This window comes from Kribbella sindirgiensis, assembly GCF_004331435.1.
Lineage (GTDB): Bacteria > Actinomycetota > Actinomycetes > Propionibacteriales > Kribbellaceae > Kribbella > Kribbella sindirgiensis.
Genome location: NZ_SJKA01000002.1, coordinates 1 through 112635 on the forward strand (window position 1 = coordinate 1; position 112635 = coordinate 112635).

109 protein-coding genes (1 of these 109 only partly in view) are annotated in these 112635 nt (G+C 69.0%); 53 read left to right on the forward strand and 56 right to left on the reverse strand.

Translation table 11 applies throughout. The features are described 5' to 3' along the window. Positions 1–714: 714 nt before the first annotated feature. The 8 genes from egtD to E0H50_RS04535 all read right to left on the reverse strand — a co-directional run bounded on the left by egtD (position 715) and on the right by E0H50_RS04535 (position 8637). Complete coding sequence (gene egtD / locus E0H50_RS04500; protein ID WP_131285098.1) at positions 715–1680, reverse strand: L-histidine N(alpha)-methyltransferase; 966 nt, start codon at positions 1678–1680, stop codon at positions 715–717. Further along, positions 1677–2438 carry an ergothioneine biosynthesis protein EgtC gene (gene egtC, locus E0H50_RS04505; protein WP_131285107.1) on the reverse strand — a complete coding sequence of 254 codons (762 nt, stop codon included), beginning with the start codon at positions 2436–2438 and terminating at the stop codon, positions 1677–1679. Before egtC ends, egtD begins: the two co-directional genes overlap by 4 nt. Next, positions 2438–3775: an ergothioneine biosynthesis protein EgtB gene (egtB, locus tag E0H50_RS04510; RefSeq protein ID WP_131285109.1), complete on the reverse strand. Its 1338-nt coding sequence runs from the start codon at positions 3773–3775 to the stop codon at positions 2438–2440. Before egtB ends, egtC begins: the two co-directional genes overlap by 1 nt. Next, positions 3772–5001, reverse strand: coding sequence for a glutamate-cysteine ligase family protein (locus E0H50_RS04515; RefSeq protein WP_131285111.1), 1230 nt, complete (start codon positions 4999–5001; stop codon positions 3772–3774). Before E0H50_RS04515 ends, egtB begins: the two co-directional genes overlap by 4 nt. A 168-nt stretch (positions 5002–5169) precedes the next feature. Beyond that, entirely contained in the window at positions 5170–5823 is a 654-nt protein-coding gene (locus E0H50_RS04520) for a (2Fe-2S)-binding protein (protein WP_131285113.1), read from the reverse strand. Continuing rightward, the gene (locus E0H50_RS04525) at positions 5820–6593 is read right to left on the reverse strand and encodes an ABC transporter ATP-binding protein (protein WP_131285115.1); all 774 of its coding nucleotides are present in this window, start codon (positions 6591–6593) and stop codon (positions 5820–5822) included. The genes E0H50_RS04520 and E0H50_RS04525 overlap by 4 nt, the downstream gene beginning before the upstream one ends. Beyond that, on the reverse strand, positions 6593–7624 hold the full coding sequence (locus E0H50_RS04530; RefSeq protein WP_131285117.1) for a FecCD family ABC transporter permease: 1032 nt from the start codon (positions 7622–7624) through the stop codon (positions 6593–6595). Before E0H50_RS04530 ends, E0H50_RS04525 begins: the two co-directional genes overlap by 1 nt. After that, entirely contained in the window at positions 7621–8637 is a 1017-nt protein-coding gene (locus E0H50_RS04535; RefSeq protein WP_131285119.1) for a FecCD family ABC transporter permease, read from the reverse strand. The genes E0H50_RS04530 and E0H50_RS04535 overlap by 4 nt, the downstream gene beginning before the upstream one ends. A gap of 87 nt (positions 8638–8724) precedes the next feature. On the opposite strand from E0H50_RS04535, the gene E0H50_RS04540 reads away from it, so the two are divergent. Then, entirely contained in the window at positions 8725–9702 is a 978-nt protein-coding gene (locus E0H50_RS04540) for an ABC transporter substrate-binding protein (RefSeq protein WP_131285121.1), read from the forward strand. On the opposite strand, the gene E0H50_RS04545 is transcribed toward E0H50_RS04540, so the two are convergent. Then, on the reverse strand, positions 9703–10359 hold the full coding sequence (locus tag E0H50_RS04545; RefSeq protein WP_131285123.1) for a hypothetical protein: 657 nt from the start codon (positions 10357–10359) through the stop codon (positions 9703–9705). Between the two features lie 119 nt (positions 10360–10478). Between E0H50_RS04545 and E0H50_RS04550 the strand changes: the two genes are divergently transcribed. Continuing rightward, positions 10479–11123, forward strand: a complete 645-nt coding sequence (locus tag E0H50_RS04550) for a hypothetical protein (protein WP_131285125.1) — start codon at positions 10479–10481, stop codon at positions 11121–11123. Positions 11124–11187: 64 nt separating this feature from the next. Here E0H50_RS04550 and E0H50_RS04555 read toward each other — a convergent pair whose 3' ends face one another. The 4 genes from E0H50_RS04555 to folP are packed head-to-tail and all read right to left on the reverse strand — an operon-like array spanning position 11188 to position 14018. Beyond that, positions 11188–11787 (reverse strand): TetR/AcrR family transcriptional regulator, encoded by a 600-nt coding sequence (locus tag E0H50_RS04555; RefSeq protein WP_131285127.1) that lies wholly within the window; start codon positions 11785–11787, stop codon positions 11188–11190. Between the two features lie 3 nt (positions 11788–11790). Then, entirely contained in the window at positions 11791–12477 is a 687-nt protein-coding gene (locus E0H50_RS04560) for a class III extradiol dioxygenase subunit B-like domain-containing protein (RefSeq protein ID WP_131285129.1), read from the reverse strand. Between the two features lie 3 nt (positions 12478–12480). Then, positions 12481–13206 (reverse strand): pyrimidine reductase family protein, encoded by a 726-nt coding sequence (locus E0H50_RS04565; protein ID WP_131285131.1) that lies wholly within the window; start codon positions 13204–13206, stop codon positions 12481–12483. Continuing rightward, a complete protein-coding gene (folP, locus tag E0H50_RS04570; protein ID WP_131286016.1) occupies positions 13206–14018 on the reverse strand; it encodes a dihydropteroate synthase in 813 nt (270 codons plus the stop codon). Before folP ends, E0H50_RS04565 begins: the two co-directional genes overlap by 1 nt. Positions 14019–14283: 265 nt before the next feature. Here folP and E0H50_RS04575 point away from each other — a divergent pair, with 265 nt between their 5' ends. The 3 genes from E0H50_RS04575 to E0H50_RS04585 are packed head-to-tail and all read left to right on the forward strand — an operon-like array spanning position 14284 to position 17308. Next, positions 14284–15600, forward strand: a complete 1317-nt coding sequence (locus tag E0H50_RS04575; protein WP_131285133.1) for an L-fuconate dehydratase — start codon at positions 14284–14286, stop codon at positions 15598–15600. Then, the gene (locus E0H50_RS04580) at positions 15597–16346 is read left to right on the forward strand and encodes an SDR family NAD(P)-dependent oxidoreductase (protein WP_131285135.1); all 750 of its coding nucleotides are present in this window, start codon (positions 15597–15599) and stop codon (positions 16344–16346) included. The genes E0H50_RS04575 and E0H50_RS04580 overlap by 4 nt, the downstream gene beginning before the upstream one ends. Further along, on the forward strand, positions 16346–17308 hold the full coding sequence (locus E0H50_RS04585) for an aldo/keto reductase (protein ID WP_131285137.1): 963 nt from the start codon (positions 16346–16348) through the stop codon (positions 17306–17308). The genes E0H50_RS04580 and E0H50_RS04585 overlap by 1 nt, the downstream gene beginning before the upstream one ends. Here E0H50_RS04585 and E0H50_RS04590 read toward each other — a convergent pair. The 6 genes from E0H50_RS04590 to E0H50_RS04615 form a co-directional block, all read right to left on the reverse strand. Continuing rightward, a complete protein-coding gene (locus E0H50_RS04590; protein ID WP_131285139.1) occupies positions 17298–18836 on the reverse strand; it encodes a PucR family transcriptional regulator in 1539 nt (512 codons plus the stop codon). The genes E0H50_RS04585 and E0H50_RS04590 overlap by 11 nt on opposite strands. Beyond that, positions 18833–19903, reverse strand: coding sequence for a DUF917 domain-containing protein (locus tag E0H50_RS04595; RefSeq protein WP_202868016.1), 1071 nt, complete (start codon positions 19901–19903; stop codon positions 18833–18835). The genes E0H50_RS04590 and E0H50_RS04595 overlap by 4 nt, the downstream gene beginning before the upstream one ends. A gap of 159 nt (positions 19904–20062) precedes the next feature. Beyond that, a complete protein-coding gene (locus E0H50_RS04600) occupies positions 20063–21172 on the reverse strand; it encodes a DUF917 domain-containing protein (protein ID WP_131285141.1) in 1110 nt (369 codons plus the stop codon). Continuing rightward, positions 21169–22236 carry a DUF917 domain-containing protein gene (locus E0H50_RS04605; protein WP_131285143.1) on the reverse strand — a complete coding sequence of 356 codons (1068 nt, stop codon included), beginning with the start codon at positions 22234–22236 and terminating at the stop codon, positions 21169–21171. The genes E0H50_RS04600 and E0H50_RS04605 overlap by 4 nt, the downstream gene beginning before the upstream one ends. 109 nt (positions 22237–22345) lie before the next feature. Beyond that, the gene (locus E0H50_RS04610) at positions 22346–23917 is read right to left on the reverse strand and encodes a hydantoinase/oxoprolinase N-terminal domain-containing protein (RefSeq protein ID WP_131285145.1); all 1572 of its coding nucleotides are present in this window, start codon (positions 23915–23917) and stop codon (positions 22346–22348) included. A gap of 24 nt (positions 23918–23941) precedes the next feature. Next, positions 23942–25288 (reverse strand): purine-cytosine permease family protein, encoded by a 1347-nt coding sequence (locus tag E0H50_RS04615; RefSeq protein WP_131285147.1) that lies wholly within the window; start codon positions 25286–25288, stop codon positions 23942–23944. A 122-nt stretch (positions 25289–25410) separates the two neighbouring features. On the opposite strand from E0H50_RS04615, the gene E0H50_RS04620 reads away from it, so the two are divergent. The 3 genes from E0H50_RS04620 to E0H50_RS43375 all read left to right on the forward strand — a co-directional run bounded on the left by E0H50_RS04620 (position 25411) and on the right by E0H50_RS43375 (position 26810). After that, a complete protein-coding gene (locus E0H50_RS04620; protein ID WP_131285149.1) occupies positions 25411–25761 on the forward strand; it encodes a DUF6153 family protein in 351 nt (116 codons plus the stop codon). A gap of 50 nt (positions 25762–25811) precedes the next feature. Next, the gene (locus E0H50_RS04625; protein WP_131285151.1) at positions 25812–26402 is read left to right on the forward strand and encodes a DUF305 domain-containing protein; all 591 of its coding nucleotides are present in this window, start codon (positions 25812–25814) and stop codon (positions 26400–26402) included. Positions 26403–26504: 102 nt separating this feature from the next. Then, on the forward strand, positions 26505–26810 hold the full coding sequence (locus E0H50_RS43375; protein ID WP_202868017.1) for an SbtR family transcriptional regulator: 306 nt from the start codon (positions 26505–26507) through the stop codon (positions 26808–26810). Here E0H50_RS43375 and E0H50_RS04635 read toward each other — a convergent pair. From E0H50_RS04635 to E0H50_RS04655, 5 genes are all read right to left on the reverse strand, one after another. Then, positions 26787–28901, reverse strand: coding sequence for a heavy metal translocating P-type ATPase (locus E0H50_RS04635; RefSeq protein WP_131285153.1), 2115 nt, complete (start codon positions 28899–28901; stop codon positions 26787–26789). The two genes, E0H50_RS43375 and E0H50_RS04635, sit on opposite strands and share 24 nt — an antisense overlap. Before the next feature lie 87 nt (positions 28902–28988). After that, positions 28989–30569, reverse strand: a complete 1581-nt coding sequence (locus tag E0H50_RS04640) for an ABC-F family ATP-binding cassette domain-containing protein (protein ID WP_131285155.1) — start codon at positions 30567–30569, stop codon at positions 28989–28991. 151 nt (positions 30570–30720) lie between these two features. Further along, entirely contained in the window at positions 30721–30930 is a 210-nt protein-coding gene (locus E0H50_RS04645) for a DUF6343 family protein (RefSeq protein WP_131285157.1), read from the reverse strand. A gap of 169 nt (positions 30931–31099) precedes the next feature. Then, positions 31100–31771, reverse strand: coding sequence for a FadR/GntR family transcriptional regulator (locus E0H50_RS04650; protein WP_131285159.1), 672 nt, complete (start codon positions 31769–31771; stop codon positions 31100–31102). Between the two features lie 29 nt (positions 31772–31800). Continuing rightward, positions 31801–32790 (reverse strand): helix-turn-helix transcriptional regulator, encoded by a 990-nt coding sequence (locus tag E0H50_RS04655; RefSeq protein ID WP_202868018.1) that lies wholly within the window; start codon positions 32788–32790, stop codon positions 31801–31803. A 71-nt stretch (positions 32791–32861) separates the two neighbouring features. Between E0H50_RS04655 and E0H50_RS04660 the strand changes: the two genes are divergently transcribed. The 5 genes from E0H50_RS04660 (at position 32862) to E0H50_RS04675 (ending at position 38866) form a co-directional block, all read left to right on the forward strand. Beyond that, complete coding sequence (locus E0H50_RS04660) at positions 32862–33164, forward strand: hypothetical protein (RefSeq protein WP_131285161.1); 303 nt, start codon at positions 32862–32864, stop codon at positions 33162–33164. Between the two features lie 132 nt (positions 33165–33296). Then, complete coding sequence (locus E0H50_RS04665) at positions 33297–33707, forward strand: DUF3052 domain-containing protein (RefSeq protein WP_131285163.1); 411 nt, start codon at positions 33297–33299, stop codon at positions 33705–33707. Positions 33708–34136: 429 nt separating this feature from the next. Beyond that, complete coding sequence (locus tag E0H50_RS04670) at positions 34137–37949, forward strand: multifunctional oxoglutarate decarboxylase/oxoglutarate dehydrogenase thiamine pyrophosphate-binding subunit/dihydrolipoyllysine-residue succinyltransferase subunit (protein WP_131285165.1); 3813 nt, start codon at positions 34137–34139, stop codon at positions 37947–37949. A 1-nt stretch (position 37950) separates the two neighbouring features. Then, a complete protein-coding gene (locus tag E0H50_RS42760; RefSeq protein WP_165546996.1) occupies positions 37951–38127 on the forward strand; it encodes a DUF6104 family protein in 177 nt (58 codons plus the stop codon). A gap of 13 nt (positions 38128–38140) precedes the next feature. Beyond that, the gene (locus tag E0H50_RS04675) at positions 38141–38866 is read left to right on the forward strand and encodes an AAA family ATPase (RefSeq protein WP_131285167.1); all 726 of its coding nucleotides are present in this window, start codon (positions 38141–38143) and stop codon (positions 38864–38866) included. Here the strand turns inward: E0H50_RS04675 and E0H50_RS04680 are convergent. Next, the gene (locus E0H50_RS04680) at positions 38863–39213 is read right to left on the reverse strand and encodes an ArsR/SmtB family transcription factor (RefSeq protein ID WP_131285169.1); all 351 of its coding nucleotides are present in this window, start codon (positions 39211–39213) and stop codon (positions 38863–38865) included. The genes E0H50_RS04675 and E0H50_RS04680 overlap by 4 nt on opposite strands. 115 nt (positions 39214–39328) lie before the next feature. On the opposite strand from E0H50_RS04680, the gene E0H50_RS04685 reads away from it, so the two are divergent. Further along, the gene (locus tag E0H50_RS04685) at positions 39329–40567 is read left to right on the forward strand and encodes a sodium:proton exchanger (RefSeq protein WP_131285171.1); all 1239 of its coding nucleotides are present in this window, start codon (positions 39329–39331) and stop codon (positions 40565–40567) included. Here E0H50_RS04685 and E0H50_RS04690 read toward each other — a convergent pair. The 4 genes from E0H50_RS04690 to E0H50_RS04705 form a co-directional block, all read right to left on the reverse strand. Beyond that, the gene (locus E0H50_RS04690) at positions 40564–40860 is read right to left on the reverse strand and encodes a WhiB family transcriptional regulator (RefSeq protein ID WP_131285173.1); all 297 of its coding nucleotides are present in this window, start codon (positions 40858–40860) and stop codon (positions 40564–40566) included. The two genes, E0H50_RS04685 and E0H50_RS04690, sit on opposite strands and share 4 nt — an antisense overlap. A 132-nt stretch (positions 40861–40992) precedes the next feature. Beyond that, entirely contained in the window at positions 40993–41496 is a 504-nt protein-coding gene (locus E0H50_RS04695) for a GNAT family N-acetyltransferase (RefSeq protein ID WP_131285175.1), read from the reverse strand. After that, complete coding sequence (locus E0H50_RS04700; protein WP_131285177.1) at positions 41497–42465, reverse strand: zinc-binding dehydrogenase; 969 nt, start codon at positions 42463–42465, stop codon at positions 41497–41499. It abuts the gene before it with no gap. A 178-nt stretch (positions 42466–42643) separates the two neighbouring features. Then, positions 42644–43843, reverse strand: coding sequence for an NAD(P)-dependent malic enzyme (locus tag E0H50_RS04705; protein ID WP_131285179.1), 1200 nt, complete (start codon positions 43841–43843; stop codon positions 42644–42646). Between the two features lie 201 nt (positions 43844–44044). Between E0H50_RS04705 and E0H50_RS04710 the strand changes: the two genes are divergently transcribed. From E0H50_RS04710 to E0H50_RS04745, 8 genes are all read left to right on the forward strand, one after another. Beyond that, positions 44045–44884 carry an ABC transporter substrate-binding protein gene (locus E0H50_RS04710; RefSeq protein WP_131285181.1) on the forward strand — a complete coding sequence of 280 codons (840 nt, stop codon included), beginning with the start codon at positions 44045–44047 and terminating at the stop codon, positions 44882–44884. Between the two features lie 5 nt (positions 44885–44889). Continuing rightward, complete coding sequence (locus E0H50_RS04715; protein WP_131285183.1) at positions 44890–45717, forward strand: amino acid ABC transporter permease; 828 nt, start codon at positions 44890–44892, stop codon at positions 45715–45717. Continuing rightward, positions 45717–46472, forward strand: coding sequence for an amino acid ABC transporter ATP-binding protein (locus tag E0H50_RS04720; protein ID WP_131285185.1), 756 nt, complete (start codon positions 45717–45719; stop codon positions 46470–46472). Before E0H50_RS04715 ends, E0H50_RS04720 begins: the two co-directional genes overlap by 1 nt. Before the next feature lie 177 nt (positions 46473–46649). Next, complete coding sequence (locus tag E0H50_RS04725; RefSeq protein ID WP_165546997.1) at positions 46650–47552, forward strand: ABC transporter substrate-binding protein; 903 nt, start codon at positions 46650–46652, stop codon at positions 47550–47552. Positions 47553–47560: 8 nt separating this feature from the next. Then, complete coding sequence (locus tag E0H50_RS04730) at positions 47561–48523, forward strand: amino acid ABC transporter permease (protein WP_131285187.1); 963 nt, start codon at positions 47561–47563, stop codon at positions 48521–48523. Then, positions 48523–49299 (forward strand): amino acid ABC transporter ATP-binding protein, encoded by a 777-nt coding sequence (locus E0H50_RS04735; protein WP_131285189.1) that lies wholly within the window; start codon positions 48523–48525, stop codon positions 49297–49299. The genes E0H50_RS04730 and E0H50_RS04735 overlap by 1 nt, the downstream gene beginning before the upstream one ends. A 94-nt stretch (positions 49300–49393) precedes the next feature. Next, positions 49394–49786 (forward strand): ATP-binding protein, encoded by a 393-nt coding sequence (locus tag E0H50_RS04740; protein WP_131285191.1) that lies wholly within the window; start codon positions 49394–49396, stop codon positions 49784–49786. Next, complete coding sequence (locus E0H50_RS04745) at positions 49783–50571, forward strand: RNA polymerase sigma factor SigF (protein ID WP_131285193.1); 789 nt, start codon at positions 49783–49785, stop codon at positions 50569–50571. The genes E0H50_RS04740 and E0H50_RS04745 overlap by 4 nt, the downstream gene beginning before the upstream one ends. Positions 50572–50576: 5 nt before the next feature. Here E0H50_RS04745 and E0H50_RS04750 read toward each other — a convergent pair whose 3' ends face one another. After that, positions 50577–50912, reverse strand: coding sequence for a DUF1266 domain-containing protein (locus tag E0H50_RS04750; RefSeq protein WP_131285195.1), 336 nt, complete (start codon positions 50910–50912; stop codon positions 50577–50579). Positions 50913–51411: 499 nt separating this feature from the next. On the opposite strand from E0H50_RS04750, the gene E0H50_RS04755 reads away from it, so the two are divergent. Next, on the forward strand, positions 51412–51663 hold the full coding sequence (locus tag E0H50_RS04755; protein WP_130383822.1) for a WhiB family transcriptional regulator: 252 nt from the start codon (positions 51412–51414) through the stop codon (positions 51661–51663). Between the two features lie 232 nt (positions 51664–51895). Here the strand turns inward: E0H50_RS04755 and E0H50_RS04760 are convergent, their stop codons facing one another. Continuing rightward, entirely contained in the window at positions 51896–53374 is a 1479-nt protein-coding gene (locus E0H50_RS04760) for a sensor histidine kinase (RefSeq protein WP_202868019.1), read from the reverse strand. Positions 53375–53479: 105 nt separating this feature from the next. On the opposite strand from E0H50_RS04760, the gene E0H50_RS04765 reads away from it, so the two are divergent. After that, positions 53480–54385, forward strand: coding sequence for a DUF2785 domain-containing protein (locus tag E0H50_RS04765; RefSeq protein WP_131285197.1), 906 nt, complete (start codon positions 53480–53482; stop codon positions 54383–54385). Here E0H50_RS04765 and E0H50_RS04770 read toward each other — a convergent pair. Further along, the gene (locus E0H50_RS04770) at positions 54382–55350 is read right to left on the reverse strand and encodes an endonuclease/exonuclease/phosphatase family protein (protein WP_131285199.1); all 969 of its coding nucleotides are present in this window, start codon (positions 55348–55350) and stop codon (positions 54382–54384) included. The two genes, E0H50_RS04765 and E0H50_RS04770, sit on opposite strands and share 4 nt — an antisense overlap. Positions 55351–55429: 79 nt before the next feature. On the opposite strand from E0H50_RS04770, the gene E0H50_RS04775 reads away from it, so the two are divergent. From E0H50_RS04775 to E0H50_RS04785, 3 genes are all read left to right on the forward strand, one after another. Next, on the forward strand, positions 55430–55717 hold the full coding sequence (locus tag E0H50_RS04775) for a DUF3311 domain-containing protein (RefSeq protein WP_131285201.1): 288 nt from the start codon (positions 55430–55432) through the stop codon (positions 55715–55717). After that, complete coding sequence (mctP, locus tag E0H50_RS04780; RefSeq protein ID WP_238150778.1) at positions 55714–57369, forward strand: monocarboxylate uptake permease MctP; 1656 nt, start codon at positions 55714–55716, stop codon at positions 57367–57369. The genes E0H50_RS04775 and mctP overlap by 4 nt, the downstream gene beginning before the upstream one ends. Positions 57370–57488: 119 nt before the next feature. Continuing rightward, positions 57489–58136: a DUF5317 domain-containing protein gene (locus E0H50_RS04785; protein ID WP_238150779.1), complete on the forward strand. Its 648-nt coding sequence runs from the start codon at positions 57489–57491 to the stop codon at positions 58134–58136. Here the strand turns inward: E0H50_RS04785 and E0H50_RS04790 are convergent. Both E0H50_RS04790 and E0H50_RS04795 read right to left on the reverse strand, forming a co-directional pair. Further along, positions 58098–59381, reverse strand: a complete 1284-nt coding sequence (locus E0H50_RS04790; protein ID WP_131285203.1) for an HD-GYP domain-containing protein — start codon at positions 59379–59381, stop codon at positions 58098–58100. The two genes, E0H50_RS04785 and E0H50_RS04790, sit on opposite strands and share 39 nt — an antisense overlap. After that, a complete protein-coding gene (locus E0H50_RS04795; RefSeq protein ID WP_238150780.1) occupies positions 59378–60703 on the reverse strand; it encodes an HD-GYP domain-containing protein in 1326 nt (441 codons plus the stop codon). Before E0H50_RS04795 ends, E0H50_RS04790 begins: the two co-directional genes overlap by 4 nt. Before the next feature lie 296 nt (positions 60704–60999). On the opposite strand from E0H50_RS04795, the gene E0H50_RS44435 reads away from it, so the two are divergent. The 3 genes from E0H50_RS44435 (at position 61000) to E0H50_RS04810 (ending at position 66539) form a co-directional block, all read left to right on the forward strand. Next, the gene (locus E0H50_RS44435; RefSeq protein ID WP_369759046.1) at positions 61000–61074 is read left to right on the forward strand and encodes a 50S ribosomal protein bL37; all 75 of its coding nucleotides are present in this window, start codon (positions 61000–61002) and stop codon (positions 61072–61074) included. A 278-nt stretch (positions 61075–61352) separates the two neighbouring features. Further along, on the forward strand, positions 61353–63821 hold the full coding sequence (locus E0H50_RS04800; RefSeq protein WP_131285207.1) for an ATP-binding protein: 2469 nt from the start codon (positions 61353–61355) through the stop codon (positions 63819–63821). A 246-nt stretch (positions 63822–64067) separates the two neighbouring features. Next, entirely contained in the window at positions 64068–66539 is a 2472-nt protein-coding gene (locus tag E0H50_RS04810) for an XRE family transcriptional regulator (RefSeq protein ID WP_131285209.1), read from the forward strand. Between the two features lie 5 nt (positions 66540–66544). On the opposite strand, the gene rsrA is transcribed toward E0H50_RS04810, so the two are convergent. The 5 genes from rsrA to E0H50_RS04835 all read right to left on the reverse strand — a co-directional run bounded on the left by rsrA (position 66545) and on the right by E0H50_RS04835 (position 69794). Beyond that, a complete protein-coding gene (gene rsrA / locus E0H50_RS04815; RefSeq protein ID WP_131285211.1) occupies positions 66545–66826 on the reverse strand; it encodes a mycothiol system anti-sigma-R factor in 282 nt (93 codons plus the stop codon). After that, positions 66823–67470, reverse strand: a complete 648-nt coding sequence (locus E0H50_RS04820; protein WP_131285213.1) for a sigma-70 family RNA polymerase sigma factor — start codon at positions 67468–67470, stop codon at positions 66823–66825. Before E0H50_RS04820 ends, rsrA begins: the two co-directional genes overlap by 4 nt. Positions 67471–67582: 112 nt before the next feature. Further along, on the reverse strand, positions 67583–68224 hold the full coding sequence (locus E0H50_RS04825; RefSeq protein ID WP_131285215.1) for an alpha/beta hydrolase family protein: 642 nt from the start codon (positions 68222–68224) through the stop codon (positions 67583–67585). 213 nt (positions 68225–68437) lie between these two features. Then, the gene (locus E0H50_RS04830) at positions 68438–69223 is read right to left on the reverse strand and encodes an SOS response-associated peptidase (protein ID WP_131285217.1); all 786 of its coding nucleotides are present in this window, start codon (positions 69221–69223) and stop codon (positions 68438–68440) included. Between the two features lie 4 nt (positions 69224–69227). Beyond that, positions 69228–69794 carry a winged helix-turn-helix transcriptional regulator gene (locus tag E0H50_RS04835; RefSeq protein ID WP_131285219.1) on the reverse strand — a complete coding sequence of 189 codons (567 nt, stop codon included), beginning with the start codon at positions 69792–69794 and terminating at the stop codon, positions 69228–69230. A gap of 84 nt (positions 69795–69878) precedes the next feature. Between E0H50_RS04835 and E0H50_RS04840 the strand changes: the two genes are divergently transcribed. Both E0H50_RS04840 and E0H50_RS04845 read left to right on the forward strand, forming a co-directional pair. Then, a complete protein-coding gene (locus tag E0H50_RS04840; protein WP_131285221.1) occupies positions 69879–71087 on the forward strand; it encodes a pyridoxal phosphate-dependent aminotransferase in 1209 nt (402 codons plus the stop codon). Between the two features lie 12 nt (positions 71088–71099). Beyond that, the gene (locus tag E0H50_RS04845; RefSeq protein ID WP_131285223.1) at positions 71100–72095 is read left to right on the forward strand and encodes a D-alanine--D-alanine ligase family protein; all 996 of its coding nucleotides are present in this window, start codon (positions 71100–71102) and stop codon (positions 72093–72095) included. 93 nt (positions 72096–72188) lie between these two features. Here E0H50_RS04845 and E0H50_RS04850 read toward each other — a convergent pair whose 3' ends face one another. Then, positions 72189–73001, reverse strand: coding sequence for a hypothetical protein (locus E0H50_RS04850; protein ID WP_131285225.1), 813 nt, complete (start codon positions 72999–73001; stop codon positions 72189–72191). A gap of 275 nt (positions 73002–73276) precedes the next feature. Between E0H50_RS04850 and E0H50_RS04855 the strand changes: the two genes are divergently transcribed. From E0H50_RS04855 to E0H50_RS04880, 6 genes are all read left to right on the forward strand, one after another. Beyond that, positions 73277–75601 carry a sigma-70 family RNA polymerase sigma factor gene (locus E0H50_RS04855; RefSeq protein ID WP_131285227.1) on the forward strand — a complete coding sequence of 775 codons (2325 nt, stop codon included), beginning with the start codon at positions 73277–73279 and terminating at the stop codon, positions 75599–75601. A gap of 258 nt (positions 75602–75859) precedes the next feature. Beyond that, the gene (gene aspS, locus E0H50_RS04860) at positions 75860–77143 is read left to right on the forward strand and encodes an aspartate--tRNA(Asn) ligase (RefSeq protein ID WP_131285229.1); all 1284 of its coding nucleotides are present in this window, start codon (positions 75860–75862) and stop codon (positions 77141–77143) included. A gap of 10 nt (positions 77144–77153) precedes the next feature. Next, positions 77154–78002 (forward strand): phosphotransferase family protein, encoded by an 849-nt coding sequence (locus tag E0H50_RS04865; protein WP_131285231.1) that lies wholly within the window; start codon positions 77154–77156, stop codon positions 78000–78002. 481 nt (positions 78003–78483) lie between these two features. Further along, complete coding sequence (locus tag E0H50_RS04870) at positions 78484–79707, forward strand: ArgE/DapE family deacylase (RefSeq protein ID WP_131285233.1); 1224 nt, start codon at positions 78484–78486, stop codon at positions 79705–79707. A gap of 12 nt (positions 79708–79719) precedes the next feature. After that, positions 79720–82263: an ATP-binding protein gene (locus E0H50_RS04875; RefSeq protein WP_131285235.1), complete on the forward strand. Its 2544-nt coding sequence runs from the start codon at positions 79720–79722 to the stop codon at positions 82261–82263. A gap of 125 nt (positions 82264–82388) precedes the next feature. Then, a complete protein-coding gene (locus E0H50_RS04880; RefSeq protein WP_131285237.1) occupies positions 82389–83123 on the forward strand; it encodes an alpha/beta fold hydrolase in 735 nt (244 codons plus the stop codon). 48 nt (positions 83124–83171) lie between these two features. On the opposite strand, the gene E0H50_RS04885 is transcribed toward E0H50_RS04880, so the two are convergent. The 3 genes from E0H50_RS04885 to E0H50_RS04895 form a co-directional block, all read right to left on the reverse strand. After that, on the reverse strand, positions 83172–84404 hold the full coding sequence (locus E0H50_RS04885; RefSeq protein WP_131285239.1) for a serine hydrolase domain-containing protein: 1233 nt from the start codon (positions 84402–84404) through the stop codon (positions 83172–83174). Between the two features lie 33 nt (positions 84405–84437). Further along, positions 84438–85106 carry a DUF4097 family beta strand repeat-containing protein gene (locus tag E0H50_RS04890; RefSeq protein WP_131285241.1) on the reverse strand — a complete coding sequence of 223 codons (669 nt, stop codon included), beginning with the start codon at positions 85104–85106 and terminating at the stop codon, positions 84438–84440. A 101-nt stretch (positions 85107–85207) separates the two neighbouring features. Next, a complete protein-coding gene (locus E0H50_RS04895) occupies positions 85208–86044 on the reverse strand; it encodes an aminoglycoside phosphotransferase family protein (RefSeq protein WP_131285243.1) in 837 nt (278 codons plus the stop codon). A gap of 82 nt (positions 86045–86126) precedes the next feature. Here E0H50_RS04895 and E0H50_RS04900 point away from each other — a divergent pair, with 82 nt between their 5' ends. The 4 genes from E0H50_RS04900 (at position 86127) to rsgA (ending at position 89835) form a co-directional block, all read left to right on the forward strand. Beyond that, positions 86127–86858, forward strand: a complete 732-nt coding sequence (locus E0H50_RS04900; RefSeq protein ID WP_131285245.1) for a DsbA family oxidoreductase — start codon at positions 86127–86129, stop codon at positions 86856–86858. A gap of 46 nt (positions 86859–86904) precedes the next feature. Continuing rightward, complete coding sequence (locus tag E0H50_RS04905; RefSeq protein ID WP_131285247.1) at positions 86905–87483, forward strand: DoxX family protein; 579 nt, start codon at positions 86905–86907, stop codon at positions 87481–87483. 73 nt (positions 87484–87556) lie between these two features. Then, on the forward strand, positions 87557–88825 hold the full coding sequence (gene aroA, locus E0H50_RS04910) for a 3-phosphoshikimate 1-carboxyvinyltransferase (RefSeq protein ID WP_131285249.1): 1269 nt from the start codon (positions 87557–87559) through the stop codon (positions 88823–88825). Further along, positions 88825–89835 (forward strand): ribosome small subunit-dependent GTPase A, encoded by a 1011-nt coding sequence (gene rsgA, locus E0H50_RS04915; protein ID WP_131285250.1) that lies wholly within the window; start codon positions 88825–88827, stop codon positions 89833–89835. Before aroA ends, rsgA begins: the two co-directional genes overlap by 1 nt. Here rsgA and E0H50_RS04920 read toward each other — a convergent pair. After that, positions 89828–90304 (reverse strand): DUF2231 domain-containing protein, encoded by a 477-nt coding sequence (locus E0H50_RS04920; protein WP_131285252.1) that lies wholly within the window; start codon positions 90302–90304, stop codon positions 89828–89830. The two genes, rsgA and E0H50_RS04920, sit on opposite strands and share 8 nt — an antisense overlap. A 147-nt stretch (positions 90305–90451) precedes the next feature. On the opposite strand from E0H50_RS04920, the gene hisN reads away from it, so the two are divergent. The 3 genes from hisN to E0H50_RS04935 are packed head-to-tail and all read left to right on the forward strand — an operon-like array spanning position 90452 to position 93892. Continuing rightward, positions 90452–91231 (forward strand): histidinol-phosphatase, encoded by a 780-nt coding sequence (gene hisN, locus E0H50_RS04925; RefSeq protein ID WP_131285254.1) that lies wholly within the window; start codon positions 90452–90454, stop codon positions 91229–91231. A gap of 31 nt (positions 91232–91262) precedes the next feature. Beyond that, positions 91263–92546, forward strand: coding sequence for a M16 family metallopeptidase (locus E0H50_RS04930; protein WP_131285257.1), 1284 nt, complete (start codon positions 91263–91265; stop codon positions 92544–92546). After that, complete coding sequence (locus E0H50_RS04935; protein ID WP_131285259.1) at positions 92543–93892, forward strand: M16 family metallopeptidase; 1350 nt, start codon at positions 92543–92545, stop codon at positions 93890–93892. Before E0H50_RS04930 ends, E0H50_RS04935 begins: the two co-directional genes overlap by 4 nt. Positions 93893–94106: 214 nt before the next feature. Here E0H50_RS04935 and E0H50_RS04940 read toward each other — a convergent pair whose 3' ends face one another. The 3 genes from E0H50_RS04940 to E0H50_RS04950 all read right to left on the reverse strand — a co-directional run bounded on the left by E0H50_RS04940 (position 94107) and on the right by E0H50_RS04950 (position 96768). Continuing rightward, positions 94107–94532, reverse strand: a complete 426-nt coding sequence (locus tag E0H50_RS04940) for a CBS domain-containing protein (RefSeq protein WP_131285261.1) — start codon at positions 94530–94532, stop codon at positions 94107–94109. 287 nt (positions 94533–94819) lie between these two features. Then, on the reverse strand, positions 94820–95467 hold the full coding sequence (locus tag E0H50_RS04945; protein ID WP_131285263.1) for a response regulator: 648 nt from the start codon (positions 95465–95467) through the stop codon (positions 94820–94822). Next, positions 95461–96768 (reverse strand): sensor histidine kinase, encoded by a 1308-nt coding sequence (locus tag E0H50_RS04950; protein WP_165546998.1) that lies wholly within the window; start codon positions 96766–96768, stop codon positions 95461–95463. The genes E0H50_RS04945 and E0H50_RS04950 overlap by 7 nt, the downstream gene beginning before the upstream one ends. Before the next feature lie 237 nt (positions 96769–97005). On the opposite strand from E0H50_RS04950, the gene E0H50_RS04955 reads away from it, so the two are divergent. Further along, positions 97006–98217 carry an MFS transporter gene (locus E0H50_RS04955; protein WP_131285267.1) on the forward strand — a complete coding sequence of 404 codons (1212 nt, stop codon included), beginning with the start codon at positions 97006–97008 and terminating at the stop codon, positions 98215–98217. Between the two features lie 102 nt (positions 98218–98319). Next, positions 98320–98994 carry a hypothetical protein gene (locus tag E0H50_RS04960; RefSeq protein WP_131285269.1) on the forward strand — a complete coding sequence of 225 codons (675 nt, stop codon included), beginning with the start codon at positions 98320–98322 and terminating at the stop codon, positions 98992–98994. Positions 98995–99021: 27 nt separating this feature from the next. On the opposite strand, the gene E0H50_RS04965 is transcribed toward E0H50_RS04960, so the two are convergent. The 4 genes from E0H50_RS04965 to E0H50_RS04980 form a co-directional block, all read right to left on the reverse strand. Then, positions 99022–99849 (reverse strand): carbohydrate ABC transporter permease, encoded by an 828-nt coding sequence (locus E0H50_RS04965; protein WP_131285271.1) that lies wholly within the window; start codon positions 99847–99849, stop codon positions 99022–99024. Next, positions 99846–100787: a carbohydrate ABC transporter permease gene (locus E0H50_RS04970; protein WP_131285273.1), complete on the reverse strand. Its 942-nt coding sequence runs from the start codon at positions 100785–100787 to the stop codon at positions 99846–99848. Before E0H50_RS04970 ends, E0H50_RS04965 begins: the two co-directional genes overlap by 4 nt. A gap of 25 nt (positions 100788–100812) precedes the next feature. Then, positions 100813–102198 (reverse strand): extracellular solute-binding protein, encoded by a 1386-nt coding sequence (locus E0H50_RS04975; protein WP_131285275.1) that lies wholly within the window; start codon positions 102196–102198, stop codon positions 100813–100815. A gap of 194 nt (positions 102199–102392) precedes the next feature. Beyond that, complete coding sequence (locus tag E0H50_RS04980; RefSeq protein ID WP_131285277.1) at positions 102393–103403, reverse strand: ABC transporter permease; 1011 nt, start codon at positions 103401–103403, stop codon at positions 102393–102395. Positions 103404–103512: 109 nt separating this feature from the next. On the opposite strand from E0H50_RS04980, the gene E0H50_RS04985 reads away from it, so the two are divergent. The 4 genes from E0H50_RS04985 to E0H50_RS05000 all read left to right on the forward strand — a co-directional run bounded on the left by E0H50_RS04985 (position 103513) and on the right by E0H50_RS05000 (position 108459). Next, positions 103513–104109 carry a TetR/AcrR family transcriptional regulator gene (locus E0H50_RS04985; protein WP_131285279.1) on the forward strand — a complete coding sequence of 199 codons (597 nt, stop codon included), beginning with the start codon at positions 103513–103515 and terminating at the stop codon, positions 104107–104109. 81 nt (positions 104110–104190) lie between these two features. Beyond that, entirely contained in the window at positions 104191–104976 is a 786-nt protein-coding gene (locus tag E0H50_RS04990; RefSeq protein ID WP_131285281.1) for an ABC transporter ATP-binding protein, read from the forward strand. Continuing rightward, a complete protein-coding gene (locus tag E0H50_RS04995; RefSeq protein ID WP_131285283.1) occupies positions 104973–107438 on the forward strand; it encodes an ABC transporter permease in 2466 nt (821 codons plus the stop codon). Before E0H50_RS04990 ends, E0H50_RS04995 begins: the two co-directional genes overlap by 4 nt. A 79-nt stretch (positions 107439–107517) precedes the next feature. Next, a complete protein-coding gene (locus tag E0H50_RS05000; RefSeq protein WP_131285285.1) occupies positions 107518–108459 on the forward strand; it encodes a phosphotransferase family protein in 942 nt (313 codons plus the stop codon). Here E0H50_RS05000 and E0H50_RS05005 read toward each other — a convergent pair. From E0H50_RS05005 to E0H50_RS05015, 3 genes are read right to left on the reverse strand one after another with little or no spacing between them, the layout of a single operon-like run. After that, positions 108430–109047, reverse strand: coding sequence for a class I SAM-dependent methyltransferase (locus tag E0H50_RS05005; RefSeq protein WP_131285287.1), 618 nt, complete (start codon positions 109045–109047; stop codon positions 108430–108432). The genes E0H50_RS05000 and E0H50_RS05005 overlap by 30 nt on opposite strands. Beyond that, positions 108966–109592 (reverse strand): NADPH-dependent FMN reductase, encoded by a 627-nt coding sequence (locus tag E0H50_RS05010; protein ID WP_131285289.1) that lies wholly within the window; start codon positions 109590–109592, stop codon positions 108966–108968. The genes E0H50_RS05005 and E0H50_RS05010 overlap by 82 nt, the downstream gene beginning before the upstream one ends. 60 nt (positions 109593–109652) lie before the next feature. Then, on the reverse strand, positions 109653–110315 hold the full coding sequence (locus tag E0H50_RS05015) for a DedA family protein (RefSeq protein ID WP_131285291.1): 663 nt from the start codon (positions 110313–110315) through the stop codon (positions 109653–109655). Positions 110316–110507: 192 nt separating this feature from the next. On the opposite strand from E0H50_RS05015, the gene E0H50_RS05020 reads away from it, so the two are divergent. Further along, positions 110508–111236, forward strand: a complete 729-nt coding sequence (locus E0H50_RS05020; protein WP_131285293.1) for a 6-phosphogluconolactonase — start codon at positions 110508–110510, stop codon at positions 111234–111236. On the opposite strand, the gene E0H50_RS05025 is transcribed toward E0H50_RS05020, so the two are convergent. Then, entirely contained in the window at positions 111233–111976 is a 744-nt protein-coding gene (locus tag E0H50_RS05025) for an SDR family oxidoreductase (protein ID WP_202868021.1), read from the reverse strand. The two genes, E0H50_RS05020 and E0H50_RS05025, sit on opposite strands and share 4 nt — an antisense overlap. Before the next feature lie 33 nt (positions 111977–112009). Between E0H50_RS05025 and E0H50_RS05030 the strand changes: the two genes are divergently transcribed. Next, on the forward strand, positions 112010–112579 hold the full coding sequence (locus tag E0H50_RS05030) for a TetR/AcrR family transcriptional regulator (RefSeq protein WP_131285297.1): 570 nt from the start codon (positions 112010–112012) through the stop codon (positions 112577–112579). A 4-nt stretch (positions 112580–112583) separates the two neighbouring features. Here E0H50_RS05030 and E0H50_RS05035 read toward each other — a convergent pair whose 3' ends face one another. After that, a protein-coding gene (locus E0H50_RS05035) for an antibiotic biosynthesis monooxygenase family protein (RefSeq protein ID WP_131285299.1) crosses the window boundary here: on the reverse strand, positions 112584–112635 show its 3' end. Its footprint extends 569 nt past the window's final position; the window shows 52 of its 621 coding nt (coding positions 570–621); its start codon lies off the right edge, out of view; its stop codon occupies positions 112584–112586.

Here is a 112635-nt window from a genome sequence, read left to right on the forward strand (position 1 = left end):
AGCTCTCGCGGCATCACAGTCAAACCGGCTTACCGAGCGGCCCACCCCATCTTCCCACCCCCGAGGAGTCGGCGAAGCAGACAAGAGCTTCTGATGTGTGGGCGGTCGGCGCGGGGCGGGCGGCTGAGTGTGCGTTCTCGACGGGACGTGTTGATTGGCTGGGTAGTGCACCTGAGCGTGATCGCGCCCGCGCGTACGGCGTCCCGCCAGTGCACGACCCGTCGAACCGACCCGCACCACAACCCCCGTTGTCGACGGCACGTGAAGCTGGTCGCTGCTCTCGCTCCCCAAACCAGTTCGGGGAGCCCCGCACCCCCAAAACGGCATGCCATCGTTCCCAAACCGGTTTGGGGAGCCCTGTACTCCGGTGGAAATCGTGGCTGGGCAGGTGTGGGTTTGCTCTGCTGCCCGGTCCCGGGCGAACCCCGAAGAGCGGGGAAACAGAGTTGCAGATCGCGACTTTCCCGACAAGATGGCCCCCCGCTCCGACGACACAACTCACCGTCGCGGGCTGGGGAGGCGAGGGCAGGCAGTGGGGAGCGGGAACAGGCATTGGTGACTGGGGACAGGTAATACCAGGTGCCTACCCGCCATTGCCTGTTGCCTGGCTGACCCAGCAAATTGGGGGTTCCCCACCCTGAGTCTGGGTGGGGAACCCCTGATTCCGTGGGTCAGCCAGGCAAATTGCTGGGTCAGCCAGGCAAATGGGGCGGGCTACACGGCTTGCCAGAGGGAGAGGGCGAAGCGGGAGTTGGTGTCGGTCCACCATGCGGCCGGGGTGAAGGCTGCTTTGTCGAGTTCGGCTTCGACGCCGGCGCGGTGGAACTTGGCCGAGATCTCGGTGCTGATCTCCTCGCCCTCGTCGAACGTGATCTCCAGGTGGATCTCCGGGATCAGCACCCGCATCGCGCGGGTCGCGCGCAGGTGCATCTCGATCCATTCGTTGTCCGCGTCCCAGAGCGCGACGTGCTCGAATGCGTCCACGTCGAAGTCCGCGCCGAGCTGCCGGTTGATCACCCGCAGCACGTTCTTGTTGAACTCGGCGGTGACGCCGGCGGAGTCGTCGTACGCCGCAACCAGCGTGGCGGGATCCTTCACGAGATCGGTGCCGAGCAGCAGCCACTCGCCGGGCTCGAGGACCTCGCGAACCGAACGGTAGAACGCCTCGCGCTCCGCCGGGATCAGGTTGCCGATCGTGCCGCCGAGGAACGCGACGACCCGCGGCGGATCACCCGGGAGCTTGTCGAGATGCGCCGTGAAGTCGCCGACCACCCCGTGTACGTCGAGACTCGGGTAGTCGGCGTTGATGGCGTCGGACGCGTCCCGCAGCGCGGATTCCGACACGTCGAGCGGGACGAACGACGTGAGCGTCCCGTGCGCGCGGAGCCCGTCGAGCAGCAGGCGGGTCTTCTCCGACGACCCGGATCCGAGCTCGACCAGCGTGTGCGCGTTGGTGATCGCCGCGATCTCACCGGCCCGTGCCCGCAGGATCTCCCGCTCGGCCCGCGTCGGGTAGTACTCCGGCAGCCGCGTGATCTCCTCGAACAGCTCACTCCCCCGCGCATCGTAGAACCACTTCGGCGGCAACCACTTGGGCGTCGCCGCCAACCCCGCCCGAACATCCTCCCGCAATGCCCGAGCCGCATAGTCCGGCGTCAGATGTACGTCGATGAGGGTCACTCTCGTCCTTCCATCGGGGTGAGCTGCAGGTTGGTGGCGGTGGCCACGAGCAACGAGCGATCGGGTACGGCGGTCCAGTGGCCTGAGCCGAACGGCTCGGAGGCGACTGTTACGGAGTTGGCGGTGCGGCGGAGGTGGAGGGAGTGGGTCCAGGCGGTGGCGATCAGTTGTTCGCCGTCGGTGAGCAGGATGTTCAGTCGTGATCCGGGCGCCAGCGCCTCGACTTCGTGCACGACCGCGGCGACCGCGTCCGCCGGGGGCGCGCCCTCGGCGAGGCGGTGGGCGATCAGCGCCCAGAGGAAGACAGAGTCGACAGGAGCATCGAGCCCCAGCAGGTCGGCGACCGGTAACTGCTCGGCCAGCTTGAGCGTCGCGTCCGGCCAGCCGGGGATACGTCCGTTGTGGCTGAACAGCCAGTGATCCGCTGCGAACGGCGCGATCGCCGACTGACCGTACGGCATCCCGACGGTCCCGTTCCGGACGGCGGCGATGACGGCACCGGACCGGATCGTGCCCGCGAGGCCGGGGAGGTTCTCGTCGGTCCAGATCGGCACGTCCCGCCGGTAGCGGACCGGCCCGCCGGAGACAGCGACATCGCCTTCGAGATACCAGCCGACGCCGAAGCCGTCCGCGTTCACCGATCCCCCGCCGCGCATGTCAGCGGGGGCCCAGCTCTGCTCGTACAGCGAGTGCTCCGGCTCCAGCACCAGCGACGCCAGAGTCACGGGTGGGCCGAGATAGGCCAGATGACGGCACATCAGGCGTGCAATTCCTCGGGTCGCGGGTCCCGGGCACAGCGGAAGCCGGCGAAGATCTGCCGCCGAATCGGGTAGTCCCAGTTCCGGAAGGTGCCGCGGGCAACCACCTCGTCGGTGCCGAACGAGCCGCCGCGGAGCACCTTGTAGTCGGGCCCGAAGAACACCAGCGAGTACTCGTCGTACGGCCACGCGCGGAACCCCGGGTACGGGCGGAAGTCGCTCGACGTCCACTCCCACACGTCCCCGATCAACTGCTCCACGCCGAGCGGCGAAGCGCCCGCCGGATACGCCCCGGCCGGCGCGGGCCGGAGGTGCCGCTGGCCCAGGTTCGCGTGCTGCGGCCCCGGCGACTCGTCACCCCACGGGAACCGCCGCGTCCGGCCGGTCGACGGGTCGAACCGCGCCGCGAACTCCCACTCCTCCTCGGTCGGCAGCCGCTTGCCGGCCCACTTCGCGTACGCCTCCGCCTCGTAGAAGCAGACGTGCATCACCGGCTCGTCGAGCGGCAACAGCTCCTGGTGCGCGAACCGCACCCGCCACCACTCTCCGTCGACCTGCGACCAGAACCGCGGTGCGACCAGCGAAGCCTTCTGGACGTGCGCCCACCCGGCCTCGGACCACCACCGCGGGTCCTCGTACCCACCGCCGAGCACGAAGCGCAGGTAGTCGCCGTTCGTCACCGGCACGGTGTCGATCACGTACGGCTTGACGTGGACGCCGTGTGCGGGCCGCTCGTTGTCCAGCGCCCACGGCTCGATCGATGTACCCATCTCGAACACGCCGCCCGGCACGAACACCTCGGCCGAGGACAGCGACCGGCCCGTAGGAGGCGGCGGCGCGTCGAGCACCGGCGCACCCTCCCGCAACTGGTGCGTCGCCAGCATCGTCTCGTCGTGCTGCTGCTCGTGCTGCGTGATCATCCCGAACGCGAACGCGTTGTCCACCAGCTCACGTCCGGCATCGAACTTCACGTGGTCCAGCACATCCAGAACCTTGTCCCGTACCTCAGTCACATAGGTGCGCGTCTCCGCCGGACCGAGCAGTGGCAGCGAAGGACGGTCCGCGCGCGGGTGCTGGAACGCGTCGTACAGCTCGTCGATGTCCTGGCGGAGCGGCTCACGGCCGCCGACGTCGCGGACCAGCCAGAGCTCTTCCTGGTTGCCGATGTGCGCGTAGTCCCAGACCAGCGGCGACATCAGTTTGGAGTGCTGCCTGACCAGGTCGTCGGTGTCGACCGCGTCGGTCAGCTGGACCGTCCGGGCCCGCGACCGTTCGAGCTGCTCACCGACGAACGCGCGCAGGCCCTCGGGCGACAGATCGGACAGTTGGTGATTCATGAAGCTCGCCTTCCGTGGGTGTTGTCGACGACGCGCTGGAGCCGGGTTGCGACGGCAGCGATGAGTTCTGGATCCACACCGGTCCGGTCCATCACCTCGGTACCCAGCGCGACCACATCGCGCGCGGCCCGCAGGACCAGGGCGTCCTTCAGCCCCTCGCGAGCGGCCGGGAACCAGCGGCCGGCCGCCGGCTCGGCCGCGGCCAGGACCTGGTCCATCGGAGCGGACATCAGTGCGGTGAGCAGCAGGGTCGGGGCGATCCACCCGTCACCCGGCTGCGCGTCGAGGTAGCGAACCTCGAGATACCCGCGCGGCCGGACCGGCGGGAACAGCGTGGACAGGTGGTAGTCGAGATCGTCGTACGTCGGTCTGTCGCCGGGCAGCTGTCCGTCGGCCCAGGCCCCGAAGGTCAGCCCGGTGGGCGCATCCCAAGTGTCGCCCCGCCGCAGGCAGAGGACCGGCGCCTCCATCGCCGTCCGTGCCCAGGCGGCGGCCGGATCAGCCAGGTCGGCGTCGAGCGGTGGCGGCTCGGTGAACGGAGCACAGGTCCCGAAGGTCGCCTGCGTGCGGGCCGAGGCCCAGCCCGTGTCCGAACCGGCGCGGCGACGGGAATTGGCGAACAGGCCGACCAGGGCGGGGCCCAGGTCGTGCAGCGCGCGCCAGCGGAGAGCCGTCTCGTCGTGTTCGCCGGCGTCGAGGCAGATCTGCAGGCCGGCGGTGCTGCACATCATCCGCGGTCCGTGCGGTCCGAGGCGCTGGAAGGCGTGTTCCATCGCGGCGTACCGCGGGACGGTGAGGATGCGGCGCGGAGTACGAAAGGGGTCCAGGCCGTAGGCGCCCGGGACCAGGTCCGCGTCCAGCAGAAGAGCCGTCAGCTCGGCGGCGTCGGCGGCGGTGTCGTCGATCAGCTGCGGGATCGAGTCCGACGCGGGGCCGGAGATCTCTACCTGGCCACCGGGCTCCACGGTGACCAGAGCGCCCCGGCTCAGCGGCAGCTGCGGACTGCCTCGGACCAGGGTCGCGGGGGCATGCATGCCCAGGGCTTTGCTCAGGAGACCGGCGTCGAGCGGCCGGTGCGGATCATCCGCGTGATGCACTGTCCACTCGAGCTCGACGCCGAACAACCGAGGTGGACCGTGCTTGAAACAGACCATCGCGACATAGCCCTCCGCTTCGGCCCGGGAGCCGATCGGAGTCGTCGCCGGAGAACCACCGGACGAGGTCACGTCAGCGAACCTAGCTCCGGGCCAAGGGCTGGACAACCGACCAGGAATTACCTGCCGGTGACGTCTGGGGTGTGCATCGACTCATGCCGACCATGCTTCCCGAGGCCACCGACAGTTTCCGGCCGGATCCGGACGAACCCGCTCACCGGTTCAGCTCTCGGCGAAAAATCAGCGGAACCGTGGGCAGGTCGAACAGGCCGTGACGCCCGGTAACACGTAGAAGTAACAGCAGGAGGTCCGCAACTTGTCCTCCAAGGAAACCCCGAACGCCGCCGCGGCGTCCTCGGCGTACGGCGCCTCCTCGGGCAGCCGGATCGCCGCCCGCACCTCGTCGTCCACCGCCCCCAACCGCTGCAGCGAACCCAGCTTCACCCCTGGTTCGTAGCCGTCCAGGAACGTCGTGGCATGCTCCTTGAGCTGCGCAGCTGCCAGCTCAAGCGGGACGACCTTGTCCGACAGCAGCGCCACCTCAGCCGGGTAGTGCGCCGTCGGGTGCCGCTTGAACGCCAGGGCGGCCGGTGACACCTCAGGCGAGACCCCCGTGACGGCAGCGGTCACCCCGGCGACCAGCGACGGCACCTGGACGTACCACATGAGCGTGAACATGGCCGCCACCTGCACCGGCGGCTCGATCGCATAGTCCCTCGCGTAGTCAGCCGCGGCAGCCGACCGCCACGCCAACGTCGGATCGCCACCCGTCTGCTGCTCGGCGATGAGCTCCTCACACGAGACCCAGTCCGGCCCGCGGGCCGCCGTACTCACGGAGATCCAGCTGACCGAGTCAGCCAGGACGTCCGCCAGACGGCTCACGGTGTAGCTCATCCAGCCAGCCTACGGTCCGGTACGACGACCGGTGCGCCACCGACCTCCACCACCGTGGCCTTCAGCCCGAACACCTCGTCCAGCAACGCTGCGGTGAGCACGTCGACCGGACGGCCCTGCGCAGCGATCTGCCCGTCCCCCATCACCACCAGGTGGTCGGCGTACTGTGCTGCCAGCGTCAGGTCATGCAGCACCGCCACAACGGTCCGCCCTGACGTTGCGGCTGCGTGGACCACGTTCATCACGTCCACAGCGTGCGCGAGGTCCAGGTACGTCGTCGGCTCGTCGAGGAGCAGGTGCTGGGTCCCCTGGGCCAGCACCATCGCAATCCATACCCGCTGCCGCTGGCCACCGGACAACTGGTCGACCGGCCTGTCACGGAGCTCTGTGAGCTCTACTGCCTGCAGCGCCTCGTTGATCGCGGCATCGTCCGCACCTGTCAGCCGCCCGAAGAGACCGCGATGTGGATGCCGTCCCCGCGACACCAGCTCGGCAGCCGTGATCCCCTCGGGCGTCACCGGGCCCTGCGGCAGGACACCGAGCTTGCGGGCCAGTTCACGCGCCGGCAACTGGTGAATGTCCTTACCGTCCAGCAGTACTCGTCCACTCTTCGGAGCGAGCAGTCTGCTCATCCCACGCAGCAGTGTGGACTTCCCGGACCCGTTCGGTCCGACAACTGCGGTCAGCTGACCGGACGGCACCTCCAGCGTCAGTCCGTCGACCACCGGCGCATCAGCGACGTACGCAAGGGTCAGGTTCTCGACGTGCATTAGAGACGTCCCTTCTGCTGACGGCCGATGAGGTGAAGCAGGTACGGCGCTCCGCACGCGGCGGTGAGCACGCCGACGGGTAGCTCGTACGGACCGACCTGCGCCCACTGCAACCCGTTCCGCGCCAGCAGGTCAGCCAGTACGACGAACAGCGCGCCAAGCATCGCAGTGGTCAGCAACGGCGGTCGTTCCATTCGGGTCAGCCACAGCGCGACCTGCGGCGCCACCAACGCGATGAACGCGATCGGACCGGCACCGGCAGTCGCCATCGCGGCCAGCACCGTCGCGATCACCAGCAGCATCAGCCGGATCCGCGCCACTCTGACACCGAGTGACGACGCCACGTCGTCGCCGAGCACCAGCGCGGACAGGTCGCGGTTGAACATCATTGCTATCGGCAACAGCAGGACTACGGCGATCAGGACCGGAATTGCGTCGCTCCACGCCCGTGAGTTCAACGAGCCCGCCAGCCAGGCCGCAGCCCGGCCCGCGTCGTTGACGTCACCGATCACCAGCAGCCAGGCGACCAGCGAGTTCGCCGCGGCCGCGATCCCGACGCCGATCAGCACCACCTTGCCCGCGTCCACCACACCGCGCTGGATCGACAGCGCACCGACGATGAGCGTGGCCAGCAGCCCGCCGAGGACCGCTGCCAACGGGATTCCGACCTTGGCCGCGACGCCCGAGATGTTGCCGCCGCCGGTGCCGGCGAGCACGATCACCGCGACGGCGCCCGCGGACGCACCGGAGTTCACGCCGACGATGTCCGGGCTGGCGAGCGGGTTGCGGGACAGCGTCTGCAGGAGCGCGCCGGACACCGCGAACGCGATACCGACGAGCAGGCCGGTCGCGACGCGGGGCAGGCGCAGTTCGAGCACGACGAGCCGGGTGCCGCGACGGCCGCCGCCGAGCAGTACCTCGACGACGTCCGCGAGCGGGAGTTTCGTCGTACCGACGCTCAAGGAGACCAGTGCGACGACGATCGCGAGGGCCGCGAACAGGATGCTGAGGACGACGGTCCGCGATCTCACAGCGCCACCGCCCGGCGACGTACGACGAGCACGAACATCGGAGCGCCGACGATACCGAGGACAACGCCGGCCTGTACTTCGCCGGCGCCGCCGACGAGCCGGCCGACGAGATCCGCGAGGACCAACGCGGTCGCGCCGATGACACCCGCGGCCGGGATGAGCCAGGTGTTGCGGGCGCCGAAGATCCGTCGCGCCACGTGGCCCGACAACAGGCCCAGGAACCCGATCGGGCCGCACGCCGCGACACCAGCCGCGGTGAGCAGGCCGATCGCGCCAAGTCCGAGCAGGCGGGCACGGCGGATCGACAACCCGAGGCCGGCGGCCACGTCGTCGCCCAGGGCCAGCATGTCGAGATCACGGGCGTTGACCGCTGCGAGCAGCAGACCGATCACCGCGAAGGGCAGGACCTGGCCGGCGACATCCATTCCGCGACCGGCGACCGACCCGACCGCCCAGAACCGGTAGCTGTCCAAGGTGTCCGCGTCGAGGAGCACGATGGAGGACGTCAGGGCACCGAGGAGCGCCGCGACGGCCGCGCCCGTGAGCGCCAGGCCGACCGGAGTCGATCCGGTGCCCCGAGAAGCCAGTTGCTGTACGGCGAACGTCGCGATCAGCGCGCCCAGCAACGCGACCCAGACCGTCGACGACACGGACTCGACGACACCGAACTGGAGCCCGAGGACGACCGCGAACGCCGCACCGGAACTCACACCGAAGATGCCCGGCTCGGCCAGCGCGTTGCGGGTGTGCCCCTGCATCAACGTTCCGGCGATCCCCAGGCAGAGCCCGATCAGCACCGCGACCACCGTCCGCGGGAACCGCAGGCTCCGCACGATCACGTCCGGGTCGGATCCGGTGTTCGCGGTCAGCGCGTGCCACACGGCGCCCGGTCCGAGCCAGCGCGAACCGAGCGCGAGGCTGGCCGCGAACGCGAGCACCAGGACGACTACCAGGGCGAGGAGTGCGGCGGTACGGCGTACCGGTCGACTCGCAGTGGGAGTGACGGAGCACATATGGTTAGGTTTGCCTTACTTCGCTGAGGTCGTGAGTCACCTTATCCCGTTGCAGTCCCGTTGCCGTCCAGTTGCTTGGAGACACCTGTGCGCCTGCCCCGCATCACCGCCCTGCTAGCTGTCGCGGCCCTCGCCCTGTCGGCCTGCGGGTCCTCGGACCCCGACGATTCAGCTGAGGCCGGTGCCGCGAGCGCCGGGTACCCGCGGACCATCGAGCACGCGATGGGCACGACCGAGATCAAGAGCAAGCCGAAGCGGGTGGTCGCGCTCGACACCAGCTACGTGGACGCGACGCTGATCCTGGACACCCCGGTCGTCGGGTACACCGACTACCGCACGATCAACGGGAAACTGCCGGACTACCTCGGCGACGACCGGACGACGTACGGCGCCGAGGCCCAGTCGGTCGGCACGCTCGCCGAGCCGAACCTGGAGAAGATCGCCGCGCTGGAGCCGGACCTGATCATCAGCGCGAAGGTCCGGCACGAGAAGCTGTACGACCAGCTGTCCGCGATCGCACCGACGATCATGTCCGAGACCACCGGGGCGACCTGGAAGGACAACATCCGGCTGGAGGCGAAGGCGGTCGGCGCCGAGGAGCTCGCCGAGCAGGAGATCGCGGCCTACGAGCAGGCCGCGAAGACGGTCGGCGCCGCGATCAACGCCAAGGCGAACAACCCGACGATCTCCGTGGTCCGGTTCGTCGACGGCCCGACCCGGCTGTACCAGAACGCGAGCTACTCCGGGATCGTGCTGAAGGACGCCGGCCTGAAGCGGCCGAAGTCCCAGGACGTCGCCGGCTTCGCACTCGAGATCAGCCCGGAACGGATCAAGGACGCGGACGCCGACGCGATCTTCGTGGCGACGTACGCCGACGACAAGGGCCTGAGCAAGAAGACCGAGGCCCAGTTCAAGGCCAACCCGCTCTGGAAGCCGCTCGCCGCCAAGGTCCACGACGTCCCCGACCTCACCTGGATGACCGCTGTAGGCCTCCAGGGCGCCTGGTCCATCCTCACCGACCTCGCCAAAACCTTCGACGTCCCCGCACCCGTCAAGCCGGCGTGATCAGCTCACCTTGAAGTCCGTCGTCTCCGTGCCTTTGGCGCCGGCCTCGGTGACGACGGACACCGTCAGGTGATAGACGCCCCGGACCTCCAGCGAGTCGCTCGCCATGGTGAAGCTCTCACCGCAGGACCCGCTTCGCACGGTTCTGATGACGACGGATCCGCGTTTGAGCACCCAGGTCGGATAGCAGCCGGTGGACGGGTAGTGACCGGTCTCGTCAAGCACCTGAGCTCTGGTGGTCGGCAGCGCACCGGCGCGGTACTCGCCCGGCCCGATCTTGCCGTAGCTGCCCATCTGGATGGTGATCGCCAGCGTGCCGGGCGACAGGGTCGGCGGAGTGCTCGAACTCCCGGGATCGGTGATCTGGGCGGTCGGTGTCTCCGTCACGGTCTCGGTCACCGTGCTGGTGGCGGTGGTCGTCGCGGTCGCGGTGGTGGTCGACAGGACGGTGGTCTGCGGTGGGGCCGGGTTGATGGCGGTCGGGAGTACGTCGGCCTGACCGAGCACGATGGTGAGCGCCGACCCGATCAGCGCGCCGACGACCGGAATGGTCGCGATCAGGGCCGGATGTTTGTGCCAGGGATCCCTGTCGTCACGGCCGCCGTCCGGTGGCTCGTCCTGGTTTCGGGCAGGCGTGACGGTCTTGCTCTGGTCCACTGTGGTTCCCCCCACGTGAAGTCGTTCCCGGCGGCCCCCCAGCCACCGGTGTGATGGTCAACGATGGACCAAAAACCTGACGGCGTCCACAGCGGAGAGTGACCGGTTAGGGTGCGGGTATGACGGGGCTCGGGCGGTGGCATGTCGGTCCGTGGACCACTCGGGGGACGCGGCCGGGTGAGGTGGCGGTGCCTGGGCGGCGGCGGACGGTTGATGAGCTGAACTTCGATGTCGTCGGGTTGGCTCGGATTCTCGGGCGGCGGTTGTCGGGGCGGGACGAGCTGCAGGTGCGGTTGTGGCAGAACGAGCTGCGGCCGACGCACACGCGCCTGTGTGGTCTGCACACGTTGGCCGATCCATCGAACGCCCAGCTGCTCCACGACACTGCCCAAGAAGCTCTTGCCTGGTTGAGCGAGCGCGCGCCGGCCGGGTACGAGTTCGTGTTGAGCGACGCGGTCGAGCTGCGCCCGGTGCTCGACCTCTCCGCACCTGTGGTCGCCGTAGACGCGGTTGTCGTGTTGGCCGACGTACCGCTGCCTGCTGCTCGGTTGGCGACAGCACATGTACGCCGGTCCGCTGCAGGTGACTGGTACGCCGGAGACGCGGTGTGCAACTGGTCCGGCCCGCACACCACGTCCAACGGGGCAGTAGCCGTCGTACGGCAAGCACGTGCCGAGTTGGTGGAGCAACTACGTGCAGCAGGGCGAGACGATCTGGCTGCGACCGCGGAGCGTTGGCCTACTGTGCCTGTGGAGTCCGACTGAGTGTGTTGAGCAACGCCACCGTGCCAGGCGGGCCGGCCAGGTCGAGCAGGCTTCGACCGTCTGTCTAGGCGTGTTCTTCGCGCTCCAGGGCCCGCAGGAGGGCAGCGAAGCCGGCCTCGATCCCGGCCGCGTCACCGCTCGTCCGCCACTCGATCAGGAACCCGCGCAGCGTCGCGAGGATCAGCTCCGCAACCTCGGTCTTGCGCTGGTCGTCCCACGTGTCCGGGCACAGCGTCAGCAACGCCGGCAGGTACTGGCGGGACGCTGACCGCGCGAGGTCGGCGTACCGCCCGGCGTCGTACATCGCGAGCCCGATCGCCTGGTCCAGCACACCCGACTCGACGCCGATCAGCGTCGGCCACATCGACCGCACGCGGTCCGCCAACGACCTGTCCGGACCCGCCCCGGCGGCCTCCATCGCGCGGCCGATGCGGCGTTCGCGCAGTTGCAGGACCGCCTGCGTGAGCAGGTCCTCGGGGCCCTCGAAGTGGTACAGCAGCACCTTGTGCGTCGTACCGGCCGCGCGCGCCGCCCGCCGGAGCGAGAAGTCGACCAGTCCGTTGACGCCCAGCTCGTCCGCGACCTTGTCCAGCAGTTCGCGTCGCCGCGCCTCACCTCGTGGCGACCTGGCCGACCGCCGATACCCCGTTCGCTCCTCGGACACCCTCTAAGTAAAGCTGGCGACGAAGTATCCGACGCCGTACGGTGCCGCTTCGTAGGTCAGGTCGCCCGAGAGCGACGTACCTTCGAGGGCTCCCGCCAGCACCTGCCAGGGTGCTCGGCCGGCGGCTTGAAGCTCGTTGGCGAGGTCCGGGTCCACGGCCTTGAGTACGTCGAGATTCCTGTGTTGCAAGGCGTTGGCGACGGTGGTGTCGAAGATCTCTGCGCGGGGGTGGAGGTGGACGGGCGAGTGTTCGCTGCGGCGGGCCGAGCCGTCGCCCATGACCAGCAGGCCGATGCGATCGTTGCTGTCAGCAATCTCTCGGCCAAGGCGGACGCAGGCATCCGGTGGGGTGTCGGGCGGGAGTGCTCGATAGGTGCGCGGCAGGTGTACGGCCTTCGTCTGCTCGAGCAGCCAGCCGCCGATCGCCAGCGACAACGGGAGCACCGCTGGGCCCGTTCCGAACCGCACACCAGATGCACCATAAGCACCGAACGAGCCGCCCGCCGCGCCGTCGTAGGTGCTCGCGGCGGTTGCGGATCCGATGACCACGATGCGTGCTGCGGTGGCCAGTGATTCGACGGCTGTCAGGGAGGCGGCGCGGAGGTCGTCGAGTTCGGGGGCGGCGCCGGACGCGACCTCGGGCACGAGCAGCGGCGGATGCGGGCAGACCGCGGCAGCGACAACAGGCACGACTCAGGCCTTCCGGACGTAGCGGAAGAAGAGGTAGTCGTCCCCGGCGGACAGCGCCGTCTCCAGCTTCATCTGCCGGGTGAGCGTCGACGGGGCCCCGGCGATGATCCGGCTGGATCCAGGTCCCGCGAGCAGCGGCGCCAGCGCGAGACACAACTCGTCGACCTGGTCGGCCGCGGTCAGCGCACCGAGTAGATGGGGCCCGCCCTCGGACAGGACCTGCGTCATCCCGCGTGCGGTGAACGCGTCGACGACCGCCGGCAGGTCGACCGCCACCTCCCCCAGCACGAGCACCTCGGCGACCTCCGCCAGCGCCTCCCGGCGGTCCTCCGGTGAGCTCGCATGTGTCACCACGATCGGCCGTACGGCGGACTTGAACACCGGATTCACCGGACTCAGCTCGAGCCGCGACGACACGATCGCGAGCGTCGGATTCTCGGCGAGCCCGGCCGCCGTCCGCCATTCGCGCGCCTTGGCCGACAGCTTCAGCGGGCTGTAGCCCTCGTCGCGGATCGTCCCCGCGCCGACCAGGACGACGTCCGCCAATCGCCGGATCACGCTGAACACCCGGCTGTCGGAGTCGCTCGACAGCGCCTTCGACTGACCGTCGATCTCGACCGCACCGTCCAGGCTGCTCACGAAGTTCGCCCGCAGGTGCGGCACCGTACGGTCCGCGACCTCGTAGGCCGCGATCAGTTCCTCGTCGCTCAGGTCGTCCAGGCGGCGCATCAGGCGAGGCTCCTTCGGGTTCCGGCGGGCTGCGCGGTGCCACGCAGTACGGCGATGAAGTCGAGGGCCTGCCGCGCGGCCGGTACGTCGTGCACGCGGAAGACGCGGGCGCCCAGCCAGGCCGAGACGCTGAGCGCCGCGAGGGTGCCGTTACCGCGCTGTCCCGGCGGCAGTTCGAGGGTCTCGCCGATGAAGTCCTTGTTCGAAACCGCGACCAGGACCGGCCAGCCGGTGGCCGCGAGTTCGTCGAGGCGGCGGGTCAATTCCAGCGACTGGAGCGTGTTCTTGCCGAAGTCGTGGGTCGGGTCGATCAGGATCCCGTCCGGCCGGACGCCCGCGGCGAGCGCGCGGTCCGCGAGGGCGGTGGTCGTGCGGATCACGTCCGCGACCACGTCGTCGTACGCCATCCGGTGCGGGTCGGTGCGCGGTGAGAGGCCGCCGACGTGACTGCACACCAGCCCGATGCCGGCCGCGGCCGCGGCGTTCACCAGGTCGGGATCGGCGCCGGCCCAGGTGTCGTTGATCAGGTCGGCGCCGGCGTCGGCGACCTGCCGCGCGACACCGCTGCGGTACGTGTCGACGCTGATCACCAACTCCGGATGCCGGGCGCGGATCGCGGCCACGAAGTCCACGGTCCGGCGGAGTTCCTCGGCCTCGCTGACCGGCTCGCCGTACCCTGCCTTCACGCCGCCGATGTCGACCAGATCGGCACCCTCGGCGACGGCCTGGTCGATCGCCGCGAACGCCGCGTCGGTCGCGTACGTCGCCCCGCGGTCGAAGAACGAGTCCGGCGTCCGATTGATGATCGCCATCAGCGCGAATTCGCCGGCCCCGAAGGACCGGCTGCCCAGCCGGAGGACACCGTCGCTCGTGGTCACGCGACCGACTGTACGGGGGGCGGACCTGCACCACTCACCAACCCACGCGCCGACGGCACCGCGACCGCACGCTGAGCGGGCGGGCCGTCACGTTCCGCGAGTTGGTGAGTGCTGGAGGTCCGGGCCAAGCTACCGCGGGAGCCACATATCCTATAGGATCCGTCCCGACAGTCCGCCCACGCAGCAGATCGGGTCCTCGATGCCACGATTCACCGAGTTCGAGACGTACGACGTCCGTTTCCCCACGTCGCTGGACCTGGACGGCTCCGACGCGATGAACACCGACCCGGACTACTCCGCGGCGTACGTCATCCTGCGGACCGACGCCGGCGACGGGCTCGAGGGGCACGGGTTCGCGTTCACGATCGGTCGCGGCAACGACATCCAGACGACCGCCATCGAGGCGCTCCGCGACCACGTCCTCGGACTCGACCTGGACGCCACGCTGAACGACCTCGGCGGGTTCTGGAAGTCGCTCGTGCACGACTCGCAGCTGCGCTGGCTCGGCCCCGAGAAGGGCGTCATGCACATGGCGATCGGCGCGGTCGTCAACGCGGTGTGGGACCTGGCCGCCAAGCGCGCCGGCGTACCGCTGTGGAAGCTGCTGTCCGACCTGACCCCGGAGCAGATCGTCGACCTCGTCGACTTCCGGTACCTGACGGACGCGCTGACGCGCGACGAGGCGCTGGACATCCTGCGCAAGGCCGAGGCCGGTCGCGCCGAGCGGGAGGCGATCCTGCGGGAGCGCGGCTACCCGGCGTACACGACGACTCCCGGCTGGCTCGGGTACGACGACGCGAAGCTCGTCCGGCTCTGTCACGAGGCGATCGCCGAGGGGTTCACGCAGATCAAGCTCAAGGTCGGCGCGAACCTGGACGACGACATCCGCCGGATGCGGCTGGCCCGCGAGGCGGTCGGGCCGGACATCCGGATCGCGGTCGACGCGAACCAGCGCTGGGACGTCGCCGACGCGATCATCTGGATCGAGGCCCTGAAGCCGTACGACGTCTGGTGGGTGGAGGAACCGACCAGCCCGGACGACATCCTCGGGCACGCGGCCATCGCGCGCGCCATCGCGCCGATCCGGGTCGCGACCGGTGAGCACGTGCAGAACCGGATCGTGTTCAAACAGATGCTTCAGGCCGAGGCGCTGTCGGTGCTGCAGCTCGACTCGGCCCGGGTCGCCGGCGTCAACGAGAACATCGCGAACCTGCTGCTGGCGGCGAAGTTCGGCGTACCGGTGTGCCCGCACGCGGGCGGGGTAGGACTGTGTGAGCTGGTCCAGCACCTGTCGATGTTCGACTACGTCGCGGTGAGCGGATCGCTGGACGACCGGGTGATCGAGTTCGTGGACCACCTGCACGAGCACTTCCTGGACCCGGTGGTGATTCGGGACGGGCACTACGTGGCACCGGTGCGGCCCGGGTTCGGCGCCGAGATGGACGCCGAGACGCTGACCGACTTCCGGTTCCCGGGTGGCAAGATCTGGACCGACCTTCACAAGGAGAAGAAGTGACGGACTTCGCCGGCCTTCGGGCCGTGGTGACCGGTGGCGCATCGGGGATCGGCCTGGCGGCGGCGAAGTTGCTCGCCTCCCGGGGCGCCCAGGTGGTCGTGTTCGACCTGAAGCCGGAGGTCGCCGAGCCGCTGACCGGGATCGCCGCCGACGTCAGCGACGACGTCTCGGTGCGGGACGCGGTCGCCGCGGCCGCACTGCAGCTCGGCGGGATCGACATCGTGGTGAACAACGCCGGCATCGGCGCGCAGGGCAACGTGACCGCGAACGACGACGACGAATGGCACCGCGTGCTGGACGTCAACGTGGTCGGCATCGCGCGCGTGACCCGGGCCGCGCTGCCGCACCTGCGGAAGTCGGACGCGGCCGCGATCGTCAACACCTGCTCGATCGCCGCGACCGCCGGACTCCCGAACCGGGCGCTGTACTCGGCCAGCAAGGGCGCCGTCCTGGCGCTGACGATGGCGATGGCCGCGGACCACGTCCGGGAAGGGATCCGGGTGAACTGCGTGAACCCCGGTACGGCGGACACGCCGTGGGTCGGACGTCTGCTCGACGTCGCGGCGGACCCGGCCGCGGAACGCGCGGCCCTCGAGGCGCGGCAGCCGATGGGCCGCCTGGTCTCGGCCGACGAGGTCGCCCAGGCGATCGCGTACCTGGCCAGCCCGCTGTCCGGATCCACCACGGGTACGGCGGTGGCGGTCGACGGCGGGATGCAGAACCTGCGGATTCCGGCGGCCCGCTGATGAGGCTCTTTCCGGAGGGTCAGCGCGTCGGGCTCGGCGGTGCGCCGTTGGGCAGCCTGCTCGGCGAGGTCACCGACGCCGAGGCGGTCGCGACCGTGAACGCGGCCTGGGACGAGGGCTGGCGGTACTTCGACACCGCGCCGCACTACGGGCTCGGGCTGGCCGAGGAACGGCTCGGTCCGGGGCTCGCCGGGAAGCCGCGCTCGGAGTACGTCCTGTCGTCCAAGGTCGGGCGGATCATCTACGAGGCGGACGCCGATGCACCCGACGACGAAGGGTTCGCGGTCAGTACGCGGCGGCGCCGGCGGTGGGACTTCTCCCGGGACGGCGTACTGCGGAGCATCGAGGACTCGTTGCGGCGGATCGGGACCGATCGGCTGGACGTGGTGTTCGTGCACGACCCCGACGATCACTTCGAGGAGGCGGTCGCGACCGCGTTCCCGACGCTGATCGAGCTGCGGGAGCAGGGCGTGATCGGCGCGATCGGGTCCGGGATGAACCAGTCGGCGATGCTGACCCGGTTCGTGCGGGAGATCGACATCGACGTGATCATGCTGGCCGGGCGGTACACGTTGATCGATCCGGACGGGTTGGACGACGTACTGCCTGCCTGTCTGGAGAACGACGTCCAGGTGGTTGCTGTGGGCATCTTCAACTCCGGTCTGCTGTCGCAGCCGCGACCGGCGGCCGGCGCGACGTTCAACTACGAGCCGGCGGCACAGGCCCTGATCGACAAGGCCAACAAACTCGCGGACATCTGCGAGTCCCACGGCACCACCCTCCCGGCGGCCGCCATTGCCTTCCCCCTCGCCCACCCCGCAGTAGCCGGCATCGCCGTAGGCTGCCGCACCCCCGAGGAAGTCCACACCAACGCTGCACTGGCCCGCACAGAAGTACCTGCTGGCCTGTGGTCAGACCTGAAGTCAGCAGGCCTGCTCCGCGAGGACGCGCCTACTCCGTAGGTGAGGTGCGGGAAGCGAGGTGGAGGGCGAGCCGTTCGTCTGGGTTGGTGAGGTCTACGCCTAGGAGGTGCTGGATCTTGGTGATGCGGGCGGCGGCGGTGTTGCGGTGGATGCCTAGTACTGCGGCTGTTTCGGCCAGCGACGACTCGGTGTCGAGGTAGACGGCCAATGTGGTGACCAGGTCTCCGGGCTGATCCTTGATCGGAGCGAGTAGCGCCTGCGCGGCGGGCTGAAACGTATCGGTGCGGGTCCACGCCAGAAGGAGTTGCGCCAGGCCAAGACGGTCCACGTGAAGGAAACGACCAGTCTCCGCCCGACCGCGCGCCAGACCGGCCGCGTCACCCGCTTCGGCCAGTGTCGTGGCGATCCCGCTCGGACCCGGTTGCACGCGGCCGACGCCGACGTACGCGTCCACCGTCTGCACCAGCCGCCGTTGCACCCGACGGATCGCAGCGGCCTGCTCCTGCACCTCGGTCGCGGTCGGTTCACGGACAGCGGTGATCCACGCAGACCACCCATCGCCCTGCTCCACCACGACCGCCCGCAGCCCTTCGGCGTCGAACGCCTCCACAACATCAGCCCGCCGACCCGCAACGTCCACCTGTCCCTCGGCGCCGATCCGGATCCCCGTATGCCACCCGTCGAGTTGCCACCCCAGATCGACAGCCCGCCGCCGCGTCGCCTCCGACGGCTCACCGTGCAGCAGCTCGCCGAGCAACGACGTACGTTGACGGGCGTCTCGCTCCAGCTCCAGCCGTCTGAGCGCCAGCCGCTCCCCCACAGCTGGTGCGACGACCGTCAGCACATCAGGTACGGCGGCAACCTCAGCCGGGACCACACCGGGCAGCCGTGCGACCAGCCAGCACACCGGCCCCACACCGACCACAGCAACCGCGATCAGCACCGCACCAGTCGGCAGGTCAACCCGGTACGGCGCTGCCCACGCCACCGGTACCCGCGGCAGCGCAGCCACCAACGCCGTACGCTCACCAGCCTCCAACGGCTCGCCGGCCAACGTTCCGCCGTCAGCTCCGGCCAACGTGACAGGGCGTTCCAGTACGTCGGACGTTGTCCGCAGTACCGAGGTGAGGTCCCCGTCCGCGCGCCGCAACGCTGCGACCGCCCGCAGCACCAGGTCCGACCGGACTACCTCTGGCTCGGCTGTCACCCGTCGCAGGTACTCATGCGCTGCTAGCGGATCCTCAGACCCCAGCACCGGCAGCTGCAACCGCCCCGCCAGCAACTGAGCCCCACGCCCCAACGGCTCCACGCCAGCGAGCAGCAACCCACCTGCACCCGCCGCGGACGCTCTACTGATCAGAGCGTCGATCCGCCAGTCGGTGTGGTCATCCGCCAGCAGTACGACGAGCAACCGCCCGTCCAACTGCTCCGGATGCGCAGAGACCTCCAGCAACACCCGAGACCCAGTCAACCGAGGGAGACGTTCCGCAGCGCCGGCGAGCACCACCACGTCGCTCCACCCGGGTGAGCTGAGCATGGCCGCCAGCGTTGGCGCCAGGTCTCTCATGACGCTTCCAGCAGTTGCGGCGCGCAGGCCAGACCGAACGCTTGTGGGCCGACATGGATGATCCGATCGGGTCGCCGCCACCAGGCGGGCCCGGGAAGTGCCAGGACGAGGACCTCGTCGCCGCTGCGGATCGCGTCCACAGCGATGGGCTGCAGGGTCCGGCGATCGAGCACGCACAGCAGGTCCGGTGTGGTGACCACAGGCGTGCCGTCGACCAGTGCGAGCAGGTACTCGTTCTCGGTCTCGATCCGGATGACTGCCCGGCTGCCCGCGTCGACAACACAAACACTGCCACGGCCGAACGCAGCGCCTCCGTCGCCGATGAGGTGACGAGCGACCTCCTCGACGCGACCCGTCCCCAGCAGCCGTCCGCCCAGGCCGTCAGCGACAGCCGCCGGTGTGGCGCCAGGCTCGAGGCCGGCGTGGGCTCGGCCGAGGGCCAGCGCCCGGCTCAGGCTGCCCTGCACCGCGTCCGCCGCCGCGGCCTCCACCGGCGTAGGCGCGAGCGCCAGCACCGCCCACCCACCGGTGTGAGCGACGAAGCTACGCACTGCTCGTTCAAGGCCGGCGGCGTCGACGTTGTCCACGACGATCACCTGACCGCTCGGCTCACTCAGCGCACAGGGCGTGAGCGAGCGTCCCGCCACCGCCCACGAGAACTGATCGAGCCGCGGCAACGCCCGCCCCATCAGGTCCGCGTCAACCACTGGGAGGCCCAGATCCAGCGCAGCGATCAACGGAGTCAGCCCGTTGAGCCCACCGGCCTCCAGCGACATCAGCCCGGTGACCTCGGTACCCGTCCAGCGGCTGACCGCCCGGACCGCCGCGTCGAACTCACCACCACCCGGCAACTTCTCCATCAGCACACTGGTCGCCCCGACCACGCCGATCGGACTCACCGACACACCAGTCACGTCGCCGGCGTCGCGCAGTACCAACTCGCCCGCACCGAGCCGGCGGCGCAGCATCCGGCCGAACGCACCCGTGTCCCCGCCACCACCGGAGCCGAGCAGCGTGACCCCGACGACCAACGCCCCCAGGTCTTGCTCCCGGATGACCGTGCCCATACAGGGGATCCTGCCATTCGCGGACCTGCAGCACTCAGTAAACGCGCCAATTGAGCCGGGCTGAGCGTGGCAGTGCCGCGTTGAGGGCACTTGGTGAGTGGTGGGCGTCCGGGTGGAACCTCGGCCCGCCGTGGAAGGGTCAACGCGGCGGGCCGAGGGTCAGAGGACGAGCACCTCGGTACGGCGCTCGACAGGGCTGAACTCGACGTCCAGCCCGAAGCACGACGGGCCGAACACCGCCAGCGCCTCAGGTGTTCGCATCAGGTCCGGCGTGGAGATCCCCACCACGGTCACGCGCTGTCCGTAGCGCAGGCCTTCCGTGGTGATCGGTTCGGCGGTGTCCGCCTCCAGTACGCAGATCAGGTCCGGCACGGTGCACACCACCGCACCGTCGACCTCCGCGACCAGGTTCTCGTTCTGGAAGCGCAACTCGAGCTGCGACGTCCCGTCGTACCCGGTGAAGCGCGCCCGCCCGCGCGCGAACCCTTCGAGGGTACGGCGCTCCACGTCGACGACCTTTCCGCGGAACAGCACCCGCAGATGGTTGTAGAGCGTCGGCGCGAGAGCAGCCCGCAGCGCCTCGATCGGATCCTCGTGCGCCGCCCGCGCCTCGCGGACCGCGCGCCCGATCGACAACCCGAGCGACAGCGTCCGCGGTACGGCGGTCCGCTTCACTTCAGCGCCCGTCATCGAGTACTCCGCGATGTGCGCGACCCCGCCGAGCCGGATCGTGATCCCGCGCGCGAGCCATTCCATCTGCTGGTTGTCCGGGCCGGTGTCGATCACCACGGTTTCGTCGTGTTCCCCGGCGATCGCCATCGGCGACCCCGGTACGCCGTACACCGAGAAGGTCTCCATCTGCAGCTCGGGGAACGCCCGGCCCATCCCGTCCGCGTCGACGACCGGCAGCCCGGTCCGGGCGGCGACGAGCAGCGGGATCATCGAGTTGATACCGCCGCACTCGATCGGCATCGTCGCTTCGGCGCGCCGGCCGAGGTGCTTCTCGAGCGCACGCAGCGCGCCGACCGGTTCGCTGCCGCGCGGGATCTTCTCCACGATCACGGTCGGCGCGCCCATCTGCGCGGTCGGGATGACGAACGCGTCGTCGTCCAGCTCCTCCGGATCGAGAACCGTGATCGGGCCGTACTCACGGATCGCCTGCTCGACGAGCAGCCGCCCGATCAGCGGATCACCGCCACCACCCGTCCCGAGGATCGCGGCGCCGCGGGCGAGATCCTTCAAGTGCTCGAGACCGAGTTGCCAGCTCATGACAGCGCCCGGATCGGGTCGAGGTCGTAGCCGAAGTACCGGGGGCCGACGAGGTCGATGCCAGCCGGGGAGTGCCAGCGTTCGTCGGCCGGTGCGGCCAGCACGCTGACCCGGTGGCCGTAGCGCAGCGCCTCGGTGGTGATCGGCTCGCCGGACTCGGTGTCGAGCACGATGATCAGGTCGGGCGTGGTCGCCACCGCCGTACCGTCGAGCTCGGCGACCAGGTGCTCGTTCTGGAACCGCAGCACCAGCAGCCGGCCGTGTGAGCCATCGAGTCCGTCGACCGCCGCGTCACCGCGTGCGAAGCCGGTCGTCGTACGGCGTTGCACGTCGACGACCTTGCCCACGTGCAGGAGCCGCCCGCCGAGCTCGTCCACCACTGCCGCAACCGGGTCGGCAAGCTGACGTCGCGCCTGCTCGATCGCTCGCCCGATCGTCACGCATTTGCTCAGAGTCCCGGCGACGAACGAACCACGAGCGTCCGCGCCGGTCATCGCGTACAGCGAGACGATCGCCGAACAGCCCATGTCGATGGTCGCCGAGCGCGCCAGCCGTTCGGCCCACTCGTTGGTGACCGTGTCGAAGACGCCGCGGTTGCCCTTCTCGTCGACGATCGACATCGGCGTCGCCTCGATCCCCGCGAGCGTCGGCAGCACCATCTGCAGTTCGGGGAACGCACGGCCCATCCCGTCGCCGTCCACCAGCGGCAGCCCGAGCTGCGCGGCGGCGATCACCGGGACGGTCGAGTTGACCCCGCCGGCCTCGATACACGCCAGGTGGGTCGGCGTCTTCCCGACGTACTTCGCCAGCGTCTCGACCGCGACCGAGATCTGGTCGGCCGACGGCAGCTTCTCCACCATCACGGTCGGCGCGCCCATCATCGCCACCGGCAGCACACACGCGTCGTCCGGAAGGTCGCCGACGGCAACCACCTCGACCGGTCCGTGCTCACGCAACGCCTGCTCGGCCAGCAACCGCCCGATGTGCGGGTCACCCCCGCCCCCGGTGCCCAGCACGGCGGCACCGCGAGCGAGGGGCCCCAGGTCTTCAGCACGAAGCTTCATCGCAACCACTCCACCCCGGACGCCAGGCCCATCACAATTGCCGCCTCCGCCGCCCGTCCCGCGTGGCCGACCGCTCGCGGCTCACTTGTGATGGCCTGGAGGTCCGCGCTCATGACGCAGTCCCCAGCCGCAGGTCGCCGACCGCCTTGCAGCGGATGCGGGTCGCGTTGCCGGGGAGGTACGGGATCGGGACCTCGTCGAAGTCGACGATCCGCACGGCGGCAGGGTCGGCGCCGGCCGCGATCGCGCGGTCGACGGCCTCCTGCCGGGCCTCGTCCACCACCGCGTCCCGGCGGCCCGGGTCGATCGCGTACACCCGGTCGACCTCGCCGCCGACCTGCGCGATCGCGGCGCCGATCGCGTTCGCGACCGCGAAGTGGTCCGGCCGGTGCACCGCGAGACTCCCGGGAAGATCGTCCGGCAGCAGGATCGACCCACCGCCGACCGCCACCACCGGCAGCGGGTCCGGCGACGTACGCATCCGCTCGACCGCGTCCGCGATGTCCGCGGCCACCCGCGCCAGAGCCGCCTTCACCAGCGTCGGATCCAGGTCCGCAACCGCAGCGGCGTCGCCGACCTCAGCCCGACCGGCCGCGACCGCGATGTCCGTCGCCGTCAGCGTCTTGCCGCCGAAGACCAGCGCTTCCTCGGTCAACCGGTAGCCGACCGAGCGCGGTCCGACCGTCACCAGGTCCGTCGCCAATTCGCCGTCCGAGGCCACCAGACTGCCGCCGCCGATCCCGATGCTGAGCACGTCGGGCATCCGGAAGTTGGTCCGCACCCCGGCCACGTCGACCTCGGTCGTCGCCTCCCGCGGGAAGCCGTGGGTGAGTACGCCGACATCGCTCGTCGTACCGCCGACGTCGACGACCGCGCAGGTGTCCAGACCGGACAGCAGCGCCGCGCCGCGCATCGAGTTCGTCGGGCCGGACGCGAACGTGGCGACCGGGTACCGGCGGGCGAAGTCGACATCCATCAGCGTGCCGTCGTTCTGGCTCAGGTACAGCGGCGCGGAGATGCCGTGGCCGGCCACCGCACCGGACAGCCCGTCGACGATCGACGCGGCCAGCTCCCGCAGCGCGGCGTTGATGATGGTCGCGTTCTCCCGCTCCAGCAGGCCGATCCGGCCGATCTCGTGCGACATCGAGATCGCCACGTCGTCGCCCAGCTCCGACCGCAGGATCTCGGCCGCGCGCAGCTCGAACTCGTTGCTCACCGGCGAAAACACCGACGAGATCGCCACCGACCGGACGCCGTGCTTCATCATGTCGCCCGCGTGCCGGCGCAGCTCGTCCGGGTCCAGCTCGGCGATGTGCCGGCCGTCGAACTCGTGGCCGCCGTGTGCCAGGTAGCTGCGACCGCTGATCGCCTCGACCAGCCGCTCGGGCCAGTCGACCAGCGGCGGCAACGACGCGGTGGCCGGCAACCCGAGCCGCAGCGCCGCCGTCGGCGCCAGCCGGCGGGCCTCGATCAGCGCGTTGATGAAGTGCGTGGTGCCGATCATCACGGCCTGCACCTGCGCCGGGTCGAAGGATCGCTCCGCCTGCAGCCGGTCCAGGGTGTCGATGATGCCGGCCGTCACGTCCGCGCTGGTCGCCGACTTGTTCGCCGCCAGCACGGTGGTGCCGTCCAGCAGCACGGCGTCGGTGTTGGTACCACCGACATCGATGCCGATTCGCATTCCAGATCCTCCCGTTGGTGACACTCAGTTGGTCGCGGGTACGGCGTTGACGCCGGCCGTCTCGCTGTCCATCGTGCGGCTGGTCCCGAGCCCGCGGATCAGGCCGAGCTTGCCCGCCACGACGTACGCCAGGAATCCGACGACGAGCGAGTTGATACTCGGCAGGCCCCACGTGACGTACTTGCCGATCAGCGCGGCGCCGATCCAGATCACGATCGTGGCCGGCACCCAGGTCGGGGCGGTCGGCGGCAGCGTGCCGCTCGCGCGGGAGGCCTCGAGGTCGGGGCGCCAGCGCTTCACGACGAAGTACTCCGCGACCATGATCCCGGCGATCGGCGGGAACGCGACCCCGAGCACGATCAGGAACTCGGTGAACTTGTCCAGGATCCCGCCGGCCGCGAGCACACTGCCGAGGACGCCGACGACGAGCGTGACGGCGGCCCGGTTGACGTGCCGGCCGAAGACGGTGCCGATGAAGTTCACCACGCCGAGGCCGGAGCTGTAGAGGTTCCAGTCGTTGATCTTGATCGTGCCGAGGATGATCACCAGCGTGCCGACCCAGCCGACCGACGAGGTGACGATGGTGACCACGTTCGCCGAGCCGATCGCGTGCGCCAGCAGGACGCCGACCAGACCGATCACGTACTCGCCGAGGGTGATGCCGAGCACGGTCTGCTTGACCACGTCGCCGACCGTCCGGTTGTACCGGGTCATGTCCGGCGTGATCACCGCGCCGACGATGAATCCGCCGGCGACCAGCGTCGTACCCTCCAGCAGGCTGAGGTGCGGGCCGGCCGGTGCGGCGCTGACCAGCGAGCCGAGGCTGTGGTCGGACAGTTCGCTGATGATCGACCAGCCGACCAGGAGCAGGAACGCCGGGACGGTCACGTACGCGACCCAGGCCATCGAATGGAACCCGCGCAGCACGACCAGCGTGACCGCGAGACCGAAGACGAGCGACCAGCCCCAGGTCGGCAGGACGCCGATCAGCTGGCTCAGCCCGGCCGCGGACACCGCCGACTGGATCCCGAACCAGCCGATCAGGCTGATCCCGATCGCGAGCCCGATCAGCGACGAGCCGGCCTGCCCGAACCCGGTCCAGCGCGCGATCACCGACGTCTGCAGGCCCTCGCGGGTCCCGATCACGCCGATCAGGATCGCCACCAGTTCGAGGATCACCGCACCGAGCGTGAGCGCCCAGAACGCGGACCAGAAGCTCATCCCGAACCCGAGCGTCGCGCCGAGCAGGAACTGGCTGAGCGCCGAGATCTGCCCGAACCGCTGGGTCGCGACCGACCACCACGAGTACCGCGCGTGGTCAGGGACCCGGGCGAGCGCGTAGTCGTCCGCACCAACAGATGTACCGGCCATGAAAACCTCCAGCCCTGGGATTTCATCGAACGTACGACGGTTGCTCCGGGGCCTCACCGTGGAATCTGCACACCCGGTGGGTGCTGACTGTGCATCCGGCCCAGCTCGCTACCCTTGTCCCGATGGCCGGTCGCATGCTGCGGTTGCTCGGCGTACTCACAGTAGTCGCCGGCGTTTTCGCCATGCACGGATTGACGTCCCACCACGACGCCGCGATGGCTGCGCCGGGCATGGTGATGACGCATACCGAGCCGGCCGGGGTGCATGTCGATCCGTTGGACGACATGCACGACATGGGTGGGGCGTGTATGGCCGTGCTGACCGGGCTCGTGCTCCTGCTCGCGTTGGCGCTGGGGCTGCGGAGTCAGCTGGTGTGGCGGGCGGTGTCGTTGCCGGCCACGAGCGCACGGTTCGTGCTGGGTGAGCGGTCGCCGCCTCGGTCGGTGTCGTCGTTGGGTGTACTGCGGATATAGGCCGACGTGCGCCTGTTCCGCCGTACACACCCATCGACAAAGGAAAAGTGATGACGCACGTCTACCGTACGACCGCGGCCTCGGCCGCCCTTCTCGCCGCCGTGTTCGGCCTGGCCGGCTGTGGCGATTCGGAGGCCACCGGCAGTCCGAGTACGTCGGTGCCGGCCGCAACCGGCTTCAACGACGCGGACGTGGCGTTCGCGACGCAGATGATCCCGCACCACCAGCAGGCCGTGACGATGGCGGACCTGGCGTTGCGGAAGGCGACGACCGCGGAGGTGAAGAACCTCGCGACCGCGATCAAGGCCGCGCAGGCGCCGGAGATCGAGCAGCTCTCCGGGTGGCTGACCAGCTGGGGCAAGCCGGTGCCGACGCCGAACGAGCACAGCGGTCACACCATGACCGGGATGATGAGCCCGCAGGAGATGGACGACCTGAACAAGGCGACCGGCAGCATGTTCGACCGGATGTGGGTCGAGATGATGATCAAGCACCACCAGGGCGCGGTCGCCATGGCCAAGACCGAGCAGGCCACCGGCAAGGACACCGCCTCGGTCGCCCTGGCTGCCAAGATCCAGACCGCTCAAACCACCGAGATCGCCACCATGCAAAGGCTCCTCGGCAGGCTGCCAACCGCCTGACCAATGGCTGATGGGTCGGGTCTCGCGACTCGGCCCATCAGCACTTCACGCCTGCCGCCAGACGACCTGCACCCCGTCGCGCCGTGCAATCTGCTCGACCCGATGCGCCACTCGTGCACTCTGCTGCTCGAGCTCGTGCTGGAGGCGTACGCGTTCATCTGTTACGAGCATCCGGCGTCCGAGGCGGTTGATCTGCACCGACCGGAGCATGTCGGTCACGCCCGCGGGCAGCTCATCGCCTTCATCGCGGAGCGGCTGGGTGACGTGCGCGACGACGTACCGGCGAAGGAGTTGGCGGCGTACTGCGTGCACGCTCTCCAAGCGGCAGGCGCCGTACCGTCGAAAGCGGCGGTACGGCGCCTGGTGCAGGTCACGCTGGACGGACTACGCGGCCAGCCGGGTGGGTGAGAGGTTGAGGCGGCGGAGTAGTTGGGCGTTGAGGGCTACGACGATGGTGGAGATCGACATCAGGAGGGCGCCGACGGCGGGTGAGACGACCACGCCGGCGAAGGCGAGGACTCCGGCGGCGAGGGGGACCGTGATCACGTTGTAGCCGGTGGCCCAGACGAGGTTCTGCCACATCTTGCGGTAGCTCGCCTTGGACAGGTCGATGACCGAGAGGACGGCGCGCGGGTCGTCGGCGGCGAGGACGACGCCGGCGGACTCGATCGCCACGTCGGTGCCGGCACCGATCGCGATCCCGACCTCGGCACGGGCCAGCGCCGGGGCGTCGTTCACACCGTCGCCGACCATCGCGACCTTCAGCCCGCGGGCCTGCAACTCCGCGACCTTCGCGTCCTTGTCCTGCGGGAGTACCTCGGCGAACACCTCGTCGATACCCAGCTCCTTGGCCACCGCGTCCGCGACCTGGTGCGCGTCGCCGGTGACCATCGCGACCTTCACCCCGCGTTTGTGCAGCGCCGCGACCGCCTGCCGGGACTCTTCGCGGACCTCGTCCTCGAGCGCGATCGCACCGAGCACCTGCCCGTCCCGAACCACGTGCAGCACCGCGGCCCCACGCGCCTTCCACTCCGCGACCTCCGCGTCGAGCGCGTCCGGCTCGGACAAACCGTTCTCCCGCAGGTACGCCGGCCCGCCAACCGCAACCTCCGCGCCGCCGACCGTCGCCTGCACACCGCGCCCGGTCAGCGACCGGAAGTCGGTGGCCACGAGCCTGCCGTTGCCCCCGGCAACCCCGTTCGCCTCGCCGGCCTCAGCACCTACCTGACCCTCCGCGGCGCCGACTCGCACGCCGGCCGCCTGGGCCCGCACGATCGCCTTCGCCAGCGGGTGCTCACTGTCCGCCTCGACCGCGGCCGCCAGCGCGAGCAACTCGTCGTACGACACCGTGTCAACCGTGGCGACCCCGGTGACGGCCGGCTCGCCCTTCGTCAGCGTGCCGGTCTTGTCGAACAGGACCGCGTCGATCGTCCGCATCCGCTCCAGCGCCAGCCGGTTCTTCACGAGTACGCCGGCCTTGGCCGCGCGCTCCGTGGAGATCGCGATCACCAGCGGGATGGCCAGCCCGAGGGCGTGCGGGCAGGCGATCACCAGGACGGTCACGGTTCGCGTCACGGCCTCGTCGAACTTGCCCAGCAACGCCCAGACCACGAACGTGATCAGACCAGCGATCGACGCGAAGTAGAAGAGGAACGCTGCGGCGCGATCCGCCAGCGCCTGCGCACGGGAGGACGAGGCCTGTGCCTCCGCCACCAGCCGCTGGATGCCGGCCAGCGCGGTGTCGTCACCGACCGCGGTGATCTCGACGCGCAGAGCGTTGTCAGTGGCAACGGTTCCGGCGACCACACCGTCACCGACGGCCCGCGACACCGGCCGCGATTCGCCGGTGATCATCGACTCGTCGACCTCGGCCTGTCCCTCGACCACGGTGCCGTCCGCGGGCACCCGTCCGCCGGAACGCACCAGTACGACGTCGCCCGCCTGCAACTCGTGCAGCGACACCTCGACGACCCCGTCGTCGGTCACCTTCTCGGCCGAGTCCGGCAGCAGCGCGGCCAAGGCGTCGAGCGCCCCGGACGCCGCGCCGAGCGCCCGCATCTCCAGCCAATGCCCGAGCAGCATGATCACGATCAGCAGCGCGAGCTCCCACCAGAAGTCCAGGTCGAACCCGCCGAGCTGCAGCGTGGTCACCCACGAGGCGACGAACGCGACGGTGATCGCCATCGAGATCAGCAGCATCATTCCGGGGCGCCGCGACTTCAGTTCGCCCCAGCCACCGGTGAGGAACGGCTGCCCGCCGTACCCGAAGATCACCGTGCCGAGCACCGGCGCGATCAGGCCCGCGCCGGGGAAGTCGGGCCGCATGTACCCCAGCAGGTCCGCGAACATCTCACTGAAGAACACCACCGGCACCGCCAGCGCCAGGCTGATCCAGAACCGGTCCTTGAACTGCGCCGCATGATCCCCATGCCCGCCATGCGCCCCGTGACCACCGTGCGCTTCGTGACCACCGTGTTCGTGCTGCTCGTGCTCGTCCATACCCAGAACATACCCCCAGGGGGTATTAAAAATCAAGGCATGAGAAAGCCCCGCCACCCGAAGGTGACGGGGCAGACACCCAACCGCCTACAGCGGATCGATGTCGGTCAGCGTCTCCGAGGTCAGCTCGACCCACCGCGTGATGCCGATGTCGCGCAGGAACGGCACGTCGTGGCTGGCGATCACGAGCGCCCCGTTGTACGACGCCAACGCGTCCTTCAGCTGCGCCACGCTGGCGAGGTCGAGGTTGTTCGTCGGCTCGTCCAGCATCAGCAACTGCGGCGGCGGTTCCGCGAGCAGCAGCGCCGCCAGCGTGGCCCGGAAGCGTTCGCCGCCGGACAACGTACTGACCAGCTGATCCGCGGCCCGTCCACGGAACAGGAACCGCGCCAGCCGCGCCCGCCGCTCCTGGTTCTCCGTACTCGGGGCCAGCAACGCGAGGTTGTCCACGATCGACAGGTCGTCCCGCAGCAGGTCGAGCCGCTGCGGCAGGTACCGGAACGGCACCGCCGGCAACTCCCCCGCCACGATCGACTGCAGCAGCGTGGTCTTCCCGGCGCCGTTCGACCCGGTCAGCGCGATCCGCTCCGGACCCCGGATCTCCAGGTCGACGTTCGCCCCGGTCCGCAGTACGTGATCCTCCAGCCGCAGCACGATGCGGCCGGCGGGTACGGCGGTCTTCGGCAGGTCGACCCGGATCGTGTCGTCGTCGTGGACCTTCTCCTCCGCGTCCGCGAGCGCCTCCTGCGCCGAGTCGAGCCGCTCGGACTGCATCCCGAGATGCTTCCCCGCCGACACCTGCGCGGACCGTTTCAGCCCGCCCGCGATGATCTTCGGGATCCCGCCCTGCTCGAAGGCCCGCTGCCCCCGGGCGCGGCGCTGATCCATCTTCATCCGCGCCTCGACCAGATCCTTCTTCTGCTTCCGTACGTCGGCCTCCGCCGCCCGCAGCATCCGCTCCGCGGCCTCCTGCTCGATCGCGACCGCCTCCTCGTACGCGGTCAGGTTGCCGCCGTACCAGGTGACCTCGCCCTTGCGCAGGTCCCCGATCTGGTCGACGCGATCCAGGAGCTCGCGGTCGTGGCTCACAATCACCAACGCACCACGGAACTGGTCAACGGCGTCGTACAGATGCCGCCGCGCCCGCAGGTCGAGGTTGTTCGTCGGCTCGTCGAGCAGCAGTACGTCGGGACGCCGCAGCAACTCGGCCGCGAGCCCGAGCAGGATCGTCTCGCCGCCGGACAGCTCGCCCACGCTGCGGTCCAGGTCGATCGCGCCCAGCCCGAGCTTGCCGAGCAGCGCCTCGGCGCGTTCGTCGACGTCCCACTCGTCGCCGACGATCCCGAAGTTCTCCTCCGAGGCGTCACCCGACTCGATCGCGGTGATCGCCCGCCGGACGGCCTCGATACCGAGGGCCTGGTCGACCCGCAACGAGGTGTCGAGGGTCAGGTCCTGCGGCAGGTACCCGAGCTCGCCGCTGACCCGGATCGCCCCACGCTGCGGGGTGAGCCGGCCGGCGATCAGCCGGAGCAGCGTCGACTTGCCCGCGCCGTTGCGGCCGACGAGCCCGGAACGGACCGGGCCGGCGACGAACGTCAGGCCGTCGAACAGCACCTCGCCGTCGGGCCAGGCGAAGAAGAGATCGGTACAGGACAGGGAAATGCTCATGAGTTGTCGACTCCAGCCGAGGTCTCGAAACGAGACCGCACACCGATGAGGTGGCGATCAATCAGTTGCGGAGAAAGACCTCAGTTCGACAACTCGAACCCCTGCCCTCGGGAATGTGACTCCCCAAGCTTACGGATCCCGGTTGGGTTGATCAACCATTTTCCGAACGCTTGCGCCGGGCAACAACCACCAGATCGACGAGCGCAACCACACCGAGCACCGCGAACGCGATCACCCACCCGACCGGCAGGTCGAGCACCGCGGCCAGTACGGCGGCCGCGATCCACAGCGCCAGACCGAACGACGCCAGCACGATCCGCAGCGTCAACGCACTACGCGGCGGCGGCGGTTCGTACCCCATACCCCGTCTGTACCCCGCGCCGCCCCTCGCCGCACCCGACCACCCACCGCGGCATCTGGTGGGTCTACGTCCGAGATGTCGGGTTTACGCCCCGGATCTCGGACGCAAACCCAGCATCTCGGACGTCAACCCACGAAATGCTGCGGGCCAACGCACCAGGTGCTCGGGCTCAGGAGGCCTTGCGGAGCCAGGTTTCGACGCCGGCGATGTGGGCGGTCATCCAGGCGCGGGCCGCTTCGGCGTCGCGGATCTCGATGGCGTCCAGGATCGCGGCGTGTTCGGCGAGGGTGCGCTCGACCGCGCCGGCCTGGGTGACGCCGCGCCAGATCCGGGCCCGCTGGGTCGCGCCGGAGATCCCGTCGAGCAGCGAGCAGACCACCTGGTTCCCGGTCGCCTCGGCGATCCCCCGATGGAACCGCAGGTCGTTCGCGACCAGTTCCTCGACCGAAGCATCCGGCGCAAGATCGCTCGTCAACAAGCGCAGTTCGGTGACCTGTTCCGGGGTGATCCGGGTCGCGGCCAGCGCCGCCACACCAGGCTCGAGCAAGCGCCGTACCTCGAAGAACTGCAGCACCGAGTCGTCGCGGTGCAGGTCGACCATGAAGTTCAGCGCGTCCAGCAGATGCGCCGAGTCGAGGCTGGTCACATACGTCCCGTCACCGTGCCGGACGTCCAGCACGTTGACGAGCGTGAGCGCCTTGACCGCCTCCCGCAGCGAGTTCCGCGACAAACCCAGCCGGGCGGCGAGATCCGCCTCCTTCGGCAACCGGTCCCCCGGCCCCAGTTCCCCCGAGGTGATCATCCCCTTGATCTTGACGATCGCCTCATCCGTCAACGCCATTTCGTAAGTATGCCCTCGCCGGGGGCGGTTCAGCCGGTTCCGGCGACCCGGGCGAGGAGCATGGGGCGGGTTGCGGCGCCGGTTTTGGCGAGGACCGCCTTGACGTGGTCGTTGACGGTGTGTTCGGACAGCACCAGGCGGTGCGCGATCCGGCGGGAGTCGGCGCCTGTGGTCAGCTCGGCGAGGATCTCGCGTTCGCGGGGCGTCAGGGCGTGGGCGAGCGCGAAGACCTCGAGGCGTTCGGCCGGGGTGGATTCCTCGATGGTGACGGCGATGTCGGCGTCGGGTGCGGTGCGGGCCGCGCGCAGGGTGATCCAGCGCCCGGAGCCGAGGTGGACCCGTGACCACGGCGGGCCGACTCCGACGCCGTTCTCCGTGGCGATGAGGGCCGCCGCCAGGTTGTACGCCGCGGCGGGAATCGCCTGCGCGACCACGGTCGGATCGTCGGGAGGATTCAACCGCTGCAGGGCCTCGCGAGCCGCAGGCGTGCCGACCCGGACTTGCAGGTCCGCCCCAAGCAGCAGAACAGCAGGCCCACCCGCCGACTCGCTGGATCTCGGCGGCCGCTCGTGCGAGAGGGCGGGTTGAGCGGGAGCGAAGGTTCTGGCTTGGGATTGCCGGAGGGCGGTGGTCAGGGGTGGGGCGATTGAGGCCAGGAACGCTTGTTCTTCGGGGGTGAAGGGGATGCTGCGCCAGAGATCCAGCCAGGCCCAGCAGCCGTAGCGGTCCGCGAAGGTTGCGGTCAGGACCTCGACGGACTCGCTGCGACGCCACACCGAAGGGTTGCCGGGGTCGGTCCAGCGGGTGCCTTCAGCCAGGTATCGCGAGCGGATCAGGCCGGGCAGGTCGGACCACGCCAGTCCGGGGATGTCGGCCAGCGGGGCGGTGCCCACGCGGGTGACCGGGTCGGTCAGCGCCCACACGTAACCGTCGTACGGCACCGCGTGCCGCAGCTCGGTCAGGGCTCGTTCGCGCAGTTCCTTGGCGTCGAGCGAGCCGGAGCACAAGCGTTCCCACACATCGTGAGGGTACGAAAGATCCCCAGGATCGGGGATGGGACACTCACGGCCGGCGAGCGCACGCTGGCCGCATGATCACCTTGCACATCGAGAACACCATCGCCGACTACGACGCCTGGAAAGCGGCCTTCGACCGCTACGACCGCGCCCGCCGCGACCACCACGTGCTCGCGTACCGCATCAGCCGCCCCGTCGACGACCCCGCGCGGGTCCTCATCGACCTCGACTTCGACACCCGCGACGACGCCGCCGCGTTCGTCCAGATCCTGGAGAAGATCTGGCAGACGCCACTCTCCGCCGCCGTGTCCAGCGCCCACACCGCCCCCGAGCTCCGCACCGTCACCGAGCAGCAGCTCGTCGCCACCGAGGTGTGAGACAGCGGCTCGACAGTACGTATACGCGTACTACACGCGCTCCCGCGCCTGGCGCCCGGCCGGCACCTGGGCAAGTGGACGTATACGTACTGTCGAGCTGCCGCATCCCGCGTCGAGCCTTAGCATCCGAGCATGACCGCGACGCCGGGGTACTCGGGTAAGCCGCTGGCCGCCAAGCTCGGGATCAAGGCGGAACACCTGGTCCTGCTCGACAACGCCCCGGCCGGTTTCGTCGTCGAAGGACTCCCGCCGGGTACGTCGGTTGCGCGCCGCCCCGGGCGTACGCCGTACGACGTCGTGCTGATGTTCTGCCCCGACCGGGCCCGGCTGGCGAAGCGGCTGCCGGTGCTGCTCGCCCGGACCACGACCGCGGGGATGATCTGGACCGCCTGGCCGAAGCGGTCCTCCGGCGTACCGACCGATCTCGACGAGAACGGGATCCGCGAGCTGGCGCTGCCGCTCGGGGTCGTCGACGTCAAGGTGTGCGCGATCGACGCGACCTGGTCGGGCCTGAAGCTGGTGCGGCGGCTGTCGCACCGATGAAGGCCAATCATGCCCAGGTGGACTGATTCGGAGCGTGACGTTGACCACACTTCTGCACGGTGATGATCGTCACGGGTGGCAAGTGGACAACTGCATACAGTGGCCAGCCACGCTCAGGACGCCGTCCGGACCAGCCGTGGCGAACCGCCGGAAAGCCACCTCTGCAAGGCGTCCCGCAGCTATGACCGTTGCTCTCCGCACCGGCGGGCGGTGAGAGGACGGCGTGTGGCCTGAAACACCTTTGTGGGCAGTGTTTCAGGCACCGATGGATCCGGTCGCCAGGGCCCGACCACTCGACACACTGGTCCGGTGGTCCCGAGCTGTGGAAGTGGTCCCCCTGCTATTAGCCTTTGCTTGGGACACCACCCATAACATCAGCATTAACGAACCGCGGTACCGGACCCGAAATCGGAAGAGGCGAACTGCCCAGTGGCCACCGAGCCATCAGACACCAATCCCCTAGCAGCCTTCGGTGCGAACGAATGGCTGGTCGACGAGCTGTACGAGAAGTACCAGCAGGACCCGAATTCGGTGGATCCGGCATGGCTCGACTTCTTCAAGACCTACCAACCAGGTGACGCGACGCCGGTGAACACCACCCCGGCCGACGCTCCCAGGCCCGACGCGGTGTCCGACAACAAGACGCCCGAGGCGCCGAGCCGCGGTACGGCGACGTCCGCGCCGGCCTCGAGCGCACCCGCGGCCACGACCGCCGCGAAGCAGCCGGCCCCGGCCGCCGCCGCGCAAGCCGCGCCGCCGCAGGCTCAGCCCGCAGCGAAGCAAGCACCGGCGAAGTCCGGCGCCCCGACCGGAGGCACGGTGAACCAGCCGCCCAGCGCTCAGCCCAAGCCCGCCCCCGCGACCAGCGCGGACACCGAGCGGCTGATCCTCCGGGGCGCCCCGGCGCGGACCGCGCAGAACATGGAGACCAGCCTCACGGTCCCCACGGCGACCAGCGTCCGCGCCGTCCCGGTCAAGCTGCTGATCGACAACCGGATCGTCATCAACAACCACCTCAAGCGCGCCCGCGGCGGCAAGGTGTCCTTCACCCACCTGATCGGCTGGGCGCTGGTCAAGGCGCTGAAGACGCTGCCGGACATGAACGCGTCGTACGACGAGACCGAGGGCAAGCCGACCCTGGTCCACCCGGCGCACATCAACCTCGGCCTGGCCATCGACATGCAGAAGCCGGACGGCACCCGGCAGCTGCTGGTGCCGTCGATCAAGGGCGCCGAGGAGATGACCTTCGCCGACTTCTGGATGGCGTACGAGGACATCGTCCGCCGGGCCCGCGACAACAAGCTCGCGCTGCCGGACTTCCAGGGCACCACGATCAGCCTGACCAACCCGGGCACGATCGGCACCCAGCACTCGGTGCCGCGGCTGATGACCGGCCAGGGCTGCATCATCGGCGTCGGCGCGATGGAGTACCCGCCGGAGTACCAGGGCGCGGCCGACGAGACGATGGCCAAGCTCGCGGTCAGCAAGGTGATGACGCTGACCTCGACGTATGACCACCGGATCATCCAGGGCGCCCAGTCGGGTGAGTTCCTGCGCCGGATCCACCAGCTGCTGCTCGGCGGCGAAGGCTTCTACGACGAGATCTTCCAGTCGCTGCGGATCCCCTACGAGCCGATCCGCTGGGCCGCCGACCTCCCGCACAGCCACGAGGAGGACATCAGCAAGCAGGCCCGGATCCTGGAGCTGATCCACGCGTTCCGGGTGCGCGGCCACATCATGGCCGACACCGACCCGCTGGAGTACAAGCAGCGCAGCCACCCCGACCTCGACGTCGCTACCCACGGCCTGACGCTGTGGGACCTGGACCGCGAGTTCGCCACCGGTTCGTTCGGCGGCAGCGACCGGCGGTTCATGAAGCTCCGCGAGATCCTCGGCATCCTGCGCGACTCGTACTGCCGGACCACCGGTATCGAGTACATGCACATCCAGGACCCCGAGCAGCGCAAGTGGATCCAGGAGCGGGTCGAACGCCCGCACACCAAGCCGCCCCGCGAGGAGCAGCTGCGGATCCTGGCCAAGCTGAACGAGGCCGAGGCGTTCGAGACCTTCCTGCAGACCAAGTACGTCGGCCAGCGCCGCTTCTCGCTCGAGGGCGCGGAGACCACGATCCCGCTGCTCGACGAGCTCTGCGAGGAGGCCGCCGGCGCCGGGCTGGACGAGGTCGCGATCGGTATGGCGCACCGCGGCCGGCTGAACGTGCTGGCGAACATCGTCGGTAAGTCCTACGGCCAGATCTTCCGCGAGTTCGAGGGCAACATCGACCCGCGGACCGTGCAGGGCTCCGGTGACGTCAAGTACCACCTGGGCGCCGAGGGCGAGTTCGTCTCCGAGTTCGGCGACAAGATCAAGGTCTCGGTGGCGGCGAACCCGTCGCACCTGGAGACCGTCGACCCGGTGCTCGAGGGCATCGTCCGCGCCAAGCAGGACATCCTCGACCGCGGCGCCGCGTTCCCGGTGCTGCCGGTGCTGGTGCACGGTGACGCGGCCTTCGCCGGCCAGGGCGTCGTGGCGGAGACGCTGAACCTGTCCCAGCTGCGCGGCTACCGGACCGGCGGCACGATCCACGTGATCGTGAACAACCAGGTCGGCTTCACCACCTCGCCCGCGTCGTCCCGCTCGTCGATGTACTCCACCGACGTGGCCCGGATGGTGCAGGCGCCGATCTTCCACGTGAACGGCGACGACCCCGAGGCCTGCATCCGGGTCGCTGACCTGGCCTTCGAGTACCGGCAGGCGTTCAACAAGGACGTCGTCATCGACCTGGTCTGCTACCGCCGCCGCGGTCACAACGAGGGCGACGACCCGAGCTTCACCCAGCCGCTGATGTACGACCTGATCGAGCAGAAGCGCTCGGTCCGGAAGCTGTACACCGAGGCCCTGATCGGTCGTGGCGACATCACGATCGAAGAGGCCGAGCAGGCGATGCAGGACTTCCAGCAGCGGCTGGAGCGCGTGTTCGCCGAGGTCCGGGACGCGAAGAACGAGCCCGATACCCCGCCGCCGTACGTGACCGCTCCGGACTACCCGAACAAGCCCGAGGGGCCGGACGCGACCGCGATCAGCCGCGAGGTGCTGAAGAAGATCGCCGACGCGTACACCACGCTGCCGGAGGGCTTCACCGTGCACCCGAAGGTGCAGCCGCAGCTGCAGCGCCGGGCGCACGCGATCACCGAGGGCCCGCTCGACTGGGCCAGCGCGGAGATCACCGCCTTCGGCTCGCTGCTGCTCGACGGCCGCCCGGTGCGGCTCGCCGGTCAGGACAGCCGCCGCGGCACATTCGTCCAGCGGTTCGCCGCCGTCATCGACCGGGTCAACGGGCAGGACCACGTCCCGCTCCAGCACCTGGACGAGGAAGAGGGCGGTCAGGGCAACTTCTACGTCTACGACTCGCTCCTCAGCGAGTACGCCGCCCTCGGCTTCGAGTACGGGTACTCCGTCGCGCGGCCCGAGGCGCTGGTGCTGTGGGAGGCGCAGTTCGGCGACTTCGTGAACGGCGCCCAGTCGGTCATCGACGAGTACATCTCGTCCGGTGAGGCGAAGTGGGGCCAGAAGTCCGGCGTCGTACTCCTGCTGCCGCACGGCTACGAGGGCCAGGGCCCGGACCACACCTCGGCCCGGATCGAGCGGTTCCTCCAGCTCTGCGCCGAGGACGCGATGACCGTGGCGCAGCCGTCGACCCCCGCGTCGTACTTCCACTTGCTCCGCCGGCACACGCTCGGCGAGGAGCACGTCCCGATGATCGTCTTCACGCCGAAGCAGCTGCTGCGGCGCAAGGAGGCGGTGTCGCAGCCGGAGGAGCTGACCCACGGCACCTTCAAGCCGGTGCTCGGCGACGCCGAGGCCGAGGCGGGCGCGGCCGGTGTCGAGCGGGTGATCCTGGCCTCCGGCCGGATCGTGTACGACCTGCTCGCGGAGCGGAAGAAGGTCGAGGCGGACAAGATCAGCACCGCGATCCTCCGGGTCGAGCAGCTCTACCCGCTGCCGCACGAGGAGATCGTCGCCGAGCTGGCCAAGTACCCGAACGCGACCGAGATCCGCTGGGTCCAGGACGAGCCGGCGAACCAGGGTCCGTGGCCGTTCATGGCGCTGAACCTGACCGAGCACCTGGGCGGCAAGCCGTTCTACCGGGTGTCCCGGCCGGCCATGTCCGCCCCGGCGGTCGGCTCGCACGGTGTCCACGGCACCGAGCAGGCGACGCTGCTGAAGCAGGCGTTCAGCTGACGTGTACTTCACCGACCGCGGCATCGAGGAGCTCGAGAAGCGACGGGGCGAGGAAGAGGTCTCCCTCGCCTTCGTCGCCGAACGCCTCCGCGAGTTCGTCGACCTGAACCCGGAGTTCGAGACGCCCATCGAGCGCTTCGCCACCTGGCTGGCTCGACTGGACGACGAGGACGAGTAAGTAGTCTGTGCGAATGCCCTTCGCCTCCCAGCCTGTACGACGGGTTGCCGCGGCGGAGGGCATTCGCGCGTCCGGGCGCTGGCCGCACACGATCCCGGCCGTCCGCCAGCTGCTGACCGACGGACTGGACCTCGAGCCGGGCGTCACGTTCCTGGTCGGCGAGAACGGCGCCGGCAAGTCCACCCTCGTCGAGGCGATCGCCGTCGCCTTCGGTCTCTCCCCCGAAGGCGGCTCCACCGGCGCCCGCCTCACCACCCGCGCGACGGAGTCACCACTCGCCGACGACCTCCAGCTCACCCGCGGCGTCGGCGCCAAACGCGCCGGCTTCTTCCTCCGGGCCGAAACGATGCACGGCTTCTACACCTACCTGGAGCACAACCCGAAGACCTCCGGCCCACCGGAGCCGGTGTTCCACGAGATGAGCCACGGCGAGAGCTTCCTCAACCTGATCAGCGACCGCTTCGTGCGCCCGGGTTTCTACTGCCTCGACGAGCCCGAGTCCGCCCTCTCGTTCTCGAGCAGCCTCGCCGTCGTCGGCGTACTCCAACGCCTGGCCGACACCGGCTCCCAGGTCCTCTGCGCAACCCACTCCCCAGTCATCGCAGCCCTCCCCGGCGCAGCGATCCTCGAGGTCGGCGAATGGGGCATCCGCCGCACAACCTGGGAAGACCTGGAACTCGTCCAAAACTGGAAGGCCTACCTCCAGACCCCCGCCCGCTACCTACGCCACGTGCTCTAGTCCGTGTGCGGTGGTCTGGTGCGGCGGGGTGGGTCGGGGGCCAGGGTGCCGTCGGGGGCGATGTGTTCGAAGATCTGGTCGACCAGGTTGAGGACGTGGGGGTCGTCTACGGTGTAGATGTGGCGGCGGCCTTCGCGGCGGGCGGTGATGATGCCGGCCAGGCGGAGTTTGCCGAGGTGCTGGCTGGCGGTGGCGATACTGACGCCGACCCGCTCCGCCAAGGTGCCGACGTCGTACTCCCCCTGAGCGGCCAGCGACACCAGGTGCAGCCGGACCGGAGCGGAGAGCATGGCGAAGGTGCCCGCGGCGGATTCGAGCTGCGCCTTCGTCGGTTCAGGGTTGGTCATCGCGCAGTCATTGTGACCGCTCAGGCGGTCTCCGGGCAGTCCGCCGGGCCGTGGTGAGAACGGTCTCATATTTTCGCAATTGCGAAAGTATCAAAACGGTGGCAGGCTGGAAGGCGTGTTCCGAGCCCTCCGCCCTGTTCTGTTGCTGCTCCTGGTGGCGATCCCCGCGGTCGTCCTCCGGGTCACCGGCACCCATCCGCCGGCGCTGGCGTCGATGCTGATCTTCGGCCTCGCCGTGGTCGCCGCGTCGTTCGTGCTGGCCTGGGCGGCGGAAGCGGCGGAGATGGACATCTCGGGCGGACTCGCGATCGCGCTGCTCGCGGTCATCGCCGTCCTCCCGGAGTACGCGGTGGACCTGTACTTCGCGCACACCGCCGGCTCGAACCCGGAGTACGTGCAGTACGCCGCCGCCAACATGACCGGATCGAACCGGTTGCTGCTCGGCCTCGGCTGGTCCAGCGTCGTCCTGATCAGCCTGTACGTCGCTTCGCGGCGGAGCGGGCGCACGGTCAAGGCGCTCGTACTGGAGACCGGCTACCGCCGCGAGCTGGGCTTCCTCGCGGTCGCCGGCGTGATCGCGTTCGTGATCCCGGTGACCGGTGAGATCCACATCGTGCTGGGGCTCCTGCTGCTCGCCTTCTTCGCGTACTACCTGTTCAAGGCGGCGACGTCGGAGCACGACGACGAGCCGGACCTGATCGGGCCGGCGGCGACCATCGGCGCGCTGCCGAAGCTCCAGCGGCGGATCACCGTGACCGCGATGTTCCTGGTCTCGGCCGGGGTGATCCTGGCGGCGGCCGAGCCGTTCGCGGACTCACTCGTCGCGGGCGGTCACGCGCTGGGGATCGACCAGTTCCTGCTGGTCCAGTGGCTCGCACCGCTGGCGTCCGAGGCGCCGGAGTTCATCGTGGCGCTGCTGTTCGCGTGGCGGGGCAAGGGCGCCGCGGCGCTGGGCCTGCTCATCTCGGCCAAGGTGAACCAGTGGACGCTGCTGATCGGGAGCCTGCCGATCGCGTACGGGATCGGTGGTGGCGGCGCCGCGCTGCACCTGGACGGGCGGCAGGTCGAGGAGTTCCTGCTGACCGCCACGCAGACGCTGCTCGGCCTCGCGATCCTGCTGAACCTGCGCTTCCCGCGATGGGCCGCCTGGACGTTGCTGGGCCTGTTCGCGATCCAGTTCGCCGTACCGGGTCAGACCGGGCGCTACGTGATCAGCGTGATCTACCTGGCGCTCGCGGTCGGCGCGACCATCCACAACCGCGAGCACCTGATGGCGACGATCCTCGCCCCGTTCCGGCGTACCTCTGCAGAGCTCGTCGACGCAGAGCGCGCCGACGAGCTCGTGAAGGTCTAGCTGGCCTGCTGTTCTTCGATGATCGGGCGGGTACGGCGTTCCTGCGGGCCGGGGCGGCCGCGGCGGCGGCCGGCGAGGAACTTCTCGCCCGCGGCGGTGCCGGTGAACTTGGTCCGGCGGGCCCACTCCCGGCACTCCTCGATCACCGGGCACGCGGTCAGGCAGATGGCCTGGGCCTTGCGCTGCTCCCACGAGCTGGCCGTTTCGTCGTACGACGGCGCCTGGCCGACACACGCGGCCTTGGCCATCCAGTTGTCGGCCGGGTCGACAATCACCGTCAAAGTAGGCCTCATGGGCTTCATCGCTCCTCATCGATCGGGCGGATCGTAGGAACAGAGTGACCCCGTCGCATTGCCCCGGTGCGACGCGAATGTTTCAGCCGTGAAACGTCATACCGGTTTGTTGTCACAAATGTGCCGCTGGCACTATCTCCGGACCAGCCGGATCTCCCACAGATCGAAGTACGGGTCGTGTTTGGCGACGCCGTCCGGCTCGAAGCCGTGGCGGCGGTAGAACGCGCGGGCCCGCTCGTTCCCCTCGAAGACCCACAGGAACGCCGGCTGCTTGCCCACAGCAACATCGAGCAGGCGGCCGCCGAGACCGGTCTTCCAGAACGCCTGCCGGGTGTAGATCGCCTCCAGCTCGAACGGCACCGGCGCGTCCTCGTCCCGCCCTGGGCCGATCCCCACGAACCCGGCCACCCGGTCCTGCACCGGCGCGTCCGGGTCCGGGTTCAGCGCGATCCACCGTCGCCGGCCGGCACCCAGCGGCGTGGTCCAGCGTTCGATCCGGCGCTCGAGGTTCGACGTACGCTCCAGGAGCAGGTCGGCCGCCACCAGATCGGCGTACGCCTCCCGCCAGCACAACAGGTGACACCAGGCCGCGGCCTCTGCGTCGTCGGCCGCGACCGGCCTGAGTTCAGGTTGCACTCAGACAGTAAAGACGATCTTGCCGAAGACGTCGCCGGTATTCATCTTCTCGAAGCCGGTGCGGGCCTCGGCGAGCGGCAGGACCGTGTCGATGTGCGGTGAGATGCCGGCGTTCGCCATGAACTGCACGAGCTCAGCGAGCTCGGTGCGGGTGCCCATGGTCGAGCCCTGGACCCGCAGCTGCAGGAAGAAGATCCGGTTCAGCTCGGCGGACTTCGGCGCCTGGCCGCTGGTCGCGCCGGAGATCACCAGCGTGCCGCCCTGCTTCAGCGACTTGAGCGAGTGCGACCACGTCGCCTGCCCAACCGTCTCCATCACCGCGTCGACCCGCTCCGGCAGCCGCGCGCCGGACTCGAATGCGTCGTGCGCCCCGATCTCGACCGCCTTGGCCCGCTTGCCCTCGTCCCGGCTGGTCGCCCACACCCGGATCCCGGCGGCCCGCGCGAGCGTGATCAGCGCCGTCGCCACGCCACCGCCCGCACCCTGTACGAGAACCGTGTCGCCCGGCTTCAGCCCCGACTGCGTGAACAGCATCCGGTACGCCGTCAGCCACGCCGTCGGCAGGCACGCCGCCTGCTCGAAGCTCATCCCGGCCGGCTTCGGTACGACGTTCCGCGCCGGTACGGCGACCTTCTGCGCGAGCGTGCCCTGGTACCGCTCGCTCAGCAGCGACCGCTTCGGGTCCAGCGTCTCGTCGCCCTTCCACGCCGGGTCCGAGACCACCGCGTGCACGACGACCTCGTTCCCGTCCGGGTCCACCCCCGCCGCGTCGCACCCGAGGATCATCGGCAGGTTCTGCTCGGCCAGCCCGACGCCCTTCAACGACCACAGATCGTGATGGTTGAGCGCAGTCGCCCGTACGTCGATCGTCACCCACCCCTCAGGCACCGTCGGATCGGGCCGCTCCCCCACCTCCAACGCGGCAATCGGGTTGTCGGCATCGAACTTGGCGGCATAAGCAGCAAGCATGCAAACCACCTTAGGCGGTGGTCCTTCCCGCATCAGTAACCGACCTCACCCAGCCTCGTGCGCTGTGGGACAACCGCCATCCCAATCCAGGCACACAAGCCGCCCCAAACCAGTTCGGGGAGGCTGCCTGCCCGGATCGGGCGGGTGATCCTCCCCGAACCGGTTTGGGGAGGGTCAGTCAGGCGCGGGCTACGCCGTCGGCTTGGGCGGCACTGGCTACCGCGGCGGAGACCGCGGGGGCGACGCGTTCGTCGAAGGGGGACGGGATGATGTAGTCGGGGCGGAGGTCGGACTCGGCGATCAGGTTCGCGAGGGCGTCGGCGGCGGCGAGTTTCATGCCTTCGGTGATGCGGGACGCGTTCGCGTCGAAGGCGCCGCGGAAGATGCCGGGGAAGGCCAGCACGTTGTTGATCTGGTTCGGGAAGTCGGACCGGCCGGTGGCGACCACGGCGGCGTGCCGGTGGGCGATGTCCGGGTGCACCTCGGGGTTCGGGTTCGCGAGCGCGAAGATCATCGCGTCGTCGGCCATCTGCGCGACGGCCTCCTCCGGGACGGTCCCGCCGGACACGCCGAGGAACAGGTCCGCACCCGCGAGTGCGTCGACCAGCCGGCCGGAGATTCCGCCGGTGTTGGTGTCCCGGGCGAGCGACAGCTTCACCGGGTTCAGGTCGGCGCGGTCCTCGTGCAGCACGCCCTTGCTGTCGACCACCGCGAGGTCGCCGACCCCTGCCTGCAAAAGGATCCGGGCACACGCGACCCCGGCCGCACCGGCGCCCGAGATCACCACCCGGATCTCGGAGATGGACTTCCCGGTGACGCGCAACGCGTTGCGGAGCGCGGCGAGTACGACGACCGCCGTACCGTGCTGGTCGTCGTGGAAGACCGGGATGTCCAGCCGCTCCTTGAGCCGGCGCTCGATCTCGAAGCAGCGCGGCGCGGAGATGTCCTCGAGGTTGATCCCGCCGAACGACGGCGCCATCCGCGCGACCGTCTCGACGAACTCGTCCACGTCGGTGCAGTCGAGCGCGATCGGCACCGAGTCGACGCCGCCGAACTCCTTGAACAGCAGGGCCTTGCCCTCCATCACCGGCAGCGACGCGGACGGGCCGATGTCGCCGAGGCCGAGGACCGCGGTGCCGTCGGTGACGACCGCGACCACGTTCGACGTCCAGGTGTAGCGCCGCGCCAGCGACGGGTCGTCGGCGATCGCGGTGCAGACCCGGGCGACGCCGGGGGTGTACGCCTTCGACAGGTCGTCGGCGTCGTTGACGTGGATCGAGGACGTGACCTCGATCTTGCCGCCGCGGTGCAGTTCGAAGACCGCATCACCGGCGTACTGGTCGGAGGGAACGGGGGACTCAACAGCCTGGGCGACCATGCGGGGACCCTTCGGGGGAAAATCGAGCGGAACATGCGGTAGTGGGCGTTCGATGAGGGTGCGTCGAACGGCGCCGTTGCCAGGGGGTCACCCGTCGGTCGAGTAAACCACAGGCCCAACTGGTCTGCTGTGAGGGGTCCCACATCGCCCCGGATGTGCCAGGATTCTCGGATTCCCAACCCCTGTCGAGGAGAATCCGCGATGAACATCGTCCCCACTCTCCGCAAGCGCCGCGTCCAGGCGATCGCCTCGGTCGCCGTCCTGGCGCTCGCACTGGCCGCCTGCGGTAGCGACTCGGACTCCGGCGGCTCCGAGGACAAGGCGAAGGCGGCGGGCATCACGCTGGTCAAGCCCGGCAAGCTGACCGTCTGCACGCACTTGCCGTACAAGCCGTTCCAGTACAAGGACGGCACCAAGGTGGTCGGCTTCGACGTCGACCTGCTCGACCTGGTCGCCCAGGACCTGGGCCTGGAGCAGGACACCGTCAACATCGAGTGGTCCCAGGTCACCTCCGGCGCCGCGTTCCAGGCGAAGAAGTGCGACATGGGCATGGGCGCGATGACGATCACGCCCGAGCGCCAGGCCGCGATCAGCATCACGGATCCGTACATGGACGCCACCCAGGTGCTGATGGCCAAGAAGGACTCCGGGATCAAGTCGCTGGCGGACCTGCGCGGCAAGAAGCTCGGCGCGCAGGCCGACACCACCGGCAAGAAGTACGCCGACGAGAACGCCAAGGCCAACGGGTACACGGTGATCCCGTTCAACGACCTCGCGCTGCAGACGAACAACGTGAAGTCCGGCCGGGTCGACGCCGCGATCAACGACAACGGCGTGCTGTACGACTTCGTCAAGGAGAACTCGGACATGGCGGTCGTCGCCGAGTTCAACACCGGCGAGCAGTACGGCTTCGGCGCGCTCAAGGACGGCAGCGGCCCGAAGCTGGTGGAGAAGTTCAACGAGCTGCTGACCAAGGCCAAGTCGGACGGCAAGTACAACGAGATCTACAAGAAGTGGTTCGGGGTTGAGCCGAAGAAGTGAGCACCGTGCCAACCTCAGGGACCGATACCCCCGTTGAGCGGAAGGGGCTGAGCCCGCGGCAGCGGGCCCAGCGCTCCCGCTGGATCCAGTACGCCGTCCTCGTCGTCCTGGTCCTGGCCGCGGCGTTCAGCGCGAACTGGGGCCAGATCGTCAGCGTCTTCTTCAAGCCGGAGTTCATCAAGTCGACGTTCCAGGACGGCGTCCTCCAGGCGCTGGTGAAGACCCTCGAGTACACCGCCGGCGCGTTCGTGATCGGACTCGCCGGCGGCACGCTGCTGGCGCTGATGAAGCTCAGCCAGGTCGGGCCGTACCGGTGGATCGCGACGGCGTACATCGAGTTCTTCCGCGGCCTGCCGGCGATCGTGGTGTTCATCGCGTTCAGCCTGCTGCCGCTGGCGTTCCCGGGGATGACGATCCCCTGGGACCCGTACGGCGTCGTGTGGCTCGCGCTCGGCATCGTGGCGTCGGCGTACATGGCCGAAGTGATCCGGGCCGGCATCCAGGCAGTGCCGAAGGGCCAGGTCGAGGCGGCCCGCTCGCTCGGGATGCCGGCCGGTGTGGCGATGCGGAAGATCGTGCTGCCGCAGGCGTTCCGGATCGTGCTGCCGCCGCTCACCAACGACCTGATCCTGCTGGTGAAGGACTCCTCGCTGGTGTTCATGATCGGCGTCGCCGCGGACGGGTACGAGCTCACCGGTTTCGGCCGGGACCTGGCCAACACGTACTCGAACCTGACCCCGATCGTGGTCTGCGGGTTCTGCTATCTGTTGATCACCCTGCCGCTGGGCCTGCTGGCCCGCCGGCTCGAGGCACGGACGGCGAGGACGCGCTGATGGCACTGGTAGAAATCAAGAGCCTGCACAAGTCGTTCGGCAGCAACCATGTCCTGCGCGGTATCGACTTCACCGTCGAGCAGGGCGAGGTCGTCTGCGTGATCGGCCCGTCCGGGTCCGGCAAGTCGACGCTGCTGCGCTGCGTGAACCTGCTGGAGACGCCGCAGGAAGGTCAGGTGATCGTCCGCGGCGAGGACATCACCCATCCGGACTGCCACCTGGACGAGGCCCGGCAGCAGATCGGGATGGTGTTCCAGCAGTTCAACCTGTTCCCGCACCTGTCGGCGCTGGCCAACTGCACCGTTGCCCAGCGCACCGTTCTCAAGCGCCCCGCGGAGGAGGCGGACCGGGTGGCCCGCGCCAACCTGGAGCGGGTCGGGCTGAGCGACAAGATCGAGGCGTACCCGGCGCAGCTGTCCGGCGGCCAGCAGCAGCGGGTGGCGATCGCCCGCGCGCTGTCGATGGACCCGGCGCTGATGCTGTTCGACGAGCCGACGTCCGCGCTCGACCCGGAGCTCGTCGGCGACGTACTGACGGTGATGCGCAAACTCGCGCTCGACGGTATGACGATGCTCGTCGTCACCCACGAGATGGCCTTCGCGCGCGAGGTCGCGGACCGGGTGGTGTTCATGGACGGCGGCGTGATCGTCGAGCAGGGCCCGCCCGCCGAGGTGATCGGCAACCCCAAGGAAGAGCGCACCCGCACCTTCCTGCGGCGCGTCCTGGACCCGACCCACGTCGAGCCGACGCCCTGAAACCGGCCGATCTGGTGACGCTGCGTGCCCGGTTGATCGCCGGGCACGCAGCGTCACGACGGCCAAGCTACGAATAGGTCTCTGTTCGGGGTTGGTCCGTGCGCGCTCCGCAGGTCGCTGTGTCAAGATGCGGACACATGGCACCGGGCCGACCGGTGCCCGGTTTTGGAGGACAAGATGTCTGTCCTGCGGAGGACGCTGGCGCTGTCCGGTGTCGTGGTTCTCGCGGCCGCCGGGTGCGGCTCGAACACTCTCGAAGGTAGTACGCCCAGTGCGTCGTCGAGCGCCTCCTCCAGCGCTCCGGCAAGCAGTGGCCCGGACCTCAGCGGTTCGCTGCCGGCCAAGATCAAGTCGGCCGGCAAGATCGTCGTCGGCGTCGACGCCAGCTACCCGCCGAACGAGTTCCTGCAGGGCGGCAAGACCGTCGTCGGCATGGACGTCGACCTGTTCAACGCGGTCGCGCAGAAGTTCGGCGTCACGGTCGACTGGCAGCCGGCCGGCTTCGACACCATCATCACCGGCGTCCAGAGCGGCAAGTACGACGTCGGCGTCTCGTCGTTCACGATCAACGACAAGCGCAAGGCGCAGGTCAATATGGTCAGCTACTTCAACGCCGGCACCCTGTGGGCCACCGCGAAGGGCAACCCGAAGGGCGTCAAGGCCGACGACGCGTGCGGCAAGACGGTCGCGGTGCAGAAGGGTACGACGCAACTCGAGGACGACATGCCGAAGCGCCAGGCCGCGTGCAAGGCCGCCGGCAAGCCGGAGATCAAGCTGGTGGTCCGGGAGAAGCAGGACCAGGCGACCGCTGACCTGGTGGCCGGCAAGGCCGACGCGATGCTCGCCGACTCCCCGATCGTGCTGTACGCGATCAAGCAGACGAACGGTCAGCTCGAGCAGCTCGGCGACATCTACGACGCGGCGCCGTACGGGTATGTGATCCCGAAGGCGGAAACCCAGTTCGCGCAGGGGATCGTGCAGGCGCTGCAGGCGCTGAACACCGAAGGCACGTACAAGAGCACGCTGCAGAAGTGGAACAACGACTCGGGTGCGCTCACCGACTTCGCCGTGAACCCGTGAGCTGAATCATGAGTACTGAGACCGAGGCCCGGCCGGCGGACGCGGCTCCCGACCGGCCGGGGGCGATCAATGCCGTCCCGGTGCGGCATCCCGGGCGCTGGGTGGCGATCGCGGTGATCGTCGTCCTGGTGGCGATGCTGGTGCACCTGCTGGTCACCAACAAGGCGTTCGACTGGAGCTTCGTCTTCGAGGCGATGAACCAGCAGCCGGTGATCAACGGGTTCCTCAAGGGCACCCTGCTGGTCACCGTGCTGTCGATGGTCGTCGGCGTCGGCGGCGGCGTCGTCCTGGCCGTGATGCGGCTGTCGGACAACCCGATCCTGTCCGGGGTGTCGTGGGTGTTCACCTGGTTCTTCCGGAGCATCCCGCGGTACATCCTGCTGTTCACGATGGGCACGCTCGGGATCCTGTTTCCGCAGGGCATCGCGTTCGGGATTCCGTTCGACTGGAAGATCATCGACTGGCTCGGGATGTCCGGCGACTGGCGGTTCTTCACCCTGGACGCGAACCAGGTGTTCACCGGGCTGGTCGCCGGTGTCATCGGGCTCGGGCTGTCCGAGGCGGCGTACATGGCCGAGATCGCCCGGGCCGGGATCATGAGCGTGGACCCGGGCCAGGCCGAGGCCGCGGAGGCGCTCGGGATGAGCCGCGGCAAGGTGATGCGCCGGGTGGTACTGCCGCAGGCGATGCGGGTGATCGTGCCGCCGACCGGCAACGAGACGATCGCGATGCTGAAGGACACCTCGCTGCTGCTCGCGGTCCCGGTGATCGGCGAGCTGTTCTACCAGTTGCAGTCGATCGGCAGCACGTACTACAAGACGTTCCCGATCGCGGTCGCCGCCACGCTGTACTACCTGGCCGCGACGAGTGTGCTGATGGTCGGGCAGTACTTCCTCGAGCGGCACTTCGGTCGCGGCTTCGGGAACAAGGCCCCGCGGGCCGCCCGCCCGGCCGGCGCAGGAGGTGCGTGATGCCACTCGTTCATGCGGTGAACGTGACGAAGTCCTTCCACCACAACGAGGTGCTGAAGGGGATCGACCTGGACGTCGACCGCGGGCAGGTGGTGTGCCTGCTCGGTCCGTCCGGCTCCGGTAAGACGACCTTCCTGCGGTGCATCAACCAGCTCGAGACGATCGACGGCGGCCGGATCTGGGTCGACGACGAGCTGATGGGGTACGCCGACCGCGACGGGAAGCTGTACCGGCTGAAGAACAAGGAGATCGCGGCGCAGCGGCGTGAGATCGGGATGGTGTTCCAGCGGTTCAACCTGTTCCCGCACAAGACCGCGCTGGAGAACATCGTCGAGGCGCCCAGGCAGGTCAAGGGCGAGTCGAAGAAGACGGCCCGGGAGCGCGCGATGAAGCTGCTCGACCGGGTCGGGCTCGCGGACCGGTGCAACGCCTACCCCGCGCAGTTGTCCGGCGGTCAGCAGCAGCGGGTGGCGATCGCGCGGGCGCTGGCGATGCAGCCGAAGCTGATGCTGTTCGACGAGCCGACGTCGGCGCTCGACCCCGAGCTGGTCGGTGAAGTGCTCGCGGTGATGCGGGAGCTCGCCCTGGACGGGATGACGATGATCGTGGTGACCCACGAGATGTCGTTCGCGCGGGACGTCGCGGACACGGTCGTGTTCATGGATGGCGGCGTGGTGGTCGAAGCAGGCCCACCCAAGGACGTGATCGGCAACCCGCAACACTCGCGCACCCAGGCATTTCTCTCCCGCCTGCGCTCGGAGCACGAGCACCCGTAGCAAGTTCTTTCCCGCCGTCGGGCCGTTCGCCGTGCATCAAGCTCGTTGAAGTTGGATGATGTACGGCGTGGTGGGTCGATACGAGGGAGACGATGTGAGCAGCACGGGACGAGCCGCCGAGGTCCGCCTGAGTATCCCGGCGGACAGTGCCTACATCGCCGTACCCCGGTCGGTGGTCGGGAACCTCGCGGCCCGGAACGACTTCACGCTGGACGCCATCGACGACCTGCGGATCGCGGTCGACGAGGCGTGCGCGCTGTTGCTGCCGCAGTCGGCCGACGGCGTGCTGGAATGCGTTTTCGAGATCGCCCCGCCGCAGTTGACGGTGCGGACGAGCGCCGTCGTCCCCGACGGCTGGCAGCCGGACACCGCCTCGTTCGGCTGGACGGTGCTGACCGCGCTGGTGGAGTCGGCCGCCGCCGAGACCCTCGACGGCCGGCTGACCATCACCGTGACGGCCACCGCGACCGCCACGGAGAGCGCGTGACCGACGAGCGCGGCCCGGAAAACCAGGAATCCCCCGATCTTCGTACCCGGACAGCCGCGTTCTTCCGGCAGATGGCGGCCGGTCCGGCGGATCCCGGGTACGCCGGGGCGCGCGAGGGCCTGGTCGCGCTGCACATGCCGCTGGTGGAGCACCTGGCGCGCCGGTTCCGCAACCGGGGCGAGCCGTACGACGACCTCGTCCAGGTCGCCACGATCGGGCTGATCAAGGCGATCGACCGGTTCGACTCGGACCGTGGCGTCGAGTTCTCGACGTACGCGACGCCGACGATCCTCGGCGAGATCAAGCGGTACTTCCGGGACAAGGGCTGGGCGATCCGGGTGCCCCGCCGCCTGCAGGAGCTGCGGTTGTCGCTGACCGCGGCGACCGCGGAGCTGACCCAGGAGCTCGGCAGGGCCCCGACGGTGGCCGAGTTGTCGGAGCGGCTCGGGCTCTCACCGGACCTGGTGATCGAGGGCCTGGAGTCCGCGAACGCTTACAACACCTTGTCCCTGGACGCTCCCGATCAGAACGAGACGGATGCGACCACGGTCCTGGACGGCCTCGGGGGCGAGGACGAGGCGCTGGAGAGCGTCGAGTACCGGGAGTCGCTGAAACCACTGCTGGCGCAGCTGGACACCCGGGAGAAGCGGATCCTGACGCTGCGGTTCTTCCGCGGGATGACGCAGTCCCAGATCGCCGAGGAGATCGGGATCTCGCAGATGCACGTCTCCCGGCTGCTGGCCCGGACGCTGACCGAACTCCGGGCCGGCCTGCTCAAGGAGTAGGCACCCTAGAGCACCGGGTGATCGTTGGAGCCACCACCGATCAGGGCGTCGAACGAGGCCTTCTGGAACAAGCAGACCAGGACCGCGACGGCCAGTACGGCGAGCACGACCGCGATCGTCGGTGCGCCCCCGTTCCAGACGCTGTACGCGACCAGGAGCTGGATCAGCTGCGTGAACACCGTCGGCCCGCGGCTCCAGCGACGGGCCTTCCACAGGCCGCGGACGGCGACGAAACCGAGCCCCACGCCGTACAGGATGAAGAAGGCGGTCGTGGTCAGGCCGAGCACCAGCCGGGAGCTCTGAATCGTCAAGGCTTCGGCAATTCCGAGAACGATGAGCACAAGCCCTTCCACAGCGACCACTGCCGCGGCTAATTTGAGCGGTCTCGGGACGGCGGCAACTGGGGAGTCGGTCGGCACTTCGCCAGCATAGGGGGCCAACTGACACCCCCTGAGCAGCCCGGTTCGGTGGACGGTCCTCGAGAGGTTCGCCAACCTCAGCCCCACAGGGATTTGAGGTTGTGCGTAACCAAAAGAAGGTTGCAACGGTTACTTGCAGTGAACGGGTGCTTGCGGAAGGGCCGCTCTGTCCGATAACCGGATGGAGAGAACCGCCGCGCTCCAGTTCGAAGTGTTAAGGAAGCGTTGTGATCGGATCGACAACTGCATAACCCTTGTTTCGATCCCCCAAGATTGGGAACATGGTCTCGTTCGTGAATGCGTTCACAACGAACGCGGCACCAACCCCCTGTGCCACACGAACCGACGAGTACAGCACCGCTGTTCGGGTACAGACCTAACCGGCAGCATACGTCAACTACTGAGAGAGATGGGATCCGCCATGGATTGGCGCCACCGGGCCGTATGCCTCGACGAGGACCCGGAACTGTTCTTCCCCATCGGCAACACCGGGCCGGCGATCATGCAGATCGAAGAGGCCAAGCAGGTGTGCCGACGCTGCGACGTGCGTGAGCAGTGCCTGGCGTGGGCTCTCGAAGCCGGCCAGGACCACGGTGTCTGGGGCGGCCTGAGCGAGGACGAGCGTCGCGCCCTGAAGCGCCGCAACGCCCGCCAGCGCATCCGTACCGCCTGAGCAAGTCCTCTTTCGAGGCCCCGCGGAGACCCGCGGGGCCTTTGTGTTTCCCACCCACCCACCGCACCCCACCCCACCCCATTTCCCTGGCAGACCAGCCAATTTGCCTGGCTGACCAGCGAAATCGGGGGTTCCACACCCGTATCAAGGGTCAGGAACCCCGCAGTTGCCTGGCTCACCCAGCAAATGCGGGTGGGGGAAGACGAGAGGATGGGAGGGTAGGGGAAGCGGGTCAGTCCTTCACCGGGATGTCCAGGGTGACCTGGGCGCCGGGGCGGCCGTCGTGGCGGTCGCCGAAGACGAGGGTTCCGTCCAGTTCCCCGATGACCAGGGTGCGGACGATGGACAGGCCGAGGTTCCCGGACAGTTCGGAGTCGAAGTTCGCCGGCAGTCCGGACCCGTCGTCGATCACGTCGATGTGCAGCCGGCCGACCGAGCGTTCGGCGGTCAGCTCGATGGTCCCGCGCGCCGCTCCCCCGTCCCGGGCCCCGAACGCGTGCTCCACCGAGTTCTGCATCAGCTCGGTCAGCACCATCGCCAGCGGCGTCGCGATCTCCGAGTCCAGGACGCCGAACGATCCGCTGCGCCGGGTCTCCACCGCCGTCGCCACCGTCGACACGTCCGCGACCATCGCGCCGACCCGGTCGGCGACGTCGTCGAAGTCCACGTGCTCGTCGAACGACTCCGACAGCGTCTCGTGGACGATCGCGATCGACCCGACCCGCCGGACCGCCTCGGCCAGCGCGACCTGTCCTTCCGGCACGGTGATCCTTCGGGCCTGCATCCGGAGTAACGCGGCGACGGTCTGCAAGTTGTTCTTGACGCGATGATGAATCTCCCGGATGGTCGCCTCCTTGGTGACCAGCTCCCGTTCCCTGCTGCGCAGCTCCGTGACGTCCCGGAGCAGGATCAGCGCGCCGACGTGCTGCCCGTCGGCGCGCAGCGGGATCGCCCGCAGGAACAGCGTGGCGTCGGCGTTCTCGATCTCGATCTCCTTGGCCGCCCGCCCGGTGACCACCGACGCCAGGACGTCGTCGACCTTGTGCCCGGACTGCAGGAGGTCCGCGGTCACGTCCTTCAGCCGCGAGCCGACCAGGTCGGTGACGAGGCCCATCCGGCGGTACGCCGACAACGCGTTCGGGCTCGCGAACGTCACCATCCCGTGCCGATCGACCCGGATACAGCCGTCACCGACCCGTGGCGTCGTGGACAGCAGCCGTTCCCCGCCGTACGGGAAGATGCCGTCGGTGATCATCCGGGCCAGGTCCGTCGCGCTCTGCAAGTACGCGATCTCCAGGCGGGACGGGGTCCGGACACCGAGCAGGTTGGTGTTCCGCGCGATCACCGCGATCACCCGGGAGCCCCGGCGTACCGGGATCGTCTCGACCCGGACGGGTACGTCGTCACGCCATTCCGGATCGCCCTCGCGGCAGATCCGGCCGCCGTCGTACGCCTGGTCCAGCAGGTGCCGGCGGCCGCGCGGGATGAAGCTGCCGACGATGTCGTCCAGGTACGCCGTGGGTCCGGTCGTCGGCCGCATCTGCGCCCCGGCCCAGAACCCCAGCCCTTCGGTGTCCGGCAGCCAGAGCACCAGGTCGGCGAACGAGAGATCGGCCAGCATCTGCCAGTCCGAGACGAGCAGCTGCAGGCGGTCCAGGTCGGCCTGGTCCAACGTGGTGTGGTTGCGCGCCACATCGCTCAAAGACGGCACGCCCCGATGGTATCGATCGGCTTATACCAGCCGTCGCGGTGGTTCGCTCGACAAGTGGGTGCAGGTAGGTGTTGATTGATCAGGCACAGATGAAAGGATGCTCGGGTGGAGTCGACGTACTGGCAGGACGTGATGGCCGCGGACTACGCGGTCCCGCACGACCGTACGCTGACCGAACTCACCGAGGAGCTCGTGCGCGGCCTGGCGAGCACCAACCCGCAGGTCCGTGACGCCCTGGCCTACCCGACGCTCGCCACCTGGCTGGAGCGCGGGGTGTACGACGACCTGCTACCGGGGTTCGGGGACGGCCTCTGCGCCGGGCTGAACTACGGCCTCGGTGAGGACGGCACCGACACGGTCTTCCGGCGCTCGTTCACGGCGCTGACGCTGGCGGAGGTGATCCACCGCGACAACGCCGAGTTCCTGGTGCACGACGAGGTGGTGATGCGCTGGGGCGACCGGCTGGCGACCTGGCTGCTGCGGGAACGCGACCTGCGCGGGTACGTCGCGGACTGCGGCTGGGCGCATGCCGTTGCCCACGGCGCCGACGCGATCGGCGCGCTGGCGAGGTCCAGGCACTGCGACGCCGGCGTTCTACGGGCGCTGCTCGACGTCCTCGCGGACCGGATCGTCAAGGACACGCCGTACCGCTGGGTGCACGAGGAACACGACCGGGTCGCACACGCGGTGATGACGATCCTGCACCGGAACATGCTGACCAGCGACGAGCTCGAGCGCTGGCTGAAGCCGATCGCGGCGACCGCGGCCGAGCAGCCGTTGATGCACGAGACGCTGCCGGAGTGGCCGACACCGAACGTGTTCAACGCCCGCGGCGTCCTGCACGTCCTGCTCAGCCAGCTCGCGATCGGCGTGAAGGGCTTCCCGATCCCGGGCGACGACGACCTCTTCGGCCGCCCGATCGAGGCGCGCGCCGACCTGCTGCTGATGCTGACCGAAGCGGTCCAGTCCTCACAGCCGTACATCTACCGGCCGGCCACCAGCTCGTCCTAAGGAATCAGTGCCGCGGTAGCGACGACGGCCCGGTGATCGGTCCCCTCGATCGGGTACGTCGTGAACTGGCCGGGCTCGAACTGCCGCGACACGACCACGTGGTCGATCTGTGTCCGCAGCACGGCCGGCTGATCCGAGGGCCAGGTGCCGTGCAACCCGCCGCCCACGGTTGGGCCGATGCTGCGGCAGTAACCGCCCAGCGCGTGCCGGAAGTCCGCGTGGTCGAGGGTCGCGTTGAAGTCGCCCGCGACAACCGTCGGCGGGGCCTGTGTGCACCATCGGCGCACCGTCTGCAGGTCGGTCTTCCAGGTGGTCACGGAGTCCGGCAGCGGCGGGAAGCCGTGGTACGCGACCAGCCGGATCGCGCCGAGGTTGCCACCCGTCACGACGATGTTGCCGAAGCTCGTACCGGCCTCGGACGCGAACGCGACGGCACCGAGTGATGCTGAGACCAGCACGCTGGTCGCGCTCTCCACGGCCCGGCTCGGCTGGGCCGTGAACCCCTTGTACTGCTGGTCCTGCAGCTGCGCCCGGATCTCCTCACGGACGTCGACCTGTGCCTCCGGCAACGACACCAGGTCGGGCTTGCGGTCCCGGATCACCTGCGCGACGTCCGCGGCCCGTGCACCCCCGCCCAGCACGTTGGCGACCATGATCGTCAGCACCCGCGCCCCGGCCGGCGCAGGACGGGCGTCGGAGAACCGCCGCGGTGCGGTCAGCACGGCGCCGATCAGCGCCAGTACGGCGATCAGGGCCGCGGCGATCCGCCAACCACGGCGTACCAGCATCAGCAGCGCCAGCGCCAGGACGACCACCAGTTCCTGCGGACGGAACGCCGCGAGCTGCGCGAACGGCGTCACCTCGTCCAGCCCGAACAGCTCCGGATAGAGCGGCACGGCAACAACGACCAGGAACAGCACGGACAGCACGACGCGCCGTACGAACCATGCCTTTTCGTTGTCCATGCACCAACCTGTGATCTGGTACGGCGTGTTGTCGAACGGTAGCGTGCTGCGTTGCGCCTTTGTCCCGAGGAGGTTTGCAGTGTCCCGATTGTCCGCGGTCAAACCCGCGTACTGGATCTCCGGTGTGCTTCTGGTGGTGGCTGTCGTCCTACCGCTGCTGGTGCCGACGTACGCCAAGGTGGACCCGCACCTGTGGGGTTTCCCGTTCTTCTACTGGTACCAGCTGATGTGGGTCTTCCTCTCCGCGATCCTGGTCAGCATCAGTTACAAACTGCTCCGCACCGAGGAGCGCAGGCGGCGAGCGGCTCAGGGGCTTGGTGACCCTGAGGCGCCGGAAGCCGGTGCGGCGAAGGACGGTGACCAGTGAACACCACGGTCGACTGGGTGCAGCTGACCATCGTCGTCGTGATCTTCGCCGGTGTCACGGCGATGGGCTTCATGGCGTCCCGCTGGCGGAGCGCCGGCCACCTGGACAACCTCGACGAGTGGGGTCTGGGCGGTCGCGGTTTCGGTACGTTCATCACCTGGTTCCTGCTGGGTGGCGACCTGTACACGGCGTACACGTTCATCGCGGTCCCCGCGGCGATGTACGCGACCGGTGCGATCAGCGGGTTCTTCGCGGTGCCGTACACGATCGTGGCCTACCCGATCGTGTTCGTCTTCATGGCGCGGCTCTGGTCGGTCTCGCACCGGCACGGGTACGTGACGCCGGCGGACTTCGTCGGCGGCCGCTACGGCAGCAAGGCGCTGTCCCTGGCGGTGGCCGTGACGGGCATCCTGGCCACGATGCCGTACATCGCCCTGCAGCTCGTGGGTATGCAGGCCGTGTTCGAGACGATGGGTCTCGGCGGCGACGACCTGCTCGCCAAGGACCTGCCGCTGCTGATCGCGTTCGCGGTCCTCGCGGCGTACACGTACTCCTCCGGCCTGCGGGCGCCGGCGATGATCGCGTTCGTCAAGGACATCCTGATCTACGTGGTGATCCTGGTCGCGATCTTCTACCTGCCGCACGTGCTCGGCGGCTGGGACTCGATCTTCGGTGCGGCGCAGGAGAAGCTGGCCAAGCCGAACCCGGCGACCGGCAAGCCGACCGGGGCGTTCATCCCGGGCGACGCGGGCTACGTGTCGTACTGGACGCTGGCGCTGGGGTCCGCGATGGCGCTGTTCATGTATCCGCACTCGGTCACGGCGGTGCTGTCGACCAAGACGCGGAACGTCGTACGGCGGAACGCGACGCTGCTCCCGGCGTACTCGTTGCTGCTGGGTCTGCTCGCCCTGCTCGGCTTCATGGCGATCAAGGCGAACGTCAACGTGAAGGGCCTGGACGGCCTCGCGAACCCCCAGCTGGCGATCCCGCGGCTGTTCGACCAGGAGTTCCCGTCCTGGTTCGCGGGCATCGCGTTCGCGGCGATCGCGGTCGGCGCTCTGGTGCCGGCGGCCATCATGTCGATCGCGGCGGCCAACCTGTTCACCCGCAACATCTACCGCGACTTCATCAAGAAGGACGCCACGCCGGCCCAGGAGGCCAAGGTCTCGAAGCTGGCGTCGCTGGTGGTGAAGTTCGGCGCGCTGATCTTCGTGCTCGCGATGGACAAGACGATCGCGCTGAACCTGCAGTTGCTCGGCGGGATCTGGATCCTGCAGACCTTCCCGGCGATCGTGGTCGGCCTGTACACCCGCTGGTTCCACCGGTACGCGCTGCTGGCCGGCTGGGCGGTGGCGATGCTGTTCGGCACGATCTCGGCGTACAACGTGGTGAACCCGGCGACCAAGAAGCACTTCGGCGGTTCGATCGCGAACATCCCGGGCACGAGTACGCCGGCCTACATCGCGCTGACCGCGTTCGTGCTGAACCTGGTCGTCGTGATCGCGCTGACGGTGCTGTTCCGGGCGATCAAGGTGCCGGACGGCAAGGACAGCACGCACCCGACCGACTTCACCGCGGACCGCGGCGACCCGGGCGTGAAGGATCTGCCGGAGATCGTCGACGACGGCGGAGCGGCCACCGCGAAGTCCTGAGGTGTTTTAGCGACGGCGGCCCGGGACCCCCGGGCCGCCGTTACGTTTTGCGGTTAAGTCGACACGCTGCGGGGTCAGCTTGCCCGGTTTCGGGCCGTTGATTCGGCAGAATCGCACACGTGCTGCTGGTCCTCCTCGTCATGGTGCTCGCTGCCGGGGCGGCGATCGCGACCGGCGGACGGTTCGGCCGATTGGCCGGCAACACGTTGACCGGCGTGCACTGGCTGGCCGCGGCGGCGATCGGGCAGCTCCTCGGGTCCCTCTTCGGCGGTACGGCGTACCCGGTCGGACTGATCGGGTCGGCAGTCTGCATCGCGGTCTTCCTGCGAATGAACCTGCGGCACGCGGGCGTCGGCCTGCTGGCGCTGGGGTTCTTCAGCAACGCCGTCGTCGTCGCGCTGAACGGCGCCATGCCCGTGTCGCTGAACGCGTTGGCGCGGGCCGGGGTAAGCGGCGCGGTCGTGACCGATCCACGGCACGAGATCTCCGGCGCCGCGACGCGACTGCCCTGGCTCGGCGACGTCGTACCGGTGGCGCTTCCCGGTCTGGGACAGGCGATCAGCCCAGGCGACGTACTGATCGCCGCCGGCGCCGGTCTACTGCTGTTCGCCTTGATGGGCGGCTCGGGGCGCGTACCTGCCACGACCGCACCGGTGTGGGCCGAACTGGAGCCCTGCGCCGGTACACCGGCGTTGCTGCACCTGTCCCCGAAGGCGAGCCGGGAACTCTCAGAACCTGAAGCCTCGCCCGACGATCCGGCGGAGTGACTCGACCACGACCGGGTCGTACTCCGCGCCGATCCCCAGCCCGATCGACTCCATCGCCTTGGCCGGCGACTGTCCGGACCCCTCGCCGACGAGCTGTTCGTAGGCCAAGGCAACGTTCACGATCCCGCTCTCCACCGGGATGGCCGAGTTGTTCGCCCGCCCGTGCCGGTACGGATCGTTGGAGTGCCGGACGATCTCCGCGACGTGATCCAGTACGCCGGACCGCTCGATCACCGCCGCCCCGATCTCCGCCGCCCGCTGCCGCTCCTCCCGCGTCCGGAGCAGCGACGCCCCACCAGGACTGGGATCCGCCAGCGCCAACTGCCCGACGCCCGACAACAGAGCGGCGTACTCCAACGCCTCCATCCGCGCCGGCGTCAACCCCAGATCGTTGCCAATAGCCACCGCCAGCGCCGCCGTCCGCGCATTCTGCCCCGGACTACTGAACCCAGCAATCTCCGTACTCCGAGCCATCGACCGCACCGTCGCCCGATACGTCCGCTGAGCCGACGAATACCGCCGAAACGCAAACTGCGTCAGCAACAACGGCACGATAACGAGCGGCGGCGCCCAGAGACCGGCGATCGAGGTCCCGGCCGCGAGCAGGATGCCGCTGATCGCCATCGCCATGCCGATCCGGGCCGTCACCCCCAATTCGTCCCTCAGCGCCGCGGGGAACGGCTTGCTGTACCGCTCGGTGGTCTGACCGGCTCCGACGATGGCGTCGAGCCCGGCGGCGGTCGAGACCGCGAGCAGCATCGCACCGCCCAGCGGCAACGCGTGCGTCACAGAACCGTTCCAGGACAGGTCTTTCGGCACGATACCGGCGAACACCACCGCGGCCGCGCCCACCGACAGCAGACGCCGGCACGAGACGACCGCGTCCCACCAGAGACCCGCCACGATCCGTGGCAGCACACCGATGGCAGTGGCCACCGCTGCGACCGCGACGATCTGGGCAACCTCCGGCGGAACCGAAACCTCCGGACCGCGCAGCAAGCAGTATCCCAATGCGGCGCTGGTGGCGATCGGCGCCCGGTTGCGCGTCCGGTCGACCCGGAACTGAACCATCTCCCCGACCGCGATCAGCACCCCGAACGTAAGCGCAAACGGCCAGCCCGTGACTCCGCGCCTGGCCGTCAGGATGAGGGCAGCGACACCGAGCACGGCGCCGGCGACCACGATCACCACACCGCTGCCAGAGTTCCGGGATTCGAGACCTTCGGCCTCGGCCGAGATGCTCATGACGGCCCCGCCGCGGATCCGGTGGCACCGCCGCCAGTGCCGAGGCTCAGGTCGTCGTGATCGATCGGCACCTCGAGGTCGGCATTCGGAGCCGGCTGCTCAGCGGCAGCGGGCTTCCAGCCGTCCCGCCTGATCACCTCGACGAACGCGTCGACGAGGCCCGGATCGAAGTGTGTATAGCGGTCCTGCAGCAGGATCGCGATGGTCTCCTCGACGGTACGGGCGGGCCGGTACGATCGCGTCGAGGTCAAGGAGTCGAAAGCATCGACAATGCCGATGATGCGAGCGAAGTACGGGATATTGGTGCCGCTGAGGCCTGCTGGATACCCGGTCCCGTCGTACTTCTCGTGATGATGCAGGACCGCGGACTTCACCTCTTCCAGGAACGGGATGTTCCCGATCAGTTCGACGCCCCGCGCCGGGTGCAGCCGGATCGCGTCCATCTCGGAGTCGTCCAGCCGCCCGGGTTTGCGAATGATGCTCGTCGGTACGCCGACCTTCCCGACGTCGTGCAACAACCCGGCGTGTTCCAGCGCTTGCTGCCGATCGGTCGGCAACTGCAGCTGTCTCCCCAGGATCCCGACGCCTTCGCTCACGCGCTCGGAATGACCACGGGTGTAGAGATCCTTGGTCTCGATCACCTGGATGAACGCCCGCATCGTCGCGGCCTGTGCGGCACGCTCCGCGGCGTCCTGCGAGAGCGCCCAGCGAGCGACAACCAAGGGCACCAGCGTGAGGATGCCTGCGATCAGGCCCAGACCGCCGAGCCACATGAGGGCCATCACCAGCCCCAGGTAGCCGTAGCCGAGCATCGGGAGAGCCGTCGCCAAGACGACTTCGCGGAGGAACGCGCGCACGACAGTGCTGCCACGCTCGAGCCAGAGCACACCGGACAGCAGAACAGCATTCACAAGCTGGTGCGCGACCCCGGTCAGGGTCACCGCGAGAATCGCGCGCGGTACGTCGTGCAGGGCCGACTCACCGACTGGTCCGTGAACGGCGACGAAAGCGAGCGCGCCACCGGCCGCGGAGAGGATACGTTGCCCGCTGTTGAAGACACGTTTCATCAGCGGAACTTTTTTGGCCTGTACGAGCGAACCGACACCCGCGACCACGACAGCGGCTGCGGGTCCGGCGATGACGTAGACCGCCATCAGCACGATCGACCCCAGCGAAGCACCTTGTGTAGGGCCATGTGGGGAACGTAACGAGCTACCAGCCAGAACCAGTAAACAGAGGCCGAACACCGTGAGGTAGTCCGACAGGGTGAGAGCGGACAGGACGCAGACGACCAGCGCCGCGACAGCAACGATCGAAACCAACAGGCGTAGACCTGCTCGGTGTAAGGCTGGCGTCATGGAGTGCCTTCGCGGTCGGGTCACCAGTCCCAGTTATCGCCCGTCATGATACGTCACCTCCGATCAGCGGTCGCGGTCTTACGCGGGGCGATCGCCCGGCGTAGGGGGGCAGACAGCTCTTCGCTGACTCGTCTGAATTTTGCTCATCAGGCCTGCGCCGAAACACTGTAAGCCCAACCGTGACCCGCCAGCGGACGTGAGGAACCTGGCGTGATATGAGAGACTGTGACTCTTTGCAGTTGTTTCAAGGAGGCTTAGAAATGGGAAAGACCGGCCGGAAGCGTCGCGCACGCAAGAAGAAGGGCGCGAACCACGGCAAGCGCCCGAACGCCTGACTCAAGGCGACTACGGACAGCGAGGACCCCGGAGAAATCCGGGGTCTTTGCGATTTGGTCACAGCTTTACAGCAGACCAGTTATTCAGAGGTCCCGTATTCGGAGAGTCTTCGGTCGCATACTGAATGCTATCTTTCAAACGACCGTTGGGCATTCGAGTGTGCCGCTAATGAGGCTGCGGACAACGGCCGAAGCCCGTCGGCAGATCCCTCTAGAGTTGGGCCCGGAAGTTTCCGGTACTGACCGATATCGGGCCTGGATCCGAGGAGGGTAGCGAGATGAGCGAGTCAGCGACGCCAACGCTGAGCGAGCTCCTCCGTACCTTCCGCATCCGAGCCGGCTTCACGCAGGCCGCGCTCGCCGAGAAGGCCGGTCTCAGCGAGCAGGCGATCAGCGTCCTCGAACGCGGCACCCGCAGCCGCCCCCGAATCGACACCGTCCGCTCACTCATTGCGGCTCTCGCCCTCACTCCGGCCGAAGCCGACCGGTTCCTCTCCATTGCCCGCGGCAAGAACAAGCAGGCTGGCACCACCAGGCTGGCCGGACGTCCGCTGATCACCGGCCCAACTCCGGTGCCGTGGCAACTACCTCCGGCCGCGCAGGACTTCACCGGCCGGACCGCACAACTCGAGGCCGTCCTGTCGGTCCTGCGTAATCCCAGCGGCACCAAGCCGGTCAGCCTGGTCGCGGTCACCGGTATGGGCGGTATCGGCAAGACCACGCTGGCCGTAAAAGCCGCGCACCAGTTGACCGACAGCTACCCGGACGGCCATCTGTACCTGAATCTCCGCGGCTACGGACCAGGCGATCCGGTCTCCGTGGCGGACGCCCAGGCACAGCTCCTGCGATCGGTCGGCGTCGACGTCCAGCGCATCCCCGAAGACGTCGAGGAAGCCGCCGGCCTGCTCCGCTCCCAACTCGCCGGCCGCCGCACCCTCATGCTCCTGGACAACGCCGCGGACGCTGCCCACGTCCTTCCACTCCTGCCCGGCAGCGCGGGGTCCGCTGTGCTCATTACCAGCCGCGGATCGTTGACGAGCTTGCCCGGTGCACGCCAGATTCACCTCGACGCGTTGTCGCAGTCCGAGACCATCGAACTCCTGACCGGAGTCGTCGGCGAGAGTCGGGTCGCGGCAGAGCCCGGGGCCGCCAAGACCCTCGCCACCATGTCGGGCCGCCTGCCGCTGGCGGTCCGTGTCATCGGGGGCCGCTTGGCAGCCCGACCGACCTGGCCGATCCAGCACCTCGTGACCCTCCTGGAAGACGAAGGGCGCCGCCTGGACACCCTCGGCTCCGACGAAACCGGCGTCCGCGCCAGCATCGCCAGCTCGGTCGCGTTTCTCGAGAACAGTGAGCGGGCGCTCGATCGCGAGGCCGCCAGATCCCTTCCCCTGCTCAGTATTCCGGACGGGACCGACCTGGTCATTGGCGTGGCCGCAGCCATTCTCGAGCTGCCAGCCGGTCGGACCGAGGCGATCCTGGAGCGTCTTACCGACCTGAATCTGCTGGAAGCGGCGGCTCCCGAGCGGTACCGCTTCCACGATCTCATTCGAGCGTTCGGCCGCGAACGCGCCGTCGACGTACTCGATCCCGGCCAACGCGACGCCGTACTCCAGCGCGTCCTGCGCTTCTACACAGCTTTCGCCTGGGCATTGCAGAGCAAGAGTTACGCGAGCAGCCCGCGGATCGCCTTCGCGACGATGCCGTTCACGCCGCTGCCTGCAGCAACGAACGCCGAGCAGGCCACCCGTTGGCTCGATGCCGAACACCACAATCTGATGGATCGCTACCACCAGGCGATGACGACCGGACCGGCCATCGCGCCACTCGTTCCCGAGCTCACGCTGGCCCTGTTCGGCTATCACGAGTTGCGATCGCGGTGGGCGGAGATGGCCAAGATGTGCGGTGCCGCGCTGCAGGTGGCAGAGACGTCTGGGATGCACTCGGTCGCGGCCTGGCTGCAGCACGACCACGCCATACCGGAGGTCGAGAGCGGCAGCCTCGAAATTGCCGCGGACCGTCTGCTGCGTGCCCTGGAGATGTTCCGGGCGATCCCTGACCGCCAGGGCCAGGCTCGATGCTGTACGTCCGCAGCGCACGTCCTGGGCCGACTCGGCCGGGTGGACGAGGCGATCGAGCTGGCAACCGAAGGTCTGGAGCTCAGCCTGCAACTCGGAGACACCAGGGTCGAAGGCGTGGCCTATCTCGCGCTCGGTGGTCTTTATGACCGCAACGGTGACTTCGCGCTGGCCGACGACGCGTACGGGCGCGGCATCGCACTGGCGAAGGCCTCCGGAGACCGGCGGCTGGTCGCGAAGCAGTACCTCAGCACGGGCTTCTCACACGTGCTGGTAGGTCGGACAGACGACGCCCTCGAGCCGATCCTCCGCGGCCTGGAGGTTGCCCGCGAGGCCGGGAACAAGGAGCTGGAGTCGCAGGCACTGCAGCACCTGGCCGCGGTCTTCGCCCGCCGAGGCGAGTATCTGAAGGCTCGGCAAACAGTCGAGGAAGCCATCGACCTGATCCGGCCACTGGGGAATCTGGTACGTCTGGGGTACTTCACGCTCGAACTCGGCAAAATCAGCCTTGCAGCGGGTGACTTTACGGCCGCCGTCTCACACCTCGAGTCCGCGATTGAGATCCTGCACGGTCTCTCGCCGCATTTGGAGAGCACGGCCAGGGAATTACTTGAAGTAGCCCATCAGCGACAGCCGCATTCGTACATCTACCGATTCGACGAGGCGTAGACCGACGTCGTGGCGACCCGCCCACTCCAGGGCGACCGCCTCGGCCGACTCCAGCCCACCGGGAGTGTGCGACTCCGCGGCGGTGAGCTGCCAGTATCTTTCAAACGGATGTTTGGTAGTTGGCGGGCCACCCCGACGGGTGCTGTGGACAACGGCCGACGGTCGTCGGCGGATCCCCCTAGAGTTGGCTGCGGAAGTTTCCGGTACTGACCGATACCGGGCCTGGATCCGAGGAGGGTGAACGAGTTGAGCGAGTCGGCGATGCCAACGCTGAGCGAGCTCCTCCGTACCTTCCGCATCCGGGCCGGACTCACCCAGGCCGCGCTCGCCGAGAAAGCCGGCCTCAGCGAACAGGCCATCAGCGTCCTCGAACGCGGCACCCGCAGCCGCCCACGCATCGACACCGTCCGCTCCCTCACCACTGCGCTCGCCCTGACACCGACCGAGGCCGACCAGTTCCTCTCCGTTGCGCGCGGCAAAGCCGTCGCCGCACGCCGATCCTCACCAGCGACCCGTCCGTCAGCCGCCAGCGGGCCGGCCCCGACGCCTTGGCAACTACCTCCGGCCGCACCCGACTTCACCGGCCGGGCCGCACAGATCGACGCGATCCTGTCGGGACTGCGCAATCCGACGGGGCTCGGGGCGGTCGGCGTCGTTGCCGTCACTGGTATGGGCGGCATCGGCAAGACGACCCTCGCGGTGCAAGCGGCGCACAAGCTGACCGATAGCTACCCGGACGGTCATCTCTACTTGAACCTCCGCGGCTACGGACCAGGCGAGCCCATGTCCGTGGCGGACGCACAGCGTCATCTGTTGCGCTCTCTCGGGCTCGACCTCCGGCTGCTTCCCGAGGATGTCGATGGAACCGCAGCATTGTTGCGATCCCAATTGGCCGGGCGCCGGGTACTCCTGCTGCTCGACAACGCGGCCGACGCCTCTCACGTACTTCCGCTCTTGCCCGGCAGCGCGGGATCGGCCGCGATCATCACCAGCCGTGGCTCGCTGGTGAACCTGGCAGGCGCACGCCAGATCCATCTCGACGCCTTGTCGGACTCCGAATCGATAGACCTCCTCAGTGGAGTGATCGGGCGTTCGCGCGTACAAGCCGAGCCCGACGCGGCGCTGGCGCTCGCGACCTACTCCGGGCGGCTACCCTTGGCGGTCCGTCTGCTCGGCGGTCGCCTGGCGACTCGCCCTACCTGGCCTATCCAGCATCTCGTCTCCATGCTCCAGGACGAAGAAAGCCGCCTCGACAGTCTTGGGTCCGACGAGACCAGCGTCCGCGCCAGCATTGCCAGCTCAGTGCGTTTCCTTGAATCCAGTGACCGCGAACTGGACCGCCAGGCCGCGCGAAGCCTTCCCCTCTTGAGCGTTCCGGACGGTTCCGATCTGCTGACCGCGGTCGCCGCCAGGCTGCTCGACCTGCCGGTGCGCCGTACCGGCCCGATCCTCGAACGCCTCGTCGATCTCAGCCTGCTCGAATCCGTGGCACCCGAGCGTTACCGCTTCCACGACCTGATCCGTGCGTACGCTCGCGAACTCGCCGAGCAGACCCTGACGCCGACCGAGCGCGACGAAGGCCTGGCGCGGGTCCTCCGTTTCTATGTCGCGGCCGGCTGGGCCTGCCATGCCCTCACCCACCCGACCAGCCCACGGTTGCCGCTGGCCACGATCCGGGACGACGGCGTCACGCCCTTCCGCGGTCGAGAAGCGGCCCAGCGCTGGCTGGACGACGAGCAGCGAAATCTGATCGACCGGTTCCGCCAGATCAAGCACAGCTCCCTGGCGGATTCAGCGGACCTTCCGGAGCTGGCGCTGGCCATGTTCGGGTACTACGAGTCCCGGCGACGCTGGCTCGACATGCGCGAGATCGGCAAGGGTGCGGTCGCCGGTGCCCTCGCCCACCAGCGCCGAGCGGTCGCGGCCTGGCTTCAGCACGACGCGGCAATTCCGGAAGCAGAAAACGGCGACATCGCAACGGCAGCCGACTGGATCGCCACCGCCTTGACGATGTTCCGCGAGATCGGCGACCTTTCCGGCCAAGCACGCTGCTGCTCGTCACTCGCCTATCTGCTTGGCGTACTCGACCGGATCGACGAGGCCTTGGAGTACGGCGAGGAGGCGCTGTCCCTGAGCCGATCGATCCAGGACGACACCCTGGAGGGCGTCTCTCTGACCGCCGTCGGCGGTCTCTACAACCGTCGGGGTGACTTCGAACGTGCCGACCGAGCTTTCGCCGACGCCATCGCGCTGGCCGTCCGATCCGATGACACGCGTTCGACGTTCAAGCGCTACCTGAACTCAGCCCTCTCGCATCTTCGGGTCGGCCGATACCACGACGCAGCGCTCCAAGCAGCGACAAGCCTCGGCGTCGCCGAGCAGATCCGCGACGAGGTCGCGCAGGCTGAAGCCCACCATCTGATGGCGCTCGCACTCGCAGCGCAAGGCGACTACGAGGCCGCCCGGGATAGTACGGGCACCGCGCTGCATTTCGCCGCGCGCGCCCGGGACGCCATTCGGGAAGGCCGTTTGCACCTAGATCTCGCCAGAATCAATGCTGCGCGCGGTGACAGTTCCGAGGCACTCGGCAACCTCGGCGACGCCATTGCCAAACTGCATGGTCTATCGGCAATTCACGAGGCAGATGCCCGCGACCTCCAGGATCAACTGCGGCAGGGCAAGCCTTATACCTTCACGCTGACAGTCCACTACCTCTGACGACGTCAGTCCGTCGTTGTGGTGGTGGTGGTTTCGATTTGGATTTGGGTTAGGCGGAGGAGGATTTTTTGGCGGAGGGCGTCGGGGGCGTGGTCGGAGCCGCAGGAGCGGTGGACCAGTTTCTTGACGCAGCGTTCCAGGTCGTACTCGTCGAGGCAGGGGGCGCACTCTTCGAGGTGCTGGCGGATCTCGTCGGAACTGGCGTCCTCGAGTTCGTTGTCGATGAAGACGTAGACCCGCTGCAGGATCTCTCCGCAGTCGACGTCGTGGTGCTCGCCGCAGCTCACGACTCCTCCTTCTCCGCAGCTTCGTCGGTGCCCGACGCGGCCGCGTCCGTGCTGTCGTCCGCCGGGATCAGGCCGCGGTCCCGGGCGTAGTCGCCGAGCAGCTCCCGCAACTGGCGCCGGCCGCGGTGCAGCCGCGACATCACGGTGCCGACCGGTGTGCCCATGATCTCGGCGATTTCCTTGTAGGCAAAGCCCTCGACGTCAGCGAGGTACACGGCCAGCCGGAAGTCCTCCGGGATGGCCTGCAGCGCCGACTTGATGTCGGAGTCGGGCAGGTGCTCGAGGGCGACCGCCTCGGCCGACTTCAGCCCACCGGGAGTGTGCGACTCGGCGGCGGTGAGCTGCCAGTCCTCGATCTCCTCGGTCGGCGACTGCGTCGGCTGCCGCTGCCGCTTCCGGTATCCGTTGATGAACGTGTTCGTCAGGATCCGGTACAGCCACGCCTTCAGGTTGGTGCCCGGCGTGAACTGGTGGAACGAGCTGTACGCCTTCGCGAAGGTGTCCTGCACCAGGTCCTCGGCGTCCGACGGATTACGGGTCATCCGCATCGCCGCGGCGTACATCTGGTCCAGGAAGGGCAGCGCTTCGCGCTCGAACCGCGCGGTGCGCTGCTCGGGTGTCTCGGTCGTGGTGGGAGTCGGCATCGTGATCGAGAATACCGGGGTCTTCCCAGCAGTTCGCTCCGGAGCCACTCTCGTCGCCATCATGTTCGTCACAACACCCCCGTCCGCGGGGGCATTCCCGCCCGGCGCGCCGCTATCCGGACACCTCGCGGATCACCCATTCGAACACGGCTTCGACCAGCAGGTCGTACGTCTCCTGCTGGTCCAGCTCGGCCCGCTTCGGCACCTTGAAGGAATGGTCGGCGTCCGGGACCACGGCCATCTCGGTGAGCGGCGGGAACTCCTCCGGCGTACCGAAGGGGTCCCGTTCCCCCTGGACGACCAGCGTCGGCAGCCCGGTCGACTGGAGTTCGCCGACGCGCGACTTCTCCGGCTTCCCCGGTGCGTGCAGCGGAAACGCCATCGCCAGTACGCCGGAAGCACCCAGGCTGCTCGCGGTGCGGCAGGCCACCCGGGCGCCCGCGCTCCGGCCGCCGATCACCAGCGGCGTACGGACCCGGAGCTGGCCGATGATCGCGATCCACGCCTCGTCCAGGATCTTCGGCGCGGGCGCCAGCTTGCGGCCGGCGCGCCGCCAGGGCTGCTCGATCAGGAACACGTTGATGTCCTGCTTCGGCAGCCGGGCGGCCAAGGCGGCCAGGTCACCCGACTCGATCCCCGCCCCGGCGCCGTGACCCAGGGCCAGTGTCGCCACCGGCCGGCGGGCGCGATGCGCCAGGATCCGGGCCTCTCCGTGCGGCGTCCCCACAATCCGTTCGTCGGTCACCCGCCCCATCCTGTCATCCCCGGCCCTCCGGGAACTGCACCATGCACACGGTGCGTCGGCCGCCGAGCCTCCGACTCGCCCAACACGGCGCACTGACCGGGACCACCGGGTGGTTGGCGTCTGAGGTGCCGGGTTCACCAGCCGGATCTGGGTCGTAAACCCTGCATCTCGGACGCCCACCCAGCAAATGCGGGAGGAGGGCACCGGCCGGCCGGGACAGGCCTAGAAAAGGGTGGTCGGGCTGTCCTGCGGGTCGTCGCCGTCGGGCGGGAGCGGATCGAGGAGGTGCGGGCCGTTGTTCTTGACGGAGCTGACCGCCTTCGACACGGCGTACGCCTCGAGGCGGCCGGGGGCGGCGGGGACCAGGAGCTCGAGCAGGTCGTCGGTGTCCGAGGACAGCGGGTCGAGCCAGGCGTCGTACCGTTCGCGCTCGACGAGGAGCGGCATCCGGTCGTGGATGCGGCCGAGGTCGTCGGTGGCCGACGTGGTCAGCACGGTGCAGGTCCAGAGCCAGGCCTCGTCGGACTCCGGGTCCTCGACCGACTTGTCCCGCCAGATCTCGTACAGCCCGGCCATCGACAGGATGCTGCCGTCCGGCGGGTGGATGAAGTACGGCTGCTTGACCGGTTTGCCGTTCACCTTCTCCTCGGCGGTGTACCACTCGTAGTACCCGTCGGCGGGCAGGATGCAGCGGCGGGTGGCGAACGCCTTCTTGAAGGCCGGCTTCTCCGCGACGGTCTCCATCCGGGCGTTGATCAGCCGCGAGCCGATCGAGGTGTCCTTGGCCCAGGACGGCACCAGGCCCCACTTCACCGTGGTCAGCTTGCGGATCGTCTCGTCGGGCTGCTCGCGGTTCTTCCGCTCGACCACCGCAACCACCTGATTGGTCGGCGCGACGTTGTAGTTCTCGCCGAGCTCCTCGACCGACTCGCGCACATTGCCCGCTTCGATCTCGAACTCCGCGACGAGATCCGACGGCTCCCGGCTGGACGCATACCTACCGCACATAGCGTCAGCCTAATCGGGCTTGGGCTTCCGTCCAGGTCAAGCGGCCGGCGAGGAGTTCGTCGGCGACCTTCTGCGCGATGGTCACGGCCGTGTCCGGAGCGACGTCGTGTACGACGCGCATCGACTTCAGGTCGAACCGGCAAGTGCTCCCTTCGACCGTGAGTTCGACCACGCCCTCGACGCCGGCGTCCCGCAGTACCGTCGCCAGCGGCAGCAGGTACCAGTGGTGGCGTACGGCGTCCGTGTCCTGCGGCTCCGCCAGTAGCGGACTCCCCCAGGCGGCCAGCGTGATCACCACCGGGATCAGCTCGCGGCCGCGGTCGGTGAGGTCGTAGACCCGGACGGGAGCCGAGGGTGCGAAGGTACGGCGCTCCACGACACCGTCGGCCTCCAACTCCTTGAGGCGCGCCGCGAGGACGTCGGTGCTGATACCGGGCAGGTCGGCGTGCAGGTCGGTGTACCGCCGCGGACCGAACGCGAGCTCGCGGACGATCAGCACGCTCCACCGCTCGCCGACCACATCCAGGGACCGGGCGACGGCGTCGTACTGGGCATAGCTTCGGCGGGGCATGCGGGACAGCCTAGCTTGGACCTGCCAAGCACGTACTTGGAAGAACCAAGTAGCATGCCGTCGGCAGACGACGAAGGGGTGGCGATGGAGTTCAGGCAGTCCAGCAAGCTGACCGGGGTGTGCTACGAGATCCGCGGGCCGGTGATCGAGCAGGCGAACGCCCTGGAAGCGGCCGGCCACAGCATCCTGCGGCTGAACATCGGGAACCCGGCGCCGTTCGGCTTCGCCGCGCCCGACGCCGTGCTCGCCGGCCTGGTCGCCAGGCTCCCGGAGGCCCACGGGTACACCGATGCCCGCGGCATCCTCTCCGCCCGGCACGCGCTCGCGACGTACTACTCCGACCGCGGCTACATCGACGTCGACGAGCAGGCGATCTACCTCGGGAACGGCGTCTCCGAGCTGGCCGGGATGGCGATCCAGGCGCTCGTCGACACCGGCGACGAAGTGCTGATCCCGAGCCCGGACTACCCGCTGTGGACGGCCGTCACCCGCTTCGCCGGCGGTACGCCGGTCCACTACCTGTGCGACGAGTCCGCCGAGTGGCAGCCCGATCTCGCCGATCTCGAGGCGAAGATCACCGACCGGACCAAGGCGATCGTGGTGATCAACCCGAACAACCCGACCGGGGCGGTGTACTCACCGGAGATCCTCGCAGGGATCGCCGAGCTGGCCCGCAGGCATTCCCTGATGGTGTTCAGCGACGAGATCTACGACCGGATCGTGTACGACGGCGCCACCCATCACCACTTCGGCGCACTGGCGCCGGATGTCTTGTGCCTGACCTTCGGCGGGCTGTCGAAGAGTCACCGGATCGCGGGCTTCCGGGCCGGCTGGCTGGTCGTCTCGGGTCCGCGCGCCAAGGCCCGCAACTACCTCGAGGGCCTGACGATGCTGGCCGGGATGCGGCTGTGCCCGAACGCGCTCGCCCAGCACGTCATCGAGGCCGCGCTGACCGATCACACCCTCGACGAGCTGATCCGCCCCGGCGGACGGCTGGAGGCGCAGCGGACCACGGCCTGGCAGACGCTGAACGAACTTCCCGGCGTCTCCTGCGTCAAACCGAAGGGCGGGCTGTACGCGTTCCCGCGGATCGACCCGGCGGTGCACCCGATCCGCGACGACGAGAAGTTCGTCCTCGATCTGTTGCTCCGGGAGAAGATCCACATCGTCCAGGGCACCGGCTTCAACTGGCCCCGGCCGGACCACGTGCGCATCGTCACGCTGCCGGAGGCGGGCGACCTGGAAGTGGCGATCCGCCGGATCGGCCGGTTCCTGGACAGCTACCAGCAGTAGGAGGGAGACGAGGTGCGAGTCGCGGTGCTGTGCGGCGGCGAGAGTTCCGAGCGCGATGTCTCGCGTTCGTCCGGCTGGGCGGTGGCCCAGGCACTCGCCGGTCGCGGTCATGACGTGGTGCTGATCGATCCGGCCGCGGAGGACCCGATCCTGGCCGATCCCGTGCCGGCCGGCGATTCCGTCGTACTCGTGCCGAAGGAGCCTCCGGCGCCGACGGAGCGTGCTCTGCTGCGGCAACGGATGTACGTCGCTCTCACCGGCGGGCTGGAGCAGTTGCGGCAGGCCGATCGGGTCTTCATCGCGTTGCACGGCGGCTGGGGAGAGGACGGGCATGTCCAGGCGTTGCTGGAGCTGGCAGGCATCCCGTTCACCGGTGCGGGTCATGACGTCTGTGCCGTTGCCTGGCACAAGGGCCGTTGCCAGGCGGTGCTCGAATCCGCCGGGATCCCCGTGCCGGCGCGGGTGCTCTACAACCCGGCTGAGCAACGCGAGCCCCCGATCGGGGTGAAGCAGCTGCTGGCGAGCGGACCGGTGGTGGTGAAGCCGGTGGCCGACGGGTCGAGCGTTGCCGTCCGCAAGGTCGACTCACTGGACGCGTTGCCGACCGAGGGCGAGCTGCTCGTCGAGCCGTTCCTGGGCGGCCGGGAGTTCACCGTCGCGGTGATCGGTACGACGGCGCTGCCGGTGGTCGAGATCGAGCTGACCACGCCCGTGTTCGACTACGAGGCGAAGTACCAGCCGGGTGCGGTGCGGGAGATCTCCCCCGCCGACATCCCCGGACCTTTCGCCGAGCGGCTGCAGGAGCTCGCGATCGGAGCGCATCAGGCCCTCGGGTTCGGTACAACGTACTCCCGGGTCGACTTCCGCTGCGACACCGCGGGTACGCCGTACTGCCTGGAGGTCAACGCGCTGCCGGGACTCACCCCGGGCAGTCTCGTCCCGGTCGCCGCGAAGGGCGCGGGGATCACGTACGGCGAACTCGTCGAACGGTTGCTGACAGCAAAGTAGGCAAGCGGCGGCGGATCGCCCACCCCGTGTTAGGCGATCCGCCGCCGGACTGATGCGCCCGGCCGCCCCCCTGTAGGCGTCCGGACGCAAGTCTCAGGTTCTGGCCAGCTCGTCGAGCAACCTCCCGGCCATCTCGTCACTCCCCGGCAGCCCCTCGATCCAGATCCGGGCCAGCTGGGGTACGTCGGTGTCCAGCCGCCACTGGGTGATCAGGGCTCGTACCGTCGCGACCTGCTCCGGCAGGTTCGGCTCGCGGCCGACGAGCGCCGCCGCGCGGCGTGAGCCGACGCGGCCCAGTACGTCACCGCCGCAGAAGACGATCCGCAGGCACTCCGCGACGTCGACGAGCGTGAGCTCGCGGTCGAACGGCGACGTACCCGGCGGATGGAGCGGTTCGACAACCACCAGTGCGTGGGTCTGCGGTACGGAAGTTCCACGGAGTTCCGCCTCTCGGTAGAGCTCGCCCAGCCGGGACCGCAGGTGCGCCAGGCTGGACAGCCCGGTCAGCGGGTCCTCGCAGGACAGCGAGTGCAGGTAGACCAAGGACGCCTCGGCCCAGCTGGAACTGAGTGCGCGTACCGCGGCGAAAGCCGGCTCGCCCCCGGCGATCGAGCGGTACAGCGCACTCAGCCCATCAAGTGCCTCCACCAGCGAGATTCCGTCGGCCGCGAGGCGGCGTCCGGTCTCGTCCGACGCAGGCACGACATCGGCACCGTCGTGGAGCGCCTCGGCGATCGCGAGATAGGCGCTGTGGTCGGTACCAGCTGTGCCGTGCGGCTCCCTCCGGCCGCGCGGTTGATCGATTGACGACGCTTCCGGCCGGGTCCGGGCGGGCGACCCCGCCAGGTTCAGGGACTTGGCCGGACGCAGGTCGAACCGTCTGCGGAGATCCGCGAACAGCGACATGGCCCTCCTCGAAAAACAGCCCCGTCAGTCTCCCGACCGGTCGGCCGGAAGCGTCGTACGCCGAAGAGACAGCGCCCGGAGGAGTTCATGACGCGGATTCGCAGAACTTTTTTCCGGCGTAACTTCGGGGCTGGCGTTCTCGTCAGGAAAGGGGCACAGTTCCGCGTCAGGAAAGGTGCACTCGGCCGTCCTATCTGGGAACCTTGTTCCCGGCAGTACGTGACGGTCCGTCACAAAGCTGCACACAGAGTTGTCAGAGCCCACGGGGGAGATGGATGGAGACGCCGGACGGTCAGCCCGATCCGCTGAGCGACGCCGAGCTGATCGCGCGCGTTCGCAACGGCGACCTGGAGGCGTACGGCGAGCTCTACGCGCGCCACCACCACGCCGCCGAGCGGATGGCCCGCCAATTGGTCCCGGCCAACGACGCCGACGACCTGGCCAGTGACGCGTTCGCCAAGGTCCTGGACGCGCTCCGGGCCGGCGGCGGCCCGGACGTCTCTTTCCGCGCCTATCTGCTGACGACTGTGCGGCGGGTGCACGTCGACCGGATCCGCTCCGGGAAGAAGGTGCAGACCACCGACGACATCGCGTCGTACGAGCGGGAGCCGGAGACCTTCGACGACCCGACGGTCACCGGGTTCGAGAGCGGCGCGGCCGCGAAGGCGTTCGCCAGCTTGCCGGAGCGCTGGCAGGCGGTGCTCTGGCACACCGAGGTCGAGGGTGAGAAGCCGGCCGCGATCGCTCCCCTGCTCGGCCTGACCGCGAACGGCGTGTCCGCGCTCGCCTACCGGGCCCGCGAGGGCCTGCGCCAGGCGTACCTGCAGCAGCACCTGGCCGATGTCGCCGGGGACCGCTGCCGCTGGACCACCGAGCGCCTCGGCGCGTACGTCCGCGGCGGCCTGACCAAGCGGGAGAACCGGAACGTCCGCGAGCACATGGACGACTGCGCGAAGTGCACCGCGGTGTACCTCGAGCTCGTCGAGGTCAACAGCGCACTGCCGGCGCTGCTCGCCCCGGCCCTGCTGGGCACGGCGGGGATCGGCTACCTGGCCGCCGCGTCGGGCGCCAAGGTCGGTCTGGTCGGCTTCTTCGTCACCGGCTGGAAGAAGGTCACCGAGAACAGCACGCGCGCTGCCGCCGGCGGTGGCGCGGTCGTGGTCGTCGCGATCGCCGCCGTCCTCGCCGCGATGGCGCTGACTGGCAACGACACTCCCCCGGCCGCGATCAACCAGCCGTCGACGCAGCCGACCCAGGCGACCCAGCCGCCCGCACAGAAGCCGACGGTGCCGCCGGTCAAGCCGCCGGTGAAACCGCCGTCGGCCAAGCCGCCGGCGTCCAACCCGACACAGCCGCCGACGAGCGCACCGACCAGCGCACCGACGACGGCTCCTACGACGGCGCCGACGACCGCGCCGACGCAGCCCACCGCCACCCCGACGGTCCCGACGCCGCCGAACACACCGACGCCGCCGAAGCCGACCCCGACCACTCCGGTGCTCGACGAGGGCCTGGTGACGATCAGCATCCCGCGGGGCGGCGGCAGCCCGGTGCTCGACGAGACCCCGGCGCCCCAGCCCCGATCGGCGCAGGCCGAGGCCGGTACCGCCGGCGTCCGGTTCGTGATCACGATCAAGACGCCGGCCGGGAACACGAATCCGGTGGTGATCGGGCTCAAGTACGGCGCGGAACTCGAGTGGCCGCTGAAGACCAGCCCGGCGGGCTGGACCTGCACCCAGTCCTCCGGCTCGTGCAGGGCGAGCGACCCGGCGAACCCGAAGCCGCTGGCGATCACGTTCGACTCCCCGACCGGCGGCTCCACCGCGGACCGCACCTTCACCGTCTCGGCGAAGACCGGCCGGCTGTACGACGACGACTCGGCGACCGTGGACGCGAAGCCGACCACCGACGAGAACCTGCTGAAGATCCTCGACGGCAAGGCCGACCCGGACGTCCACCACCGGATCCTGACCGTTGCCCCGCGCACCAACCGCAAGAGCGTCACGCTGAAGCTCACGTACGGCGAGGCGCTCGCGTGGCCGATCGCGGCGAACCCGCCCGGCTGGAAGTGCAACCGCTCGGCCAAGACGTGTACGGCGACCACGCCGGCGAAGCCCGCTCCGCTGGCGGCGGACTTCGACGTACCGGACAAGTCGTCGGATGCGGCGCGGACGTTCACCGTGACGGCGACGGCGGACCTGGTCAGCGACACCGACTCCGACGTACTGCCTGCGCTTCAGCAGGACGAGTCGCTGCTGCAGATCCTCACGCCGACGCCGCACACCGACCCGAACCCGTTCGTCTACAACCGGTTCCTGAAGGTCAACGGCACCCAGGGCCGGACGGTGACCCTCGACATCTCGTGGGGACGCAACCTGACCTTCCTGCCGTCGTTCGACCTCGGCTGGACCTGCGAACGGGCCAGCGACATCCGCCGCGCGACCTGCACGACGAAGAACTACAAGAAGCCGCTGAACTCCGAGTGGAACGCCTGGCTGCCCGGCACCGGCTCCAGCAACGCCATCACCGTCCACGCCCGGGTAGGCGGCCGCGAAGACACCGACACCGCCCAGATCCCACCGTCGACCTCCCGGCGGTAAATGGAGTTGCCGGGGTCGCTTATCCTGGTGATGTTCGCGTTGAGGGAACCGAGTAGCGCCGTACACCACGTCAGAGAGAGTCGCCGGTAGCTGGGAAGGCGATGCGTGGAGCGGTCGTGAAGACACTCCTGAGCGACTGTTGTGCAAGAGGCCGGGCCGTCGTCAGCGACAGGGCTCGGTGAAGGTGTGGTGGCACCGCGAGATTCCCCTTCGCCCACACCTCCGGGGTTCGAGTACAGACCTGGAGGTGAAACAGCGATGCGAATTCTCAGCCATGAGATCCCCTCAGCAGTAGGCCAGACCGTCACGGTGGCCGGCTGGGTGCACCGAAGACGACGGCTCGCCGCCGTCAGTTTCCTGATCCTGCGCGACCGGTCCGGCCTCAGCCAGATCGTCGTCAAGGGTTCTCAGGAACAGCTGGACGAGCTGAGCGAAGAGACTGTCGTTCAGGTGACCGGTACGGTCGCCGCGAACCCGCAGGCTCCCGGCGGCGCGGAGATCGTCGACCCGGTGATCGAGCCGCTGACCGAACCGGCCGCGACACCGCCGATCGAGCTGTGGCGTCCGACGGTCGGCGCGGGGCTTCCCGTCGTCCTGGACAACGCACCGGTCGCTCTGCGGCATCCGGTCGTCCGGGCCGGGTGGGAGATCGCCGCGGCCGCTCTGCACGGGTTCCGCGAGGCGTTGAGCAGTCAGGACTTCACGGAGATCCAGACGCCGAAGATCGTCGGTACGGCGACCGAGTCCGGCGCGAACGTGTTCGCGCTGGACTACTTCGGCGGACCGGCGTACCTCGCGCAGTCGCCGCAGTTCTACAAGCAGCAGATGGTCGGCGTGTTCGAGCGGGTCTTCGAGGTCGGTCCGGTGTTCCGGGCCGAGCCGCATGACACGGTGCGGCACCTGGCGGAGTACGTGTCTTTGGACGCGGAGTTCGGCTTCATCACCGACCATCGCGACGTGCTGGTGATGCTGCGCTCGGCCGTTGCCGGGATGCTTCAAGCGGTCGGTGAGCGGGCCGGTGGTGCGTTGGAGCGGCTGGGCGTCGAGTTGCCGGAGATTCCGGTCGACGTACCGGTGCTGCACTTCAGCGAGGCGCTGAAGATCGCCGGCGCGGACCCCGACGAACCGGACCTCGCGCCGGCGGACGAGCGCGCGATCGGCGAGTGGGCGCTGCGTGAGCACGGCAGCGACTTCGTCGCGGTCGAGGGCTACCCGATGGTGAAGCGGCCGTTCTACACGCATCCGCAGCCGTCGGACCCGCGGTGGTCGAACTCGTTCGACCTGCTGTTCCGCGGTGTCGAGCTGGTGACCGGCGGCCAGCGTCTGCACCGGTACTCCGACTACGTCGCGGCCCTCGCGGCGCGCGGCGAGTCGGCGGACGCTCCGGCGTACAGCTCGTACCTGCAGGCGTTCAAGCACGGGATGCCGCCGCACGGCGGGTTCGCGATCGGGCTGGAGCGGTTCGTGGCGCGACTGACCGGGGCGGAGAACGTCCGCGAGGTCACGCTGTTCCCGCGCGACCTGCATCGGCTGACGCCGTGATGTCGCGCTGATGGACACCACCGAGTCAGTTGTCGCCGAGCTGAACGTTGCCCTCGGCACCGATTATCGGCTCGTGCGGCAGCTGACCGGTGGTTTGCAATCGACCGCGTACGTGCTGACCGGCGACGTCGTGCTGAAGTGGACCGACAACCCCGCGTGGGCGCCGCGGGTCCGGCGGGCGGCTGATCTTGTCCGCCGGGCACGTGCCGTCGGCTATCCGACACCGGCCTGGCTGACCGTCGGCACGACGGCGGCCGGGTCGCCGTACCAGCTGCAGGAGCTGGTCGCCGGCAGCCCGCCCACGCTCGACCAGGCGTTGGCGCGGCAACTGATCGAGATCTGCGAGCTCCAGCGGGACCTGATCCCGGAGGACCACGACGTGACCTGGTCGGGGTGGTCGCACGGCGTCGTCTTCGACGGCTGGGACGGCGTGTGGGAACGGGTGCAGGCGTACGGCGACGAGGCCACGGAGATCCTGCGCCAGTACGGCGAACTGTGCGCACCGTATCGAGCTGAGGACCTGCCTCAGCACGATTTCGTGCACGGTGATCTGAACACGGGCAACCTGCTCGCGGCCGACGGGCGGATCACGGGGATCGTGGACATCGAGGCCGCCGGCAGTGGATCGCGCGCCTACGACCTGGTCGCGCTGACCGCGTCGGCCGCGCGCGACGGTGCGGACGACGGCGTCGACGAACTGTTCCTGGAGGCAGCACTCCGGGCCGGCGGCCGTGCGGCGGTCGCCGTCTGCGCGGCGGCCGCGTTCGCGAGCGTCGCGGAGTTCGTCCACGACCGCTCCTTCGCGAAAGACCTGGTGAACCACGGCGGCCGCCGGGTCCTCGAACTGCTGGGCGACTAGTGTCCCGCGCCGAAGTTCGCGACATAAGTCCAGGCCCCAAGACGTCATCACGGCGGGCCCGCAGCACATTCCCCAGCAGCGCCGACGGCATCTTTGTGCACCCACCAACCAAATCCCGGCCGATTCCGTGGTCGAGCCGTGCACAAAGAAGCGCCGCGCCGCGCCGCGCCGCGCCGCGACGGCGCTTTGGGGAGGTTCACCCTCCCGAAATGGGCTATAGAGCTCCCCGGTTCCGTCCACGGACCTCCCCAAACCGGTTTGGGGTGTTCTGCGGACCGAACGTGCCGGTCGGGGACTGCGGACCAGGGTCATCGGCCTGCTCCAGGCATCAATCAGCACCAGCCGATTGCACCGACCCACAGGATGGGTTTTTCCATCCTCGCGGTCGGAACGCCGCTCGCAGTCCCGCCGAACTACCTCTGTTGGCGGGCCGGACAGCACCTCCGCAGCGTGAGAGCAGGAACGGTGGTATTTCTGAACGGTGACCGGTGAGATCGAGCGGGCAGTACTGGACGCGATCGACGACGAGCGGATCGTCGCGGAGTTGCGGGAGCTGGTGCGGATTCCGAGTGTGGACGGGACCGCGGCCGAGGTCGACGTACAGGCGTGGTGTGCGGACCGGCTGAAGGCGCTGGGGCTGGCCGTGGATCACTGGCGCCTCGAGCTCGCGGCCGACGATCCGGGCTTTCCCGGGATGGAGGTCGAGCGCGACGAGGCGTGGGGCTGCGTCGGCGTACTGGGCGGCGATGCGACGCCGGGGCTGATCCTCAACGGGCATGTCGACGTGGTGCCCGGCGGCACGTTCGACGCCCGGATCGAGGACGGCGTGATGTGGGGCCGCGGGACGTGCGACATGAAGGGCGGTGTCGCGGCCGTCCTCGGTGCGGTGGCGGCGATCGTTGCCGCGGGCATTCGGTTGCGCAAGCCGCTCGCGGTGCACACGGTGATCGGTGAGGAGGACGGCGGCGCCGGCGCGTTCGCGACGCTGCGCCGCGGTCATCGCGGCGAGGCGTGCCTGATCGCGGAGCCGACCGCGGGAACGGTCATCCCCGCGAACGCCGGCTCGCTCACCTTCCGCCTGGAGGTGCCGGGCCTGGCCACCCACGGTTCGACCCGCAGCCGCGGGGTGAGTGCGATCGAGAAGTTCACCGTCATCCAGACCGCGCTGCAGGAGCTCGAACGCGAGCGCAACCGCGACCCGCATCCGCTGCTCGCCCACCTCGACCTCGCCAACCCGCTGTCGGTCGGCACCATCGCGGGCGGCGACTGGGCGAGCACCGTGCCCGACCGGCTGATCGCCGAAGGCCGGTACGGCGTACGCCTCGGTGAAACCGTCGCGGACGCCCGGACTGCTTTCGAGGATGCAGTCGCGGCGGCCTGTGCGAAGGACGAGTGGCTGAGTGAGCACCCGGTCGCGGTCAGCTGGCCGGGTGGCGAGTTCGCCTCCGGACTGCTGCCCGAGGGCGACCCGCTGCTCACCGACACCCTCCAGGCGGTGTCCGACGCGGGCGGTGCGGTGGCCGCGGTGCGAGGTGCGCCGTACGGGTCCGATCTGCGGCAGTACGCCGCCGCGGGCATCCCCACGCTGCAGTACGGGCCGGGGGACGTCCGCTACGCCCATGCTGCGGACGAGCACGTCGTACTGGCCGACGTACTGCACGCCGCGCGTGTGTATGCCCTGCTGGCTGTACGTCGCTGCGGTTGATACAAATCCACCATGGTGCCGCTGCGGGGACGGTCTGAGGAGCTCGGCAAGCTCCTGGATGCACTGCGGTCGGCAAGCAACGGGCAGGCCTCGCTGGCTGTGGTGAGCGGTGAGCCCGGGATCGGCAAGTCGGCACTGCTCGCGGCCGCTGTGGAGCAGGCCGAGCGGCAGGGGTTCCTGGTGGCGAGTGCGACCGCTCACCAGAACGACAACATCAGTCCGCTCGCGTCACTCGCACCTGCGCTCCGGGCCGGTGCGGCGCCGCTGATCGACACAGACCAGTTCCTGGAGCTGGCTACCCTCAACGCCCAACCGCTCTGGCTTGCGGAACGTCTGGCCGACCTCATCGGCCGCCGGCTGGCCGGTGTCCGCGCGCTGATCGTGCTGGACGACGCGCAGTGGTCCGACCCGCTCACCGCGTTCGTCCTGCAGGTGGTGATCGCGCGTCTCCCCGCGGCGCACCTACTCTGGCTGCTCGGCACCCGTCCGAGCCCCGGTGGGACGACCGACCGGCTCATCGAGGCCGTCGACGTTCCGGTACGCCGTATCTCGCTCGAGCCCCTCACCGCGGAAGCGATCCAGGACCTCGCGGCGGACCGTCTGAACCACCCGGTCGACCCGTCGCTCGCGGTGCAGCTCGCTAGTGTCCAGGGCATCCCGTTCCTGGCGGAGCAGCTCATCGCAGGCCTGTACCTCAGCGACAGCGACCTGTCCGCGGGTCTGGTCGAGGGCGTGCGCCGTCGTACCGGCGAGCTGTCCGAGGCCAGCCGGGACCTGGTCCGTACGGCCGCTGTCTTCGGCAGCGAGTTCCGCCTCGAAGACGTCGCCGTCCTGATGGCCACACCGATTGCGCGACTCGCCGCACCGCTGGAGGAGGCGATCCAGGCCGGTCTGCTCGCGGACGCCGGCTCGGTACTGCGTTTCCGTCATGAGCTCCTCCGGTCCGCCGCACTGGCCGACGTACCGCCGTCGGCCCAGCGGGCGCTGCACGGCGCGATCGCGAGCCAACTGATGTCCGCAGGGCGTGGTGCGGCCGCTGCTGCGCCGCATGTCCTAGCGGTCGCGCAGGCCGGCGACACGACTGCGGTCGCGACCCTGCGAGAGGCTGCGCGGGACCTGCTGGCGACCATGTCGACCACGGCCGCCGAGCTGATCCAGGAAGCGTTCGACTTGACCCGTGTGGACGATCCGCTCCGCGCTGAGGTCGGTGTGGAGGTTGTGAGCGTTCTGCTGGCCGCGTGGCAGTACGACCGCGCCAAGGCCTTCGCCGACGACCTGCTCAGCGGTACGGCTCTCTACCACGGACCGATCGCGCCGGATCTTCAGGCGACGATCCGGCTGCACCTGGCTCCGCACCGGCGGCTCGACGTACAAGAGCTCACTGTCCCGGGCGCTGCGCCCCACCTGTCCGAACGGCTCGCCGCCCACCGCGCACTGGCTCTGGGCACACCGGGAGCAGCAGCTGACCCAATCGCGCAGTCGCTGCACCAAGTAGCAGCGGCTGAGCAGGCACAGGCTGAGGGGAGGTACGCCGACGCCCGCGAGCTGTACGCCGCAGCGCGCCAGACGGAACCTGGTCTGGGGAGCTTGCCGCCCACGCTGGTCGAAGTAGGCGAGCTGTACTGCCGCGCCGAGTCAGACGACCTGTCCGCCGCGTTGGAGCGTGTGAGGGAGTTGATGACGGCAGGGTCCTCCTGGTCCGCTCCACAGCTCGCTGTGCTGCATGCGCGGCTCGCGTACGCGTCCGGCAATCTGCAGGAGGCAGAGGATGCAGCACACGCCGGTCTGCGCTGGATGGACCAGTTGCACGACCAGTCACTCGCCCCAGCAGCGGACCAGGTACTGGCGCTCGTCGCCCTGCTGCGCGGGCACCTGACCCAGGCGCGCAAGCTGGCCGGCAGCGATCCGACGATCACTGCGCTGCTGGCGATAGCGGACGGCGATACCAAGGCAGTCAGCCGGCTGGCCGCGGCACCACAGGACTTCCCGGAGCGTAGCGGCGTACTGCTGCAAGCCAATGCGGTGGACGAGCTGTCGCAGTCGGCAGCAAGCCGCGGAGCGCTCGCGGTGGTGGCAGCGGGCGACGACATCGACCAGTTGGCTGCAGCGATGGAGATCGTTCGTACGACGCAGCGGCCGTTGCTGCTCGCTCAGGCCGAGGAGCGCTACGGCCGGGCCGCTCTCGAGGCAGGTGATCGCAAGACCGGCGTACTGGCTCTGGAGCGAGCACTCGACAGTCTGACGGCTATGGGCGCGACGGCTCCGGCCGGGCGGATTCAGGCGGTGCTGCAGGCGGCCGGGGTACGTCGACGTCGCTGGGCCGCCGTACCGCCGCGGGCTCAGGAAGGCTGGGAGGCGCTGACGCCGATGGAGCGGCGGGTCGCGCTGCTCGTCGCCGAGGGGCACACGAACCGGTCGGCGGCGGAGGAGCTGGTGGTGTCGGCCAGCACGGTCGGAACCCATCTGCGGGCCGTGTTCGGCAAGCTCGGGGTGAATTCGCGGGTGCAGCTCACCCGACTGGTGCTGGAACGGTTCGCCCCTCCCCCGAACACATGAGATTTGGGTGCACCAACCCCCTCGACCGGGTCTGACAGCCCGCCCAGGTTCAGGTGTTCGCTCGATCCGCCGGAGCGGCCCTGAGCGGTTTCCTTCTAGCAAGCAACCACGAAGGGAACAGCAAGATGTCCAACGAGACCCCCACAGTCGTCCTGGTCCACGGCGCGTTCGCTGAGAACAGCAGCTGGTCCGGTGTGATCGCCGAGCTCACCGGCCGCGGTATCCCGGCGATCGCAGTCGCCAACGAGCTGCGCGGCCCTGCCCTCGACGGCAGCCGGGTCGCCGCTCAGGTCCGGGAGATCGACGGCCCTGTCGTCCTGGTCGGGCACTCGTACGGCGGTGCCGTCATCAGCGCCGCCGCCAACCAGGCCGAGAACGTCTCCGCACTCGTCTACGTCGCCGCCTTCGTCCCGGAGGAGGGCGAGAGCCTGCAGGACCTGCTCGGGAGCTTCCCGGCCAACGACTTCGCGTCCGGCCTCGTCCCGCACCAGCTGCCCACCGGCGACGGCGCCGAGGAGACCTGGCTGAGCATCGACCGGTCCAAGTTCCAGGCGCTGTTCGCGGCGGACGTCGAGGACGCGGAGCAGCTCGGCCGGACGCAGCGGCCGATCGCCGCGGTCGCGTTCGAGGAGAAGTCCGGCGCGGCGAGCTGGAAGCGCCTGCCGGTCTACGACCTGGTCGCCACCGGTGACGAGGCCATCCACCCGGACGGCCAGCGCACGATGGCGGCCCGCGCGAACGCCACCACGATCGAGGTCGACGGCTCGCACGCGGTCGCCGTCTCGCAACCGAAGGCCGTCGCCGACTTCATCGCGACCGCCGTCGAGGCAGTCGGCTCCAGCGGGACCGGTACACGCTGAACACGACGTCGGCCGGACCGCAGCGAGCGGTCCGGCCGATGTGCGTTCTCAGTCCTCGAGAGACTGGTAGAGCGTGGTCCAGAAGTCGTTGTGGAGCTGGATCGCGGACGGCACGGTCGTACCGACCTGGGTGAGCACGATGCCGACGACCTGGTTGACGGGGTCCGCGTACGTCGACGTACCGGAGCCGCCGTCCCACCCGAACTGGCCGACCGGCGCGTAGTCGCCCCGGTAGGTGCGCACGGCCATCCCGTAGCCCCAGCCGCCCTGCTGGCCCTGGCCGAACGAGATGTGCACGTTGTCCCGGGCCAGCGTCTCCCGGGCCGCCAGGACCTCCGGCGTGAGGCTGTTGGAGGTCATCAGCTCCACTGCGGGCCGCGACAGGATCCGCTCACCCTGGTGGACACCGTGGTTCAGCAGCATCCGGAAGTACGCGTGGTAGTCGTCGGCGGTGGAGTTCAGCCCGCCGCCGCCGCCCTGGAACGCCGGCGGAGCGCTGTGCCGGCCGCCCTCGGCCTCGTCCCACACCTGGAACTCCCCGGTCGCCGGGTCCGGCGCGTACAGCGGTGGCAGCCGGTGCAGCTGGTCGGCGGGAACGGAGAACCCGGTGTCCTTCATTCCCAGCGGCCCGAAGACCCGCTCCCGCAGGAAGTCGTCGTACGACTGACCGGAGATCCGGGATACCAGGACGCCGATCAGGTCGCTGCTGATCTGGTACTGCCAGCGCTCGCCCGGCTGGTACATCAGCGGCAGGGTGCCGAGGCGCCGCATCCACTCGTCCTGCTCGGGCATCGGCACCGGCCCGTTGGGCGTGATGCCCTGCTCGAACAGCGCGCCCATGATCGGCGTACCGATCATCGTCATGTCCATGCCGAGCCCGAACGTCGACGTCAGGACGTCCCGGACGGTGATCGGCCGCTTGGCCGGCACGGTGTCGTCCACCGCGCTGTCGATCCGCTTCAGCACCTGCCGGTCGGCGAGCTCGGGCAGCCACTGGTCGACGGTGTCGTCGAGCCGCAGCCGGCAGTCGTCGAGCAGCACCATCGCCGCCGCGACCGAGACCGGCTTCGACGTCGAGGCCATCCGGAAGATCGTGTCCCGCTGCATCGGCGCGCCGCCCTCGTGGCGCATCGTGCCGAGCGTCTCGACGTACGGCTCACCGTCGCCGCGGCTGACCAGCGCGACGACGCCGGGGATCTTCCCGGAGTCGACGTGCCGAGCCAGTACGTCGTGCAGTCGGCGCAACCCGGCCTCGGTGAAGCCGGAGGGAGTCGTTGACATGGTGGTGCTCCTTGTCTTGGTACGGATCGCAGGTCAGAGACCACGGGCGACGATGTCGCCGACCGAGGTGGTGGCGTGGATGGTGAGCTCCGCGGCGGCGCCCTCGGTGTTCTTGAGCGCGTTGTCGATCCGGCCGGTGGCGGTGCCCGCGTTCAGCGTCGCCGAGGACCCGGCGGCCGCGCCGATCTCCACGTCGCCGACATCGGTGCGCAGGACGAAGTCGCCGCGGACCGCCTCGGCGATCCGGATGTCGCCCTTGCTGGTGCGGATCTCCGCGGTGCCGTTCAGGCGGCCGACCGAGACGTCACTGGCGGACGAGGTGATCCGGGCGCTCGCGACGTCCTCGAGGTCGATCGCACCCTGCGCGCTGTCGACAGTGACGTCACCGAGGCGTCCGGCGGCCCGGATCTCGGCGCTGGCCGCCTTGACCTCGGCCTGGGACCCGGCCGGCAGCTGCACCGTCACCGCGACGGCGCCGGACGGCCCGAAGTACTGGTTCTTGGCGACGACCGTGATCCGCAGGACGCCGTCAGCGTACTCGACCGTGGTCGCCTCGGCCGCCTTCACGTCGCGGCTCTTCGCGGCGTTCGCCGGCAGCACCTCGACGATGGTGTCGGCGCCGTCGCCGGCGGTCAGCTGGATGCTTCCGGCGGGGATGTCCAGCACTGCGGAGATCGGCTCGGGGGTGGTGAAGTTCGGCATCGTGGTGCCTTCCTGGTGTGTTCGTTCGGTTGATGACACCAAGATCCAGGCCGGCACTGACACGGAACCGCCGCGGCCCTGACACGGCCGCTGACGCCGAATCAGAGGATTCGGTCGAGGGCCTCCCGCCCGATCGGGCCCCAGTGGGTCTTCCCGCCCGGAATGCCCTTCTCGCCGTTGATGCCCATCGCGATCAGGAACAGCGCACGCGTCACGGCCCAGCCGCGCGCCCGGCGTACGGTCGCCTCGTCCGCTCCGTAGGCGTCGAGGAAGCGCTCAGGCTCCGGGAGCAGGATCCAGGCGGCCGCGAGGTCGTTCGCCGGGTCGCCGGAGCCGATCTCCTCGAAGTCGACGACGCCGGCGAGCGTGCCGTCGGCAACGACCACGTTCGCCGAGTGCAGGTCGCCGTGCAGCCACACCGGCGCCCCGTCCCACTTGGGTGCCGCGAGCGCGTCCTCCCAGACCGCACGGATCTCGTCGGCGCGGCCGACGTACGCCTGCACCTCGTCGAAACCGGGGCTCGGCGCGAGCGTGCTCCGTTCGCTGACCGGCGCGCCGGCCGGCGGCTCGGTGTGCAGCGCCTTCAGGAAGTCCGCGAGTACGTCGGCAGCGGCCGGATCCGTGATCGGCGCATGGTCCGCTGGCTCTCCGTGCACCCAGGTGGTGATCAGCCAGTTCCGCGGAAAGCTGTCGGACGGGGCGACGAGGTGCACTGGAGTCGGCACCGGCAACGGGAGCTGGTGTGCGAGCTCAGGCAGCCACTGGTGTTCTTTGCGGAGCATCTCGGGTGATCCGTGATCGCGGGGCAGTCTGACGGCCAGGTCGTCGCCCAGGCGCCACATCTGGTTGCCCCAGCCGCCGATGACCTCCTTCAGCTCCAGATCCGCGAGGTTGGGGTGGTGCTCTTTCAGTAGGGTCCGCACGAGTTCGTCGTCCATTTTCCGATCCACGGCTCGTCAGACGCGTCACACCGCCGGCTGGTTGGGAATAGGTCCACAGAACGGACAGTTGCCGACAGTTATGCGCATTGATGTGTGGTCCGACGTCGTCTGCCCCTGGTGCTACATCGGGAAGCGGCGGCTCGAAGAGGCTCTCGCGGACAGTGGTGAGAGCGCCGAGATCGTCTGGCACAGCTTCCAGCTGGACCCGTCGTCGACGAACGACGACCCGCGGGACCTGCCGACCCGGCTGGGCGAGAAGTACGGTCGCGGCCGCGAGTGGGGCGTACAGGCGAACGCCCACGTCACCGAGGTGGCGGCCGAGGTCGGGCTCGAGTACCACCTGGACCAGGCGAAGTCGGTGAACACCGTCGACGCGCACCGTCTCCTCCACCTGGCCCGCGACCTCGGGGACGCCGGTGAGGTGCCCGCGGACACGCAGGGCCGGCTCAAGGAGCGTCTCCTCAAGGCCTACTTCACCGACGGCCTCCCGGTCGGTGACCACGCCACGCTGACCGAACTGGCCACCGAGGTCGGCCTCCCTGCCGAGCGGGTGCTTGAGGTTCTCGCGGGGACGACGTACACCGACGACGTCGCCGCGGACCAGGCGCAGGCCCTGGCGTACGGCGCCAACGGCGTACCGTTCTTCGTCATCGACGAGAAGTACGGCGTGAGCGGCGCCCAGCCCGTCGACGTCTTCAAGGAAGCACTGCGCCGGGCGAACGCCGACCGCAAGCCGGTGACGCTCATCACCGCACCCGGCGCGACCGACCAGGACGACCCGACTTGCGGGCCGGACGGATGCGCCATCTAAGTCGTGGGTACCGGGTGATCTACGGAACGTGGTGTATCAAGGAGGTATGACTGTCGTGCGCGCACTGGCCAGGCCGTTGCTGTCCGTCATTTTCGTCGTGCAGGGTGCGAACGCGATCCGCAACCCCGAGCCGCTGGTTCCCAAGGCGCAGCCGGTGACCGACCGGATGGTGCCGATGGTGAAGAAGGTCGCCCCGCCGCAGGTGAGCGACCGGATTCCCGACACGACCGCCAACCTGGTCCGGCTGAACGGTGCGGTGCACGTGCTCGGCGGCCTCGCGCTGGCCAGCGGCAAGGGCCGCAGGCTCGGTGCGGGGCTGCTGGCCGCGTCGCTGGTTCCGACGACCCTCGCCGGCCACCCGTTCTGGCTGGAGAAGGACAAGACCGTCCGCAACCAGCAACGCATCAACTTCATGAAGAACCTGGGCATCCTCGGCGGTCTGCTGCTGGCCGCTGTCGACACCGAGGGCAAACCCGGGGTCGCCTGGCGCGCCACGCACGGCGCCAAGGCGGCAAAGCGCGAGACCAAGCGCGGCGCGAAGGCCGCCAAGCGCGAGGCGAAGGAACTGGCCCGCGAGGCGAAGCACGCGGCGAAACTCGCGAAGGCGGAGCTGCACCTCGGCTGACGCCGTCCCCGGGCGGCTGGAGCGCGCCCATGCCCTAGGCTCAGAGCAGGTAGAGACTGAGCTGAGGAGTGGGATGAGCGAGCAGGGCTGGCCGGCGCCGCGGGTCGATGGAGCGGTGAACGGTACCGTCACGGTGCCCGGATCGAAGTCGATCAGCAACCGTGCGCTCATCCTCGCCGCGATCTCGGACGGCCCGTCGCACCTGACCGGCCTGCTCGAGGCCCGCGACACCTCGTTGATGCGATCCGCCCTCGTCTCGCTGGGCGTAGGAATCACCGACAGCGGTACGACGGTCACCGTCACCCCGGGCTCGCTCAAGGGACCGGCGAACGTCGACTGCGGTCTGGCCGGCACCGTGATGCGGTTCGTCCCACCGGTGGCCGCGCTGGCCGACGGCGTGGTCGCGTTCGACGGCGACGAGTACGCGCGGGAGCGGCCGATGGGCGTCATCCTGGGCGCTCTGCGAACCCTCGGCGTACAGATCGACGACGGCGGGACCGGCCGGATGCCGTACTCCGTGTCCGGCACGGGCTCGGTGCGCGGCGGCAAGGTGACGCTGGACGCGTCCGGGTCGAGCCAGTTCGTGTCCGCGCTACTGCTGGCCGGCGCGCGGTACGACGAGGGCGTCGACATCCGGCACGACGGGAAGCCGGTGCCGTCGCAGCCGCACCTGGACATGTCGGTGGCGATGCTGCGGGAACGCGGCGTCACGGTCGACGACGCGGAACCGAACCGCTGGGTCGTTGCTCCTGGCCCCATTCGGGCGCTGGACACCGCGATCGAGCCCGACCTGTCGAACGCGGCGCCGTTCCTGGCCGCGGCCGTCATCACCGGCGGCTCCGTCACCGTCACCGGATGGCCCGCGGAGACCACGCAACCCGGTGGCCAGCTGCCGGAGATCTTCACGCGCTTCGGCGCCGACGTGACGCTCGGCACCGACGGTCTGACCGTTCGCGGCTCCGGACGGGTGCAGGGCTGCGACCTCGACCTGAGCGAGGTCGGCGAGCTGACGCCGGTGATCGCCGCGGTGGCAGCGTTCGCCGACGGACCGTCGTACCTGCGCGGGATCGCGCACCTGCGCAACCACGAGACCGACCGGCTGGCGGCGCTCGAGACCGAGTTCAACGCGCTCGGCGGGGACGTCACGCAGCTCGACGACGGACTGGCGATCCGGCCGAAGTCCTTGCAGGGCGGGCTCTTCCACACCTACAACGACCACCGGATGGCGCACGCCGCCGCCGTCCTCGGCCTGCTCGTCGACGACCTGCGGATCGAGAACATCGGCACCACGGCGAAGACCTTGCCCGCGTTCCCCGAGATGTGGTCTGGGCTCGCCGGCTGATGTCGCGGTACGACGAGGAGGCCAAGTACGACCGTCCGAAGCGCCGGACCCGGCCACGGACCAAGGACCGCCCCTCGTACGACAGCGCCGCGATCGGGTTCGTGTTCACCCGCGACCGCGGGCGCTACGCCTGCTGGGTCGACGACACGGACGGCGGCCGCGAGGTGACCGCGATGAAGGCCCGGCAGCTCGGCCGCACCGGCGTGATCGTCGGCGACCGGGTGAAGCTCGACGGCAACGCGAGCGGCGACGAGGGCTCGCTGGCCCGCATCGTCGAGGTTCTCCCCCGGACGACGCTGCTCCGCCGCTCGGCCGATGACGACGACCCGGTCGAGCGGCCCCTGGTCGCGAACGCGGACCAGCTCGTCATCGTCGTCGCGGTCGCGAACCCGGAGCCCCGTACCGGGTTGATCGACCGCTTCCTGGTCGCGGCGTACGACGCCGGGATGCGGCCGCTGCTCTGCCTGACGAAGACCGACCTTGCCGACCCGGACCCGCTGCTCTCGATCTACCGCCCGCTCGGCGTCGAATCGGTGGCAACCCACCAGAACGGCGACCTGAGCAAGCTCCGTGAGCAGCTCGACGACCGGACGAGCGTTCTGGTCGGCCACTCGGGTGTCGGCAAGTCCACGCTGGTCAACGGCCTGATCCCGGGCGCGGACCGGGCGATCGGCGTCGTCAACGAGGTGACCGGCCGCGGTCGCCATACGTCGACGAACACCCTGGTCCTGCGCCTGCCCGAGGGCGGCTGGATCATCGACACCCCCGGTATCCGCTCCTTCGGCCTGGCCCACGTCGATCCGGAACAGCTGATCCACGCCTTCCCGGATCTCGCCGAGATCGCCGAAACCTGTCCCCGGGGCTGCACCCACACCGCCGACGCCCCGGACTGCGCGCTGGACGAGGCGGTGGCCGCCGGCCGCGCCGACGCCGCCCGCGTCGACTCCTTCCGCCGGCTACTGGCCTCCCGCGAAGGCCGGGAGCTGCGCGAGACCGAGGAACCTACTTAGCCGGCAGCTGGCCGTCCCAGACCGCCTTCGCGCCCGCGTCGCCGGTGCGGATGGTCTGCCAGATGACCAGTACGCCGATCACGACGACGGCGGCCTGGGTCAGCAACTCGAGCGGCCGGCTCTTCGTTGCCTTGTCACCCTTGATGCCGGCCAGCAGCAGGAAGGCGGCGACGGCAACGACCGCGAAGATCAGGCAGTACCAGAACAGCAGGTCGCCGCGCTTCGCGTGCAGCTCGACGGCCTTCGCCAGCGTCGGTACGGCGGCCACGAAAGCCTCGCCGCTCTCCTTCGCGACGTACGCGCAGACGAGTGTCCCGACGCCGAGGATCAGCGCCGGCCAGCGCAGCAGCCGCCGCCACCGCGGCACCACGGCGAAGGCGATCAAGGTCAGCGCCGCCACGGGCAGCAGCACCACGGTCAGATGGATCACCAGCACGTGCAGCGGCAGGTCCCCGAAGCGCTCGAACATGGACAGCCTCCATGGCAGTCGTGTGACGTGATCAGACACTAATGGCACGTTCAACGACTGCCTTTGGTTCAATCCGGACCGCAATCGATCTGCAACTGATCCCGGACACCCGGTCCGCTCAGGAGCGGTTCAGGCTAGCCTTCCGGCATGCCTTCGCACACGGATGACCTGCGGCTCGCCCACATCCTGGCCGATGACGCGGACTCGACCACGATGGACCGCTACAAGGCGCTCGACCTGCACGTGGCCACGAAGCCCGACCTCACCCCGGTGAGCGAGTCGGACAAGAAGGTCGAGGACGTGATGCGCAAGACGCTCGCCCGGGCCCGTCCCCGGGACGCGTTCGTGGGCGAGGAGGACGGCACCACCGGCTGGGGCGTCCGGCGCTGGGTGGTCGACCCGATCGACGGCACCAAGAACTACATCCGCGGCGTCCCGGTCTGGGCCACGCTGATCAGCCTGATGATCGAGGACCAGGTCGTCGTCGGCGTGGTCTCCGCCCCCGCCCTCGGGAAGCGCTGGTGGGCGTCGTACGGCGACGGCGCCTGGACCGGCCGCGCGCTGCACTCCTCGCAGCCGTGCCGGGTCAGCGACGTGAGCAAGATCGAGGACGCGTCGCTGTCGTACGCCTCGCTCAAGGGCTGGGAGAAGATCGGCAAGAAGAACCAGTGGGCGGATCTGATGGACTCGGTCTGGCGGACCCGTGCGTACGGCGACTTCTGGTCGTACATGCTGGTCGCGGAGGGCGCGGTCGACATCGCCGCCGAGCCCGAGCTCAACCTGTACGACATGGCCGCGCTGGCGATCATCGTCGACGAGGCGGGCGGCACGTTCACCTCCGTCGAAGGCGCCCCCGGCCCCAACGGCCCGAACGCCGTCGCCACCAACGGCCGCCTGCACGACGAAGTCCTCAAACGTCTCGAGTAGCCGGGTTTCGCGACCACGTATGGTGGCCGGTATGCCCTTGACGTACCCCATCGCGGAGCAGACGCTCGACAACGGCCTCCGGGTCGTCGTGAGCTCGGATCGCGCCGTCCCGATCGTCGCCGTCAACCTCTGGTACGACGTCGGGTCGCGCCACGAACCACCGGGCCTGACCGGGTTCGCGCACCTCTTCGAGCACCTGATGTTCCAGGGGTCGCGCAACGTCGCGTCCGGTCAGCACTTCAGTCTGCTGGAGACCGCCGGCGCCAGCCTGAACGCGAGCACCTTCTTCGATCGCACCAACTACTTCGAGTCGCTGCCCAGCGGCGGTCTCGACCTCGCGCTCTGGCTCGAGGCGGATCGGATGGGCTACCTGCTCGACGCGGTCAACCAGGAGAACCTGGTCAACCAGCGTGACGTGGTCAAGGAGGAGAAGCGGCAGTCGTACGACAACCGTCCGTACGGCGACTCCTACGAGCGGCTCGTCCGGCTCGCGTTCCCCGAGGGCCACCCGTACGCGCATATGACGATCGGCTCGATGGCCGACCTGGACGCCGCCTCCGTGGAGGACGTCCACGCCTTCTTCCGGAAGTACTACGGGCCGAACAACGCCGTCCTGACGATCGTCGGCGACGTGTCGGAGGAGGACGCGTTCGACGCCGCCAAGCGGTACTTCGGCCACCTGCCCGCGATTCCCACGCCGCCGCCGGCGCCGGACGGGACGATCGGCCCGATGACCGACGTACGGCGTGACGACGTGGAGTCCGACGTACCGTCCGACCTGATCACGATGATGTTCCGGCTGCCGGTCGACGGGACGCCGGAGCTCGACGCGGCCGGGCTCGCGCTCGACGTCCTCGCCGCGGGGCAGAGCGGCCGGTTGAACCGGCGGCTGGTCCGCGACGAGCAGATCGCGCAGTCGGTGTCCGGTGGCGCGCTGCCACTGATCGGCGGAGTGTCGTTCGGGACGCTGACCGGGATCGCGTCGGACGGGATCGACCTGCAGAAGGTCGAGGACGCGCTGCTCGAGGAGATCGAGAAGCTGGCCGCGGACGGTGTCACCGCAGACGAGCTGGCCACGGTGCAGGCGCAGGCCGAGCGGGACTGGCTCGAGCAGCTGGCGACCTGTGCGGGTCGTGCCGACGAGATCTCGCACCACGCGTTGCTGTTCGGCGATGCGAACCGGATCAACACGCGCATCGACCAGGTGCAGGCGGTGACCGTCGAACAGGTCCAGGCGGCCGCGCGGAAATGGATCCGCGCCGAGGGGCGTGTGCAGGTCACGTACCGCCGTACCGAGTCGGAGGAGCAGGAATGAACCAGGTTCTGACGACCCCGCCGGCTGTCGGCGCGCCGCGTCCGTGGAAATTCCCGGAGGCGGTGACTACGCGGACCAGCGTGGGTGCACCGGTGCATGTTTTCGACCGTCCGGGACAGTACGTCGCCACCGTCCGGGTCACGATCGCGATGCCGCTGATCGCCGAACCGCGGGAGCTCGAAGGCGTCGCCACGATCATGTCGCGGACCCTCGACGAGGGCACCGAACTGCATTCGGCCAACGAGTTCGCCGCCGCACTGGAACGGCACGGAGCGGCGTACGGCGTGGATGTCAGCTCGGACGCTCTGCACGTGGAGATCTCGGTGCCGGTGTCGCACCTCGCGCCGGCGGTCAAGCTGCTGGCAGAGGCGATCACCCGGCCCGCGTTCAACCAGGCCGACGTCGGGCGGCACGTGACGATCCGGCTCGGCGAGATCAACCAGGAGCGGGCCAACGCCGGGTACCGGGCGCGGGAAGCGTTCTCGGCGCACCTGTTCGACCCGTCGACGCGGCGGTCGCGGCCGACCGCGGGCCGGCCGGACACGATCCGTCCGCTGACCCATACCGAGGTCGCCGAGTTCTACCGGAACAACATCGGCCCCGAGCGGGCCGAGATCCTCTTCGCCGGTGACGCGACCGGCGTCGATGTCGCCGGCATCATCGACGCGGCGTTCAGTGGCTGGACGTCGTCCGCCGGTACGGCGCTGGAGACGCCGGAGCCGATCTACCTGCTGGGCAACCGGGTCGTGCTGGTCGATCGGCCGGGCTCGGTGCAGAGCCAGCTGCTGATCGGGTGCGCCGGTCCGGACCGGCGGGACCCGTCGTGGGGTGCGGCCGCGGTCGCGAACCACGTCGTCGGCGGAACGATCACCTCCCGGGTCGACACCGTGCTGCGCGAGGAGAAGGGGTACACGTACGGGACGCGGACCAGCTTCGCGGCTCCCCGCAAGGGCGGGACCTTCAGCCTCGGCGGCGCCGTACGGACCGAGGTCACCGGCGCCGCGATCGGGGACGCGCTCCGGATCCTGCGGGAGGCCCGCGACGGGCTCACCGAGCAGGAGGTGCAGGAGGCGAAGGACAGCCTGATCCGCACCGCGCCGCTGCGCTACGAGCAGGCCGACTCCGTGGCCCAGCAGGTCGGCAGCAACATCGCGAACGGCGTACCGATCGACTTCGCCGACACGTACCTGACCACCATCGCCGCCACCACGGCCGCCGAGGCGACCGAGGCCTACCGCAAGTACGTCGGCACCGACGGGCTGCTCGTGGTCGTGGTCGGGGAAGCCAAGGACGTCCGTCCTCAGCTCACGTCCCTCGACCTCGGCGACCTGATCGAGGTCAGCTGAGCTCCAGGTCCTGTCTGGTGGTCCAGCGCCGTAGCGAGGAGGTGCTCGGTGCGGTAGCTCGGCGTGCGGGGGCGAAGGTCTCGATGCGGAGCATCGTGGCCTTTGCACCCGTGCGGCGAGGTGCCGTGCCGAGTGCCCCGCAGTAGGCGATGGATCACCAGACAGGACCTAAGTCCTCTGCCCCGGGAACGGCCGGGGCAGAGGACCCACCCGGTCAGCTGCTGATGTAGTTGGAGAGCTGCTGGGTTTCGAACTCGAGTTCGCCGATCCGGGACTTGACCACGTCACCGATGCTGACCAGGCCGGCAAGGTTGCCGTCGACAACGACCGGGACGTGCCGGATCCGGCGGTCGGTCATCAGCCGCATGAGGTTGTCGATCAGGTCGTCCGGGGTGCAGGTGTGCACCTCCGAGGTCATGATCGCGCTGACCCGGACCTGGCCCGCGTCCGGCGTACCGTTCCAGAGCCGGACGATGTCGCGCTCGGAGACGATGCCGTCCACCGACGCTCCGTCCGCGCTGACCACGACCGCACCGATGTTGCGTTCGGCCAGCAGCGTGAGCAGTTCGGTGACAGTGGCTTCTGGGGAGATGGTGACGACCTGGTTGCCCTTACCGCGCAGTACGTCATTGATCTTCACGGAGCCTCCTGCAAGTTCGAAGGACCAATACCCCAAGGTACCGGCATTCCCCCGGTCACCCCCAGTGACAACGACGGACAACCGTCGGCCCCGCGGCCGCACGCCGGCGGCGTTTAGCTGTTTGAACGCTCAAGTTGGCGCTCGGGGGTGGTTCTCCGGCCGTTCGCTACTTAGGGTGATCGCAGAGCGTGTGCGCGGAGGGGTGCACACGGTCGATCGGGAGGGTACCGATCGTGGGGGCGGTGAAGAGGGGGGATCGCCCGCACGGTCGGCACCTCGCAGATTCCTCAGCGCTCGTCCTTCAGCAGGTCGATCGCGGCCTGGCGGTCCTTGACCCGGAGTTTGCGCAGGACGGACGAGATGTGCACGCGGACCGTCGTCGGCGAGAGGAACAGACGCTGGGCGACCTCCTCGGTCGTGAGACCTTCACCGAGCAGCCCCATCACCTCCCACTCGCGGGACGTCAGCAGCGCCGCCTTCGTCCTCCGGACCGTGCGCCGGCGCCCCGGTTCCCGGAACTCGTCGAGGATGCGCGCGACCAGCGATCGCGGGATCGCCGCCTCCCCCGACAGCACGCCGCGCAACGCCGCCGGCAACCGGCCCGGATCGGTGTCCTTCAGCAGGTAGCCGGACGCCCCCGCGCGGAGCGAGTCGAACAGGTCGTTGTCGTCGCGGGACACGGTGAGCATCACGATCGCGATCTCCGGCAGCAGCCGGGCGACCTCCGCGGCCGCCCGGATCCCGCCGCCGGGCATGTGGATGTCGAGCAGTACGACGTCCGGCCGGTGCTCCTCGGCGAACCGGACGGCCTGCGGCCCGTTGGCCGCCTCGGCGCAGACCTCGAACCCACCCGCCTCCAGCGCCTGCCGGATATGCGCTCGAAGCTGCGGGTGGTCGTCGGCGATCACCACCCGGCTCGGTTCCGCGTTCACCACCTGACCACCACCGTCGTCCCCTCGTCCGGTCGCGAGGCCAGGTCGAAGGTCCCGGGCAGCGCCTCCGCACGCTCCCGCATACTGATCAACCCGAAGCCTGTCCGCGATCCCCCCGGGTCGAACCCGGCCCCGTCGTCGGAGATCCGCAGCCTGCTGTCCTCGCCGTCACGACCCAACTCGACCCTGACCCGATCCACCTTGCCATGCCGGACCGCGTTCAGGACGCCTTCCCGGGCGATTCGGACCAGGGAGTGGCGCTGCGCGCGGTCGACCACGATCGACTCGTCGAGTTCGAGATCCAGCGTCACGCCGTACCGCTGGGCCAACTCCTCGACCGCCCGGTGCAGCACGAGACCGAGGGGTTCGTCGTCCGACCGGCCGAGGGCCTCCAGCATCTGCCGCGCCTCGTCGAGGGCACGGTCGCTGGCACCCAGGATCCGGTCGACGCGCGGACGATCGTCGAAGGCCGAGAGCTCGGAGCGGATGTAGCCCAGCTCCTGCAGTACGCCGTCGTGCATCTCGCGGGCGAGCCGTCGCCGGTCCTCGGCCACCGCTGCCTCCGCCAGCAGCGCCCAGTGCCGGCTGATCTCACGGCCCGCTGCGACGAGCAGCAGCAGGTACGACCCGGTGCGCAGCACGCTGCCGGAGTACAGCCAGTCCTCGCGCGCCGGAGGAAACACCAGGTAGTTCAGCCGCGCGAACGCACCCACCGCGCAGGCGGGGCCGAGCCAGCGCAGCAGTACGTCGTCCCGGCTGCGGGCCTGCAGCGTGAAACCGACCGCGGCCACAGCGAAGCAGGTAAGCGTCACGAGCTGCGGCAGCAGGGGCGCGTTCGTGGTGGAGAACTCCGGCAGCGAATCCTTCCGCCAGTACATGACCGCGCTGATCACGAACACCACCGCGACGACCGGCGCCAGTGCCCAGTGCCGCCAGCCGCGCCGGCGTGCCTGGCGGTCCGGGACGAGGGCCGAGGCGGCGATCAGCAGCGTCCCGACGATCCGCAGCGCCGGCGGCAGCCAGTTGCCGAACTCGCCCACCGGCTCGTTCTTCGCGAGCGTCACGCTCAGCACCGCGTTCGCCGTACCGAGAACCGCCAGTCCCTGTAACAGGAGAAGGTCCTGCCAGGTGTTGGTACGCCGGAAACGCCCGTAGACGAGGTACGCGAGCAGGAGCGCGACACAGCCGTTGACGGTCTCGAGCACCAGGACCGCCTCCGGGCTCTGGTACCCGAACTCGCGCTCCCACCGCCCCACCGCGACAGCCGCCGCAGCCAACCCGGCAACGAGCAACGCCAACGTCACGCTTCCCCGTGCCGCCCAAAATCCCCTCAGACGCCCCCTCACAACTACCGACCGTACGCCGATCCCCCACACACAGAAAACACTCCGCCCGCCCACCGAACGCCGCACCAAGCTGCGGAAGACGACGTGGGAGGTCGAGTTGAGTATGCGGTTGGCAGACAAGCCGGATATTCCCCCGCGGGAGACCCACGGGAGACCGTAGGATCTGCTGGTTCGTCGGGCGGTGAGGGGGATGCGGTGACTTGGCGGCAGGACCTCGCCGTACTGCGGCATCGCGACGTCCGGGTCTTCGTGTCCGCGCGGTTCATCTCGATTCTCGGGTCCGCGATCGCACCGGTGGCGTTGGTGTTCGCCGTACTGGACGTGTCACATTCGGCCAGTGCGGTCGGGACCGTGCTGGCGGCGCGGAGCATCCCGAACATCGTGTTCCTGCTGATCGGCGGCGTGATCGCCGACCGGCTGCCGCGGCACCTGGTGCTGGTCGCGGCGAACACGATCAGCGGACTCACCCAGGGACTGGCCGCGACACTCGTCCTCACCGGGCACGCGACGATCTGGCAGCTCGCGGCGATCGAAGCGGTCAACGGGGTGGCGGCCGCGTTCGTGATGCCCGCGATGACCGGGATCCTGCCGTCGATCGTGGACCGCGCCGAACTCCCCCAGGCCAACGCGATCGCCGGGTTCGCGCGCTCGGCGGCGATGATCGGCGGCGGCGCGGTCGCGGGCGTGATCGTCGGGCTGACCGGTCCCGGCGTCGGACTCGCGGTCGACGGCGTGACGTTCCTGATCGGTGCGCTGTTGCTGTCCCGCCTGACGATCCCGCGGATCGAGCGCGCGGCGAGCTCGGTGCTGACCGATCTGCGGGAGGGCTGGAAGGAGTTCGCGTCCCGGCAGTGGGTCTGGGTGATCGTGCTCGCGTTCGCGCTGCTCAACCTGATCTTCACGGCCTGCTACCAGGTCCTCGGCCCGGTGATCGCGGACCGCACCTTCGGCCGGGCCGGCTGGGGTGTGGTCAGCGCCTGCTTCGGCGCCGGACTCATCGCCGGCGGCATCGTCATGCTCCGCCTCAAACCGCGCCACCCGATCCGTACCGGGATGCTCGGCATGCTCCTCACGGTCCCGGTGATGCTGTGCCTCGCGCTGCTGCCCCAGCTCTGGGCGATGGCGATCGCGGCGTTCGTCCTCGGGATCGGCTTCGACGTCTTCGGGATCGGCTGGGAGACCGCACTCGGCCAGCACGTACCCATCGACAAGCTGTCGCGCGTGGCGTCGTACGACATGCTCGGCTCCTTCATCGCCGGGCCGATCGGCCAACTCACGGTCGGGTACGTCGCCGTCGCGATCAGCGCGAAAGCCGTCGAACTGTACGGCGCCGCGCTCTTCGTCCTGATCACGCTCATCGCGCTCGTCGTCCCGTCCGTCTGGAACCTGCGGCGGGTGGACGGATGACCTTTGGTGGGTAGACGTCCGAGATGCTGGGTTTGCGCACCGGATCACGGCCGTAAACCCAGCATCTCGGACGCCTACCCACGAAATGCGTAGTGTGGGTGCGTGAGCTCAATCGTGCCTGGACCTCAGAAGAAGATCGGCGAGGAGATCGACGCTGCTCGCTCCGGCGCCAAGCCGCTCGACGCGAGTGCGCTCAACGCGACGGCGCCCCGTCAGGAGGAGCTGACCGGTTTCGACGACTGGCCGGAATCGCTGCGCGCGGCGATCGAGGCGGAGCACGCACGCGTCGCCGCGCTCGACTCGAACCGCCGCCGGACCGCCGACAAGGCCGTACCCGAGCTCGTCCACTGCCTCGACGCGCTCCTGGACGAGATCGCCGCCCGCCTCCAGTCCGACAAACCCCGTCTCTTCGGCAAGGCAACGCCTGCCGCCGAACCGTCCGCCGAGGTCGCGGAACTGTTGGGCATCCCAGCTGACGAGCTCGACCAGCCGTCAGGTCGAGGCGAGCACCGTATGGCGCTACGCACGATCAAACTGCTCCGCGGTCAGCTGAAGGATCTCGAGACAACCCCCGACCACTCCCGCCTGACCCGCCTGGCGACCTTCACCATCCGCCTGGCCCTGGTAGTCGAAGCCGCCCCGGAATCCGCCACCACCCTGGCCCCGATCGCCCTGTCCCGCTTCACCCAAGGGGTCTCCGACTTCCAGTGGGAAACGACCTTCGCGGACAAACTCAGGTCCTGGCAGCAAGCCCGCAACACCCTCACCACCAACTGACCCAACCCGCCCGCCGTGGTGAAAGGTTCAGCCCTTGATGGCGCCACCGAGGGCGAAGGCGCCGCCCAGTTTGCGGCTGAGGAGGAGGTAGAGGAGGAGTACAGGGGTGGTGTAGATGAGGGAGTACGCCGCCAGCTGCCCGTAGTTCGGTTCGCCGTACTGGCCGAAGAACGTGAAGATGCTGACCGACGCCGGCAACCGCTCCGGGGACAGCAGCAGCATGAACGGGACGAAGAAGTTGCCCCACATGCCGATGAAGGTGAAGATCAGCACGACCGCGATCCCCGGCCACATCAACGGCAGCACGATCGCCCGCAGCGCGCGCATGTTCCCGGCGCCGTCGACCCAGGCCGCTTCCTCCAGCGACAGCGGTACGCCGTCCATGAACGTCTTCGTCAGCCAGATCGCGAAGGGCAGCGCCGAGGTCGCCATGAACATGATCGTGCCGCCGATCGTGTCGACCAGGTTCAGCTGCACGAACAGCCCGTACACCGGCACCATCACCGCGGTGATCGGCAGCCCGGTGCAGAACAGCACCGTGAGCAGGAACGGCCGGTTGAACCGCGTCCGGAACCGCGACAGCGGGTACGCCGCCAGCACCGCGCAGACCATCGTCAGCAAGGCCGCCCCGCCGCACAGCACGATGCCGTTCAGCACCGGCCGGTACGTCGTGTCGGTGTTCAGCACCGCCTTGAAGTTCCCGAGCGTCGGATGCGTCGGGAACTCGACCCGCAGCCCCGCCGTCCGGTTGATCGACGCGAACAGCACCCACAGCAGCGGAAGCACGAACAGTACGCCGATGGCCAGCAGCACCAGGTTCGATGCGAGCTTGCTCATCTTGTCCCGGGCGATCACGCTGCCTCCGAATTCAGTCCACGCAGGTAGATCAGCGAGAAGACCGCGCCGATCGCCAGCATCACCAGGGCGATCGCGGTGCCGTAGCCGATCTGGGAGAAGCTGAACGCCTGCTCGTACATGTACAGCGGCAGCGTCTGGCTCTTGGTGCCCGGGCCGCCGCGGGTCATCGCGAAGATCAGGCCGAACACGCTCAGCGTCTGCAGCGTGATCAGCATCAGGTTGGTCATGATCGCGCGGCTGATCATCGGCAGCGTCACGAACAGCAGCCGTCGCCAGCCGCCCGCGCCGTCCATCTCGGCGGATTCCTCGATCTCCTTGGGAATCTCGCTCAGGGCGGCCGAGTAGACCAGCATCGAGAACGCCGTACCGCGCCAGATGTTGGCCAGCGACACCGCGATGATCGGTGCCGCGTACAACCAGTCCTGACCGGGCAGGCCGACCGCGTGCAGCATCACGTTCAGCGTGCCCTCGTCGTTGAAGAACGCGCTCAGCAGGTACGCCGCGACCACCTCGGGCAGCACCCACGCGCCGATCACCGCCGTACCGACGAAGTTCCGGACCAGCTTCGTGGACTTGCGCATCAGCAGCGCGAGACCGAGGCCGAGGCTGTTCTGGCCGATGATCGCGGAGATCAGCGTGAACACCAGCGTCAGCCAGATCGCGTTCGTGAACGCGCCGCTGGAGAACGCCTTGCGGAAGTTGTCCAGCCCGACGAACTTCACGTTCGCCGCGCCGGTCCCGGTCAGCGCCATGTTGGTGAACGCGGCGTACACGCAATAGATGATCGGGCCGGCCAGGAAGACCAGCATCAGTCCGATGGCCGGCGACAGCGGCAGCATCCGGATCAGCTTGGCGGCCCGCGGTTTCCCGCCCCCTCCGGACGTCTTGCCGGAGGGAGCGGGAGTGGAGGCCGTGGGGGCGACAGTCGTCGTCACAGGCAAGGTTCCTTCGTCGGTTCGGCTACTGGCCCGAAGTCGTCTTGTCCTTGCCGACGATGCCTTCGACCGCTTCGTCGTAGTTCTTCGCCGCCTTGTCCGGAGTCGACTGCCCGGTCATCACGGCTTCCATCGCGGTGATGATCTCGTTCGAGACCTTCGGGTACTCCGCGAACGCGGGCCGGTACACGGTCACCGACACCAGGTCGGTGAAGAACTGCGTGCTCTTCGCCGAGTTCTTGTAGGTGGCATCCGCGGCGACGTCCTTGCGTACGGCGATCTGCGCGCCGTCGGTGGCGTACTTGGTCGCGTTCTTCTGCGTCTGCAGGGTCTTGATCAGGTTCCAGGCCGCGTCCGGGTTCTTGGACTTGGCCGGGATCGCCCAGGTCCAGCCGCCGGAGAGGCTGACCTTGCCCTTGCCGCCGCCGTCCTGGGTCGGCATCGCGGTCTGGCCCATCACCTCGGTCCACTGCGGCCACGGCTTCGCACCGGTCTTCTGCCAGTTGCCGTAGATCCAGGAACCGTCCAGCGCGATGCCCAGCTTGCCGCCCGGCAGCAGCTCGGTGCCGACCTTGCTGCCCATGTTCGGGTCGAGCGCCTGCTTCGGCGACGGCGCGAGGCCCTCGGTGTAGATGGTCTTGATGAAGTTCAGCGAGTCCTTGAAGCCCTGGCTGCCGACGACCCACTTCTGCTGCTCGTTGTTGTACAGCGTGTCCTTGGTGCCGTAGAGCAGCATCTCGAAGCCCTGCATCGCGGACGCCTCACCCATCGGCTTGCCCGAGTACACGTTCATCGGGATCACGCCGGGGACCTTCTGCTTGATGGTCCGCGCGGCGCTGAGGACGTCGTCCCAGGTCTTCGGCTGCCAGTCGGCGGGCAGGCCGGCCTTCGCGAAGATCTGCTTGTTGTACCAGAGCGCGCGGGTGTCGGTGCCGTCCGGTACGCCGTACGTCTTGCCGTCGAGCGCCTTCGCCGCGCCCTTCGCGGTGTCCTGGAACTGGCCCCACTGGTCCCACTTGTTGATGTAGTCGTCGAGCGGCTTCAGGTAGCCGGCGGTGATGTCGGAGTTGATCAGGAAGGTGTCCTCGTAGACCACGTCCGGCGCGGTGTTCGGCGACCGCATCATCAGCTGCAGTTTGGTGTAGTAGTCGTTCTCCGAGGCAACGATCGGCAGGATCTCGACCGTCGAGCCGGGATTCGCGGCCTCGTACTCCGACTTCACGCCGGTGAGGAAGTTCTTCATCACGACGCCCGGGCCCCACTGCTGGTACGCGATCTTGATGTGCGCGGGACCGGAGCTCTGCGAGCCGCCGGCATCCGGCTGCTTGGTCGTCGACCCCTGGCTGCAGGCCGTCACCGCGAGCAGCAGCGCGCCGGCCACGGCGGCTACTTTGAAACGTTTCCTAGACATCATTCAGGTCCACCTTCGGGCAATCGTTGTCATGCCGGTACCACGACCCAAACCCTGCGGGCTTTCCCGTGACCGTAGGAGCCTTGCTCGACCGAAGTCAATGCTTGACAGACAACGTTGTCGCGGCAGGTATGCGGTAACGCGGTGACCAGAACGTAACGATCCGGTCACCGCGTTGTCATACCCCCACTTTGTCAGGCGGCGACAGCGGACGCCTCGTGCCGGGCCGGTACGGCGCGTCCTCGCGAGCGCAGCGCGCCGAGCCCGCAGAGCGCCACTCCGGCGAGTAACCAGCACGCCAGTACGACGAGTGGCCGCGCGGCGCCGGCGCCGTCGAAGAAGCTCACCGAGCGCAACGCCGTACCGGCTGCTCCGGGCGGCAGCAGCTGACCCAGCGTGCCCCATCCGCTCGGCAGCATCTCGGGGGCGCTGGTCATTCCGGAGAGCGGGTTGCCGAGCAGCATCATCACGGCGCCGCCGAACGCGAGTCCCGCCGTACCGAGCAGCCACTCGAGTCCGAGCAGGGTGAGGCTGATGGCCGCGATCGACATCGCGATCACGCCCGCGTTGCCGAGGTAGCTGCCCTCGAAGGAGCCGAGCCAATACTGGAGGACGGCGGCCAGCGCAAGCCCGCCGGTGACCGCGAACGTGATCGCTCCGATCATCCGCTGCGCACCGGATCGCACCAGCTGGGTGAGCGCGGCGGCGGCGATGATCCCGCCGAGCACGAGCGGCAAGGCGCCGGCAGCCAGACCGGCGCCGCGCGGATCGTCCTTCGGCAGCGGCACGATGTCGGTCACCTTCGCCGGATTCCCTGAGTTCTCTGCCGACATCCGGGTGGACAGCTGCGTCAGGACCTGCGCGATGGCCGGTCCGCCCGCGGAGGCGGTCAGTACTTCGGGCTGCGCCGCGTCCAGCACGATCGCGCCGTACGCGTCCCGGTCCTCGATCCGCTGCACCGCCGCCTGCCGATCCGGTACGGCGGTGATCTCGAAGCCACCGGGCATCGCCTGCTCGAGACCGGCCTGGATCTGCGCGACGGCCGGCGCCGGGCCGGACACCGCGAGCGGGACGTTCCGCGGTTCGGAGCGCGCGGACGGCCACGCGAACGCGATCAGGAACACCGTGAGGACCGCGGTCAGCAGCGTGATGACGGCGATCAGGGGCGGCCGGCGACGGTCGGCCGCGTGCGCCTCAGTGGTCATGGTCAGTACTCCCTCGGGCATTAAAACCGAATGATCGTTCTTTATAGGTTCGAGCCTGGCAACGGCCCGGCGACTTGTCAAGAACGGACATTCGTTTTATGTTGCGAGCGTGCCCAAGGTCACCGAGGAACACCGCCTGGCGCGCCGCGCGCAGATCGTCGCGGCGGCCCGTACCTGCGTGCTCGAGGACGGTTTCCACAAGACGACGATGGCGGACGTGATCCGCGAGTCCGGGCTGTCCGCGGGCGCCGTCTACGGGTACTTCAAGAGCAAGGAGGAGATCGTCGCCGCGATCGCCGAGGACGCGCTCAGCACCGTGGACGAGGTCTTCCAGAAGATCCTCGCCACCGAGCAGCCGCTGACACCGCTGATGGCGCTGGAGACCGCGCTCGCGCACGTGGTCGAGGTGTCCGAACGGCCCGGCGGCGACGTCACCCGGGTCGCCGTCCAGGCCTGGGCCGAGGCGTTGCGCAACCCGGCGATCATGAGCACCGCGTCCGGCAAGTACACGCAGTTGCGGGACCGGTTCGAGGACGTCGCCCGCCGCGCCCAGGCCGACGGCACGATCGACGCCGACGTGGATCCCCGCCACGTCGCCCAGGTGCTGTTCGGCCTGATCCCGGGCTTCGTCCTGCAGCGGCTCATCATCGGTGACGTCACCAAGGCGACGTACAGCGCCGGCCTCCGCGCCCTGTTCCGTCCCTGACCGTGGGTGGGGTTTCGTCCACCATCAGGCGGCGGTTCAGCACCATGGGTTCGTACGCCGCTGATCCGTAGCGTCGGCGGCATGAAGAAACGGACGCAGGAAGCAGTCGACGGGACCGGGTACTCGGTCGTCCTGCACGAGGTACGACGGGTCTACGGCCGTGGCGGCAACGCCGTCACCGCCCTGAACGGGATCTCGATGAAATTCGCCCCCGGCACCTTCACCGCGGTGATGGGTCCGTCCGGATCGGGCAAGAGCACCTTCCTGCACTGTGCGGCGGGGCTCGACCGGCCGACGTCGGGCAGCGTCGCCATCGACGGTCAGCCGCTGGCCGGACTGAGTGAGCGCAGGCTGACCGAGCTCCGGCGGGAGCGGATCGGCTTCGTGTTCCAGTCCTTCAACCTGCTGCCGGCGCTGACCGTCTGGCAGAACGTCTGCCTGCCGCAGGAGCTCGACGGGCGCCGCGTGAACAAGGCCGCCGTACGGCAGGTGCTGGAGCGCGTCGGTCTGGCCGACCGGGCCAAGCACCGCCCCGGCGAACTGTCCGGCGGGCAGCAGCAGCGGGTCGCGATCGCCCGCGCACTCGTCGCCCGGCCGGCCGTGATCTTCGCCGACGAACCGACCGGCGCTCTCGACACCCAGACCGCCGCCGACGTCCTCGAACTTCTGCGCGAGCCGGTGCGGACCCAGGGCCAGACCGTCGTCATGGTCACCCACGACCCGGTCGCGGCGTCGTACGCCGACCAGGTCGTCTTCCTCGCCGACGGCGCCTTGGCCGGCAGCCTCACCGCCCCGACCGCCGAAGCGGTCGCCGACCGGATGACCCACCTCGGCGCGCGGTCGACACTGCAGGCGGTGGCGGGATGATGCGTCTGGCTGTCCGCACCTTGCGCCATCGCAAGAGCGGATTCATCGCCACGTTCATCGCGGTCGTCTTCGGTACGGCGATCGTGATGGCCTGCGGCGGCCTGATGGAGACCGGCATCCGTTCCAACGTCGAACCCGAACGCCTGGCCGCGACCTCGCTCGTCGTGACCGGCAAACAGTCACACCACCGCCCCGGTATCGAAGACCCCACTCCGCTCACGGAACGCGTCGGCGTACCGATCGAACAACTCGCCAAGATCCGTTCTGTGGAAGGAGTTTCCTCCGCTGTCGGTGACTACACCTTCACCGCGGTCGGCCCGTCGATCTCCGAAGGCCACAACTGGTCGAGTGCCGCCCTCGCCCCCTATCAACTCAGCTCTGGGCGTGCGCCTGCCTCTGGGCAGGTAGTTGTCTCGTCCGGGAAGGTCGGCGAGCAGCTGACCCTGCTGATCAACGGCGAGCCGAAGACCTTCACGATCAGCGGGATCGCCCCACGGGCCGCGAGCCACGCCTTCTTCTCCGATCGCGACGCGGCGCAGCTCGTCCGCAACCCGTCCCGCTTCGCCGATGTCGGCGTACTGGTTGCTCCCGGCACCGATCTCTCCGCGGTCAAGGACCGGCTGGAAGAGGTCGACGGGAACCTGACGGTCCGTGCGGGGGTCGACCGCGGCCTCGCGGAGCACCCGGATGCCGAATCGCGCCGTACGGCGTTGATCGCGATCGCCGGATCGTTCGGCGGGATCGCGACGATGACGATGATGTTCGTGGTCGCGTCCACGCTGGCGCTCGCGGCGCAGCACCGGCAACGTGAGTTCGCGCTGCTCCGCGGGATCGGCACCACACCCGGTCAGGTCCGGCGGATGATCCTCGGCGAGGCGCTGATGGTCTCGCTGCCGGCCGTCGTCCTCGGCTGCCTGCCCGGGATCTTCCTCGGTGGCTTCCTCTTCGACCAGCTCAGTTCGCATGGCGTCGCCTCGCCGGTGATCGAGTTCTCGCAGGGCTGGATCCCGTTCGCGGCGGGCGCCGGCGCGGCGGTCCTCGCGGCCGTCGGCGCGGCGCTGATCGCGGCCCGGAAGTCGGCGAAGATCAAGCCCGTCGAGGCGCTGGTCGAGGCCTCGTTGCAGCGGAAGTGGTTCAGCTGGATCCGGTTGCTGTTCGGTCTGTTGTTCCTCGGTGGCGGGATGGCGTTGCTGATCGTCACCGCGACGGTGATGTCCGGGCCGCTGGCCGCCTCGACCGCTGGTCCGTCGATCCTCTGCTGGGCGATCGGTGTCGCGTTGCTCGGCCCGTTCTGGAGCAAGCTGGTGCTGGGCTTCTGGCGCTGGCCGGTCCAGGCGCTGACCCGGGTGAACGGCCGCCTCGCGATCCGCAACCTGTCGGCGCGATCGGTCGCGCTGTCGGCCGCCGCGATGCCCGTGATGCTTGCCGTCGGCATCTCGACCGCCAACCTGTACATGCAGACCACGCAGGTGCACGCATCCTCCGAGGCGTTCACGCGGGACCTCCGCGCGGACGCCGTACTGGTGTCGGAGGCCGGTCTCTCGCCGACGGTGCTCTCGCAGGTTCGAGAGGTGCCCGGCGTGGCGAGCGCTTCGGCGTTCGTCCGCAGCATGGGCGCGGTCGACGACCCCCGCAAGGCTCCGTTCGACGAGGACGGCGCGCCGGTGATCGGCGTGGACGCACAGGGCACTGAGGGCACCGCACCGGTCCGGTTGACGGGCGGATCGCTGGCCGGGCTCACCGGGGCGACCGCGGCGATCCCGGAGTACATGGCTCAGAAGACCGGTCGTGGCGTCGGCTCGGAGATCACGATGACGTTGGGCGACGGGACCACGACGAAGTTGCGGGTGGTCGCGACGTTCGCGGCCGAGCGTGGGTACGAGACGATCATCCTGCCCGCGTCGCTGGTCGTCGCGCACACGACGGACGGGTTGACGAAGCAGATCCTGGTACGGGCCGCGCCGGGAGCCGACGTACGACCGGGTCTGGCCGAACTCGCCGCCGCGCACCCGGGCGTCCAGGTCACCGACCGCAGCACGCTGGTCGCGTCGAACGTCGAGGACCTGCAGACCCAGGCGTGGATCAACTACATGCTCGTCGGCATGCTGATCGCCTACACGGCGGTCTCGGTCGTCAACACCCTGGTGTCGACCACCCTGCGCCGCCGCCGCGAGTTCGCCCTGCAACGGCTGACCGGCTCGACCCGCTTCCAGGTGCTCCGCATGCTGACCACCGAAAGCACCCTGGTCACCCTCACCGGCGTCACCCTGGGCACCGCAGTAGCCCTGGCCTGCCTACTCCCCTTCTCCGCCAAGGTCGCCGACAACGCCCTCCCCACAGGCCCGATCTGGATCTACCTCGTGATCGTCGGCGCCGCCGCCCTGCTCACCTTCGGATCCACCCTCATCCCAGCCACCACAGCCCTCCGCCACTCCCCTACCCAACCGACCTACTCGGACTGAGTTCGTGCCGGCTTTCCGGAAGATTTTCGCCACCCAGCGCAAACTTTCTTCCGGAAAGCCCTCGTGATGAGATGAGCGGATGAGGTGGCTGGCCGAGAATTCTCCCGAGGCGGTTGCTGACGCACTGCGAATGGTCGCTCCGGAGTTGAGCGGGCACAACGTTGTCGTTCGGGAGACGTTCGCCGAGGAAGACCCACGTTGGTGGGCCGCCAGCGCGATGGTCGGGGAACAGTACGTCGCGAAGTTCGCGTGGTCGCGACCCGCAGCACTGCGGGTTGCGCACGAGATCGACGTACTGGCTGCGCTGGCCGACGAGCCCGGTGTTCCGTTCCTCCCCAAGGTTGTTGCCAGCAGCACCGATCCGGTGCTGCTGGTGACCAAACGCGTTCCCGGTACGGCGTTGTTCGACATCGCCGACTCGATCGACCGGGATCACGCCGGCCGCCAACTCGCGGTCTTTCTGGCCGCCCTGCACCAAGCCTTCGAACGAGTCGACCACCTCGTCGGTGGCCTTCAGCCCGTCCTGCTACCACCCGCGACCACTGAGACGATCCGCTCCGGCATCGGGCAGTGGATCCGGCCGGATCAGCTCGACTCCGTGATGCACTGGTGCGACTGGACCGACGACGTCCTCGCATCGCGTGCGCCGACCGTACTGGCGCACGGCGACTTCCATGGCGGGAACCAGGTCTGGCACGACGATGAGCTCCGCGTGGTGGTCGACTTCGAAACAGTCGGTACGGCCGAGCCGGAGTACGACCTCCGCACCTTCCCGGGGACCGGGCCAGGTGTCGAGCTCCTCCAGACGACCATGCACCACTACCAGCAGATCACCGGCCGCAGCCTGTCTGCTGAACGGGTCATGGCCTGGCATCTCCGCACCGCGCTCGGCGACGCCCTGTGGCGGAGCGAAGCCGGCGTACCGCTCCCGGATCATCGAACACCGGTTGCCTGGGTCGACGACCTGGCCGCTCGGTTCAGCGCCCTGGAGTCAGTCTTTCACCGCAAGAGAGGTCAGTAGGAGCGGTAGCGGGTCGCCCGGCAGACGCCAGAATCCGTTGGGATCCTGGATCATTTCCGGGGTTCGCTGCCGTAGGTCAACCGGGAGCTCGTCGAGGCGTTGGACTCGTAGGCCGGCTCCGGCTAGGGCGTTGACCAGTCCGCTGACTGTCCACGGCCAGGTGCTCTGGACATGCTCCTGCAGCTCCTGGCCGGTGTAGCTGGTGCGCACCGTGCGATCGGCGGCTCCTTCCCGGAAGTACGACGTACGCACCCGAAGGTCCTCGTCCACCATCGATTGCAGCGGATGGAACTCGGCGAGGAACACCACTCCGCCTGGTCGCAGCATCCGCGCCACCACCCGCGCGAACTCGTCCAGGTCGGGCAGCCACACCAGTACGCCGTACGTCGCCACCACCACGTCGTACGACGCGGGCTCCAGGACGTCGGCCACGTCGTACACGTCCGCCCGCACGAACCGCGCGGGCAACTCGACCTCGGCGGCCAGTCGTTGCGCGGCCGTTTGTGCTAGCGGGCGGGGGTTGGTTCGGGGAGGGGTTGGAGGGCGATGGTGGTGGCTTGGATGATGGGGGCGTTGGTGCGGATCCAGGTTGAGAGGACGACCTGGAGGTCTTCGAGGTCGCGTTCCTCCAGGATGACTCCGGGCACGGGGACGCTGGCGCCCAGCTCCGCGAGCACTGGGCGGAGGTGGTGATCGGCCAGCAGTTTGTGGCTCGGTGCGGCTGACACCGTCACCGGGACGACCACGGAGCCGGCCAGGGCGGAGGGGCGCAGTACGTCGAGGAAGCTCTTCAGCAGGCCGGTGTAGCTGCCCTTGTAGACCGGGGTCGCGACGACGATCACCGACGCCGACGACACCAGATCGATCGCACTCTCGAGCGCGGCCTGCGCGTCGGCCCCGGCGTGCTCACCCTGGAAGATGGCCGGGGCGATCGTCACGAGATCGATCAGCTCGTCGATCCGGTACGGCGTACCGAGCTCGGAGGCGAGCAGCTCCGCGACAGACGCCGCGGCGGCCGCCGTCCGCGACCCGGCCCGCGGGTTGCCCACCACCGTGACGACCGACTGCGGCCAGACCGGCGGCTCTTGCGCCCCCTGGGGCACGACCTGCGGCTCGAACGCGACTGGCGGCATCTGACCCATCTCCTGAACCCTCGACGGCAACTCCCGCGAGCGTAGTCAAAGTCGAGCCGCTTAGTTGACTTTCTCATAATCCGAACGCCGGGCCCGGACCTTCACCACGACGAACCACCCGACCGCCGCCACCGCGGCCACGATCACGACCTTCTGGAACACCCCGACCGACGACTCCACCAGATGCCACCGCTCACCGAGCTGATAGCCGGCCAGGATCAGCAAGGAGTTCCACACCAGGCTCCCGACCGTTGTCAGCGCCAGGAACAGCGCAACCGACATCCGCTCGACACCGGCGGGCACCGAGATCAGGCTGCGCACCACCGGCACCAGCCGCCCGATCAGCACCGCCCTCGCGCCATGCCGGACGAACCATTCCTCGGCCTTGTCGACGTCCTGCAGTTTCACCAGCGGCAGCTTCTCGGCGAGCGCCCGCGTCCGGTCCCGCCCGAGCACCGCGCCCACGCCGTACAACGCGAGCGCACCCACGACCGACCCGAGCGTGGTGAACACGATCGCAGCGACCAGTCCGAAATCACCCCGCGCCGCCGCGAACCCGGCCAGCGGCAGGATCACCTCGCTCGGCAACGGTGGAAACAGGTTTTCCAACGCCACCGCAAGCCCCGCGCCCGCCGGTCCCATCCGCTCCATGAGATCGATCGCCCACCCGGCAACGCCTCCCGTCGGCTCCTGTACCGCGCTGATCAGCGCCTGATTCGTCATGCCCACGAAGCTATGTGGACGGACAAACCCACACACTCCGGCCAGCCACCAAACCGCCCGGGGGTTAACCCCCCAAGGTGAGCACACCTACCGGTGACTGAGCACATGCCATTGCCTGTACCCAGGCCCCGGCGTTTGTTCACACCTCGGCATGGCGCGGCGGTGATCCGGCGGGTGTGCGAGGGTTTCCGCATGACTGTTGAGCATGCGCCGCGAGTCGTCACCTGCTCCGACCGCACGGAGCTCGGGCGGGCCGCAAGCGCCGCTGCCGCCGAGCGGCTGCGGAAGGCGATCGCAACGACCGGACGGGCGCGCCTCATGCTGGCCGCCGCGCCGAGCCAGACAGCCACCCTCGCCGCGCTCGCCGTCGAACCGGATCTGGACTGGAGCCGGGTCGAGTGCTTCCACATGGACGAGTACGTCGACCTGAAGCCCGAGGCACCGCAGTCGTTCCGCAACTGGCTGCGCCGGAACTTCCTCGACAAGGTGCCGCAGGCAACGTTCCACCCGCTGGCACCCGACGACGGCCCGGACACCTACGCGGAGCTGATCGGCGACGAGCCGTTCGACCTCGTCCTGTTCGGTCTCGGCGTCAACGGCCACCTCGCGTTCAACGATCCGCCCGCCGACTTCGACGACCCGGCGGCCACGAAACGCGTCGCGCTGGACGAGACCAGCCGCCGGCAGCAGGTCGACGAGGGCAACTTCGCCCAACTCGCCGACGTACCGACCCACGCGATCACCGTGACCATCCCCCGCCTGCTGAACGCGCACGCGCTGATCGGTTCGGTCCCCGGATCGGTCAAACGCCAGGCCGTCCACGACACCCTCACACAGCCGATCGACCCCAACTACCCCGGTACGGCGCTGCGCACGCATCCCGACGTACAACTCTTCCTCGACACCGACTCGACTCCCTAGCCGACGCCGAGGTGCAGACCACCGGACGCGTCCACGACCTGTCCGGTGATCCACCGCGCCGCGGGTGAGGCCAGGAAGGCGACCACCTCGGCGACATCGTCGGCACCGCCCAACCGGCCGAGCGCCGTCTGCGCGACGATCAGCTCGGTCAACCCAGGCGTCTCGAAGATCGCGCCGTTCGCCTCGGTCCGGGTCGCACCGGGCGCGACGGCGTTCACGGTGATACCCCGCGCGCCCAGTTCCTGCGCCAAGGTAACGGTCATCGTCTCCAGCGCACCCTTGGTCATCGCGAACGACGTCTGCGCCGGGTTCGCCATCCGGGTCGCGACCGACGAGATCGACACGATCCGGCCGTCGTCGGACAGCATCGGCAGCAGCCGCTGGATCAGGAAGTACGGCGCCCGAACGTTGACCGCCACCAGCCGGTCGAACGCCGCCTCCGTATCCGCACCGATCGGCCCCGCCGGCGACGCCGCCGCGTTGTTCACCAGCACATCCAGCCGCCGGCCGGCCAGCTCCGCATCCAGCTGATCAACCACCGACTCGACATCCCCGGGCACGCCCAGCTCGGCCCCGATCACGAACCCGCGCCCTCCGATCCGCGCCAGCGTCTCCTCCGCACCGGCCTTGTCCCGCCCGTAGTGCACCGCGACCTCACACCCCGCCGCGGCCAGTCGCTCCGCGATCGCCCGCCCGATGCCGCGGGAGGCACCGGTGACCAACGCAACCTTGGCATTCATGTTAGAAACTATCATGTTGTTAGTATCTACCACATGAACTTGAGAGACCGCCAGCGTGCCGACACCCGGCAACGCATTCAGCGGCAGGCGCTCCGCCTGTTCACCGACCGCGGGTACGACGCAACCACGGTGAACGACGTCGCCGACGCGGCCGGCGTCTCGGCGATGACGGTCTACCGGAACTTCCCCACCAAGGAAGACATGGTCCTGTACGACGACTTCGACCAGCTGACCGCGACCACGCTCACCCAGGTGCCCGCGACCGGATCACTCACCGACCGCATCGGCCGGACCGTCCTGACCATCCTCGACCTGGCCGCCACGAACGAGCACGACCTACTCCTCGCACGCCTCCGCCTGATGATCTCCACACCAGCACTCCAGGCCCGCCACCTGGACAGCCAGTACCGCCTCCAGGAGGCCTTCGTCAGCGCGATCTGCGCCGACGACCCCACCCTGGAGTACGGCGCCCGCGCCGCCGCGAGCGCCGTATTGGGTGTGACGCACACCGCCCTGCTCTGTTGGGCAACCACCGCCGGCGAGGCCGACCTCACGGACCTGTTCCGCGAAGCGTTCACGGCAGCCTTCGGTCACGCGCCATGACGGATCAGGTCAGCTCAGGGACCCTCAGGTGGGCGATGGCGAGTTCGAACTCGCCG

Excerpts from the sequence above, each read along its gene's own strand:
- E0H50_RS04705 (WP_131285179.1), bottom strand. The coding sequence starts at position 43,843 with ATGGTCGCCCAGGCTGTTGAGTCCCCCGTTCCCTCCGACCAGTACGCC.
- egtC (WP_131285107.1), bottom strand. The coding sequence starts at position 2,438 with ATGTGCCGTCATCTGGCCTATCTCGGCCCACCCGTGACTCTGGCGTCG.
- E0H50_RS04755 (WP_130383822.1), top strand. The coding sequence starts at position 51,412 with ATGGATTGGCGCCACCGGGCCGTATGCCTCGACGAGGACCCGGAACTG.
- E0H50_RS04820 (WP_131285213.1), bottom strand. The coding sequence starts at position 67,470 with ATGCCGACTCCCACCACGACCGAGACACCCGAGCAGCGCACCGCGCGG.
- E0H50_RS04535 (WP_131285119.1), bottom strand. The coding sequence starts at position 8,637 with ATGTGCTCCGTCACTCCCACTGCGAGTCGACCGGTACGCCGTACCGCC.
- aroA (WP_131285249.1), top strand. The coding sequence starts at position 87,557 with ATGAGCGAGCAGGGCTGGCCGGCGCCGCGGGTCGATGGAGCGGTGAAC.
- E0H50_RS05015 (WP_131285291.1), bottom strand. The coding sequence starts at position 110,315 with ATGACGAATCAGGCGCTGATCAGCGCGGTACAGGAGCCGACGGGAGGC.
- E0H50_RS04620 (WP_131285149.1), top strand. The coding sequence starts at position 25,411 with ATGGCCGGTCGCATGCTGCGGTTGCTCGGCGTACTCACAGTAGTCGCC.
- E0H50_RS04605 (WP_131285143.1), bottom strand. The coding sequence starts at position 22,236 with ATGAAGCTTCGTGCTGAAGACCTGGGGCCCCTCGCTCGCGGTGCCGCC.
- E0H50_RS04875 (WP_131285235.1), top strand. The coding sequence starts at position 79,720 with ATGGTGCCGCTGCGGGGACGGTCTGAGGAGCTCGGCAAGCTCCTGGAT.
- E0H50_RS04735 (WP_131285189.1), top strand. The coding sequence starts at position 48,523 with ATGCCACTCGTTCATGCGGTGAACGTGACGAAGTCCTTCCACCACAAC.
- E0H50_RS04890 (WP_131285241.1), bottom strand. The coding sequence starts at position 85,106 with ATGCCGAACTTCACCACCCCCGAGCCGATCTCCGCAGTGCTGGACATC.
- E0H50_RS04585 (WP_131285137.1), top strand. The coding sequence starts at position 16,346 with ATGAGGCTCTTTCCGGAGGGTCAGCGCGTCGGGCTCGGCGGTGCGCCG.
- E0H50_RS04660 (WP_131285161.1), top strand. The coding sequence starts at position 32,862 with ATGATCACCTTGCACATCGAGAACACCATCGCCGACTACGACGCCTGG.
- E0H50_RS05030 (WP_131285297.1), top strand. The coding sequence starts at position 112,010 with ATGAACTTGAGAGACCGCCAGCGTGCCGACACCCGGCAACGCATTCAG.
- E0H50_RS04835 (WP_131285219.1), bottom strand. The coding sequence starts at position 69,794 with ATGCCCCGCCGAAGCTATGCCCAGTACGACGCCGTCGCCCGGTCCCTG.
- E0H50_RS04575 (WP_131285133.1), top strand. The coding sequence starts at position 14,284 with ATGCCACGATTCACCGAGTTCGAGACGTACGACGTCCGTTTCCCCACG.
- E0H50_RS05025 (WP_202868021.1), bottom strand. The coding sequence starts at position 111,976 with ATGAATGCCAAGGTTGCGTTGGTCACCGGTGCCTCCCGCGGCATCGGG.
- E0H50_RS04900 (WP_131285245.1), top strand. The coding sequence starts at position 86,127 with ATGCGCATTGATGTGTGGTCCGACGTCGTCTGCCCCTGGTGCTACATC.
- E0H50_RS04625 (WP_131285151.1), top strand. The coding sequence starts at position 25,812 with ATGACGCACGTCTACCGTACGACCGCGGCCTCGGCCGCCCTTCTCGCC.
- E0H50_RS04840 (WP_131285221.1), top strand. The coding sequence starts at position 69,879 with ATGGAGTTCAGGCAGTCCAGCAAGCTGACCGGGGTGTGCTACGAGATC.
- E0H50_RS04790 (WP_131285203.1), bottom strand. The coding sequence starts at position 59,381 with ATGAGCATCTCGGCCGAGGCCGAAGGTCTCGAATCCCGGAACTCTGGC.
- E0H50_RS04930 (WP_131285257.1), top strand. The coding sequence starts at position 91,263 with ATGCCCTTGACGTACCCCATCGCGGAGCAGACGCTCGACAACGGCCTC.
- E0H50_RS04935 (WP_131285259.1), top strand. The coding sequence starts at position 92,543 with ATGAACCAGGTTCTGACGACCCCGCCGGCTGTCGGCGCGCCGCGTCCG.
- E0H50_RS04825 (WP_131285215.1), bottom strand. The coding sequence starts at position 68,224 with ATGGGGCGGGTGACCGACGAACGGATTGTGGGGACGCCGCACGGAGAG.
- E0H50_RS04885 (WP_131285239.1), bottom strand. The coding sequence starts at position 84,404 with ATGTCAACGACTCCCTCCGGCTTCACCGAGGCCGGGTTGCGCCGACTG.
- E0H50_RS04920 (WP_131285252.1), bottom strand. The coding sequence starts at position 90,304 with ATGTTCGAGCGCTTCGGGGACCTGCCGCTGCACGTGCTGGTGATCCAT.
- rsgA (WP_131285250.1), top strand. The coding sequence starts at position 88,825 with ATGTCGCGGTACGACGAGGAGGCCAAGTACGACCGTCCGAAGCGCCGG.
- E0H50_RS04645 (WP_131285157.1), bottom strand. The coding sequence starts at position 30,930 with ATGGGGTACGAACCGCCGCCGCCGCGTAGTGCGTTGACGCTGCGGATC.
- E0H50_RS04675 (WP_131285167.1), top strand. The coding sequence starts at position 38,141 with ATGCCCTTCGCCTCCCAGCCTGTACGACGGGTTGCCGCGGCGGAGGGC.
- E0H50_RS05020 (WP_131285293.1), top strand. The coding sequence starts at position 110,508 with ATGACTGTTGAGCATGCGCCGCGAGTCGTCACCTGCTCCGACCGCACG.
- egtB (WP_131285109.1), bottom strand. The coding sequence starts at position 3,775 with ATGAATCACCAACTGTCCGATCTGTCGCCCGAGGGCCTGCGCGCGTTC.
- E0H50_RS04565 (WP_131285131.1), bottom strand. The coding sequence starts at position 13,206 with ATGCGCCGCCTGGACGACCTGAGCGACGAGGAACTGATCGCGGCCTAC.
- E0H50_RS04525 (WP_131285115.1), bottom strand. The coding sequence starts at position 6,593 with ATGCACGTCGAGAACCTGACCCTTGCGTACGTCGCTGATGCGCCGGTG.
- E0H50_RS04995 (WP_131285283.1), top strand. The coding sequence starts at position 104,973 with ATGATGCGTCTGGCTGTCCGCACCTTGCGCCATCGCAAGAGCGGATTC.
- E0H50_RS04975 (WP_131285275.1), bottom strand. The coding sequence starts at position 102,198 with ATGTCTAGGAAACGTTTCAAAGTAGCCGCCGTGGCCGGCGCGCTGCTG.
- E0H50_RS05010 (WP_131285289.1), bottom strand. The coding sequence starts at position 109,592 with ATGCCGCCAGTCGCGTTCGAGCCGCAGGTCGTGCCCCAGGGGGCGCAA.
- folP (WP_131286016.1), bottom strand. The coding sequence starts at position 14,018 with ATGGCGATCATCAATCGGACGCCGGACTCGTTCTTCGACCGCGGGGCG.
- E0H50_RS04725 (WP_165546997.1), top strand. The coding sequence starts at position 46,650 with ATGTCTGTCCTGCGGAGGACGCTGGCGCTGTCCGGTGTCGTGGTTCTC.
- E0H50_RS04880 (WP_131285237.1), top strand. The coding sequence starts at position 82,389 with ATGTCCAACGAGACCCCCACAGTCGTCCTGGTCCACGGCGCGTTCGCT.
- E0H50_RS04680 (WP_131285169.1), bottom strand. The coding sequence starts at position 39,213 with ATGACCAACCCTGAACCGACGAAGGCGCAGCTCGAATCCGCCGCGGGC.
- E0H50_RS43375 (WP_202868017.1), top strand. The coding sequence starts at position 26,505 with ATGCGCCACTCGTGCACTCTGCTGCTCGAGCTCGTGCTGGAGGCGTAC.
- E0H50_RS04850 (WP_131285225.1), bottom strand. The coding sequence starts at position 73,001 with ATGTCGCTGTTCGCGGATCTCCGCAGACGGTTCGACCTGCGTCCGGCC.
- E0H50_RS04980 (WP_131285277.1), bottom strand. The coding sequence starts at position 103,403 with ATGACCACTGAGGCGCACGCGGCCGACCGTCGCCGGCCGCCCCTGATC.
- E0H50_RS04770 (WP_131285199.1), bottom strand. The coding sequence starts at position 55,350 with ATGGACAACGAAAAGGCATGGTTCGTACGGCGCGTCGTGCTGTCCGTG.
- E0H50_RS04690 (WP_131285173.1), bottom strand. The coding sequence starts at position 40,860 with ATGAGGCCTACTTTGACGGTGATTGTCGACCCGGCCGACAACTGGATG.
- E0H50_RS04990 (WP_131285281.1), top strand. The coding sequence starts at position 104,191 with ATGAAGAAACGGACGCAGGAAGCAGTCGACGGGACCGGGTACTCGGTC.
- hisN (WP_131285254.1), top strand. The coding sequence starts at position 90,452 with ATGCCTTCGCACACGGATGACCTGCGGCTCGCCCACATCCTGGCCGAT.
- aspS (WP_131285229.1), top strand. The coding sequence starts at position 75,860 with ATGCGAATTCTCAGCCATGAGATCCCCTCAGCAGTAGGCCAGACCGTC.
- E0H50_RS04520 (WP_131285113.1), bottom strand. The coding sequence starts at position 5,823 with ATGAGCTACACCGTGAGCCGTCTGGCGGACGTCCTGGCTGACTCGGTC.
- E0H50_RS04800 (WP_131285207.1), top strand. The coding sequence starts at position 61,353 with ATGAGCGAGTCAGCGACGCCAACGCTGAGCGAGCTCCTCCGTACCTTC.
- E0H50_RS04635 (WP_131285153.1), bottom strand. The coding sequence starts at position 28,901 with ATGGACGAGCACGAGCAGCACGAACACGGTGGTCACGAAGCGCACGGT.
- E0H50_RS04640 (WP_131285155.1), bottom strand. The coding sequence starts at position 30,569 with ATGAGCATTTCCCTGTCCTGTACCGATCTCTTCTTCGCCTGGCCCGAC.
- E0H50_RS04700 (WP_131285177.1), bottom strand. The coding sequence starts at position 42,465 with ATGCTTGCTGCTTATGCCGCCAAGTTCGATGCCGACAACCCGATTGCC.
- E0H50_RS04730 (WP_131285187.1), top strand. The coding sequence starts at position 47,561 with ATGAGTACTGAGACCGAGGCCCGGCCGGCGGACGCGGCTCCCGACCGG.
- E0H50_RS05000 (WP_131285285.1), top strand. The coding sequence starts at position 107,518 with ATGAGGTGGCTGGCCGAGAATTCTCCCGAGGCGGTTGCTGACGCACTG.
- E0H50_RS04720 (WP_131285185.1), top strand. The coding sequence starts at position 45,717 with ATGGCACTGGTAGAAATCAAGAGCCTGCACAAGTCGTTCGGCAGCAAC.
- E0H50_RS04650 (WP_131285159.1), bottom strand. The coding sequence starts at position 31,771 with ATGGCGTTGACGGATGAGGCGATCGTCAAGATCAAGGGGATGATCACC.
- E0H50_RS04830 (WP_131285217.1), bottom strand. The coding sequence starts at position 69,223 with ATGTGCGGTAGGTATGCGTCCAGCCGGGAGCCGTCGGATCTCGTCGCG.
- E0H50_RS04710 (WP_131285181.1), top strand. The coding sequence starts at position 44,045 with ATGAACATCGTCCCCACTCTCCGCAAGCGCCGCGTCCAGGCGATCGCC.
- E0H50_RS04610 (WP_131285145.1), bottom strand. The coding sequence starts at position 23,917 with ATGCGAATCGGCATCGATGTCGGTGGTACCAACACCGACGCCGTGCTG.
- E0H50_RS04665 (WP_131285163.1), top strand. The coding sequence starts at position 33,297 with ATGACCGCGACGCCGGGGTACTCGGGTAAGCCGCTGGCCGCCAAGCTC.
- E0H50_RS04550 (WP_131285125.1), top strand. The coding sequence starts at position 10,479 with ATGACGGGGCTCGGGCGGTGGCATGTCGGTCCGTGGACCACTCGGGGG.
- E0H50_RS04590 (WP_131285139.1), bottom strand. The coding sequence starts at position 18,836 with ATGAGAGACCTGGCGCCAACGCTGGCGGCCATGCTCAGCTCACCCGGG.
- E0H50_RS04905 (WP_131285247.1), top strand. The coding sequence starts at position 86,905 with ATGACTGTCGTGCGCGCACTGGCCAGGCCGTTGCTGTCCGTCATTTTC.
- E0H50_RS04595 (WP_202868016.1), bottom strand. The coding sequence starts at position 19,903 with ATGGGCACGGTCATCCGGGAGCAAGACCTGGGGGCGTTGGTCGTCGGG.
- E0H50_RS04865 (WP_131285231.1), top strand. The coding sequence starts at position 77,154 with ATGGACACCACCGAGTCAGTTGTCGCCGAGCTGAACGTTGCCCTCGGC.
- E0H50_RS04895 (WP_131285243.1), bottom strand. The coding sequence starts at position 86,044 with ATGGACGACGAACTCGTGCGGACCCTACTGAAAGAGCACCACCCCAAC.
- E0H50_RS04600 (WP_131285141.1), bottom strand. The coding sequence starts at position 21,172 with ATGAGCTGGCAACTCGGTCTCGAGCACTTGAAGGATCTCGCCCGCGGC.
- E0H50_RS04855 (WP_131285227.1), top strand. The coding sequence starts at position 73,277 with ATGGAGACGCCGGACGGTCAGCCCGATCCGCTGAGCGACGCCGAGCTG.
- E0H50_RS04615 (WP_131285147.1), bottom strand. The coding sequence starts at position 25,288 with ATGGCCGGTACATCTGTTGGTGCGGACGACTACGCGCTCGCCCGGGTC.